Genomic DNA, 114,354 nt, shown 5'->3' with positions numbered 1-114,354 from the left:
GAGCCCTTCGGGGTAGGTGTCCCGTGCGGCGAGCGCGGGCCACCGGTCGCCGATGGCGGCCAGGTGCGGCACCCGGGCCGGGTCGAAGGTCTCACCGAAGGGAGGGCGCTCGCCGTCCTCCCTTCGGCGTGGGGAGCGGGCGCGGACGAGGACCTCGCCGACGGTGTAGTACCAGATGCTGCGGAAGACGTGCACGGCTTCCTCGGGCGTGCGTCCGCAGTCCTCGGCCCCGGCCACGATGGCTTCGACCATCCAGAGCGCCGAGGGGTCGAGGAGGCCCACGAAACCGTCGGAGGTGAGGACCTCCGCGGCCCAGGGCCAGGCGGCCAGGGCGTCGTGCATCGCGGTGGCGGCGGCGACGATGCGGTCCCTGGGCGCGCTGGGCAGTTGCGGGCGTTCGGCCTGGGCGACGTGCTGGCTGAGCAGGAGGAGCAGCAGGTCCTCCTTGTCCCGGATGTGGTGGTAGAGGGTCGTCGCCCCGATGCCCAGCTCGGCGGCCAGCCGACGGACGGTGAGCTTCTCCCAGCCGTCCCGGTCGATGAGCTCACGGGCCGCGGCCAGGATCTGCGCACGGGAGGTCACGGGCGGGCGGCCGGTGCGGCCGCGCCGGGCGGGGGGTCGGGGCATCGCCCCATCATGCCGTCCCGCCCTGCCGCGCCGCGAAACGGGGTGAGGCGCACTGTGTGGAACGGATTCGACCTTTCGCGTTCCCGGACGGCCGCCGCACTGCTATTTTCGGAACGCGTTCCGAAAGTCAGGGCGCCCTGGATCGTGAGAGGACGTACGCCGTGAGAATCCCCTTGCTGTTGTGCGCGGGCATGGCCGCGCTCGGTATGTGCGCGAGCACGGTGGCGGCGGCTCCCGCGCCCGCCGCCACGACCGTCGCGCCGCCCGGCGGGACGAGCCCGGCGACCGGCTTCGACCCCGCGGAGCTCCAGGCCGCCGCGGACGACGTCCACCGCGCGGGGATACCGGGGGTGTTCGCGGAGGTGCGCGACGCCGGCCACACGTGGCGGGGCGCTTCCGGGGTCGCCGATACCGGGACCGGCCGCCCCGTCAGGCCCGACATGCGCCAGCGCGTCGGCAGCATCACCAAGACCTTCACCGCCGCGGCGGTCATGCAGCAGGTGGAGCGGGGCCGCATCGAGCTCGACGCGCCGATCGGCGGCTATCTGCCGCGGCTGGTGCCGGGAGAGCGCGGCCGCAGGATCACGGTCCGGATGCTGCTCAACCACACCAGCGGCATCCCGGACTACATCCTCTCCGCGTTCCCGTCCCTCCAGGGGTACCCCCAGGGGCAGGACGTCTCGCCCAAGAGCCTGGACGACAACCGGTACCGGCAGTTCCGCCCGGACGAGCTGATCGAGCTGGGCCTCGCGGCACCTCCCGCCGGCGAACCCGGCGCTTCCCCGGGGGTGTACTCCAACACCAACTACCTCCTCCTGGGACAGCTCCTGGAGAAGGTGACCGGCACCCCGGCCGAGGAGTACATCACCCGGAACGTCATCGAGCGTGCCGGGCTGCGGCACACCGGCTTCCCCACCGGGCCGCGCATCAAGGGACCTCACCCGCGGATGTACGAGGCGCTGTGGGGAGCACTGGACCCGCCGCGCGACTACAGCGTCTACAACATGTCCTGGGTGGGCACCGGCGCCGCCCTGGTGTCGACCATGGAGGACCTCAACCGCTTCTACGGCAGGCTGCTCGACGGCGGGATCGTCAGCCGTGCGTCCCTGGCCCAGATGCAGCGCACGGTCCCGGTCATCGCCCTCGACGGATCCACGATCGAGTACGGCCTCGGCCTGCACCGGGTCGACATCCCGGGCTGCGGCACCTTCTGGGGCCACGACGGCAGCGCCTGGGGCGCCGGCACGATCTCCCTGACCCGCGCCGACGGCCGTCGCCAGATGTCCGTCGCGGTCAACCTCGCGAGGTGGAGCGATCCCGCCTCCCCCGGGAAGCCGCAGCCCCACCCCATCGACACCGCACTGGAGAGGCTGTACGAGCGGGCGACATGCGATGACTGACAGGCCCCGGCCGGGGCGTTACGCCGCCGTGCCGAGGGCCGGGCGCTCCCTGAGGGTTTCCGTGCGGACCAGCACCGGTGTCGGCGTGCGGCGGCGGTGCAGGACGTAGCCCGCCCCGATCGCGCCCGCGATCAGGAGGCCGCCCGTCACCAGGGCGCCGCGGGCGCCGGCGAGCTCCATGAGGAGGCCCAGCGCCGGCGGGGCGAGGAGGGACCACACGGTGCGGATGCTGTTCCAGACGCCGAGCACGCGGCCCCGCATGTGGGCGGGCGGGTCGGTCTGGAGGACCGTCGTGCCGGCGGTGTCGGAGATCGACTCGACGACGGCCATCGGCAGGACCAGCACCAGGAGGACGGCGAGGGAGGGCGAGAGTCCTGCCACGACCTGGAGCAGGGCGCCGGCGGCGGCGAGCAGGCCCACGAGACGGACCGACGGCTTGCGCAGGCGCGCACCGAGGACGGCGCCGACGATGCCGCCGACGGCGAGAACGGTGGAGACCGTGCCGAAGGCCCCGGCGCCGCCGGCGAGCGGGCCGGTGACCAGGACGGCCAGGGTGAGGCCGTAGTTGCGGCCGAAGATCGCGCTGATGCCGCTGATGCCGGCGAGGGCGACCAGCCGCGGGCGGCGCGCGAAGAAGGCCAGGCCCTCGCGTGCCGTCATGGCGTCGCGCTGCTCGCGGACGGCCGGCGCGACGGGGGAGGTGGTCTTGATGGGCCGCAGGAAGGGGATGACCGCGGCGACGAAGAGGAAGGACACGCCGTTCGCGGCGTACGCGGCGGCCGTGCCGAAGACGCCGACGGCGAGGCCCGCCAGGCCCGCGCCCGCGAGGCGGCCCGCGTTGTGGACGAGGGAGCCGACGCCGATCGCCGAGGGGACGTCCTCGGGACGGACGAGGTCGTTGCCGAGGAGTGAGCAGGCGGGGCCGTCGACGGTGGCGATGAGGCCGGTCACGGCGGCCAGCGCCATCAGGACGCCCACGTTGAGCTGGTCGAACGCGACGAGGAACGCCGTCACGAAGGCGACCGCGCCCAGCAGCCCCTGGCTGACGGCGGCGGTCAGTTTCCTGGGCCAGCGGTCGACGGCGGCGCCGCCCGCGAGGCTCATGAGCAGGCCGGGCGCGGCCTGGACCGAGAGGGACAGGCCCGTCGCGGCGGCGGAGCCGGTGATCTGGAGGACCAGCAGGTTCTGGACGGTGAGCTGCATCCACGTGCCGGCGTTCGAGACGAAGTTCGCCACGGACCACCAGCGCATGCTGCGGTACGTGAGCGAACGCCACGGGGAACGGTCGGCGGGAGCGACGGCAGGGGCGGAGGAAGGCACGGAGGAAGAAGGCACAGGAGGGCTACTCGGTGACGAGCCGGTGGACTCGGATGGCGGAATCGGCGGAAGAGAACGACGCGTGCTGCTCTGCACGGCCGGTCCACCGGATCTGATCGCTGCTGCACACCTCGTCAGAGGCGGTTCCACAGCGTTGACCATGGTGGCAGAAGTGCCCCCGCCGCCAGGGGGCCCGGCGGCCCCGCCGGTGGCCCCGGGAGCGCTGATACCGGGCCTGACCTGGGCGTACGGCACTTCTGGTGTGCTTGCTCACAGTGACCGTCCGGCATGCCGAGCGTAGTGGCGCAGGCCACAGTGGGGGGAGCACGACTCGGCAGGAGGAGGCGGTGGCATGGGCAGGGTCGACCTTCGGGGCAAGCAGGCGCTGGTGACCGGCGGCGCGCGGGGGCTGGGTGCCGCGATCACGCGGAAGCTGGCCGGGGCGGGCGCGTCCGTGCTGATCGCGGACGTCCGCAAGGAGCAGGCCCGGGAGCTGTGCGAGGAGCTGGAGGGCGCCGCCCGGTTCGTGGAGCTGGACGTGCGGGACGCGGGCGCGGTCGCGGAGGTCTTCGCGGAGCTGGAGGCGGACGGCGGGCGGGTGGACGTGCTGGTGAACAACGCCGCCGTGGACGTCTCCAAGCCGATCGAGCACCTGACGGCCGAGGAGGTGACCCGGGTGGTCACCACCAACCTGCTGGGGCCGATGTACCTGTGCCTGGAGACCTACCGCCGCATGGTGGCCCGGGGCGGCGGCCACATCGTCAACATCCTGTCGACGGCGTCGAACCGCACCTGGACGGAGGCGGGCCCGTACGCGGCGGCGAAGACGGGCCTGCGCGCGTTCACGCACACGCTCTTCAAGGAGGCCCAGCGGGACTGCCCGGGCATCGGGGTCACCGGGATCATCGCGGGCGGCATGGAGACGCAGTTCATCCTGGAGCGCTTCCCGGACGCGGACGTCTCGCTGCTGCAGAGCCCGGACATCGTGGCGGACACGGTGCTGTACGCGCTGTCGGTGCCGGAGACCAGTGCCGTGTCGGAGCTGGTGGTGGTGCCGCGCAAGGAGCCGTCCTGGCCGTGAGGCCGTGATCAGGCCGGTGGCGGCTGCCCGGTCCTGAGCATGTGCAGGACGGCCCGCTCGGCGGGGCCTTGCGTCGCTGGGATGCCGTACGTGGTCTCGTCGCCGAGGTGCGGCAGCGCGGCGGCGACCGTGACGCCCTCCTCGTACAGCTCGATCACGCGCGGGTTGATGTAGGAGGCGCGGCAGACGGCGGGGGTGTTGCCGAGGTACACGGAGACCTCGCGCGCGGCGCGGGCGATGGCGCGGCGGCGGGCGGTCTCGCTGCGGGCCACGGGCTGGGAGACGGCGAGCGCCACCGCCGCCATGACGGTGGCGTGCCAGGTGCGGAAGTCCTTGGCGGTGATCTCCAGGCCGGCCAGCTCCCTCAGGTACGCGTTGACGTCGGCGCCGGTCACCTCGCGCCACGCGGGGCGCTCCCAGTAGGCGAAGAGCCGGTCGCCGCCGCCGCGCCGGCGCATCAGGGCGGTGAGGCTGCGGCAGGTGGCGGGGTCCGCGACGGTCTGGATGAGCTCGCGGCCGTGCTTGCCGGGGTAGGTGAAGACGACCGCGCCGCTCTGGCAGCGGGAGTGCTCGCGCAGCAGGGTGGTCAGGCCGAAGCTGTTGTTCAGCTCGGTGTAGCGGTCGCTGCCGATGCGGAAGAAGCCGAGGTCGAGCAGGCGTACGGCGGTGGCGAGGACCCGCCGCCGGGTGAGCCCGCGGTCTGCCAGGTGGCCTTCGACGGCCTCCCGTACGGCGGGCAGGGTCTCGGCCACGTCGAGGACGTGGTCGTGTTTGGCCTGCTCCTGCTCGGCGCGGAACTGCGGGTGGTACAGGTACTGGCGGCGGCCCGCGGCGTCGGCGCCGACGGCCTGGAGGTGGCCGTTGGGACGGGTGCAGATCCACACGTCCCGCCAGGCGGGCGGGATGACGAGCGCCTTGATCCGGGCCAGCTCGGCGGGATCGCGCAGCGGGGTGCCGTGGGTGTCGAGGTAGCGGAAACCGCGCCCGTGGCGGACGCGGGTGTAGCCGGGGTCGGTGGGACGGCTGTGGTGGAGACGCAAGGGCACCTCCTCGGACGCCGCTGGAGGTCCGCGGGCGCCGGTCCGGTGTGGGGCGGGGGCGGCTCCTACACGGGCTTCAACGGGTCGTGGCCGATGTCCATCAGGCCGTGGCGCCATCCCTCGCCGCCGGCGGTGGGCTCCATGTCCGGGCCGCGCTGGGAGCCGACGATCTCGCAGACCCGTCGCATGACCTCGACGTCGTCCTCGGTGAGGTCCGTGCGCCGCTTGCCGAGGATCTGCAGGACCCGGCGGCCCATGGCCTTCCCCGACTGGTCGGGCACGACTTCGGTCTCCTCGCCGGCCGATTCGACGTTCAGCCACTCCTGCAGCTCGCGTGAGGTCATGTTGACGACGGTGTGGAACTCGTCCCACAGTTCCGCGCTGATCTGTTCGGACGCTGCCATGACGTACCTCCCGACGTTCTCCCCGACGGTGCGGACCACTCCCGGGTTTCCGGCGCCGACCGGAGACAAACGTCACTGCGGGAGGGTCTGCTCGGCCCAGATCGTCTTGCCGGTGGAGGTGTACCGGGTGCCCCACTGCTGGCTCATCTGGGCGACGAGGAAGAGGCCGCGGCCGCCCTCGTCCTCGCTGCCAGCGCGGCGCAGATGGGGCGAGGTGTGGCCGGTGTCGGACACCTCGCAGATGAGGGTGCGGTCGCGGATGAGGCGCAGCTGGACCGGCCCGGCGGCGTACCGGATGGCGTTGGTGACGAGTTCGCTGACCACCAGCTCGGTGGTGAAGGCCACGTCTCCGTCGTAGCCCCAGGCCCCGAGCTGCCCGGTGGCCAGGGAGCGGGCGCGGCCCACCGTCTCGGGGGTGGCGTCGGCGAGTTCCCAGGTGGCGACCTGGTGGTTGTCGAGGAGGTGGGTGCGTACGAGGAGGAGGGCGGCGTCGTCGTCGACGGGGCCGGGCAGCAGGGTGGCGACGGCCCGGTCGCACAGGTCCTCCAGGGGGCGGCGGTGGTCGGCGAGGACGGTGCGCAGGGCGCCGAGCTCGGTGTCGCGGTCCCGGTCCCGGCCCTGGACGAGGCCGTCGGTGAAGAGGGCGAGGAGGCTGCCTTCGGGCAGGGTGAGGTCCGCGCCCTCGAAGGGCAGGCCGCCGAGCCCGAGGGGCGGTCCGGCGGGCAGGTCGGGGTAGGTGACGGCGCCGGTGGCGGGGTCGACGAGGGCGGGCAGCGGGTGGCCGGCGCGGGCCATGCTGCACCGTCCGGTGACCGGGTCGTAGACGGCGTACAGGCAGGTGACGCCGAGCGCGGCGTCGTCGGGCGCCTCCTCGCGACCGTGCGGGACGGCCATCTGCTCGTGGGCGCTCTGGGTGATGAGGTCGTCCAACCGGGTGAGGAGCTCGTCGGGCGGGAGGTCCAGCTGGGCGAGGACGCGGACGCTGGTGCGCAGCCGGCCCATGGTGGCGGCGGCGCGCAGCCCGTGGCCGACGACGTCGCCGACGACGAGCCCGACGCGCTTGCCGGAGAGGGAGATGACGTCGAACCAGTCGCCGCCGACTCCCGCCTTGATGTCGGCGGGCAGGTAGCGGTAGGCCAGCTCCACCCCGGTGAGCCTCGGCAGGCTGCGGGGCAGCAGGCTGCGCTGGAGCATGAGCGCGGCGGTGTGCTCGCGGGTGTAGCGGCGGGCGTTGTCGATGCAGACGGCGGCGCGGGCGACGAGTTCGTCGGCGACGGGCAGGTCGGCCGCGCCGAACGGGTCGGGGTGGCGGTCCCGGGTGAAGGTGACGACGCCGAGGGGGACGCCCTCGGTGCGCAGCGGTACGACGAGCCGCGAGGCGGCGGGGTCCGCGTCCGGCGGGGTCTCGAGGACGGGGCGGCCGGTGGCCAGGCAGCGCGCCTGGGGCGAGCCGGGCGGGTAGTCGACCGGGTGGCGTGCGCCGGGCCCGGGCGGGGGCGTGCCGTCGACGGGTCCGCCCCAGACGCGTACGACCCGCCGGGCGGGCGCGGTGCCGGGGGTGGGGTGGTCGCCTTCGAGGACGGCGTCGAGGAGGTCGACGGTGACGGCGTCGGCGAACTGCGGGACGGTCACCGCGGACAGCTCCTGCGCCGTGTGGACCATGTCGAGGGTGGTGCCGACGCGGCCCCCGGCCCGTACGAGCAGGTCGAGGCGCTGCTGCGCGAGGTACCTGTCGGTGATGTCGACGGTCTCCTCGCACACCCCGAGGGTGGAGCCGGTCGCGTCCTGGAGGCGGTAGTACGAGCACGACCACACGTGGTCGTGGAGGAGGTCGACGGGCGGGCGGCCGCGGTAGTGGAGGTCGATGACGGGCTCGCCGGTGCCGAGGACCCGGCGCATGGTCTCCTCCAGCGTGGGCGGGTAGCCCAGGGAGAGGATCTCGCCGTCGGCGACCATCTCGTCGGGGCGCAGGCCCGCGTACTGGCCGGTTCCCATCTCCTCGAACAGGGCGTGGTTCGTCCAGACGACCCTGAGGTCGGTGTCGTAGATGGCCAGGCCGACGGGCGACTGGGTGGCGAGGCCGCGCAGCATCGACTGCAGGGCCTCCCAGTGCTCGGTCTCGTCGGCGGCGGCCAGCGCGAGGAGCCGGGCGGGGCCGCTGTCGGCGCCCGGGCCCTCGGCGGTGTGGAACAGCGGGAGGGTCGCGCTGGTCACCCGGATGATGCGGCCGTCGACGTGGCGCATGTGCAGGATCTGGCGGCGCGCCTCGGAGGCGCCGGGCAGCCGCGCGGCCATCCGGTAGGCCCCAGCGCGGTCCACGACGAAGGTGCCGATGGGACGGCCCACCGCCTCCCGGGCCGGGTGGCCCAGCAGCGCCTGGGCCGCCGGGCTCCAGCCGACGACCGTGCCGTCGGCGTCCAGGACGGCGGTCGCCGCTCTCGTGACGTCGAGGGGGCCCCGGAAGTCGGCACCCTCGGCTGCGTTCACCGCGCTCATGGCACCTGCCTTCGTCGTCTCCTCATGCTCGCCCGGGCCCGGGAAGCGCACAACCGCGCTCACTCCACACGGGGCTCGGCGGGTGCGGGCCGGGAGGCGAGGAGGAGGGCGATGTCGTCGGGGCGGTCGACGGCCGTCGTGGCCTCGCGGACGAGCCGGTCCGCCACGTCGGCGAGGGAGCCGGTGGAGGCCGAGGCGAGGGCGCCGCAGAGCCGTTCGATGCCGAGGTCGATGTCGGTGCCGGGCTGCTCCACCAGCCCGTCGGTGAACAGCGCGAGCACCGCTCCCGGGGGCAGGTGCAGTTCGGTGACCGGGTACGTGGCGTCCGGGTCGACGCCGAGGACGACGCCGCCCGGCAGGTCGAGGACCTCGACCCGGCCGTCGGGGTGGCGCAGCAGCGGCTGCGGGTGCCCGGCCCGTACGGCGCGGGCGGCGCCGGTCGCCGGGTCGAGGTCGACGTAGCAGCAGGTGGCGAACTGGCCGGGGTCGAGGTCGATGAGGAGCCGGTTGGTGCCGCTCATGATTTCCTGCGGGTCGTGGCCGCTGAGCGCGAAGGCGCGGACGGCGCTGCGCAGCTGCCCCATGGTGGCGGCGGCGGCGACGCCGTGGCCCTGGACGTCGCCGATGACAAGCGCGACGCTCCGGCCGGTCTCGGTGACGTCGTACCAGTCGCCGCCGACCTCCATGCCCTGGGTGCCGGGCAGGTAGCGGGCGGTGGTCTCGACGTTCCGCAGCCGCGGCAGGCGGTGCGGCAGCAGGGCGCTTTGGAGGCCGCGGGCGAGGGCCGCCTCGGAGTCGTAGCGCTGGGCCCGCTTCAGGGCCTGGGCGATGAGGCCCGCGAGGGCGGTGAGGACCGTCCGCTCCTCGGGGCTGAAGCCACGGGGCTGGTCGAAGCCGAGGATGCAGGAGCCGATGGGGCGGCCGGAGGCGATCAGCGGCAGGAAGGCGCGGGCGCCGACGTGGGCGTCGAGGGGGATACCGGGGTAGGCGTGGGCCAGACGCTGCATGGACTCGAAGAAGAGGGGCCGCCCGGAGGTGAGGGTCTCCACGCCGGGCAGCCGGGCGTCGAGGCCGACGCCGTCGAACCGGTCGAGGAAGCCCTGCGGGAAGCCGGTCTCCCAGGCGAGGTGGAGGTGGCGCTCGCCGAGGAGGTAGATGGCGAGCTGGCGGCCGCCGAAGGCGGGCAGCAGCTCCTCGGTCACCACGGCGGAGACCTGGCGGATGGTGACGGCCTCGGTGAGCGCGATGGCGAGGGCGACGGGGCGGTAGAGCACCGAGGCCCGGTCGGCCGGCGAGCCGAGCCCTGTGGCCAGCGCCCCGCCCGCTCCGCCGCTCAGGCCCGCGCCCAGACCGGCGCCGGGCGCGGTGACGGAGCCCGGTGTGTACACGGGCTGCTCCTCGGCGGTGAAGGTGATCGTCAGTCCGTCGTACGCGGGGTGGAGGGAGACCGACAGCCAGCTGTCCGGGGCGCGGTGGGCCATGAAGTGCACGGGCTCGTCGGACAGGAGAGCGGCCCGGAAGTGGTCTTCGTGCGCGGGCTGCCCCAGCCACGCCACCGCCTCCCACAGGACGCGTCCGACCAGCCGGCCGCCCTCCAGGCCGAGGAGGGTCTCGGCGGGGCGGCTGACGGAGGTGACGCGGCCGAGCCGGTCGACGGCGAGCACGCCCCGGGGCAGCCGGTCGGCCGCGGCGGCGGCGAGCGGTCCGGTACCGGTGTCGACCAGGGTGCCGGCAAGACGGCGGCCCGCCGGGCCACGGCGTGCGGTCAGCTCCAGGAGGCAGGGCCGCCCGTCGGGGCCGCGCAGCCAGATGCCGCGGGTCGCCGACCGTTCCCGCTCCCCCGCCTCCGCGGCCTCCGCCACCTGCCCAGCGAGTGCCCACAGGCCGTACGCGTCCTCCGGCGACAGCCGCCCCGCCAGGGCCTCGATCGTGGCGGGGAAGCCGTCGGGCCCGTCGCCGCCCAGCATGGCGCGAAGCTCCGCGTCCGCCGTGACGGCTCCACTGCCGATGTCCCAGTCGAGCCGACCGACGCGCACCGGTGCCGATGCCGTGGCGGACGCGGGCAGCTGTACGCAGACGGGCTCGTGGTCCCAGAGGGTCTCGGCACCCCGACGGCTGAGGTCGGCGAGGCGGGCGCCGAGCCGCCGTGCGACGTCCTCGGTCCGGTGGCGGTCGGCCGCGTCGACGGGACGCCCCGGCGTGGCGGGGCGCAGCGCCACCAGCACGCCGAACTTCTCGCCGTCGGCGGTGACGGGCGCGTACAGCGAGCCGAAGGGGAACGGCATCCCCGCCATGAGCTGCGGAAAGCGGCGCATGGCGTCCTCGGCGTCGGCGAGGGTGACGGTCCGGCCGGAGCGGTGGGCCTCGGCGATGGGGAAGGGCCGGTTCACGTGCATGCGCCACCAGGGCCGGAAGAGCCGCCCCGGCAGCCCGCAGAGCACCGCGAGCCGCAGCAGTCCGGGCGTCCGGGAGCGCAGGTAGACGCAGCCGGCGTACGCGCCGGCGGCCTCGACGGCGCGGACGGCGGCCTGCGCGAGCACCAGGGACAGCTCGTCGACGGCCCGGCCGGTGGCGGCCTGCCCGCCGCCGCCCTCCTGGGCGCGGCGGGCGGCGGAGCCGCCGCTGGTGGTGCGCCCGGCGTCGGTGGTGCGCCCGGCGTCGGCCACAGGACCACCGCCACCGGCCGGGCGCCCCGCGGCGCGCGGAGTCGGCCCCTCGGTCGCCGGGGCGTCCAGCCGGGGCGGGGCGTCCGGCGGGGCCGGGGCGGGGGCTTCCCCGTCGGGCCGGAGCCGGGAGCGGGGCTCGCCGTGCGGGCCGTCTGCCATCGTCGTCCCACCTCTCAGCGGGATCCGGCCCGCGGGGCCGCGGCGCCGCGGCCCCGCGCCGTACCGGGGGACACGCGGGACACCCCCAGCATGCTCCCGCCGGGCCCGGTCGCGCACATCGGTGGGCGCTCCCGGCGGCCGGAGGCCGTCGCGGGGGGTGAAGTATGTTGAGGACGATCGGGACTGGAAGGAGGCACGCCGGTGCCATCAGGGCAGCAGGCACGCGCACAGGCGGCCGCGATCAGGCCGGGACGGCGCCCCGTCGGCGGCCGGAAAGGCCCGGCCGGCGCGGCCGGGTCGGGTGAGTCGCCCGGGTCGAGCGGGACGGCCGGGCCGACGGTAACCGCCGAGCCGGATCAGCGGGACGAGCGGCCGGAACGGGACGAGCGGCAGGCGCCCTCCGACCGGGTGCTGGCGCTCTTCGGCGGGCACCGCCTCTCCCCCGCCCAGCGGCGCATCGCGCAGTACATGATCGACCACCTCACCGAGGCCGCGTTCCTGTCGATCACGGATCTCGCGGAGCGCGTCGGGGTCAGCCAGCCGTCGGTGACCCGGTTCGCCACGTCCCTCGGTTACAGCGGGTTCCCGGCGCTGCGCGAGGCGCTCCAGCCGATCGCGCTGGGCGCGGTCGCCGGGGTGCCGGACACCGGCGACGAGATCCGGCGCAACGAGCTCCAGGCGGCGATCGACGCGGAGATCGAGAACCTGGAGGCGCTGCGCCGGGCGGTGGCGGACCCGGGCCAGATCCTCGATGTCGGCCGGGAGCTGGCCGGATCGGTCCCGCTGACGGTGCTGGGGCTGCGCATCTCGGTGTCGCTGGCGGAGTACTTCGCGTACGCGGCGCGGCGCATCCACCCCGACGTACGCCTGGTGACCCGGGGCGGAAGCGTCGCCTATGACGCGCTGCTGCAGTCGAAGGAGGCGGGCGGCACCTGGGTGCTGGCGTTCGCGATGCCGCGGCACGCGAAGGAGACGCTGGCCGCGATGCGGGCGGCGCGCCGGACGGGGCTGCGGATCGCGCTGATCACGGACCTGACGCTGGGGCCGCTGGTCGACGAGGCCGAGGTGACGCTGACGGCCGGGACCGGATCACGCCTGGTCTTCGACTCGTACGCGGCGCCGGGGGTGGTGGCGGCGTCCGTGCTCCAGGCGATGGCCGACGCGCATCCGGAGCGGACGCAATTGCGGCTGGAAGGGTACGAACAGGCCGCGGAACAGCACAGTTTCTTCCTGGACGACTGACCCCCGCCGACGTCTCACGGACGCATCGCCGGGGGTGTTTTCACGCCACCGGCTCGCATGAAATTTTTCATGCACTTGCTTACTCGACAGTAAATATATTTACTTCTCGAACGGCCGGGACCGAGCACGTCGGATTCTCCCGGTACACCCCTCTCAAGGCTCCCGACAAGGGCCTTGGGCCGGACACGCTCGATCGGCGCTCCCTCCTCGCGCCGGTCCCGCGGTGTCCCGCCGGGCACTCCGTCTCCCCTCGGATGCCCGTGGCGGCCCCGGTCAACCCCTGGACCGGGGCCGCCTCAATTCGGCCGGTCAGGTACTTGCGGCCGTGACACCCGCGGCCGTCGCGGCGAGCCTGGCACGGGCCGCGGCGAGCGCCTGGTCGAGCTGCCGGGTGCCGGTCGTCACGCAGAGTGTGTACGTCACGTCGTCGAGCCGGCGTTTGAGGTCGGGGGCGATCGACAGCCCCTGAGCGGCGGCACACAGGGATTCGTAACGGGCCACGAGCTCCTGAAGCACCGCGGGATGCGCCAACAGCATGAAGGTACCTGCCTTTCCACGCCACACAGCACACAGGGGGAGGGATGCCGATGCCGGCCTCCCGAGGCCGGGTGCGCCAGTCCCGCGACCGGGACGCCATCCCCGCACTTGGATGTGCCCGCGCCGTCCGCTCCTCAACCGACATTGTGATGCAACCGTGACGGATCCGCGCAGCATGGATACATAAGGCGATTGTCCGCTTTCCGGTGATGTTTCCTCTTTAGGCGGGTATTCGTCGCACATGAACGTGAACCCCATCGAAATGCAGAAGGCCCTCGGCGGCGTGGAATACCCCGCGTCGAAGAAGGACATCGTCGGCACGGCGCAGAAGCACAAGGCCAGCCGGGAGGTCATGGACGCACTGAAGTCGCTGCCGGAGAAGGAGTACCCGTCGCCGGCCGCCATCAACAAGGAGGTAAGCAAGGGATCCTGAGCAGCCCTGAGCACGCGAAGGCCTCCGCCCCGCCGTCCTCGCCCCAGCGCGGGAGAGCGGGGCGGAAGCATGCCCGGAGGCAATCCCGGAGGCATGCCCGGAGCCGCCCCGGCCGCCCCGCCCTCACCCGAGTGGACGGCGCCGGGCTGTCGCGCCCGCTCGGTCGCGCTCCACTGGACCCATGCGGCGGGCGGCGCGCGCAGGGTCGTGCGCGCGCCGAAGTCGCCCGCACCGCCAGGCAACCACGACGAGCCGGTTGTCATCTTCTCTGAACGGTGGGCACGGACGGTGCGGCCCGCCACCCGCACACCGGTGCATGGAGTGAGTAGGTAATGGTCCATATTTCAATCGTCGTTCCGTGTTTCAACGAGAGTGAGGTGATCGACACCTTCCACACCGCGCTGACCGCGGCTCTCGAACCCGCCGACGCCACCTTCGAGGTGTGCTACGTCGACGACGGAAGCGGCGACGGAACCCTGGACCGGCTGCGCGCGCTCGCGGCGACGGACCCCCGCGTGCGCTACACCTCCTTCAGCCGCAACTTCGGCAAGGAGTCCGCGATGCTCGCCGGGATGCGCATGTCGCGCGGCGACGCCGTCGTCCTCATGGACGCCGACCTCCAGCACCCGCCGGAGCTCGTCTCCCGCATGCTGGAGCTGCACCGGCACGGCTACGACCAGGTCATCGCCCAGCGCGACCGCACCGGCGAGGGCGCGGTGCGCAGGGCGTTCAGCCGCACCTACTACCGCCTCGTGCGCCGCTTCATGGACGTCGAGATCGCCGACGGCGCGGGCGACTTCCGCCTGCTGTCGCGGCGCGCGGTCGACGCGATCCTCTCGCTGCCGGAGAACAATCGTTTCTCCAAGGGGCTCTTCTCCTGGATCGGCTTCGACACCGTCAGCTTCACCTACCAGAACGTCGAGCGGGCCGCGGGCCAGTCCAAGTGGGGCGGCCGGCACCTGCTCAACTACGGCATCGACGGCCTGCTCTCCTTCAACAGCCGCCCGCTGCGCCTGGCCATCCACACCGGCCTGTGGCTGTTCCTCTCGGCGTTCGCGTACGCCCTGTGGATCATCGCCAACGTCCTCCTGGACGGCGTCGACACCCCCGGTTACGCGACGCTCATCACCGCCATCGTGGCGCTCAGCGGCATCCAGCTCGCCACGCTCGGCGTCATCGGCGAGTACGTGGGGCGGATCTACCACGAGTCCAAGCGCCGCCCCCACTACGTCGTACGGGAGACGAACGAGCCCGCCGCCGCGCGCGCCGCGGCCCCGCTCGAAACCGCCGGCCGTGCCCGGCAGGAGACGTGAAGCGGGCCACGGGGCACACGGGTCGCACCAGGCGGCGCCGCGCGCGGGGTGCGCGCGGCGCCGCGCTGCGCCAGTTCGCCACCTTCGCCGCGATCGGGCTGGCCAACACGGGCGTCTACTACGCCGTGTACGCGACGCTGAACATCTGGCTGCCCTACCTCGCGGCGCACGTCGTGGGCTACGCGGTCAGCGTCGTCGGCTCGTTCCTGCTCAACTCGTACGTCACGCTGCGCACCCGGCCCACCTGGCGGGCGTTCGCCCGCTACCCGCTCTCCGGGGCGGCCAACGTGGTGGGCAGCGGCATCCTGCTCCACCTCGCCGTGAGCCGGCTCGGCATGAACGAGAACCTCGCGGCCCTCGCGGCGGGTGTCGCCGTCACCCCGCTGTCCTTCGTGCTGGCCCGGTGGGCCATCACCTCCGGGGCGGCCGCGACCCGTCGGGCCGGGACGCGGCCGCCGCCGGAGGCCGAGGTCACGGAAGCCGCGTCGCGTAAGTGACCTTGTCGAGGTGGTAGTAGTCGGCGACGCAGTTGGCGGGCCAGGTCTTGCGCCCGTGGTCGCCGAACGGCTCGAGCATCTTGCCGACCGACAGGGGGGTGTACGGGGCCGTCCTGGCGCCGCTCGCGGCCTGCTCGCGCAGGTACCGGTCCTGGTGGTCCCACTTCTGCGCCCGCACCTTCATGTCGTGGCCCAGGTGGTACAGCGGCACGGCCATCCCCGCCACGGACACCGCGCAGAGGGCGGCGGCCAGCGCCATCACGACACCGCCCCGGCCCCGGGCCCGGAAGCCGTCGCCGTCGCCGTGCGGACGCAGCGCGCGGCCGATCAGCGCGCCGGCGCCGGCCAGCAGCAGGACGTACACCAGCAGGTAGTCGTTCCACGTCCGCTCGGTCCGCACCACCCGCTCGCCGAAGGCCGGGTAGGTGATGACGGTGCACAGGTAGCCGCAGGCGAGGAAGGTGAGCGCGCCGAGCGCGGTCAGCAGCAGCGGGCGGCACGGCATGAGGGCCGGCCGGTGCCCCGCCCGGCGCCGGGCCAGCAGGCCCAGCAGCACACCGGCGGCGACGACGCCCACGTACTCCCAGGTCGTCAGGATGGTCTCCAGGATGCGGGCGTACGCGCGCAGCGAGGCGATCAGCGACTCGGGGGCGAGCATGGAGACGGTCTCGGCGTCGTAGCGCTGGCGGCGGTTGCGCGAGCCGGGCGAGGTCACGAGCAGGATCGTGCCGATGGCGACGCCCGCCATGCCGGTCAGCGCCCAGACGCGGACGTAGCGGCGGATCCGCTCGGCGAACAGGAGCGGGGCGAACAGCACGGCGACCGCGAGCACCACCAGGGCGACGACCGACGCCTCCTCGGAGAGCGTGCCCATGAAGACGCCCGCCACCAGCACCACGGCGAGCGCGATGATCCGGCTCCGGCGGCTCCCGGCCCCGTACCGCAGCAGCGGGAGGGCGGCCGCCGCGGCCAGCACGGGGGCCAGCGTGTGCGAGACGGAGGCGGCCGGCCAGTAGAAGGTCTTGTACGTGTTGGGCGTGGCGAAGAGGAAGGCCGCCGTGATCATCGAGGCGGCCAGCAGCGGCACCCCGCGCGGCGCGGTGCGGCCGGCGGCGCGCAGCGCGTACACGGTGAGGGCCCACAGCAGGACGAGCATGAGGACGCCGCTGACCACGGCGTACCACTGGTGCCCGGCGACCGGGGCCTTGGCGTACACCCCGACGAGCAGGCCGTTGGCGATGCGCCCGTTGTCGGTGACGTAGAACTTCTCGACGAGTCCCCAGATGCCCTCGTCGCGTACGACGGGCAGGAAGCACCACTCGTCGGCGCTGGGGCGGACGTAACGGCCGAGGTAGGAGGCCACGGCCAGCAGGCCGAGGGGCAGCAGCGCGAGGCCCGTCGTCCAGAGGGTGGTCCACGGCCGGGGCGGTCTTCCTCCGTCCTTCCCCGGGCCCTGTCCCGGGCTGTCGCCCGGGTCGCCCGGGATGGTGACACTCGTTGCGCCGACGGACATGCTCTGTTCACTGCCTCTCGAAAAACTACTGGTGCGACACCCAAGAGGGGATTTCGCGCGGTGCCGTTTCCATTCGCCCGGACGGATTCGGGGAGCGCAACCTCAGGAGCCGCCGAGCGGACGAGGTTGCGCCGAGGAGGCGGCACGGGCGGGGGGCGGGTGCCCAACCTACCGGCGCGCGATCACCAGGCGGCAGCGGGGCGTCCCGTCGGCGCGGGCGCCGAGGGCGGGGAGCGCCGTCAGCCCGGTGGTGAAGCCCGCGTCGGTGAGGTCGCGCAGCACGTCGGGGAGGCGGAAGGTGCGGTAGTACATGATGAAGCGCGGCCGCCACAGCAGGTTGCGGACCCGCATCGCCAGGTCGAAGCCCCACAGCGCGACGTAGGGCCGGGAGCCGACCGGCGGCGGCGCGGGGACCGGGAAGGCGAACAGGCCGCCGGGGCGCAGCGCGGCGTACACCTCGTGGAAGAGGGCGGGGCGCTCGCGGGGCAGGAAGTGCCCGAAGGCGCCGAAGCTCACGGCGAGGTCGAACGCCCCCCGGAACGGCAGCGCGCGGGCGTCGGCGCGCACCCACCGCTGCCGGGGTCCGCCGGGGGCCTCCGGGTGGGTGGAGCGGGCCCGGGCGAGCATGCCGGCGCTGAAGTCGACGCCGGTGACCTGCTCCTCGCACACCTGGCGCAGCACGCGGACACCCGCCCCGGTGCCGCAGCACACGTCGAGGCCCGCGCGGAACGGCCCGAGGGGCCGCAGGGCGTCGGTGACCGCGTCGAGCAGCCGGTCGGAGGTGCGGAAGGGGGTCTGGTCGAACTTCGGCGCCAGCAGGTCGTAGCCGTGCTCGGTGGAGGAGAGCGCCTGGACGGCGAGTTCGCGGAGGGTCGGGCCCTGGGGTGTGAACATCGCCGTCCAGCGTATCCGCGCGCGGCGGTCACCGGGCGGCGGTCACCGGGCGGGGTAGGGGTGCTCGCGGCGGGCGTGGCGGAGGACCGAGCCCCACCAGTCGAGTTGGTCGAGCATCACCTTCGCGGCCGCGGCGTGCTCCTCGGGGTCCCTGAGGTTGCCGTCCTCGTCGAAGAGGAGGTAGTAGCGGGGGAAGCTGACGTAGTCCCGGACGGTGTGGGCGTTCAGTTCGCCGAAGACCTGGCGCAGCTGCTCGATGGCGAGCAGGCCGCCGCTGGCGCCGCTGTAGCCGACGAAGCCGATGGGCTTGGCCTGCCATTCGGAGTAGTGCCAGTCGATGGCGGCCTTGAGGGAGGCGGGGAAGCTGCGGTTGTAGTCGGGCGTGACGACGACCACGGCGTCGGCCTCCGCGAGCCGGCGGGTGAGGTCCGCCATCCCGGCCGGGCGGGGCATGCCGGGGTCCATCGCGGGCGGCATCGGCGGCAGGGCGAGCGGCAGTTCGACGTCGGCGAGGTCGATGACGTCGACCTCGAACCCGTTGTGGAGCCGGGCGTGTTCGGCGAACCAGCGGGCGACGACGGGGCCGAAGCGGCCCTCCCTGACGCTGCCGACGAGGACCGCGAGGCGAAGGGGCTGTGCGGACATGGGGGCTCTCCTGGTAAGTCGGGACGGGCGACCGGTGCGGTCACGCCCTCCAACCTGCCGGGGTGGGCGGATACCAGGAAGGCCGGGCGGAGACTGGTAGGGACAGGGCCACCATCCGGGCCGGCGCGGTTGCTACCTTCGGACAGGTGAGCGACAACGAACTGGGCCTGTTCCTGCGTACGCGCCGAGAGGCCGTCACCCCCGCCGAGGTCGGCCTGCCCACCGGGCCGCGCCGCCGCACCCCGGGCCTGCGCCGGGCGGAGCTCGCCACCCTGGCCGGGGTGAGCGTCGAGTACGTGACGCGCCTGGAGCAGGGCCGCGACCGGCATCCCTCGCCGCAGGTGATCGCGGCGCTGGCGGAGGCGCTGCGGCTGACGGCGGCCGAGCGGATACACCTGCACCGCCTGACCAAGGGCGCGGACCCCACCTCGATGTGCGGCGCTTCCGCGCCACCGGTGCTCACGGTCCGGCCGACCGTGCGGGCGCTGCTGGACCGGCTGGAGCCGGCCCCGGCGGTGTTGCTGAACCGGATCGGCGACCTGCTGGCCTGGACGGCCGGGTACGAGGCGCTCGCCGGGCCCGTCGGCATGCTGGACGGGGCCCCGCCGAACCTGGCCCGGTTCGTCTTCGCCGACGGTCGGGCGCGGGAGGCGTTCCCCGACTGGGACCGGGTCGCCGACGAACAGGTCGCCGCCCTGAAGCAGGGCCCCTTCCGGTCCGACCCGCATGTGGCCGCGCTCGCCGACGAGTTGGGAGTGACGGCGGGGGCGGCGTTCACCGAGCGGGTGCGCACGCTGCCGGGGCTCCCGGCGGCCACGGGCATCACGCGCCTGAAGCACCCCGAGGCGGGCGCGCTGCGCCTGGCGTACGAGACGCTGGAGCTGCCCGCCGACGACGACCAGCGGCTGATCGTGCACCTGCCGGCGGACGACGCCACCGCGGCGGCGCTGGACGGCCTCACCGGGCGCCGCCCGGGGGCGCTGCGCGCGGTGTCGGGCTGAGGGAGCCCGCGCGGGCTCTCCCTCCTAGGCCGTGGCGGCCGGGGCCTCGGTCAGCGACCACCAGTCGAGCTTGAACTCCCGGGCGAAGTCCGGGTGGTCCTCCCAGTGCCGGGCGATGCCCCGCAGCACGTCCCAGTTCTGCTCCAGGGCCTGGTCGATGACGCCGCGCAGCTGGGGCTCGGCCGTGGCCCGCCGCTCCACGAGGCCCTTCACCGCCGCGGCGGCCAGCGCGGTGTTCCGCAGCGCGCGCAGGGCCCGCGAGGTGTCGTCCATCCCGAAGCCGTGCTCGCTGCCCGTCTCGGGGTCGAAGAGCGGCGTCAGCCGCGCTTCCACGAAGGCGTTGATCCGGTCGAAGTGCCGGGCGTCCATCGGGGCTCCTTGTCTGCGTTCACCGGGGTCGACGCCCGAGCATAGACGCCCCGGCCGCCCGGGCCGGCGGCCTCCCCCGAAGCCCGGGCCACGACGAGGAGGAACGCTCCGCAGGCCGCGACGAGCAGCCAGCCGGGGCGGGACGCGTGGGCGAGGCCGCCGGGGCCGGCGCCGGTGACCAGCCCGCCCGCGACGGCGACCCCGACCGCCGCGCCGACCTGGCGCGCGGTGGAGGTGACGGCCCCGGCCACGCCGGCCCGCGAGGGGGGCAGCCCGCTGACGGCGGTGTTGGTGAGCGGCGCGTTGGCGAAGCCGAACCCGATGCCGATGAGCAGGTGGGCGAGGAGCAGCAGCGGGACGCTCGTGTCCGTACCGGGGTACGCCATGCACAGGCCGCCGGCGGCGGTGAACGCCCCCGCGAGGACGAGCGGGCGGCGTGGTCCGCGCCGCGCCACCAGGCTGCCGGACCAGGGGGCGCAGACGGTGGCGCCGAGCGCCATGGGGAGGGTCGCGGCCCCGGCTTCGAGCGGCGTCCAGCCGCGGGCGTGCTGGAGGTGGAGCGTGGTGAGCAGCAGGCTCACGTTGAGCGCGACGAACACCGCCACGGCCCCGAGCACCGCCGTGGTGAAGCGCGGCCGCCGGAAGAGCCCGAGGTCCATCAGGGGTTCGGGGCGGCGGAGTTCGACCCGGACGAACGCGGCCGTCGACGCCGCGACCGCGGCGTAACCGGCCACGGCCCACGGCGAGGCCCAGCCGATTCGAGGTCCCTCGATGAGGACGCCGACCGCGGCGCACAGGGCCGCGGTGAGCAGGACCTGGCCGGGCAGGTCGAGCCGCCGTGTGCGCTGCCCGTGGGACTCCGGTACGAAGAGGGCGACCAGGACGAGGGCGGCGACGACGACCGGGGCGTTGACCCAGAACACCGAGCGCCAGCCGAGCGCCTCGATGAGCGCTCCCCCGGTGACCGGGCCGGCCGCCATGCTGAGTCCGAAGACGGACGCCCACACGCCGATCGCGCGGGCCCGTTCGCGGGGGTCGGGCATGGCGTTCACCACGATCGCGAGGGCCACGGGGCTCAGCATGGACGCGCCGACGCCCTGCACGGCCCGGGCCGTGACGAGGAAGCCGAGCGAGGGGGCCGCCGCGCAGGCGAGGGAGGCGACCGCGAAGACGGCGAGCCCGGTCCGGAGGACGCGGCGGCGGCCGAAGCGGTCGGCGAGCGCGCCGGAGGCGATGAGGAGGGCGGCCAGGACCACCGTGTAGGAGTCCACGACCCATTCCAGGCCCCGGGTGGAAACACCCCCCAGGCCCCGGCCGATCTCGGGGAGGCCGACGTTGACGATGGTGGTGTCGAGCCCGACGAGGAACATGCTCAGCGCGCAGACGGCGAGCACCGTCCAGCGCCTGCGCGCGCTCAGTGGGGGCTGTTCAGCCAGGGGTGTCGTGGTCACGGGGCACGCCTTCCGTCCGCCGGATCCGTCTGCCGGATTCCTCTGCCGGCTCATGCTGGACCGGGCGGCGGCGCGGGCCCAGCGGCGTTGCCGTCACGGCAACAGGCGTTGTCGAGGGCCTGGAGGGGACAGGGCCGGGCCGGGACCTCAGATCGGGTCGGCGTCCAGGAGGTCGAAGAGCAGCGCTCCCTCGGCGGCCGTGTCCGGCCGGGTGGCGTCGGGGGGTGGCTGTTCGGCCCAGATGACCTTGCCGTGGCCGGTGTAGCGGGTGCCCCAGCGTTCGGAGAGCTGGGCGACGAGGAACAGGCCGCGGCCGCCCTCGTCGGTGGTGGCGGCGTACCGCAGGTGCGGGGAGGTGCTGCTGGTGTCGGAGACCTCGCAGGTCAGGCCGCGGTCGCGGAGGAGGCGGACGTGGACCGGCGGGGAGCCGTAGCGGATGGCGTTGGTGATGAGCTCGCTGAGGATGAGCTCGGTGGTGAACGCCAGCTCCGACAGGCCCCACTCCTCCAGCTGCCGGGCGGCGTCGGCGCGTACCTTCGCGACGGCGCCCGGGTGGAAGGGGACGTCCCAGTCGGCGACCCGGTCGGGGCCGAGGGCGCGGGTGCGGGCGATGAGGAGCGCCACGTCGTCCTTGGGGTGGGCGGGCAGCAGCGCCTCGCAGACCGCGCGGCAGCTCTCGTCGGGGGTCCGGTCGGGTACGGCGAGGGCCTGGCGGAGCAGTTCGAGACCGACGTCGATGTCGCGGGTGCGGTCCTCGATGAGGCCGTCGGTGTAGAAGACGAGCTGGCTGCCCTCGGCGAGGGTGAGTTCGGCGGTCTCGAAGGGGATGCCGCCGAGGCCCAGCGGGGGCCCGGCCGGGAGGTCGGGGAACTCCACGAGCCCGCCCGGGTGGACGAGGGCGGGCAGCGGGTGCCCGGCACGGGCCATCACGCAGCGGCGCGAGACCGGGTCGTACACGGCGTACAGGCAGGTGGCGCCGGTCATGCCGGCGTCGGGCGGCCCGCAGGGCAGTTCGCCGTCGAGGGGGTCGCGGTCGTCCTGGTCGATGCGGCCGACGAGGTCGTCGAGGCGGCCGAGGATCTCGTCGGGCGGCAGGTCGAGGGTGGAGAAGTTGTGCACGGCGGTACGCAGCCGGCCCATGGTGGCGGCGGCGTGCAGCCCGTGGCCGACGACGTCGCCGACGACGAGCGCGACGCGGCTGCCGGGCAGCGGGATGACGTCGAACCAGTCGCCGCCGACGCCGGACTGGGCGGGCAGGTAGCGGTGGGCGACCTCCAGGGCGCTCTGCTCGGGCAGGGCGCGGGGCAGCAGGCTGCGCTGGAGGGTGACCGCCATGGCGTGTTCGCGGGTGTAGCGGCGGGCGTTGTCGATGCAGACGGCGGCGCGGGTGACCAGCTCCTCGGCGATGGAGAGGTCCTCGTCCTCGAAGGGCTCGGGCTTCTCGGAGCGCCAGAAGTTCGCCACGCCCAGCACCACTCCCCTGGCCTGGAGGGGCACGGCGATCAGCGAGTGGATGCCGTACGCGACGATCCGGCCGGCCCGCTCCGGGTCCTGCGCCTGCCAGCCGGGGGCGCGGGCGAGGTCGGGCACCAGCTCGGCGCGGCCGCTGCCGTACCCGCGGGCCTGCGGCGTCGACGGCTTGAAGCCGATCATCTTGCCGCGCGGGTAGAGGGGGTGGTCGTCGCGGATGCCGGCCACGGCGGTGCGGCGCATGTCGGCGCCGGTGCCGGTGGGCTCCTCGCCGCGCAGCACCGCGTCGGCGAGGTCGACGGTGACGAAGTCGGCGAAGCGCGGGACGGCGACCTCGGCGAGCTCCTCGGCGGTGCGGACGACGTCGAGGCTGGTGCCGATGCCGACCCCGGCGTCGTACAGGAGGTTCAGGCGCCGGGCGGCGCCCTCGGCGCGGCCGCTGAGGGCGCGGAGCTCGGTGGTGTCGCGGACGGTGGCGACGGTGCCGGCGGGGCCGCCGTCGCGGTCGGTGGCCCGCTGGTTGACGGCGAGGAGCCGGTCGGCGGCGAGGACGACCTCGTCGGTGGCGACGCGGCCGGAGGCGAGCAGCTCGGCGACGCCCGGGTCGAGGCCGGGCAGCTCGCGGATGGGGCGGCCCTCGGCGTCGGGGGGCAGCTGGAGGAGGCGTCTGGCCTCGTCGTTGGCGAGGAGGAGGCGCCCGTCGCCGCCGACGATGACGACGCCTTCGCGCACGGCGTGGAGGACGGCGTCGTGGTGTTCGTAGACCCGGGTCATCTCGGCGGGTCCGAGCCCGTGGGTCTGGCGGCGCAGCCGTCCGGCGACGAGGGCGGTCCCTGCGGTGGCGAGGGCCAGGCCGGCCGCGCTGGTGGCGAGGATGACGGGGAGCTGGCGGTTGACCAGCCCGGTGACGTTCTTGACCTGGAGCCCGGCGGAGACGAGGGCGATGACCCGCCCGTCGCCGTTCCGTACGGGAACGATGGCCTGGACCTCGTCGCCGAGGGGCCCCGCGACGCTCTCGGTGTGGACGCGGCCGGCCAGGGAGGGCTCTATGGTGCCGACGAAGCGGCCGCCGATCCGTTCGGGCTGCGGGTGGGTGTAGCGGGTGCCGTCGGTGTCCATCACGACGATGAAGTCGACCCCGGCACGCCCGCGGGCGGCTTCGGTGAGCGGCTGGAGGACGGCGGAGGGGTTGGGCGCGGCGAGGGCCTCCTCGATGCCCGGCGCGTGGGCGAAGGACTCGGCGACGGCGACGGAGCGGTTGCGGGCCTCGCGGTCGATGTCGGCCCGCGACTGGAGGACGAGGGCGAGGACGGCGCCGAGGACCAGCAGCACGACCAGCGCCACTTGCAGGACGAAGACCTGCCCCGCGACGCTTCGCGGGCGCCTGTCGGCCAGTGACCGAACCGAGGCTCCACGGAATCGGTCGCGAACGGTGACCACGCTCATTTGTAACACCGCATCCGGGGGCGGGACCATGGGTGACCTTGTGCCGCCGAGCGGACACATGCGGTCAGCGGAGTCCAGGATTCGCCCAACTCCCGGCCAACGGTGGTCAAAGACGACCGAAGACACCGGTATCGCAGGCCTACCGTGCGGCCGTGACCTCGATATCGAAGGACGGCACGGCAGCACTGGACGCCACCCGGAGCGGGGGCGCGCGGCACCGGTTGACGCGGCGCGGAGTGCTCCGCGGCGCGCTGGGCGGAGGGGCCGCGCTCGGGGCCGCCTCCGGCCTCGGCCTCGCCATCACCGGGCCGGCGGGCGCGGTGGGCACGGCCGCCGCCCCGGCGCGGCCCACGACCCCCGCCGCCGCGTTGCGCGAGCTGACGCGGGGCAACCGGCGCTGGCGCACGCGGCACCAGACGCATCCGCACGAGGCGGCGGCCGACCGGGTGGCGGCCGTGTCCGGCCAGCACCCGTTCGCCCTGGTCCTCGGCTGCATCGACTCGCGCGTCCCGCCGGAGCTCGTCTTCGACCAGGGGCTCGGCGATCTGATGACGGTGCGCTCGGCGGGTGAGGTGCTGGACGAGGCGGTCCTCGGCAGCGTCGCGTACGGCGTCCTGGAGCTCGGCATCCCGCTGGTGATGGTGCTGGGGCACCAGTCCTGCGGCGCGGTGACAGCGGCGGTGCGGGCGGACGAGACGGGTGAGGAGTTGCCCGCGCACATCGCGTACGTCGCGGAGCAGATCCGTCCGGCGATCGACCGGAGCCACAGCGGCCAGGCCCGCGTCGACGCGACGATCACCGCGCAGGTCCGACTCGTACGCGACCGGCTCGGCCGGGAGCCCGATCTGGCCGACGCGGTGGCGGCGGGCCGGCTGGCCGTCGTGGGGGCGCGCTACGAACTCGGGAGCCAGCGGGTCCGCCCGGTCGCCTGAGCCCGAGGGGGCACAGGGGCGGGTTCCGCAGGTCCTCGGGGAGGGGCTCAGCCGACACCCCGCGGCCGGAACTGGATGCTGATCCTGGGTCCCACGTCCCTCGTGGTCTTGGGGATCGCGTGCTCCCACGTGCGCTGGCAGGAGCCGCCCATCACGACGAGGTCGCCGTGGCCGAGGGGGAAGCGCAGGGACGCGGCGCCGCCGCCCCGGGGCCGGAGCGCCAGGTCGCGCGGCTCGCCCACCGAGAGGATGGCGACCATGGTGTCCTGGCGCGAGCCGCGGCCGGTCCGGTCTCCGTGCCAGGCGACGCTGTCGCGGCCGTCGCGGTAGTAGCACAGGCCCGCCGTGGCGAAGGGCTCGCCCAGTTCGGCGGCGTAGTACGTGGAGAGCGCGGCGCGGGCCTCCTCCAGGACGGGGTGCGGCAGGGGGTCGCCCTCGCCGTAGAAGGCCAGCAGGCGCGGGACGGTGACCTCGTGGTCGTACATCTGCCGCCGTTCGGCGCGCCAGGGGACGTGGGCGGCGAGCTCCTCGAAGAGGGCGTCGGCGCCGGTCAGCCAGCCCGGGAGCAGGTCGATCCACGCCCCGTCGGTCAGGGCGGTGCGCCGCACGCCGGTGAGCGGTCCGAGAGCGGTCTCGTCGCTCTGGTCGAAGAGGGAGCCCTGCATGTGGTGCCGTGCCATGGCACTCAGCGTAAACCTGAACCGAACACATGAGCTATTTTGACCCCTGCCTCTACGGCGGGTCCTGGAGCAGTGCGTACGCCGTCGCCACGAAGGGGTCGCCACCGCGGTGGCGGCGGGTGCAGAAGGCGGCCAGCGCCGTGCCCGTGTCGGGGCGGAAGCCGATGAACGCCTGCTGGCCGCTGGTCGCGCCGGCGTGGAAGTACAGGGGGCCCTCGTCCGTGGGGTGGCGAAACCAGGTCAGGGTGTGCACGTGCCGGTGCCCCCACCCACGCCGCAGGACGGGGCGGAGCACCGCGCCCAGCGCCTCCGCCAGCGGGGTGGCGGCGGGCCGCAGATGGGCCTCCACGAAGGCGAGGGCGTCGTACGGGGTCGTCCGCACGGCCCCCGCCGCCTGGAAGCCGCCGATGAGGAGCGGGGGCACGGGGGTGGCGGCGTCGACCTTGTGGCCGGTGGCGTCGGTGCCCGGCCCCTCGGGCCGCAGGGCGGTGTCGGTCAGGCCCAGGGGGCGCAGGACCCGGCCGGTGAGCAGCTCCTCCCAGGGGGTCGCGGTGGCGGCCGCGAGGGTGTGGCCGAGGACGGAGACGCCGAAGTTCGAGTAGCGCCAGCGGGTGCCGGGGCGGTGGCGCGGGCGGCTGCGCAGGAAGGCCCGCACGACCCGCTCGGGCGGGTAGCCGGCGTAGGGGTTGGTGGTCCAGTGGGGCAGGGCCTGGCGGTAGAAGTCGCGGGGCAGCGGGGGGAGCCCGGCGGTGTGGGTGATCAGGTGCGTGAGCGTGATCGCGGCGAGCCACCCGTGCCGGTGGCCCGAGTCCAGATGGGCGACGGCCGGGTCGTCGCCGGACAGCTCGCCCGAGCGGACCAGCTCCGCCAGCAGCAGGCCGGTGTACGGCTTGGAGGCCGAGCCGAGCTCGTACCGCAGCAGGTCGCGCGGGACGGGGCCGGGCGGCGCGGTGCCGCCGCAGCGCACGGTGCGCCGGCCGTCCCGCGAGTAGGCGACGACGGTGTCGGGGGCGTCCATGGCGCGGACGGCCTCGTCGAGCCGCGCCCGCACCTCCGTGTCGTCGCGGAGCCCGGTCGCGGTCACGGCCCGGCCAGCCGCGCCAGGGCCCGCGACGTCGCCAGGACGGAGGCGAAGGCGGCGACCAGGGTGGAGTGGTACACGACGTCGAAGACCTCCTCGGGATCGCCCTCGGGCATGTCCCGCACCGCGGGCATCGCCCCGTCGGGCTGCTGGGCCGCGGCGAACGCCTCCCAGGCGGGCGCGTCCAAAGTGGGCTCGGGCAGGCAGGCGTCCACCACGAGCAGCTCGCCGAGCAGGTCCCAGCGGCGCAGGTCCACCCAGTCGTCCAGCCAGACGGGCAGCCAGAGGGCCAGGTACGCGGCGAGGTCGGGGGGCAGGCCGCCGGGGTTCTCGCCCCAGTCGGTGAGGTGGAAGACGGTGTGGGTGATGTCGTATCCGACACGGGTGTCCACGGTCCACGGCTCGGGGGTCCGCCCGAGCCAGGTGCGCGCGAGGGCCTCGGCCTCCGGGACGCGCGGCTCCAGGCCGAAGCGGCGTTCGTACGCGGAGAGGCAGAGGCGCCGGACGGGCTGGGTCTCCAGGGCCGCCGAGCTGCCGAGCCGGTGGTTGAACCGGGCCCACTCCTCCAACTCGGGGTTGCGGTACCCCAGTTCCCGCAGCGGCACATACACCTCGAAGGGGATCGGCGACAGCGGCTCGGTCCGCTGGCCGCGCACCAGCATCCGGCCGCCGTCCAGGACTTCGCGCCAGGCGTGGTCGAGCAGCTTGCGCGCGAGGTCGGCCTGGCGGGAGCCGGCGACGCCTTCGCGGAACAGCACCCTGCAGATGACGGCCAGTTCACCGACCGGCTTGAAGCGCTCCAGGAAGCCGACCTCGGGCGCGGCGTCCGGTTCCAGGCGGAAGCCGTCGCGGTGGGCGTACAGCCACTCGATGGCGCCCACGCCGACGGTGTGGATGAGGCGGGTGCTCGTCATGGGGCCGCTCCCTGTACGACTCCCCCTGCTCCGACGCGCGCGAGGGTCAACGCCCCGGCGTACGCCGCCATCAGGGTGGAGTGGTAGCAGTGGAGGAAGTCGCGCGGCACGGGCCGCCCGTGACGGCCCGCTCCCATTTCGGGGAGGGACCCGTGTTCGTCCTGGGCGCCCGCCACTGCGGCCCACCCGGCCTCGACCACCACCGGGGCCGGGGGGCGCGGCAGACTGGCCGCGATGGCCAGCAGTTCACAGCTCAGGTCCCACTGCTCGTCCTCCAGGCACGTGTCGAGCCAGGGCGGCAGCCAGGTCTCCACGTAGGACGCCACGTGCGGCGGTACGCGGTCGACGGCCCGGCCCCAGTCGGTGAGGTGGAAGACGACGTGCGTGAGGGTGTAACCGGCGCCCCGCTCGAACGTCCACGGTTCCGGGAGGCCGCCCAGCCACGTCCGGGCCAGCTCCTCGGCCGGCTCCGCGTGCGGCGGCAGACCGCTGCGGCGCTCGGAGTTGAGCACACCGAGGCGGCGGTTGGGGAGCAGTTCGAGCAGCCGCCAGCCGCGCGTCCGGGCGATCGTGGAGACGAACTGCTCGTACCCGTGGTGCCGCAGACCGGCGGAGGCGAACGCGGCGTAGATCTCCAGGGGGTACGACGCCCAGGGCTCCAGCCGTTGGAGGTCGACGAAGAGGGCGCCGTCGCGGGTCTGTTCCCAGGCGAAGGCGAGGAGGTCGGACGCGGCGCGGTGCAGGGGGGTGCCGGGCGGCGTGTGCCGGGTGACACAGACGCACACCTGGGCCAGTTCGCCCAGCGGCTTCCAGGTGCGGTTGACGTCGGTGGTGGCGTCCAGCGCGTGCTCGTCGAGGGCGAAGCCGAGCCGCTGCTCCGACACCCAGCGCAGGGCCGCCTCGGCGACGCCCCGGATCTCGGCGGGCGGCGTCACACCGGCGCTCCGGCGCGCAGCAGCCACGCGGCCCGCAGGTGCAGGTCCACGCGCGGGTCGGTGCCGCCCATGAGCTCCACGAACTCCAGGCCGCGCTCGAGGCCGAGGGTGTCGGGGACGTCGGGCAGCAGCGTCAGCCAGCGTCCCGCGGCGGCGGCCTGCTGCCAGTCGCGGCGGCGTACGGCCCGGACGAAGCCGCGGGCCACGTCCACCGGTCGGCGCGCGGCCGCACGGAACACGCCGGGCTCCCTCCCCGGCTCGGCGGGCACGGCGAGAGCGGCGAGGACGGCGAGTTGATGGGTCAGCACCTGCCAGGGGGCCACGTCGAGCCAGGCGGTCGACGGCTCGTCACCGTCGGCACCGCCGGCGGCGCCACCGGCACTGACGAGCCGTCGCATGGCCCAGTGGCTCCATCGCGTGGTCGGCGCGGCGTCGGGGGTCGGCGGGAAGGCGCGTACCGCCTGCTCGAAGACGGCGAGATCGCCGGCGTCGGGGGGCGTACGGAGTGCCACGCTCGGCAACAACGCGTCCGCGCCGAGCACGCGTACGGCGGCGAGGCCCAGGCCGTCGTCCCCGACGCCGGAGACGGCGGCCGGGAGGACACCGACGTGGTCTCCGCTCCGAAGAGCGGAGACCACCTGGGAAGTGAGATCCTGCACCACGCCCGTCAGACGGGTGGGTGCTCCGGGCTGCTCCATTCAGCCCCTCCCTCAGCCCTTCTTGGGCCGGGGAGTCGGAGGCGCAAGCAGGACCTGTCCCGCGCCGGCCTGGACGGCCAGCGCTGCGCACTCGCGCGTGTCGCGGTAGAACCCTTCGGCCTCCGCCGGATTGAGTGCGGACTCGATATCTGCGTCCAGGACCGTCCGGTCCCGGAGCTCCGACTCGATGACTGACATGCCACCATCCCCTTCACAGGAGGAATGCAGACTTCCACCTCTAGTGGACCGCAGTCGGGCAAAAGGTGCAAATCAGCTGAAACGGCAACCACATCAGCCCTTTGAAGGTGTGCGCTTCAACCACCGCTCCGGTCTCTTCGCCGACACCGTCACCCCTCTTCTGCCCCTCCCGGATGGCGCAATGGGGCGATATGCCCCTTAGATGGGGCAACGACACGGTGTGTGCCTCACCGAACGTTCGGCGAATGGAGCCGCGCCATGACCACCGACCATCCGACAACTCCCCCTACCCCTCCGCCGGTAGGCCGCCCGGACGCGCCGCCGACCCCGCCGCCGGTCTCGCCCGCGGCCTCACCCCCGGCCGCACCGCCGGCCTCGTCGGCGCCGGGTCCCGAGAGCCCGCCTCTCCCGGCGTTCCCGCCGGCCTCGCAGACGGCGGCCGCTCCGGCCGACGCGCCGCCCCCGGCCGCCGCCCCGGCGCCACAGGCGCCTCCCCCGCCGGAGGTCCGCGAACTCCAGGAGGCCCTTGCGCCCCGGGAGGCCCCTGCGGCCGAGGACACCCACAGGTCTCAGGACACCCGTGGGTCTCAGGAGCACGCGGCCGGGAAGCCGGCCGCCGACGGTACCGACGAGCCCATACGCACGCTGCTGTGGACCGCGGCCACCTACCGGCCGCTCGAGGAGGTCGCCGCGCTGGTGAGCCTGCTCAAGCGGACCAAGGAGGTGTCCAGCCCCGGCGACGAGGCGCTCCGCGCGGCCGCCGTGGCCCGGCCCCTGGAGGAGGTCCGGCAGCTGGTCGCCATGCTGGGGGAACCTCCGCACAATCTCGACGAAGCGGGGACGACCCTGCGCGCCGCGGCCGTCGGCCGGCCCATCGAGGACGTCGCCCAGCTGGTGGACATCCTCGGTACGGAGGACGGCGGAGGCTGGCCGCGAAGCGGCCGGGAATCCGAGGACGCCCGGCGCGCCGAGGGCGCACCCGCCCCCGACGGCGCCACCACCGCCGCGCCCGGCGCCCTGGGCGCGGCCCCGGCACCCGGCAGCGGGCCGGCGCCCGCGCCCGCCGCCCAGCGCCGTACCACCACGCGGCGCGGCGACAACGCGGCCTCCGCGGCCCTGCGTTCCCCCCTCCGCTCCCCTCTGCGCTGGCCCGTGGCCTTCGTGCTGCTCGTCTGCGGACTGCTGCACCTGCCCACCGATCTCGTCGCCCTGCGCTCCGGGGGCAGCGCCGGCCTGCTGTCCTTCGCCGTCACCGTGCTCTGCCTGGGCGTGGGCGGCTGGCTCGTCCTGCGTGACACCGCCCGCGTCTGGGCCGCGAGCGCGGCGACCGGCGTCGGAGTCGTCGCGCTGCACGCCGTGGCGGGCGTCGGGCACCTGAACCTGCTGGAGGGCAGTCTCGGCGGCGCGTACGCCTGGGCCGGCGCCGCGTCCGTGGCCTGCGCCGCGCTCACCACGGCACTCGCCGCCTCGGCGCTGCTGCGCAGGCCGCGAGCCGCCGACGCGCCGACCGGCGGCGGCTGACGGGGGGAACCGCCTCGAAGGTGGAACGGGCTCCGGGCGCCTACGCGACCGTCGCGCGGGACACGCCCCGGTGCCCGTTCCCCGTCCGGCCGGCGGATCGGGTGCCGTAGAGGGCGAACGCCGTGTTGACCAGGGCGACATGGCTGTACGCCTGCGGGGTGTCGCCGAGCCGGCGGCGCCGCCGAGCAGGGCCGCGAAGCAGGCGGGTGAGTCGAATGCGGGGCAGGCACAGTCAGTCGATCGCCCCGTCCCTGCCGACGAGTGCCGCAGGATTGACCGGACAAACTACGTGTGCTAAGGCTGGATATTCAGCAGGTCATTTCCTGGCAGGCATCTCTCAGGAAGAGGCCCATCGTGTCCTCGTTCCCGGCCGGCCGTCGCCCGGCGCCTTTCGCTCCGCACCCGCTGCGGCGGGCGACCGACTGGCCCGCCGCCGCGGGTGCCCGGTGCCGTACCTCCGCGGCGCCCCCCACGGGCCCCGGCGCCACGCGCCCGGCCCGCAGGGCCTCCGACCGGCTGATCCTCGCCGCCACCGCGCACCGCGCCGCCGTGCGCCGGCCGTGTTCGGCACCCCGCCGCCGCCGGGCCCGCGTGGCGCCGCACCTGGCGGGCGGACGTCGCCGGGCGGTCGACTCCGACGGCCCAGGCGACCCGGCCCACTCAGGCGGCTCGGGCAGCTCGGACGGGCCGGGCAGCTCGGACGTTCCGGGTGACCGCGCTTCAGGCAACCCCGGTGACCGCGCTCGCGCGACGCTGAACTCACCCTTCCCCCCGGCTCGGGGCGTACCGGGCCGTGCACGGACACGGGGCCAGTGGGGGGCCGCCGTGGCCGTCGTCTCCATCCCCCGGATGCGCAGAGCCCGCACGGTGGCCGGTACCGCCGCCACCGGCTCCGTGGCCGCTGTGGCCGCGCACCCGGCGGGGACGGCCACGGTGCTGTTCTTTGCGGTCGCCGCCGTGCTCCTGTTCCGCTACCGCGCGACCGAGGCCGCGGTCGCGGTCGGGTGGACGCGGGGCTCCGGGCGGATGCGGCCGCCCGCCCGCGCCACCACCGGGGATGCGGTGCCGGGGGTCACCGCCGCCACACCGGTGTCCGTTCAGGGGCTGGACGGCATCGGCGCGGCGACGGGCCCCGGTACCGCGGCCGTGCCGTTCCCGGTCCGGTGTCCACACCGCCGGACCGGGAACGGCGGGCGGCCTCTTGCCCCCGGCCGACGCGCCGCCCCCGGCCCGCCCACCGCTCCAGGCCCACCCACCGAGCCGCCCCGCCCGTCGCCGATCACCAGAGCGCCGCCGCCCTCGGCGCCGGGCGGGGCCGAGGAGACCGGCGCGCGGTCCGACCACCCAGCCGTCCTGCCGGGGAGGGAGCCCGGCCATGGACGCTAGAGCCCGCAGACCGCGCGTCCTCCTGCTCACCGGCGGGCCCCTCGACGGGCGGGACGACGCCGACACCGAACTGGCCGCCGCCCTCCTGGACTCCGTGCCGGACGTCGAGTTCACCTGGTTCACCCGCTGGCCGCCCCGCGGCGCGCCCAGGACCGTCTCCCGCGTCCCGCCCGGGCGTGCGGTGCCCGTCCTGTCCCTCGACGGCGTCCCACGGCCGCGCCAGCGCCTGCAGATCTCCGTCGCCGCCGCCGTACTGGCGCGCCGCGCCGACCTGGTGCACGCGGTCCTGGCCATCGGCGAGGCCTACCCCCTGTCCTCCCGGCTGTGGCCGCCGCTGCTCGCCGGACGGCCGGTGCTCCACACCGTGACCGGCGTCCACGACGCACGGCTGCTGCGCCGCGCGCGGCCGCTCGGCCGGACGGTGACGCTGTCGTCGGCGACCGCGCGGCAGCTGAGCACCGCCGGGTTCGGCCCGGTGGTGGTCGTCCCCCCGGTGGTGCGGCTGGACCAGTGGCCGCTGATGCCGCGTCCGATGGGGCCCACGCCGAAGGTGCTGGTGACCGGGCGTCACGGGCGGGGCGGCGGCGCCGAGGAGGCCGTACGGGCGGCCGCGGTGGCCGCCCGCGCCGGGGCCCGCTTCCGGCTGACGCTGGCGCTGCGCGCCCGTCCCGGGGAGGACGCGCGGGCGCTGGACGAGGAGGTACGCGGCCTGGCGGAGCGCGAGGGGCTGCGGGACGTGGAGGTCCTCGGGTACGTCGACGACATGCGGCCCCTGGTGGCGTCGGCGGACCTGCTGCTGCACGTGCCGTGGGAGCTGACGGACACGACGGACATCCCGCCGACCGTCCTGGAGGCGCTGAGCACGGGCCGCCCGGTGATCCTGAGCGACCGTCCGGAGTTCGCCGCGCTCGGCGACACGGTGCTGCGGGCGCCGATCGGCGACGCGCGCCGCACGGGCCATCTGCTGCGCCAGCTGCTGGAGCGCCCGCACTGGTGGCAGGTGCTGTCGGAGCAGGGCCGGGCGACGATGGAGGAGCGTTTCGCACCGGAGCGTTTCGGGGCCCAGTACGCGCGCCTCTACGAGGAGTTGCTCACCTGAGCCCGAGGCCGCCGCGCTTCGCGCTGCCCGCCGGGCTCCGGCCCGGCGCCGGGCTCCGCGCTAGTCGGCGCGTACCGCTTGGAGCAGCACCATGCCCGTGTCGCCGTAGTCGGGCAGGGTCGGGTCCTTGTCGACCCGGGTGACCAGCAGGTGCGCGGTGTGCGGGGCGAAGGCCCGCCGGACGGTCTGGGTGTCGACGGGGAAGGCCGGCCAGACCAGGCCGCCGCCGATCTGATAGCTCGGCATGTTCTCCATGAAGGCGGCGACCAGGTGTCCCCCGGGCCGTACGGAGCGGATGAACATGCCGCACAGTTCGGCGAACTCGTCGGCGTCCTCGGTGACGCTCTCGGCGACGAAGTTCATCGACGCCAGGTCGTAGGCGCCCTCGGGCACGGCCGTCGCGTCGGCGTGCAGGACACGGACCCGGGACAGGGCCTCGGTGAGCGTGGTGGGGAGCCTGGGGTCGAGGGCGCGGCACAGCGCGTAGAAGGTCTGCCAGCTCGCGTCGGGGTGCTCCAGCTGCCCGGCCAGGTAGGCGACGTTGCCGGCGCCGGGCTCCAGCGCGTCGATGAGGCGGACGACCGCGGCGGCCGGCATCAGCGGGTACAGGTTGGGCCCGGCGCCGAACTCCAGGGAGCGGCCGACACCGTCGGCCGGCAGGCGCCGGTAGAAGGCGCAGTGGTGGCGCAGGACCGTCGCGTCGGAGCTGTGCATCCGCCGGTAGTTCTCGGTGAGGTACGCGGAGACGGGCCACCGGTCCCAGTCCGCTTCGCGGTTGTGCCGGGGCCCGGGCCCCCGGTAGTGGGGCACCTGCCCGTCGTCGAACCGCGGGTCGGGGGCGCCCTCCCCGGGTACGCCCTCCCCGGGTGCCGGCCTCACGCCCGCCACCCGCCCAGGACGCCGTCCGGCTCGGCGCGGGCGCCTGCCTGCCTGAGCGGGAAGCGGTCGGCGAGCTCGGTGAGCGTGGCGTTGAGCTGGTCGATCTGCTCGTCGGTGTTGAGGGCGGTCATCTGGACGCGGAAGCCGACCTGGCTGCGCGGGACGAGCGGATAGGCGGCGAGCGTGACGTAGATGCCGTGCTCCCACAGGAAGTCGCCGACGGCGTCGAGGTCCCAGCTGTCGGCGAGCGGGACCTCGATGATGGGCAGGCCGTCGGTGCTGGGCGTGGCGACGCCGATGGCGCGGATGTGGTCGAGGACGCGGTGCGTCTTGCGGTACAGGTCGGCGCGGATGGCGTCGCCGCGCCGCTCGTTGACGTCGAGGCCCGCGAGGGCGGTCGCGAGGGACGCGACCGGCGAGGGGCCGGAGTACAGGTAGGGCCCGGCGGCGACCTTCAGATGGGCCTTCAGGTCGGGCGGGGCGGTGACGAACGCCAGCAGCGAGGAGTACGCCTTCGACAGGCCGCCCACCATCACGATGCCCTCGTAGCTCTCGCCGAGGTGGCGCACGATGCTGTTGCCCAGGGAGCCGTACGGGGACGTGTCGTGCGGGGTGCGTTCGCCGATGACGCCGAAGCCGTGGGCGTCGTCGACGTACAGCAGGGCGTCGTGGGAGCGGCAGACGCGGGCGAGGGCGGTCAGGTCGGGGAGGCTGCCGGTCATGCTGTTGACGCCGTCGAGGCAGACGAGGCGCTGTACGCCGGGCGGGGCGGTGGCGAGCAGCCGGTCGAGCTCCTCGGGCTGCTCGGCGTGGAAGCGCTGCACCGAGGCGCCCTGGCCGCGGGCGACGACGCAGCCGTCGTACATGGTGCGGTGGGCGCGGGCCTCGACGCAGACCAGTCCGCCGTCCGCGAGCGCCGGGATCACCGAGCCGTGGATGAGGGTGATGGTCGGCAGGAGGAGGGTGTCCGGGGCGCGCAGGAGATCGGTGAGCCGCTCCTCGATGTCGGTGTAGAGGCGGGGGTTGCCGATGAGCCGGGACCAGCTGGGGTGGGTGCCCCAGCGGCGTACGAAGGGGGCGATGGTGTCCATGATCTCGGGGTCGAAGTCGAACCCGAGGTAGTTGCAGGAGGCGAAGTCGACGAGCCAGTGGTCGCCGACGCGGATGCGGCGCCCGTGGACCTCGTCGATGACGGCGTCGCACATCCTGCTGGTCTTCTGGAGGCGGCCGAGGTCGCCGATGCGCTGCTCGGCGCGGATGGCGGAGCGGGTCAGCTGTGCGCCGGCGGGGCCGCGGCCCGCGGGGGTGAGTCCCTTGCGCTGCCTGGACGGATTTTGGGGCACGAGGAGGTACTGCTCGGCGTCGTCGGCCGCCATGGGCCGGGCGAAGAGGTATCCCTGGCCGTGGCGGCAGCCCATGGCGGCGAGCAGGTCGCGCTGGCGGGGGTTCTCGATGCCCTCGGCGATGACCTGGAGGCCGAGGACGTCGGCGATGCGGACGATGCCTTCGACGAGAGCGACCTGCTGGCCGTCGGTGACGATGTCGTCGATGAACGACTTGTCGACCTTCAGGACGTCGATGGGGAACTCCCGCAAATAGCTGAGCGAGGAGAAGCCGGTGCCGAAGTCGTCGATCGCGATGGAGACGCCGAGCTCCTTGAGGGTGCGCAGGGCGGTGCTGATGTGCTCGTCGCTGCGCATCAGGACGGATTCGGTGATCTCCAGGACGAGGGAACCACGCGCCAGGCCGGAGGTGTCGAGGACGCGGCGTACGTCGTCGACGAAGGAGGGGTCGAGGAACTGGCGGGCGGAGACGTTGACGTTGAGGTAGAGGGGGTCGGTCCGGGGCCGGGCCCGCTGCCAGCGGGCGATGTCGCCGGCGGCCCGCTGGAGGACCCAGGCGCCGAGCGCCGTGATGTGGCCGGTCTCCTCGGCGAGGGTGATGAACTGGTCGGGCGGGACGAGCCCGCGGTGGCTGTGCGGCCAGCGGATCAGCGCCTCGAAGCCGGTGACCTCGCCGCTGACCAGCTCCAGGATGGGCTGGTAGCGCAGCGTGAACGCCTCCTCCGTGATGGCCCGGTCCAGGCCCTCCTGGAGTTCGTGGCGCTCCACCATGCCGGCGTGCAGGTCGGGGCGGTAGCGGCGCGACTGGCGCTTGCCGGCGGTCTTGGCGGCGTACAGCGCGAGGTCGGCGTGGCCGAGGAGCTCCTCGGCCTCCTCGCCGTCCGCGGCGGTGGCCACCCCGACGGAGGCCGAGACGCTGGTGGAGCCGCTGGTGAGGCGGAACGGCCGGCCGAGGGTCTGGACGATGTGGGCGGCGAGCCGGTCGGCGTCCTCCGGGGCCTTGGCGCCCTCCATGAGGACGGCGAACTCGTCGCCGCCGAGCCGGGCGGCGGTGTCGCTGAGCCGCAGCGCGCCGGTGAGCCGGCGGGCGACCGCGACGAGGAGTTCGTCGCCGACGGAGTGGCCCATCATGTCGTTGACGACCTTGAAGTCGTCGAGGTCGACGAAGAGGATGCCGGTGAGGCCGGCGTCGCGGCGGCCGCGCAGCAGGGCGCGCTCGATGCGCTCCAGCAGCAGGACCCGGTTGGGCAGGCCGGTCAGCGAGTCGTGGAAGGCTCGGTGGGTGAGCTCCCGCTCCAGCTGGCGCTGCTCGGTGACGTCCCGCAGGGTCAGCACGATGCCGTGCACGGTCTGCTCGTGGCGGAGGTTGCTGCAGCGGACCTCGACGTCGAGCCGTTCGCCGTCGGCGCGCAGGACGCGCCAGTCGTCGTGGGCGTCCCGGGAGTCCTCGTCGCGTACGCGGGCGAGGGCGCGCAGGGCGCGTTCGTGGTCCCGGGGGTCGACGAGCCGCATCAGCGGGGTGGCGCCGACGAGGGTGCCGAACATGACCTGGGCCGAGGGGCTGGCGTACCGGACGGTGCCGTCGTCGTCGAGGATCAGGATGACGTCGGAGGCGTTGTGGACGAGGGTGCGGAAGTAGGCCTCGCTCCTGCGGCGGTTGATCTCCTCGCTGAATCCGACGCGTTCGAGGGCGAGGGCGGCCTGCGAGGCGAGGGACTCGACGGACACGGCGAGCTGGTCGAGCTCTCGGGCGGAGCCCGCGACCAGCAGGGCGCCCATCGCCGGTTCGAGGGAGTCGGGCGACTGGAGGGCGAGCGGGCAGAGCATCGCTCGTGTGGAGGGCGCGAGCGCGGCGGCGGCGTCGGGGCCGAGCTCGGCGGTGTCGAGGAGGCGAGTGCCGCCGGTGAGGGGGGCCGGGACGCGGCGGCCGCCGTCGTGGCGGAGGTCGTGGTCGTCGTGGCGGTCGTGGTCGTCGTCGGGCGGAGGGCCGGGGGCCGTCGTGGGGTCGGGGCCCGGGCCGGGCACGGGCGCCGACGCCGGCTCCGGGGCGAGCTCCCACACCCACCGGTGCTCCGGGGTGGACACGGGCCGCAGATTGCCGTCGGCGTCCACGACGAGGAGGACCGACCGGTGGTGGGTGACCTCGCCGAACAGCGCGTCCGCGGCGCCCTCGACGCACTCGGCGACGTCCTGCGGGGTGACGGCCCCGACGAGCGAGGCGGCGGCCAGGCGGAGGCTGCGCTCCCGGGTGACGGCCCTGCGGTGCTCCGAGACCAGCTCCCACAGCCGGGCCATGACCAGCAGGAACATGACGCCGGAGAACACGGCGATGATGGCGGCGTCCCGCACGCTGCCGAGCAGGGCCTCCGACAGCAGCACGGCGGGCGCGATGAGCGAGGCCCCGGCCAGGACGGCCAGGCGCCGCTTGGCGATACCGGGCCCGGGCTGCGGCACCCGTTCGGTCAGCCGCACCATCGACGGGTGCAGGGCGGCGAGGCCCCAGGCGGTGAAGAAGACCACCCAGCCGAGGTCCATGACGGTGCCGACCTGCCAGGTTCCCTGGAGCTGGAGCAGCCCGTACAGCACGTCGGAGGTGAGGATCCCGACCGTGCCGAGGGCGAGCAGCTGCACGGACCGCTCGCGCGTGCCGCCGAGGGTGAGCAGCCGGACCACCATGGCCAGGATGAGCACGTCACCGAGGGGGTACGCGATCGCCGCCGCGCGCTGCGCCCAGGTCTCGCTCTCGGCCACGGTGAGCGGGTTGATCAGGTGCACCCAGGACAGCAGGGCGAGCCCGGACGTGAGGATCAGCGCGTCGAGCAGGCTGGCGAGGTCGCGGCCCCGCCAACGGGCGCGGATGAAGCCGAAGATGCCCGCGGCGAAGAGCGGATAGGTGGACAGGTAGAAGACGTCGGCGAGCGACGGGAAGGGGTTCGTCTGCCCGTACACGCCCTCGAGGATGTTGTACGTGGTGTCGCCGGCGGTGAAGGTGAGGTTCGCGGCGGCGAGCAGCAGCCACGGCCACCGCTGGGCGGGGCGGTGGATGCGGATCCCGATGAGCATCGCCGCGACGCCGGCGAGGCCGACCAGCGCCCACATGCTGGTGTGCCGGGAGGGTACGGCCAGATACACGACGGTGGGCGGGATCACGAACAGGATGTAGCAGACCATCAGGCGGTGCACACGGCGGCTCGTACGTCCGATGGGCGTGAGCCCCTTCTTGTGGCGTGTGTGGCGTGTGATCGTCTCCACGGTGACCTGCCGCTGGTCTTCTCTCGCCTCCACAGGACCTGCGTACGCCCATACAGGCTATATTTACGACGTATATGGACACTTTGCCGCTGTATGTCGGGAGGGTCAAGGGAACCCCCGGAGGCATGGCATGCCCCAGCAGGCAGGACCGGGGCGGCGCCGTCGCGGGCGGTTGAGCCGGGAGCTCGTTCTCGCCACCGCCCTCGCGCTGGTCGACCGCGAGGGCCTGTCCGCGCTCAGCATGCGGCGGCTCGCCGCCGAGCTGGGGGTCGAGGCGATGGCCCTCTACCGGTACGCCGCCGGCAAGGACGGCCTGCTCGACGGCTTGGTCGAGGCGTTCTTCGCGGAGCTCCTCGACGCGCTCGGGCCCCTGGGTCCCGCCGGCGCGGACCCGGACGCGGAGGCGGACGGGCGCGCCGAGCTCCACCGCACCGCGCTCGGCATCCACCGGCTCTCGCTGCGCCATCCGCAGGTCGTGCCGCTGCTGGCCACCCGCATGCTGGCGGTGCCGCTGTCCCGCCGCCCCCGGGCGGTGCTGCGCGCCCACGAGCGCGTCCTCGTACTGCTCGCCCGCTCCGGGGTCGCGGAGGACCGGGCGCCGCTGGCGTACCGGGCCGTGACGGCCTGGGTGCTGGGGTACGTCCTCGTGGAGCTGACCGCCGTGGTGGACACCCCCGACGAGCCCGAGCCGGCGATCCGGTTCGGGCTGCACCGCATGCCCGCCGACGAGCTGCCCCGCCTGCGCGCCGCGGCGCCCGCCCTCGCGGAGCGGGCGGGCGAGGAGGGGCTCGCGGCGGGGCTGGACGCGCTGCTCGACCGGTTCGCCGCACCGCCCCGCTGACGTCGTTGACAGCGGTCCGCCGCGGTGATGTAACGAACAGTCATGAAGAGGCAGGCGACTGGGGTAACCGAAGCGACCGGGACGGTCACCGCACCGCCGCCGCGCTCGCGCAGAGCGCTGGTGGCGGGCTCGGTGGGGAACTTCATCGAGTGGTACGAGTTCGGGGTCTACGGCTACTTCGCCACGATCATCGCCGCCCACTTCTTCAGCCCGGGCGGCGAAGGGGGCGCGGAGGCGCTCGTCCGGACGTACGCGTCCTTCGCCCTCGCCTTCTTCTTCCGCCCGCTCGGCGCGGCGCTCTTCGGCCGTTTCGGCGACCGCGCCGGGCGGCGCCCGGCCCTCGTCCTCGCCGTGCTGCTGATGACCGGCGCGACCACGCTGATCGGCCTGCTGCCGACGTACGCGACGCTGGGCGCGGCGGCGCCGTGGCTGCTCACCCTCCTGCGCGTCGTGCAGGGGCTGTCCGCCGGGGGCGAGTTCGGTGGCGCCGTCTCCGTGATGACGGAGTTCGCGCCGCCCGGCCGGCGGGGCCTGTACGGGGCGTGGCAGTCGTTCACGGTGGCGCTCGGCCTGCTCGGCGGCGCGGGCGTGGCCGCCCTGCTGGCGACCCTCCTGTCGTCGGGGCAGCTTCACGCGTGGGGCTGGCGGCTGCCGTTCCTGCTGACGTTGCCGATGGGCCTTGCGGCGCTGTGGCTACGACTCCGGCTGGAGGAGACCCCGTCGTTCCGCGGCGAGCGGCGTGGTGCGCACGCCTCACCGGACGCCTCACCGGTCGGTCCGCCGGTCGCTCCCGCGCGCGAGGCGGTCCGGGCGGTCGCGCTGGGCGCCGGACGCCTCATGGGCTGGTCGGCGGCCGGCTACACCTTCCTGGTCGTCCTGCCGTCGTACCTCCAGACCACGCTGAACGCCACGTTCCAGCAGGCCCTGACCGCCACCGTCCTCGCCAACCTGGGCTTCGCGGCCGCCATCCTCCCGGCGGGCGCGCTGAGCGACCGGGTGGGGAGGCGGACCGTCATGGTGGCCGGTGCCGTCCTCGCCGTGCTGCTCTCCTTCCCGCTGCTGGACCTTCTGCAGGACCCCGCCGCCCCGACGGCAGCCAAGGGCCTCGCCGTGGTCGCGGCGGGCGCGGTGGTCGGCCTGATGGCGGGCCCGGGCCCGGCGATGCTGGCCGAGATGTTCCCGACGCGCGTCCGCTACACCGGCCTGGGGCTGGCGTACGCGCTCTCCAACGCGGTGTTCTCCGGCTGCGCCGGCCTGCTCATCACCGAGGCCGTCGAACGGACCGGCGACATCGACATCCCCGCGTACTACGTGGCCGCCACCTGCGCCGTGAGCGCCCTCGCCCTGGCCACCCTGCGCGGCGACGACCACCGCCGCGCCCTGCGCGACTGACGACTGGACGGACGGGAGCAGCGCCATGCGGGTCATCGGGATGATGTCGGGCACGTCGTACGACGCGGTCGACGCGGCCGCCGCCGATCTGGCGCTCGACGGGGACACCCTCGTCCTGCGCCCACTGGGCCTGGTGAGCGCCGGGTACGAGGAGGAGCTGCGGGCCGCCCTGGCCGCAGCGCTGCCCCCCGCGGCGACGACCATGAAGGACGTCTGCGCGCTGGACACGCGCATCGGGCAGGCCTTCGCCGCCCTCGCCGTGCGGGCCTGCCGCGAGCTGTGCGGCGGCCGTGCCGACCTGGTCGTCTCACACGGCCAGACCGTGCACCACTGGGTCGAGGACGGCCGGGTACGCGGCACGCTGCAGCTCGGCGAACCGGCCTGGATCGCCGAGGCGACCGGCCTCCCGGTGGTCTCGGGCCTGCGCACCCGGGACGTCGCCGCGGGCGGCCAGGGCGCGCCTCTGGTGAGCCTCGTGGACGTGATGTGGCTGCGCGGCCGCCCGGGCGTGCCGGTCGCGCTCAACCTCGGCGGCATCGCCAACCTCACGGTGGCCGCCGGTCCCGGCGCTCCCCTCGCCTTCGACACGGGCCCCGGCAACGCGCTGATCGACGCGGCCGCGCACCACGTCACCGGGGGGCGGCTCCGGTACGACGAGGACGGCGCCCTGGCGGCCCGGGGCGCCGTCGACGCGGAGCTGCTGCGGCGGCTGCTGACGGATCCGTACTACGCGGCGCAGCCGCCCAAGACGACCGGCAAGGAGCTGTTCCACCTGCCGTACCTGCTGGCCGCCCTGGACGGGCGGGGCTCCCTCCGGCCGCAGGACCTGCTGGCCACCGTCACCGAGCTGACCGCCCGAACGGTGGCGGACGCGGTGCGGTCGGCGGGGGCGACGGAGGTCGTCGCCTCGGGCGGCGGCACCCGCAACCCGGTCCTGATGGCCCGGCTCCGCGCCGCCCTCGACGGTGTCCCGGTGCGCGGCTCGGACGCGCTGGGGCTGCCGTCGGCGGCCAAGGAGGCGTACGCCTTCGCGGTTCTCGGATTCCTGACCGCCCACGGGCTGCCCGGCACCGTACCGGCGTGCACCGGCGCCCGGCACGCGAGCGTGCTGGGCTCCCTCACCCCGGGCCGGGGCGGGCTGCGGCTGCCGGGAGCAGCCGCGGCCGCCACGGCCGCCGTGCCCGTAGGGCTGCGGCTGTCACCGCCCTGACCGTACGGGCACGGGCGCCGCGTCTCACGGAAGGCGGGCGCCGACCGCGGCCAGCGCGGTCGTGACGGGCTGGAAGAACGTCTCCCCGCCGACGTCGCAGTTCCCGCTGCCGCCCGAGGTGAGGCCGATGGCGGCGCCGTCGCGGGTGAACAGCGCGCCGCCGCTGTCGCCCGGTTCGGCACAGACGGTGGTCTGGATGAGACCGGTGACCGTTCCCTCCGGATAGTTCACCGTCGCGTTCAGGCCCGTGACCTGCCCGTCCCGCAGGCCGGTGGTGCTGCCCATGCGGAACACCTGCTGGCCGACGGCCGCCTCGGCCGCGCCCCGGATGGGCACCTTCTGCCCGCCGCCCACGTCGACGACGTCCGGGGCGTCCGCGCCGGGGTCGTCGTACGTGACCAGGGCGAAGTCGCCCTCGCCGGGGAAGGTGGCGGCCTGGACGGTGCCGAGCTGCGCGCCGTTCTCGTCCGTCCACCGCTCGGCCGCGACCCCGCAGTGCCCTGCCGTCAGGAAGCCGCGCTGCCCCTGCTGCGTGGTGACGTTGAAGCCGAGCGAACAGCGGGCGCCGCCGCCGAAGATGGCGTCGCCGCCGTCGGCGAAGGGCTTGAACTCGCCCTTGGACTTCTGGATGCGGGCGACGCCGTCGCCGAGCGACTTCACGGTCGTCTCCAGCCGGTCCCACCGGTCGCCGGTGACGGTGCGGTCGGCCGTGACGAGGACCTGGTTGGTACGGGGGTCGACGGCCCAGGCGGTGCCGGGGATGGTGGCCCGGCTGGTCAGGGTGCGCGCGGCGGACGTCAGCGCGGCGGTGCTGTTGCGCACCTCGCGGGGGACCGCGCCCGCCCGGGCCACCTGGACGTCGATGTCGTTGTCGTCGCCGACGACGTTGATGATGAGCTGCTGCTTCCCGGCGTCGTAGTACGCCCCGCCGTAGGCGTTGCCGAGCTGGTCGCCCAGCTTCTTCGCGAGGCGTGCGGCGGAGGCGGCGGTCATCTTCTGCGGGACGACCGTCTCGGAGCCGGGTCCGGACTGGGAGGCATTGGCGTTGGGCAGCAGGATCGCCGCGGCGATGACGCCGGTGGCGGCGGCTCCTGCGACGACGGCTTTTCTCTTGGTGATGCGCCTGTGGGTCAACTCAGTGGCTCCTGCGGATCGTTCGGACTCCGGATGCCGGCCGGCTACCGGGGGGACGCGTCCGCCCCTGGGTACGGACGGCGGAGCCGTCGCGTTCAGCGGGAGCGGAGGATCCGATTCCCGGCGGACCGCCGACTCGACCGAACATCTGCCGCATATCAGACATATTCTGAAGATGCCCGAGTGTTCCGAGCGGCAGGAGGGACCATGTCATTCGTCCAGGTCATCGACCTCAAGACGGACAGGGTCGATGAACTACGCGGCTTGATGGACCAGTGGATCCAGGCGACGGAGGGTAAGCGGACGGCCACCCATTCGATCGTCGGGCGGGACCGCTCCGACGACACGCACGTCGTCGAGATCGTGGAATTCCCCTCGTACGAGGAGGCGATGAAGAACTCGAACCTGCCGGAGACCAACCGGATCTACCAGCAGCTGATGGAGCTCTGCGACGGCGAGCCGTCGTTCACGGACCTCGACGTGCTCGGGGACCAGCAGCTCAACAAGATCATGGTGCAGCGGTTCGTCGAGGAGGTCATCAACCGCGGGAACACCGAAGCGGCGGACGAGCTGTGCTCCCCCGACTACCGGGAGCACGATCCGTCGCTGTCGTCGTACGACGTCGACCTGGAGCAGGCGAAGGCGGAGAACCGGGAGATCATGGAGGCGTTCTCGCCGACCTGCACCATCGACAGCCTGGTCGCCGAGGGTGACCTGGTGTGCATGCGGATGTCCTACACGGGCCGCCACATCGGCGAGTACCGGGGTGTGGAGGCCACCCACCGGGACGTCTCGGGCACCGGCCACGCGACGTTCCGCTGCAAGGAGGGCAAGATCGCCGAGAGCTGGTGGAACATCGACGACCTCGGACTGATGCAGCAGCTCGGCGTCTTCGAGCCCTACGAGAGGTAGGGGTCCCGAACGGGGGTACGACATCCGGCGCCGCGCCGGGCGTTCCGGCCCTCCTTCGCCGCGACGGCGGTGAGGGCGAGCGCGGCGGCGGGGTCCGCTCGCGTCCGGCCCACGCCCAGCCCATCGCCGGCCCATCCCCGGACGAGAGGGGCGGAGTCGCTTCCTCCGGTTATGGCCCCGGCCGCGCACCGAGGCGGGCCGCCGCGTACAGATCGCGCCAAAGGAGTGACCCGCCGTCAATCCCCTTGACTTCCAGGGGTTATGCTCCCGCCCGTCGTCATATGATCTTTCTCGTTCGATGGGTTTGAGGGTGCTGATGGTCCGTGAGGAATCGTCGCCCGGAAGTGGAAGCCCGCGGTCCGCGGCCTCTTTCGTGTGGCTTCTGCCCGCCGCTCTGACCGCCGTCGCCGCAGGTGTCACGGTGGCTCTGGTGTCCGCCCCGGCGCGCGTACCGGTCGGCGTCTTCGGCGCCGTCGCCGCCCTCGCGCTCGCCGCCATGGGCGCGGAGGCCGCCCGCCGCGGGCGGGTGATCGAACAGCTGGAGCGCACCGTCGCCGCCCGCGACACCGCCCTGGCGCGGCGCAACGCCGAGACCGCGCACCTGGCCGGAACCCTGCTGCCGGACGCCGTCGAGCGGCTGCGTCGGGGCGAGTTCCCCGAGGACGTGCTGGCCGCGCTCACCGCGCCCGAGGAGCACCAGGCGGTCGTACGCGTCGTCGTCGACGCCGTCGTCGCCGAGGAGGACCTGCGCGAGTCCGCGCAGCGCGCCTTCGTGAACATCGCCCGCCGGGTTCAGGCCATCGTGCACCAGCAGGCCCAGGAGCTCCGGCAGATGGAGGACCGCCACGGCAACAACCCCCAGGTCTTCGGCGATCTGCTGCGCATCGACCACGGCACCGCGCTGATCGGCCGGCTCGCCGACTCCATCGCCGTCCTCGGCGGCGCCCGCCCCGGCCGCCAGTGGAGCCGGGCCGTGCCGCTGTACAGCGTGCTGCGCGGCGCCATGTCCCGGATCCTGGACTACCAGCGCGTCGAGCTGCACTCCGTCACCGAGGTCGCCGTCACCGGCCCGGCCGTCGAGCCGCTGATCCACGCGCTCGCCGAGCTCCTCGACAACGCCACGCGCTACTCGCCGCCGCAGACCAAGGTCCACCTGACCGCCGTGGAGGTGCAGTCGGGCATCGCCGTGGAGATCGAGGACGGCGGCGTCTCCATGAGCGAGGAGGCCCGCAAGCGCGCCGAGCGCATGCTGCGCCAGGCCCAGCAGGGCATCGACGTCAACGACCTCGGCGAGACGCCGCGCCTCGGCCTCGCCGTGGTCGGCCGGCTGGCGCAGGCGTACGGCTTCCAGGTCTCGCTGCGCCCGTCCGCGTACGGCGGTGTCCGGGCCGTCGTGGTGGTGCCCCAGGAGCTGATCACCACCGTGGCCTCGGCGAGCGGCCTCGCCCACGGCATCGGCGCCGCGTCCGTCCCGCCGACGACGGTGCCGGAGGCGCCCGCCCTCCCGGGCCCGGCCGCCGATCCCGCCACCGGTCCGGCCACCGGTTACGGTTCCGCCGCGCGGGCCGCCGCCACCGGCCCGGTCGCGGACGACCACACGCCGGTCGTGACCGCGCGCACCGCGAACGGACTGCCGCAGCGGCGCCGCAAGAAGCCCGCCGCACCGGCCACGTCCGGCACGCCCGCCGCGTCGGCGACGCCGACGCCCACCGCCGCTCCCGACCAGGAGCCCTCACCTCAGGTGCAGCCCGGAATGTGGCTGGCCGCGTTCCAGAGCGGCCTGACCGGGGAGCCCACCGACGCAAGCAAGGGGAACACTCAGCCATGATCAAGCAGCAGGCCAATATGGACTGGATGCTCAAGGACCTCGCGGAAGGTGTGCCGCAGACCAGGCACGTGGTCGTGCTCTCCGCCGACGGTCTGCGCATGGCCCAGTACGGCACGGACGACGACACGGCGGACCGGCTGGCCGCCGCCTGCGCCGGGCTCCAGTCGCTGGCCGGCGCGGTCGCCACCGAACTGCCCGGCAGCGACGGCCGGATGCGGCTGGTCGTCATCGAGATGAACGGCGGCTTCTTCTACCTGATGGCGGCGGGCACCGGCGCGTACCTCGCCGTGCTCGCCGACGAGGGCGTCGACGCCGGGCTGATGGGTCAGCGCATGCGCGACCTCGTACTGCGGATCGGAGAGCACCTGAGCAGTCCGCCGCGCCGGGACGCCGAGTGAGCGACGCGGGCGGCGGAGGCGGCGAGGGCGGCACCACCGGCGCGGACTGGGAGGAGGCGAGCCCCGAGCGGCTGTACGTCATCACGGGCGGCCGCAGCGGAGCCTCGGCGGCCGCCGCCTCCCTCGACCTGGTCACCCTGATCGTGGCCAGGTCCGGCGTGCGGCCCGGGATGCAGCCGGAGCACGCGGCGATCGTCCAGCTGTGCCAGGCGCCGCTGTCGGTCGCCGAGATCTCCGCGTACCTGGGCCTCCCGGTCAGTGTCGTCACCGTCCTGCTCGGCGATCTCGTCGCCGACAACCGGGTCGTCGCCCGCGCCCCCGTCCCACCCGCCCGACTCCCCGACCGCGCGTTGATTGAGGCAGTGATCGATGGACTTCAAAAGCTCTGAGCAGTACGGCTCTGAGCAGTACGGCCCCGAGCGGGCAGGCGCGCCCGCGCGCGGGCCGCGGAGCGAGGACGTGCTGCCCGCGACGGCCACCACCGCCGTGAAGGTGGTGATCGTGGGCGGCTTCGGCGTCGGCAAGACGACACTGGTCGGCTCGGTCAGCGAGATCCGGCCGCTGACGACCGAGGAGACGATGACGCAGGCCGGGGTGGGCGTGGACGACACCGCCGGGATCGACGGCAAGACGTCGACGACGGTCGCCATGGACTTCGGCCGGATCAGCATCAACGACCAGCTGGTGCTCTACCTGTTCGGCACGCCGGGCCAGGAGCGCTTCTGGTTCCTGTGGCGCGGCCTGTTCGAAGGCGCGCTGGGCGCGGTGGTGCTGGTGGACACGCGCCGCCTGGAGGTCAGCTTCGACGTGATCGGGCGGCTGGAGGAGCGCGGGGTGCCGTTCGTGGTGGCCGTCAACTCCTTCCCGGACGCGCCGACGTACCCGGTGGAGGAGCTGCGCACCGCGCTGGACCTGCCGTACTCGGTGCCGATCCTGCCGTGCGACGCGCGCGAGCGCGGCTCCGCCAAGGACGTCCTGATGACGCTGATGCGCTACCTCCAGACCCTCGCCACGACACAGGAGGCGTCATGACCACGCCCCACACCGCCACCGACACCACCGGCTCCTTCCCGGCCCCGCCGCCGGGCTGCCCGGCGCACGGCATGGCGCCCGACCAGCTGCGCAGGCTGTACGGCCCGGTCGCCGAAGCCGACCCGGGAGCCCTGTACGAAGCGCTCCGCAAGGAGCACGGCCCGGTGGCGCCGGTGCTGCTCCACGGCGACCTGCCGGCCTGGCTGGTGCTGGGGCACCGGGAGATCCTCGAAGTCACCCGCTCCCCTTCGCGTTTCACGCGCGACTCACGCCACTGGAACCAGTTCCGGGAGGGGAGGGTCGCCCCCGACTCGCCGCTGCGCCCGATGGTCGAATGGCAGCCGAACTGCATCTTCGTCGACGGCGAGGAACACAAGCGGCTGCGGTCGGCGGTGACGGACAGCCTTGAGCAGTTCGACCGCCGGGGTATCCGGCGCTATGTCATCCGGTACACCGAGCAGCTGGTCGACTCCTTCGCCGCGACCGGACAGGCCGACCTGATCGCGGATTTCGCCGAGAAGCTGCCGATGCTGGTGATGACGCAGCTCCTCGGCATGCCCGAGGAGTACGGGCCGCGTCTGGTGGACGCGGCGCTGGATCTGATGAAGGGCACGGAAACCGCCCTCGCCAGCAATGACTTCGTCGTGTCGACGCTGCGAACCCTGACCGAGCGCAAGAAGGCGCACCCTGGCCATGACCTCGCGTCCTGGTTCCTCGGCCATGAGGCCGGTCTGACGGACGACGAGGTCGTCGAGCACCTGCGTCTCGTCCTCGTCGCCGCGAACGAGACGACGGTCAACCTGATCGCCAACACGCTCCGGCTGGTACTGGTCGACCGCCGCTTCCGCGCGAACCTGGCGGGCGGTCATATGACGCTGCCCAACGCGCTGGAGCAGGTGCTGTGGGATGATCCGCCGCTGTCGGCGATCCCGGGCCGCTGGGCCACGGGGGACACGGTCCTCGGCGGGAAGCAGATCAAGGCCGGCGACCTGATCATGCTCGGGCTGGCGGCGGGAAACGTCGACCCGCAGGTCCGGCCGGACCTCGACGCCCCGCTGCACGGCAACCGGGGCCATGTCTCCTTCTGCAGCGGCCCCCACGAGTGCCCGGGCCAGGAAATCGGCCGTGCCATCGCGGACACCGGGATCGACACGCTGCTGGCGCGGCTGCCCGATGTGAGCCTCAGCGTGGCGGAGACCGAGCTGCGCTGGCGCGCCGCCTGGCTGTCCAAGCGCCTGGATGCGCTGCCCGTGCGGTTCACGCCGCCGCGTACCGCCCTGGAAGCCGGCGCGAAGAAGCCCGCCGACTTCGCCTCCACGATGCCGGGTCCGCTTCCCGAGGCCGTACCCGTCGACGTACCGGCCACGGCCGGGCAGGTGGAACGGGATCGTGCGACACGCATGCCGTGGTGGAAGTCGATCTTCCGGCGAGAGCAATGACACGTCAGAACTGCCGATTAGCTGGGTGATTGTCCTATTGGACGATCGAAATCCGGTCACTACTATGCGCCACAGTTGATCACTCTGGGGTGAACGAGACGTGTGAGGCCGGCAGCGCCGCCGGCCTCACACGTCACCCCCTGACAAGAGGGAGGCCGTAGTGGGCCCCGGGCTCATAGTTCCGCCGATCTACTCCCCCATCCCACCGGCGATCCATCCGCGCCACGCACAGATCGATGTGCAGACGGCCGCCTGGGCAGAAACGTTTCGCATCGGGTCCGAGGAGTTGCGCGGCCGGCTCGTCCGGCAGGACATCGGCACGTTCTCCGCCCGGATCCTGCCCGAGGGCCGCGAGGAGGTCGTCTCCCTCCTCGCGGACTTCGTGCTCTGGCTCTTCGGCGTGGACGACGGCCATTGCGAGGAGGGCGAACTCGGCCACCGACCCGGCGAACTGGCGGGCCTCCTCCACCGCCTGCTGCGTGTCGCCCAGAACCCCGAGGCCCCCATGCTCCAGGACGACCCGCTCGCGGCGGGGCTGCGCGACCTGCGGCTGCGGGTGAGCCGGTACGGCACCTCCGGGCAGACGGCCCGCTGGGTGGACGCACTGCGTGAGTACTTCTTCTCCGTCGTCTGGGAGGCGTCCCACCGCCGCGCGGGCACCGTGCCCGACCTCAACGACTACACCCTCATGCGCCTCTACGACGGCGCCACCTCCGTCGTCCTGCCCCTGCTGGAGATGGGGCACGGCTATGAACTCCAGCCTCACGAGCGGGACCGTACGGCCGTGCGCGCCGCCGCCGAGATGGCGTCGTTCATCATCACCTGGGACAACGACATCTTCTCGTACCACAAGGAGAAGGCGGGGTCGGGCTACTACCTCAACGTCCTGCGGGTGCTGGAGGAGCACGACGGGCTCACCCCCGAGCAGGCCATGACCACCGCCATCGCCCAGCGCGACCGGGTGATGTGCCTGTACCTGCGCCTGACCGAGTACCTGTCGGACCAGGGCAGCCCGCAGCTTCGCCAATACCTCGCCAGCCTGGCCCACTTCATCCGGGGCTCCCAGGACTGGGGCATCAGCTCGGTGCGGTACACCACGCCGGACGACCCGGCGAACATGCCGTCGATGTTCACCTCCGTACCCACCGACCGCAGCACCGAGCCTCTCGACATCCCCTCGGTCGCCTGGTGGTGGAGCCTGCTCCCGGCCCGGACCCCCCGACCCCAGCAAAGGATCCTCCGGTGACAGCCACCGCTCCCGCCCCCGCGCGTTCGGTCCCGCGCGCCCCCGGGGCCGTACCCCTCATCGGTCACACCCTGAAGCTGTGGCGCGACCCGCTGGGGTTCCTCACCTCGCTGCGCCGGAGTGGTGAGCTGGTCCGGGTCCAGCTCGGAACCATGCCTGTGTACGTCGCCACGAGCGCCCGCCTGGTGAGGGAGGTGACGGTCACCCAGGCGCGGTACTTCGAGAAGGGCCGTCTCTTCGACCGGGTGCGTCCCCTCGTCGGCAACGGCCTGGCCAACTCGAACGGCGACACCCACCGCACCCACCGGCGGCTGATGCAGCCGATGTTCCACCAGCAGCGCCTCGGCGGCTACGCCGCGATCATGAGCAACCGCGCCGAAGCCCTCGCCGACTCCTGGACGGCGGGGCAGGAGATCGCCCTGGAGGAGGCGATCAGTGAATACACCATCGAGACGCTCGCCGAGACGATGTTCTCGGCCGACCTCGGGCGGCCCGCCGTCGAGGCCGTGCGCCGCAACTTCCCCGTCATCCTGAAGAACATGCTGATACGGGCCGCGTCACCGAGGTTCCTGGACCGGCTGCCGATCCGCCCCAACCGCGAGTTCGACGCCGCCACGGCACGCATGCGCGAGGTCATCGACGACGTGATCGCCGGCACGCGGCGGTCCGGGCGGCTGGACCGGCCGGACCTCCTCTCGGTCCTGCTCTCCGCGCGGGACGCCGACACCGGTGAGGCACTCACGGACGTGGAGGTGCGGGACCAGATCATGACCATCCTCTTCGCCGGCACCGAGACCACGGCCTCCACGCTCTCCTGGGCCTTCCACGAGCTGGCCCGGCACCCGGAGGTCGAGCGGCAACTGGTGGCCGAGATCGAGGAGGTCGTCGGCGACCGGCCCGTCACCATGGAGGACGTCCCGCGGCTCGCCGCGATCCGGCGGGTGCTCGACGAGGTCATCCGGCTGTACGGCGTCACGCTCCTGATGCGGCGCGCGACCGCCGAGGTGGACCTCGGCGGCTTCACCATCCCCGCCGGCGCTGAGGTCGCGTTCAGCCTCTATGCCCTGCACCGCGACCCCGAACTGTACGAGGAACCCGACCGCTTCGACCCGGACCGGTGGCTTCCCGAGCGCCGCGCCGCCCTCGGGCGCGAGGACTTCGTGCCATTCGGCGCCGGCAACCGCAAGTGCATCGGCGACGCCTTCTCCTGGACCGAGGCCACCATTGTCCTGGCGACGGTCCTCCGCCGCTGGCGGCTGCGCCCCCAGCCCGGGCAGCCCTCCCCCAAGGCGGCGGCGTCCGCCATGGCCCACCCCGACCGCGTCCCCATGACGGTGCTGCCCCGCTGAGCCTCCCGCAGTGGCGTACTGATGCCAGCCCCGTCTCCGGTGTCCTGGCCAGGGGTATCCCCGTGGCGCACGCGGAAAGCGTCCGCTGCGGAAAGGAGAGCACCACCATGCGGGACGAGCTGAGCATCGCCGAGACCGAGGTCTACGAGGCCCCGGTGCTCGTGGAGGTCGGGGAGTACGCCGAGCTGACCGAGGGGTTCCAAGGGCACCGCTGGGACGGCTTCGGCGGCTTCCACTGGTGGGGGTGAGCCGGTCGTGCGGCGGGCGCTGGTTCGTGGTCCTTCCGGACCGTGAGGCGGCGTCCGCCGTCTTCGGGAGGCTGCGGCGTTCGGCGTGCCGGGTCGTCCGGCACGCCTCGGGCCGGCCGTGGCTCGTTGGCTGTTGGGCGGATCAGGACGCACGAGTCGTCGAGGCCGGCGGTGCGCGGCTGGTGGTGCTCGGGGTGTGCGACCTGGATCCGGCACGGCTGGAGCGGCGGGCACGGGAGCTGCGCACCGTGGGCGGCGTGGAGAGCGCCGTCGCCGGGGCGCGAGGCAGCTTCCACCTGCTGGCCTCCGTGGCGGGCGAGGTGTACGCGCGGGGCACCGCGGCCGGGGACCGGCGGCTGTTCGTCGCGGACGTGGACGGAATCACGGTGGGAGCCGACCGCGCTCGGACCTTGGCGTGGCTGACCGGGGCCTCGGTGGACCTGGGGCAGGTGGCCGCTCGGATGGGGTCGGTGGGCTCTCCGATGCACCCGCTCGACCAGGCGTCGATGTTCCACGGTGTGCGCGCCGTCGCTCCCGGCCACGCGCTGCGGATGGACCGCGAAGGGCGCTCCACCGTGGCGGCCTGGTGGCGGCCCCCGACGGCCGAGCTGCCGCTGGCCGAGGGCGCTGCCGGGCTCCGGGACGCCTTGCGGGGTGCGGTGGCCGCGCGGGTGAGGCCGGGTGAGGTGTGGGCGTCGGATCTGTCCGGGGGTATGGACTCCACCTCGCTGTGCTTCCTGGCGGCCGAATCGGGTGCGCGCCTGGTCGCGCTCACCCTCGCGCCGAGCGCCGAGGGCGACGAGGACTTGGGCTACGCCCGGCAGGCGGCGGCGCTACTGCCGCGCGACACCACGCATTTGGTGTTTCCCGTCACGGAACTGCCCCCCTATCTCATCGGGCTTGACGAATGGGCAGAGCCGCAGGACGAGCCGTCCCTGAGGATCCGGGACCTGGCGCAGCAGAATCGGCTCATCCGCGAGATGCGCGCGCACGGTGCCGACCGGCGGCTGTGCGGGCAGGGCGGAGACCATGTCGTCCTGCCGCCACCGGGCCACCTCCACGATCTGGTGCGCCGACCGAAACTCCTGACGCTCCGTCAGCTAGCGGGGTACGCGGCGAAGGGCCGCTGGTCGTACGCCGCGACGGCGCGTGGGCTCCTCGACCGGCGCTCCTACGGGTCCTGGCTCGCCGCCCAGGCGAAGGCGCTGCTGAATCCGCCTGAGCCGGCCCCTGACACTCCCCTCGGATGGGGCCCGCCGGTGACGATGCCGCCCTGGGCGACGGCCGACGCGCGGGCGTTGACCGCGCACCTGCTGAGGGAGGCCGCCGCGAGCACTCCCCCGCTGGCGGCCGCGCGAGGGCAGCACGCCTGGGTGTACCAGGCGCGGCAGGCGGGCAGGGTGGCTTGCGCCTACGACCAGTACGGCATGCCCCTGGACATGCCCTTCTGCGACGACGCGGTCATCGAGGCGTGCCTGCGGGTGCGCGCGCAAGAGGCGGCCACCCCGTGGTCCTACAAGCCGCTCCTGGCCGCGGCCATGCGCTCCCTCCTACCCGACGCGGTGCTGGGCCGGACCACGAAGGGCGACTTCACCGCGGAATGGCACGCGGGGATGAAGGCACACCAGCGCCACCTCACCTCCTGGCTGGAGGACGCGCATCTGGTGGCCGCCGGTCTGGCCGAGCGGGACGCCTTGCGACGGGCCTGGCTCAGCCCCGGGACACTGCCGGCCCGCGAGGGTCCCGCCGTGGAGTCCACCGTCGCCGTCGAGGCATGGCTGCGGGACCTCGCCCACCACCCGACCCCCGTCTACCTGGAGGAGCACCCGCGTGACTCTGCGACTGTGCCGTGATGTCACCACTTGCGACACCGACGACGGACTGGTCCTGCTGGACGGCCGCCGCGGCCGCTACTGGCAGCTCAACACCACCGGCGCGGCCATCCTGCGCGCGTTGTTGGGCGGCGCGCGGCCGGAGCAGGTCGCCGAGCAGCTGGCCCGTAGGCAGCCGGTGACACCCGAGCAGGCGGCCGCCGACATCGACGATCTGATCGGCCGGCTCTCCCACGCCCGTCTGGTCGAGCGGCGAACGGCCCCATGAGCCAGGTCCTCGACACACCGGGCAGCCGCCCGCCCCTCTTGAGCCGTGCCGCCGCTCACGTGGCGGTGGGCGCGGCACGCGTCCTCGCACACCTCCCTCCCCGGCGCATCGTCGCCGTTCTGCGGGTGGTACGCCGGGGTGCGGCGCCCGCGACCCACCAACAGGCCCTCCGGGCGCGCCGGGACGTCACCGGATCCAGCACCCTGTGCGCCGGCAGGTACTGCCTTCAGCGCTCTCTCGCCACGGCCCTGCTGTGCCGTATGCGCGGCACCTGGCCCACGTGGTGCAGCGGCGTGCGCACGCCTCCCTTCGCCGCTCATGCCTGGATCGCGGCCGAGGGGCAACGCGTGGGCGAGCCGGCCGACACCGCGTCGTACCGTCCCCTGCTCACCGTCCCTCCGGCGGCGGGCGAACGGGCCCCTTAAGCCCACGCCGCTCGCGTTGGTAGCGTCGGGCCGGTGGAGAAGACGCACCGGCCCGCCGCCCGGGTCATATGCCTGGACGCCGCCCACCGCCTGCTTCTGCTGCGCTGGCGTGATCCGCACTCGGGGGCCTGGCTGTGGGAGCCGCCCGGCGGCGGTGTCGAGCCCGGCGAGACGCCGTTCGCGGCGGCGCGGCGCGAACTGGCCGAGGAGACCGGGCTCGACCCGGCGGCCGTCCTCGACCGGTCGGTGCCGGTCGACCGCGATGTGTGGTGGAACGGCAGGCACCACACCGGCACGGAGCTCTTCTTCGTGGCGCGTTTCGCCACGGAGCGGCCGCCGTTGTCGCGGACCGGTCTGCTCCCCCGCGAGCAGGCCAGTCTGGACACGCATGCCTGGGTTCCCTGGGGGGAGTGGGACGCGCTGCCGGATCCCGTCGAGCCGCCGCAACTGCCGGCCCTGCTCCGCGCCCTGGCGCCCGACGGTCCGTGGTGCTCCGCCGACGGCCGGTGAGCAGCCGTCGCCGGTCCTCAGCGCCGCCGGGCGAGAGCGCTCGGCCACCACGCCCTCGGGCCGATGTCGATCACCAGCGCCGGCACCAGGAGGGACCTGACCACCAGGGTGTCCAGCAGGACACCGAAGGCGACGATGAACGCGATCTGGACCAGGAACGCCAGGGGGATCACCATCAGCGCCGCGAAGGTGGCCGCGAGGACCACGCCCGCCGAGGTGATGACGCCACCGGTGGTCGTCAGACCCCGCAGCACGCCCCTGCGGGTGCCGTGGGCGAGCGCCTCCTCCCGTACCCGTGACATCAGGAAGATGTTGTAGTCGACGCCCAGCGCCACCAGGAACACGAACCCGTAGAGCGGCACCGAGGCGTCCGTTCCGCCGAAGCCGAGCAGGTCCTCGAAGACCAGCGCCGAGACTCCGAGGGTGGCGAGGAAGTTGAGCGCGACCGTCGCGACCAGGAGCACCGGCACGAGCAGCGAGCGCAGGAGCGCCACCAGGATCAGCAGGATGATGCCCAGGACGACGGGCACGATGACCGACCGGTCCCGGGCGGCCGTCCGCTGGGTGTCGTACTGCTGCGCCGTGTAGCCGCCGACCAGCGCGTCGGCGTCCGGCACGGCGTGGACCCGCTCGCGCAGGCGGTGGACGGTCTCCTTGGCCGCGTCGCTGTCCGCCGCGTCCGTCAGCGTGGCGTCGACCCGTACGCGCCCGTCGACCACGAGTGGTGTTCCCGTGCCCGGCCGGCCGGACGCGGTGACGGGGGCCGCGAAGGCCACGCCGTCGGTGCCGCGCGCGGCGGCGACGACCTGGTCGGCCCGGTCGGCACGCGCGATGATCACCGCCGGATTGCCGGAGCCGCCGGGGAAGTGCTCGCCCAGGGTCCGCTGTGCGGCGACGGACGGGGCGTCGTTGACGAAGATCTCGTCGAGCGGAACGCCCTTGGAGGACAGCCCCGGTGACAGCGCGGCGAAGAAGGTGAGGACGACGGCGGTGGAGACCCAGACCCGCCGCGGCGCGCGGTCCACCAGCGCGGCGACGCGCCGCCACACGCCGTGCCCCTCCACCGTGGCGTCCGACGGCTTGGGCCGGGAGGGCCAGAAGGCCGTCCGGCCCAGCAGGGCGAGCACCGCCGGGAGGAACGTCAGCGCGGACAGGACGGCGCAGACGATGCCGATGGCGCCGACCGGGCCCAGGGCGCGGTTGTTGGTGAGGTCGCTCGCCAGGAGGGCGAGCAGGCCCATCGCCACGGTGGCGGCGCTCGCGACCACGGCGCCGAACGAGCGGCGTACGGCGGCCCGTACGGACGCCACGGGGTCCTTGCGTACGGCGAGCTCCTCGCGGAAGCGCGCGGTGACCAGCAGGGCGTAGTCGGTGGCGGCTCCGATCACCAGGATCGACAGGATGCCCTGCACCTGCCCGTCCACCCGCAGGACGTCGCGCCGCGCCAGCGCGTAGACCACCGCGCACGCGAGACCGAGCGCGAAGACCGCCCCCAGGATGATCACGAGGGGCAGCAGCACGCTCCGGTAGACGAGCAGCAGGATCAGCAGCACGGCGACGAGCGCCACGCCGAGCAGCAGCCCGTCGATACCGGCGAACGCGTCGGAGAGGTCGGCCTGGCTCGCGGCCGGCCCGGCGATCTCCACCGAGGTGCCGGGGACGGCGCCCGCCGCCGCGCGGACCTCGTCCAGGACGGCGGGCAGCTCGTCCCCGAGGTTCCGCTCCAGCGGCACGACCGCCTGCATCGCCTCGCCGTCCTCGGAGACCAGCGCGGGTGACGGCCGTCCGCCGACCCCCGGCCGGCCGGCCAGTGCGTCCACCGCCCGGGCGGCGGCCTGCCGCTGCGCCGCGGTGACCCGCTCGCCCTCCGCCGTCCATACGACGATCGCCGGAATCGTCCCGGTCCGGTCGAACGCCTTCCCGGCCTCCAGCACCCGGGTGGACTCGGCGCTGCGCGGCAGGAACGCGGCCTGGTCGTTGGTGGAGACCTCGCCCAGCTTCCCCGCGTACGGGCCGAGCGTCCCGCCCACGCCCAGCCAGGCGACCAGGAGGACGAGCGGGACCAGCCACCGGGCCCAGCGCGGTGTGTTTCTCATCGGAAGAACCCCAGCCTGAACAGACGGGTGAGCAGATATCTCAACCGTCGATTATCTTGATGATTGAGAGATCATATGCTGATGACATGCGCAGCCCTGACACCACCCCGCCTCCTCCGTCTCCGTCTCCGTCTCCCGGCGACGACCCGACCGGCCTGCAGGCGTTCGCCGTGCTGCTGCGCCGCATGAACGGCGAGTTCAACCGCATCGCGCAGGAGTTCGCGCAGGCACAGGGGCTGCACCTGACGGACGTCCAGGCGCTGATCGCGGTCCTCGACGGCGACCAGGGCGGCGACGGCGAGCCGATGACGCCCGGCAGGCTGCGCAAGCAGCTGAACCTCACCTCCGGCGCGATGACCGCCTGCCTGGACCGGCTGGAGAAGACGGGCCACCTCCGGCGCGTCCGGGCCGCCGACGACCGCAGGGTGGTGCACCTGCACTACGCCGAGGCGGGCAAGCGCCTCGCCCGGGACTACTTCCAGCCCCTCGCCCGGGGAACGGACGCGGCACGCGGCCGCTTCACCCCCGAGGAACTGGGAGTGGTCGTGCGGTTCCTCGCCGAACTGAACCACGAACTCGCCCGACTACGCCGCTAGGAGTGTGGAGCGCGTCTGCGCCGGATACGTCTGTCCCGTGCGGCCCGTGGCGCGACCACGGCCGGGTGCGGACGGGCGAACAGGAGACGACTGTGACCACCGAAGCCGGTACCGGCTCCCTCCCTGAGGCTTCCGGAGCCGGGCAGCCGGTCCCCGAGGCCGATCCGGCCCTGGTGGAGCGGTGGCGCTCCCGAGGGGGCGAGCTGGTCGAGCTGCTGGCCGAGGTGCGCGAGCGGCTCGGCGGCGTCGCGGCGTTCCGCATCGGACCGGCACCGGCCCCCACGGTCCTCGTCACCGACCCGGAGGCGGTCCAACAGGTCCTCGCCCGCCACCCCGACCGGTACGTCAAGCGCTCGCACCGTGCCCGCCTGCTGGTCGGCGACGGCGTGCTCTCCGCCACCGGCGAGGCGTGGAAACGCCAACGCCGCGTCCTTCAGGCGCAGTTCACCGGTCCCGGGATGCGTCGCTATGAGCAGCGCATCGCCGGCGCGGCCCGGACCACGGCCGCGCGCTGGGCGGAGTACGCCCGTACCGGCCGGAGTTTCGACGTCCGGCGGGAGATGCACCGCTTCGCCCTCGACTCGATCTGGCGCTCACTCACCGGGTACGCCCTCGACGACGCAACCGAGGGGCGACTGGCCTCGGTGACGGCCGTGGTCGCCGCCCTTCCGACGCTGCCGTCCGACGCCACCGACGCGCGGGAAGCCGTCGCCGCCGACCTCGCCCGGATCGACGCGGTCGCCCGGTACGCCATCGAGGCGGCCCGCGGCGGGGCGCCGGGCCCCGACGGCCCGGGCCTGCTCCACGTCCTCCTCGACGCCGCCGGCGCGCACCCCGAGTACACCGAACAGCTGATCCGCGACGAGCTGGTCACGCTGCTCGTGGCCGGACACGAGACCACCGCGACCACCCTCACCTGGCTCTACCTGCTGCTCGACCGGTACCCCGCCTGCCGGGAGCAGGCCCTCGCCGCGGGCGGGGACGGTTCGGCGCCGCGCCGGCAGGCCCTCCAGGCCCTGGTCCACGAGACGCTCCGGCTGTACCCGTCCGCCTGGATCCTGCCGCGCCACGCGGCCGAGGCCGGCACCCTCGCCGGATATGCCATCGAGGCGGGCAGCGACCTCCTGGTGTGCCCCTACCTCACGCACCGCGACCCCGGGCTGTGGCCGGACCCGGAGCGGTTCGACCCCCGGCGCTTCACCAGCCCGAACGGCCGTCCCACCCGGCCGGGCTCCTACTTCCCCTTCGGCCTCGGGCCCCGCGCCTGCCTCGGCGCGCAGTTCGCGCTCCGCGAGTCGACCGTGCTGCTCGAGCAGCTGCTGCCGGCCCACACCGTGGCCTTCGACGCCGCCCCGGCCAAGGCGGCGTACGGCATCACCGTGCAGCCCGACGGCCCCACGACCGCGACCCTGCGCGCGGCACACACGTGAAAGGCCCCGGCCACCCGGGCGCGATCTGAGTACGCGTGCTCAGGACGGCCTCTCCCCGGTCACCGACGATGAGCAGCACGGAAGATCACGTCGTCGAGACCGGGGGAACCACATGCTCAGCCGCCTCGCCCACGTCCTAGTGCCCGCCGCCGGACGCCTGACCGTCTCCTGCGACCGCGAGGCCGCCCTCGCACCGGGGAGCATCGTCGCGGCGAACCACACCTCGCTCGCCGACCCCGCCGTCGTGCTCGCCGCGCTGCGCCGGCTCGGGGTCCAGCCGGTGGTCATGGCGGCGGCCGGACTGTGGCGCGTACCGCTCCTCGGCGGCGCGCTCGCCCGCGAGGGCCACATCCCCGTGCACCGCGGGGACCGGCGCGCCGCGCGGGCGCTGGATCTCGCCGCCGCCGCTCTGGACGCGGGGCGGGTGGTCCTCATCTATCCCGAGGGGGGCATCCCGCCGCGCGCGGACGCCGCGGAAGCCGCGCCGGTCGCCTTCCGCAGCGGACTGGTCCGGCTCGCCGAGCGCACCGGCGCGCCCGTCGTGCCGGTCGGCCAGGCCGGGGCGCGCCGGGTCATGTCGGGCGGCGGCCCCCAGCAGCTCGCGGGCCTGCTCACGGCGCCGGCGCGCCGCCCCCGCCTGCACGTCCACGTGGGGGCACCGCTCACGCCGGCGGGCGACCGCGCCGCGCGCACGGTACAGGCGCACGCCGCGGTCACGGAGGCCTGGCGGACGGCAGCCGCCCGCCTCGGCGAGCCCGCCGCGCTCACCGTGCTCGCGGCGTAGCGGCCCGGCGGGTCCGCCGGCCGGGCCGCTGTGGAGTCACGGTGCCCGGGAGGCGGCCCTCCTCACCCGGAGAGCCGGCCCGGCTTCCGGTCCGGGTTGTAGCGGCCGGGGGCCACCTCCACGATCGCGTCGGAGTAGAACCCGACGGTGATGTCCTCGCTCACGGTGATGGAGGTGGGAAAGCCGGCAGTGCGGAGCACGCTGTTGACGTCGTGGGCGCGGTAGCGGTGATCGCCGTCGGCACCCGTGTACCAGTCGCGATGCTGGAAGGCGAGTGCCCCGCTCAGACTCGCCTGGTAGACGATGCGGTACTTCGCCGAACCCAGGGTGGAGAAGAGGTACGCGGTCTCCGCCGAGCGTTTGGGCACGCTGCTCGACACCGTGTCGGTGACACCGAGCGTCACGGTGTGCGCCTTGGTCTTCGTCTCGCCCCAGGCGTGCTCGAAGCCGAAACTCGTTTCCCCGCCGAGCTCCCCGCCGACATCGCCTTCCTTGACCGAGACCTTGTACGTGATCTTCTGCCCGACGGAGAACTTGTCTGTCCACGACCAGCTACTGGTGCAGGTGTCCGCTTTCGTGACGGACATGGTGGCGCCGTAGGTCACGGCGTGGTCGTTGTCGTTGACCCATTGCACGTGATGCGCGATCACGGGCTTCGTGGTGATCTCGAGGAAACGCGCGCTCTTCACCGTGAGTGTCGCGGTGACGGGCTGCCACTTGAACAGTCCGTACACGTTGCCGTATTCGGGTTTCGCCCCACCGGCGGCTCCCTCGGGAGTGGGGTCCTTCAACCAGTACTCATCGGGATTGCGCCCGATCGCCTTCCCGATGGCCGCCTTGATGCGGTCGGTTTCGTCCAGGCCGAATACCCTGGTCTCGGACGGGTTGATGACGTGCTTGACGCTTCCCGTGGCCACTGCCTTGCACGCTCCGGCTTTCTTGCTCGCCGTCAGATTGATGGTGAACGGCATTCGCATCCCCTCCACTGGGTTTTCCACCGTCAGGCACATCGAATTCACGTTCCATTCCAGCGAACGCGTGTTTCATTCGGACGTTCGCGGCATGAATGCCCCACCCCATGACCTGTCGGTGTACGAACTGACTCAAGGTTCCGCCACACCCTTTGCCCCGGCAAGCAATTCACGATTCTTGGCCGGAAAGGAAGACCGGAACGGCGACGGCCCGGCCACGGGTTCCCCCGTGGCCGGGCCGCCATCGAACTCCGCGGGCTACTTCAGATAGGGCCCCGCCGTGCCGATCCTCCCCTTGCCGCCCAGGACGTAGACGCGCAGATTGCCCTTGCCGGGGGCCGCCACGGTCAGTCTGCCGTCGGTGACGACACGGGTGTCGCCGGTCACGGCGTCGGTGTAGGTGCCGTTGGGGATGCCCGTGTAGGTGGCGCCGTGCGTGACGGTGACGAGGGCGAAGCTGTCGGTCGTACCACTGGTGTAGCGACGCTTGAACGCCATCTCGCCGGTGATGCCCTCGGTGGAGTACTGGCCCGCCTGGAGGGCGGGGACCGCCCGGCGGATCTCGTTGAGCCGCTGTACGTGCTTGACCAGGGGCTGCTGGAGCGTGGTGGCGACGGTGCCGGTGGCGGAGGCCACCTGGGAGAAGTCCGACACCCTCACCTCACCGGCGAGGTGGTCGCCGAAGTAGGCGCGGCCGGTCGTGGCGAGCGGACAGGTCGGGCCGCAGTCGATCTTCTTACCCTTCTGGAACTCGATCTCCGAGCCGTAGTACAGCGTCGGGATGCCGCGGAAGGTCCACATCAGCGACATGTTCTCGGCCCAGGCGTCGGTGCCTCCGGCATAGCGTTCGGCGCTCTTGTTGGGGCCGTAGTCGTGGCTGTCGACGTAGACGACGTTGTAGGTGGCGTCGTTGTAGCTGTCGTCGGAGTCCTTGCCGTTGTGGAAGGCGTTGCGGGCGTCACCGAAGTTCATGTGCATGCGCATGTCGATGACGTTCATGCCGGAGAACCGGCTGTGGTCGGGCGTCCGGTAGGTGTTGCCGTCGAGGAAGGCGTTGGCGGAGGTGGGCTGGCCCGTCGGCCCGGCCTGCTGTTCGTACGCGTACATCTCCAGCGCGGCCGCGGCGTCGTCGGCGCCGTACTCCTTGCGCTCCTTCCAGGTGAAGAACTGCGCGGAGTGGTTCACCGAGCCGCGGTTCCACTTGTCGTTGACGAAGGCGGCCACCTCGCCGAAGACGAAGAAGTTCCTGGCGGCCTCGGCGCCGTGGCGCTGTGTGACGCGCTCCTGGATGGCGGGGAGGAAGCGCCGGTTCCAGGTGGTGCGCGGGATGTGGACGGCCGTGTCGACGCGGAAGCCGTCGACGCCCATGTCGATGTACTTGTTGTAGGCGCCGATCAGATAACTCTGGACGCGCGCGTTCTCCGTGTCGAAGTCGGCGAGATCGTCGTGCAGCCAGCACGAACGGGAGTCCTCGCCCTCCCAGTTGCCGATCCAGCAGCCGTGGTAGAGGTCCTTGGGGAACATTCCCGAAGTGGGGCTCGGCCACTGGCAGTTGTACACGCGGTAACCCTCGGGCGAGGTCCACTGCGTGGGCTTGCCCCAGTCGACGCAGCTGTTGCCGGCGGGCTCCGCGGTCGACCACAGGTCGCCGTTGTAGTACGACTTGCCGCTCTTGGGATCGACGGTCAGGCCGTCGTACTCGAAGCCGGACTGCTTCTCGTCGTAGTACCAGGACCAGTCCTTGTCGCGTACGCCGTAGACGGTCGGTACGAACAGCCCCTTCGCGCCCCAGCGGGAGGAGTGGTTGTAGACCACGTCCTGGTAGATCTTCATGCCCTTGGCGTGGGCGGCGTTGATCAGGTCCTGGTAGGAGGCGCCGGCGGACTCCAGGCGGGGGTCGACCTTGTAGAAGTCCCAGCCGTGGTAGCCGTGGTAGTCGTAGTCGGACCGGTTCAGGACCACCGGCGTGATCCAGACGGCGGAGAAGCCCAGCCCCTTGATGTAGTCGAGCTTCTGGACGAGCCCCTTGAAGTCCCCCCGGAACATAGGGTCGTTGTTCCCGGCGTTGCCCGACTTCACGTGCTGGCTTCCGCCGCGGTTGTTGGACGTGTCCCCGTCGTGGAAGCGGGCGGTCAGGACGAAGTAGATGGGGTCCTTGCGCGGGTCGGTGCCCAGCGGCTTGCCCGGGGCGGGCGCCGGGGGCCTGTCGCCGGTGGTGGCCACCGCGGCCGCCGAGGAGGCCGAGACGTTGCCGGCGGCGTCGACGGCCTTCACCGTGTAGGTGTAGGCCGTCTTCTCCTCCAGGTTCGCGTCGGTCAGAACCGTGGAGCCGACATCGGTCACCGCCGTGCCGCGGGTGCCTCCGGTGCGGGTGACCTGGTACCGGGTGACGCCCCGGTCGTCGGTGGACGGCTCCCACGTCAGCACGACGGAGACGCCGTCGGCGTGGGCGGCGACCTTCGTGGGCACGGTGGGCGCCTGGGTGTCCGGCACCTCGGCGGCGCAGGGGTCCCGGGCGTCCTTGGTGACCGCGCCGTCGGCGACGGTCGTCACCCCGGCGGGCAGGGTGTAGTCGGCGCCCTTGTTGTTGTCCCAGACGCCGTTGCCGTTGTTGAACGCGGCCTTCATCGAGGTGGCCGCTCCGAGGTCGAGCACCGCCTTCCACCAGCCGGCGCACGCCGCCCGCATGCCGACCCCGGGTACGGCGGTCCAGGTGCCGCCCGCGGGCTGGTAGTGGAGGTTGGCGGTCGTCCAGCCGAGGGTCCGGGTGGAGTAGTAGACGGTGGCGGTGTTGCCCGGGGCCGGCGTGGGCGCCGGATCCGGGGTGGAAGCGGAGCACGGGTCGGAGTGGGCGACCACGCCGTCCTTGACGGTGATGCTCCCCGTTCCGAGGTCGTAGTTCTTGCCGGCGTTGTTGTCCCATACGCCCGCGCCGTTGGTGAACGTGGCCTTGAGGCCCTGGGCGGCGCCGAGGGGAACGGTGCTCTTCACCCAGTCGGTGCAGGCGGCCTCCATCAGCCGGCCGGGCACCGTGGTCCAGGCGCCGCCGTCGGGCGCGTAATGCAGGTGGTACCGCGTCCAGTTCTTCGTCTTCGTGTAGTAGAAAACCGTGGCCGTGTTACCTGCGGCCGACGTGGCCGCCGCCGGCGCGGGGGCGGCGATGCCGTCGGGTGGCGCGGCGGACAGCAGGCCCAGGACGCCGCAGGCGGCGAGCGCGGCGGCCCACGGCCGTCTCAGGAGTCGTGTGGGGGTGCGGTGCATGCGTCTCTCCAGGAAAGGTCGCGGCCGCCGCCGCAGCGGTCGGCCGGGTCGCTCTCCCCTGACGCGCCTCAGGGGCCACGGTGCCGGTGTCGGAACCCGGCACTGAAAGCGTGCACGGAAATTTTCCGAAAGCCCTTACTGCGACGGCAAGTTACTCCGCCGTGGCGGACGCGTAAAGAAGGCGAACCGAAATGACCCCGAGACGATCCGCGAGGGCCGCCGGCCGCAGTCATGCGGCTGTAGCAGCCGCGCCGCACCCGGCGCAATCCCCCGGTGGACGCCTTGCGGCGGCCGGACTGTGGGGGCCCATGCCATACACCCGTCGTACGGCGGGGACTTACGGTTCCGCTCACCCGGGCCGCCCGCGGCCGAACGCGGTGCCGGGCCGCCCGGGGCATCGCATGCCATCGAGGAGCCGCCATGCACACCCCCCTCCCCCACGCGCCCCTGCGCGCGGCGCACCGCCTGTGGGCCGCCCTGACCGTCCTGGTCATGGCGGTCGCCGCGGTGCTGGCCGGGCCGGTCCCCGCCGCCCGCGCCGCCGTCACGCTCACCCCGGTCACCGGCTTCGGGAGCAACCCCGGACAGCTGTCCATGTACGTCCACCGCCCCGCGACCCTGCCGGCCGCCCCGCCGCTGGTGGTGGCGCTGCACGGCTGCACGCAGAGCGCGCGGGCGTACGCCGACCACTCCGGCCTTCCCGAACTCGCCGCCCGCGCCGGGTTCCTGCTCGTCCTCGCGGAGCAGTCGTCGGCCAACAACGCCAACAAGTGCTTCAACTGGTTCCAGACGTCGGACAGCCGGCGCGGTCAGGGCGAGGCCGCGTCGATCCGTCAGATGGTCGCGCACGCCGTCGCGTCGTACGGCGCCGACCCGAAGCGGGTGTACGTCACGGGCCTGTCCGCCGGCGGCGCGATGACGTCCGTCATGCTCGCCGCCTACCCGGACGTCTTCGCCGCCGGGGCCGTCGTCGCGAAGCTGCCCTACGACTGCGCCCGTGACGTCGCGTCCGCGTACTCCTGCATGAACCCCGGCGTGGACCTGACGCCCGCCCAGTGGGCGCAGCGCGTACGGGACGCCCATCCCGGGTGGACCGGGCCGTGGCCGCGTGTGGCGGTCTGGCACGGCGACCGGGACACAACGGTGGTGCCGCGCAACGCGGACGAGCTGCGCGACCAGTGGACCGCCGTGCACGGGCTGGCGCAGAGCCCCACCCGTACGTCCCTGATCGGGCCCAACGCGACGCGCCACGAGGAGTACGCGGCCGCCGACGGGTCCGTCGCCGTCGAGGTGAACCGGGTTCCGGGCATCGGCCACGGCACTCCCGTCGACCCGGGTACCGGGCCGCAGCAGTGCGGTTCGACGTCGGCCGCGTACTTCCTCGACTCGATCTGCTCCAGCCACTGGATCGCGGCGTTCTTCGGCCTGACGGACGCGGGCGGCGGGACGCCCCCGCCGGACCCCGGCCCGGACCCCGTGCCCGTCTCCTGCTGGACGAGCAGCAACTACCACCACGTCCAGGCCGGCCGGGCCACGACCAGCGGCGGCTACACGTTCGCGAACGGCTCGCAGCAGAACATGGGCCTGTACAACACCTTCGTCACGCACACCCTGAGGGAGTCGCCGGCCGGCTGGTACACCCTCGCCGACGGTGCTTGTCCCTGACGCCTCCGAGGCTCTCCGGAGCTCCTTGATCGAGTGGTGACGCCCAGGACCGCGCCGTACCGTCGAATGGGTGAACGGCAAGCCACTGACCTCCGGTAAGGGCGCCGCCGCCCCCGCACGTGGCGGCGGCAAGGGCATGGCGCTCTTCGTGATCGCGTCGTGCCAGCTGATGGTGGTGCTCGACATCACGATCGTGAACATCGCGCTGCCGCACATCCAGCGTTCGCTGGAGTTCTCTACGACGAACCTGTCGTGGGTGGTCAACGCCTACACGCTCACCTTCGGCGGCCTGCTGCTGCTCGGCGGCCGGGCGGGCGACATCCTGGGGCGGCGGCGGGTGTTCGTCTTCGGCGTGCTGCTCTTCGTGGTCGCCTCGCTGCTGGGCGGCCTCGCCCAGAACGGCGGCCAGTTGCTGGCCGCGCGGGCGCTTCAGGGCGTCGGCGGCGCGATCGCCTCGCCGACCTCGCTCGCCCTGATCAGTACGACGTTCGAGGAGGGCCGCGAGCGCAACCGGGCCTTCGGCGTCTTCGCCGCGGTGTCGGCGGGCGGCGGTGCCATCGGCCTGCTGGCGGGCGGCATGCTCGTCTCGTGGCTCGACTGGCGCTGGGTGTTCTTCGTCAACGTGCCGATCGGGCTGCTCATCGTGCTGGCCACCCCGCGCTGGATCAGGGAGTCCGAGCGCCGCCCGGGCAACTTCGACGTCGCGGGCGCGCTGAGCTCGACGCTCGGCATGGTGCTGCTGGTGTACGGCTTCATCCGGGCCGCCCAGGACGGCTGGCGCGACGGGCTGACCATGGCGTCATTCGCCGCCGCGGTGGTGGCGCTGGTGGTCTTCGTCCTCGTGGAGCGGCGGTCGCGGCAGCCGATCACGCCGCTGCACATGTTCGCCGACCGCAACCGGGCGGGCACGTACGGGATCATGCTGAGCCTCGCCGCCGCCATCTTCGGCATGTTCTTCTTCCTGACGCTCTTCGTGCAGAACGTCCTCGACTTCAGCCCGCTGGCGGCCGGGCTGGCGTTCCTGCCGATCAGCGCGATCATCGCGGTCGGCGCGGGCGCCGCCTCGCAGCTGCTGCCGAAGTACGGGCCGAAGCCCTTCATGGTGGTCGGGGCGCTGTTGTGCGCGGCGGGGCTGGCGTGGCTGACGCTGACCGACGTGCACTCCACCTACCTGGGCAGCATCCTGGGGCCGATGCTCGTCTTCGGCATGGGCATGGGCATGCAGTTCGTGTCGCTGACGCTGATGGCGCTGTCGAACGTGCCCGTCCACGAGTCGGGGGCGGCGTCCGGACTGCTCAACGCCACCCAGCAGGTGGGCGGCTCGCTCGGGCTGTCCATCCTGGTCACGATGTTCGGCACGGCCAGCGCCAACGAGGCGGACCGGCAGATTCCGGCGTTCCTGGCGCAGGCGACGCCGGCGGAGCGGCTGCGCTTCGAGCAGACGCGCGAGCTGCCGCCGGCGTGGGCCGACCAGGTGCTGACGTCCGGCGTCTCGGCGGCGTTCATCCTGGCGGCGGTGTTCACGGTGATCGCCGCGCTGATCGCGGTCCTGGTCATCCAGGTGCGCCCGTCGGACCTCGAGCGCCTCCAGGGCGGAGTGGGCCCGGGGCAGCTGTAGTCGCCGCGCCGGGAGCCCTCAACGCCCGGGGACGCGTACGGTCTCCACCCAGCCGGGCGGCGCGGGCGCGTCCGCGCCGATGAGCGCGGCGATCAGGCGGCAGGAGGGCGTCTCGTCCGGCCAGGGGGTGTATCCGTCGGTGAGGACGATGACGATGTTCGGCCGGTCGGGCGTGGCCAGTGCCGAGGCGATGCCGACGCGCATGTCGGTGCCCCCGCCGCCGCCGAGGGCGATCTGGTCGGCCGACGTCACCCGGGACACGGCGTGTACGTCGGCGTCGCAGGCGAGCACGGTGACGCGGTTGCCGCGGACGCCGACCTCCCGCAGGACGCCGGTGATCTCCGCGAGCGCGGCGGCGAGGTCGTCGTCGCCCATCGAGCCCGAGGTGTCGATGACGACGGCGACGCGCGGCAGCGGACGGCGCAGGCTCGGCAGCACGACCCCGCGCAGGGCGGGGGTGCGGCGCGAGGGCCTGCGGTAGGTGTAGTCGACGGCGCCGCCCGCCCAGGCGGCCGCCTCCCGGACCGCTCCCCGCAGGGCCTGGCGCCAGTCGACGGTGGGCTCCAGGACCTCGTCGGCCCAGCGCTGCCAGCCCGCGGGCAGGGTGCCGCGGCCGCGCCGGTGGGCGCGCATGGCCTCGGCGGTGTGCCGCCGCAGCGCCTGCGCCTCGGCGTCCCCGAGCCGCGCGGGGCCCCCGGTGGCGGGCAGCTCCCAGGGCAGGGGCTTGCCGTGGGCGCCGGAGCCGCAGTCGTGCGTGCGGACCTCGGGCGGCAGCCTGGTCACGTACTCCTCGAAGAGCCTGCCCGTCGGCAGGTTGAAGAGCCGGGGCTCCATGCGGCCCGCCGGGAGCGGGAGGCCGTCGGCGATGAGGTCGTCGTTGATCTCGCAGTCCTGGGCGACGTTGACGCGGTGGTGGTCGCGCTGGTCGGCGGCGGGGAGCCGGTCGGCCCGGCCGTGGTGGTCGCGCAGCAGGTGGGCGGCCTCGTGGATCCAGACGGCGGCGAGTTCCGGGACGGGGGTCGCGTCGACGAAGGCGGGCGAGACGTAGCACCGCCAGTGCCGGTCCACGCCCATGGTGGGCACGTCGCGGCTGGGCACCACCGTCAGCGCGTAGAGCGCGGAGGCGAGGTAGGGGCGGTCGCTCGCGGCCCGGTAGCGGGCGGCGAGCAGCTTCGTCATGTCCAGGGACGGCGGCGCGGCCACGTACGAATCCTCAGCCGCTGCCGGGCAGGGCGCCGGACATCTGGAGCAGGTCCAGGAAGCCGTCGATGCCGGGCGGTACGGGCCAGCGGGTGTCCCGCAGCGCCGCGAGGTCGACGGCGGCGCGGGCGGCCACGTCGGGCACGCCCGCGTCGACCGCCTTGGCGAGCACGGCCCAGCCGGCTTCCCAGCGCTCGCGGGTGAGGTCGCTCTGGATGGCGGAGACGATCGCGATGAGGAAGGCGAGCTGCCGGTCGCCCCGCTCCGGCAGGCCGAAGGCGTCCGGGTCGGCGAGGACCCGGTCGGGGTCGGGCAGGTCGAGGTGTTCCAGGTACGACAGGAGCTCGATGCCCGCGCCGTCGCCGACCGCGCCGGTGAGCGCCGCCGCCACCGCCTCGCGCCCGGCGCCGGTGGCGTACCCGGCGGCGAGCAGCCGCAGCGCCATCTCCCAGGTGCGAGGGGACGGCCAGGCCCGGCCGCGGGCCTCCGCGTCGCCGGGGATGTGGTGGGCGAGACCCGGCCGGGCGGTGAGGAAGCCGGAAATCGCGCCGCGGGCGCGCGCGACGGCGCCGGGCGCCTTGGCGGCGTCGACGACGGGGACGGTCATCGCCGGCCACGTACCGGCCATGCCGCGGGCCACGGTGCGCGGGTTGTGCGTCCAGTGGAGGTGGACGAAGCGGTTGGCGAGCGGCGGGCTGAGGTGCCAGCCGTCGGCGGCACTGGAGGGCGGGTTGGCGGCGGCCACGATGCGTACCGACTCGGGCAGCACCAGGCTGCCGACGCGGCGTTCGAGGACGACGCGCAGGAGCGCGGCCTGCACGGCGGGCGGCGCGGAGGACAGCTCGTCGAAGAAGAGCAGCCCGCGCCCGGCCTTCGCGAGCCGCACGGCCCAGTCGGGCGGGGCCATGGGGACGCCGGTGGTGGCGGGGTCGTCGCCGACGATGGGCAGTCCGGCGAAGTCGGACGGCTCGTGGACACTGGCGATGACGGTCTCCAGCGGGAGCCCGAGGCCCGCGGCGAGCTGCTCCAGGCCGGCCGACTTGCCGATACCGGGCTCGCCCCACAGCAGGACGGGCTGGTTGGCCGTCACCGCGAGGGCGAGGGCCTCCAGTTGGGGGTTGGCGGAGGGCTCGGTGCGGGTGGCGCGCAGCCTGCGGTTGAGCGCGTCGGCGGCGGCGAGGGGGTCGGCGGCGCGGCCCGGGGCCCGGTCCGTGGCGGAGCGGTCCGTGGCCGCGTGGTCGGTGGTGCTCACCAGTCCTCGATCTCCTCGCCGTCGAAGTCCTCCCACCAGTCGGCGCCGAGGCCGGGATGCTCCTCCTCCAGCCGCTCCTTGAGGAACGCCAGGTCGGCCCGCTGGTACTGCATGATCAGCTGCTCCACCGACAGCTCCATGCTGTCGACGACGTCGAGGCGGGCCCCTGCGTCGACGAGCGCCTCCACCAGGGCGGGCGACCCGCGCTCCGCCACCGCCGCGAGCAGGGGCGTGCGGTCCATGAGCTCCCGTGCCTCCAGGTCGACGCCCGCCGCCAGCAGCCGAGGCAGCAGCGGCTCGTGGTCGAGCAGGGGCAGCATGTGCAGCAGCGTGCGGCGGCCGCCGTCGCGCACCTTGGGGTCGACGCCCGCGTCGAGCAGCTCCAGGACGCCCGGGGTGTCGCCGTGCTGGGCGCGCAGGAACAGCTCCTGCCGCTGGGCGCGCAGGGCCCGGGGCAGCCGGCCCTCGCCGGACGTCCACACCTGCTGCGCGGCGAAGCAGCCGGCGACGGCGCCGCCGAAGGCGCGCAGGGCGCGTTCGCGCCGCCGCTCCTCCTCGGTGTGCGGCATGCTCAGCTCCCCGTCGCGGGAGACCACTTGGTGCCACTCGCCGCGGCACCGGACCCGTACGGGCTCGGGGGCGGCCGGTCCGGGCGGGCCCACGGGTCCGTCCACCGGGGGCAGGCCGGGCAGCAGGGACCCGGCGACGAGCGGGTGCAGGTGCCGGGGCGCGACGCCGCCGGTCCGCAGGAGGGCGAGGTCGGCGGGCAGCCGCCACAGGGCCTCGGGCATCTTCGGGATGTCCCCTGGACGGTACCGGGGGCGCTCGGCGACGCTCACGCGCAGGCCGCCGTCGGGCGTGAGCTCCAGGTGCACCGCGCTGCGCCAGCCGTGGAGGATCTGGAGGCGGTCGGTGCCGAGCGCGTCGGCGAGCCCTCGTGCCTCGGGCTTCAGCCGCGCGAGGTTGAGCGGCAGGCCGGCCAGGACCCCTACGGGATCGATGGCGGACCCGTAGTGATGCGCGGGCGGCGGGGTCAGGTCCAGTTCGATGCCCGCGGCGGCGAACGCGCCCTCCACGTCGCCCGCCGCGTGCCGCAGGGTGAGCCACTCGGTGCGGGCCGCCGGGTCGTCGGGGCCCGGGTCGGTCGCGGGCGGTTCGGCGGTGGTGCGGGGCGTGCCGTCGGGGTGGAGGAACGGCGCCCGGTCGGGGCCGCCACCGCACCGCTCGCGCAGGTCGGCGGCGTACCGCGCGTCCCACAGGTGCCGTGCGGTCGTCCAGTCCACGAGGGTGGCGCCGTCGGGCACCGGCCTCAGCCGCAGGGTGAGCCGCTGCGGCCCGTAGGCCATGGCGGGCGTGGTGATCTGGAGGTGCGGTACGTCGGGGAGTTCGGGCGCGCCGTGGCGGGAGAGGAGGACGGTCAGGCCCGCCTCGAGGGTCGTCCGCCCGCCGAGCAGCCGGGGCAGGTGCCAGCGCAGCAGGTCCGGCGCGAGGTGGCGCAGGTCCTCCTCGACGGCGGCCGCGACGTCGGCGCCGTACGCGGCGGCGGCCTCGGCGAGGTCGAAGGCGATGCGGACGTTGGCCGCCGCGCAGGCGCCGGCCCAGTCGCCGGCCAGGCGGCGCTCGGTGGCGCGCTCGATCATCCACCGGGGTACGGCGTAGCGGCGGATGCCCCGCCATGAGGCCGCCTCGTCGGGTGCGAGGTCGATCACCGGTAGACGCTCCCTATCGCGCGCAGGTCGGGGTGGGTGCGGGCGGCCGGCCGCAGGCGCGCGGCGAAGGAACGCTTCACCTTGCGCGGCAGGCCCGGGCCCAGGCCGACGTACTCCAGCGGGGAGTGGTCGGGTACGGCGGCGAGGAGGGTCTTGGCGCCCCGGCCGGTGAGGCCGGTGTGGCCCAGCTCCAGGCGGCGCAGCGGGCTGCCGGGCAGGGCGTCGGCGAGGGCGCGGACGCCGTCGTCACCGGTGGCGTTGGCGGGGGCGCCGAGGCTGCGCTCGGAGCGGGGGCGGCCGAGGTCGAGGGACTCGATGGAGCCGAGCGCGTCGGCGAGGGCCCGGGCTCCGGCGGGGCCGATGCCGTTGCCGCCGAGGCCGAGGTGGACGGGGCCGGCGGCGTCGGCGGCGGCCGCCGCGAGGACGGCGGCGCCCTCGTCGCCGAGGTGGTTGGCGGGCAGGTACAGCTCGCGTACGCCCGCGTCGCGCAGGAGCGCGGCGAGCAGCGGGGCGGCGTCGGCGGTCAGGCCGTTGCCGCCGAGGAAGAGGCGCTCCACGGGCCCGGGCCGCCCGGTGAGGGCGTCGAGCAGGGCGCGCAGGCCGTCGGTGGTGAGGCCGGTGTTGACCAGGTCGAGGGTGCGCAGCGCGGTGTTGCGGCGGAGCATGGCGGCGAGCGCCTGGACGCCGTCGTCGCCGACCGGGTTGCGCTTGAGCCACAGGGCGCGAACGGTGGTGTCCGCGGCCAGGCGGCCGGCGAGCGCGGCGGCGCCCTCGGGGCCGATGCGGTTGCAGCCGAGGTAGAGGGTGTGCAGGCCGTGGGGCCCGGCGGCGAGGGCGTCGGCGACCGAGCGGGCGCCGGTGTCCCCGATGGAGTTGGTGCCGAGCAGGACGTGTGCGGCGTGCGGGGACGAGGCCGCGACGGGCATCAGGCGGGCGGCGCCCGCCGGTCCGAGTCCCTGCTTGCACAGGTCGACGCGGCCGTCGGCGCGTACGGTGCCGAGCGGGAAGGTCTCGTCGGTCTCGACGGGGTGCGCCGAGCGGAGCCGGTCGAGCAGGGGTTCCAGGTCCGCCGGGTCGGCGAGGGGAATGTCCGGGTGCTCGATCGCGGGGCAGCGTACGGGCGTTGGCTGCGTCATCACCACTCCACCGGTCCCGCGCCGGGCGTCCGGGGCCCGGCGGAACCGGCATCGCCGTCCGCCCGCCGCTCCGGACGAACCGACGCCATCGACGTTCTTCCACGACAAAAAGGTGGCAAGACCGGTCGGATTCGAACCGACGTCCTCCTGCTCGCTGCGTGGGCGCGACGACCTCTGCGCTACAGCCTTGCCGGGCGTGATCATAGCGCGTGTTGACGCGTACGCGATCACAGAGCCGGCCCGCACCGCACCGGCCCCCGTCGGGCCGCCCCCGGGGTGCCGGGGGCGGGCCGATGCGACACCGCGTGTCAGGCCGAGGCGGCGGCGGTCTCCAGGGGCTGCCGTACGGCGATGGCGTTGACGCGCAGATGGCACTGCGCGGTGTCGCCCACGCTCAGCGCCCGCAGCTTCTCCCCGCCCAGCCCCAGCGTCGCGTTGAGGCAGAGGGCGACGGCGTACAGCTGGTCGCCGGTCTCCTCGTCCTGGAGCGCGAACAGCACGTTGTAGTAGTAGCTCGTGCGGTCCTCGCCCTCCTCGTAGAAGGAGAGGTGCGTGCCCTCCTGCTCCCCCAGCCCGACGAAGGCGCCGGTGAACGCCTCCTCGACCTTCGCCCAGAAGCGTTCGTTGGCGAACGGCTGCCCCAGCGCCTGGCGCACGGCCTCGGTGAGGGAGAGCACCATGACGCTGACGGGCGCGGTCTCCTGGAGGCCCCAGCCGCGGATGATCTTGACGGTGGAGCCGTTCGGGATGGCGCTCGCCGCCCTGCTGATCTCACCGAAGTCGAAGTTCACGGTCGCCGGGGCGATGGCGTGCTGGAACGCGCCCTCGATGCCCCGCGCCTGCTCCCGATGGGACGGCCCCACCTCGAAGACCGGCTTGAAGGTCGTCTTCTCCGCAGCGGGCTGTTCGGCCATGGCTGCTCCTCGTGTGTCGTAAGGGGTCGCGCCGCAGCCGAAGTATGCACCCCCGCCGGCGGTCCATGATCAGGGGCCCGGCGCCGCATCGGACCGGACCGACCTTGACATGGCATTTGCGGTGTTTTATCCAGATCGTGAGGAGGTGCGCTCCATGGCACGTGCAGTGGGTATCGACCTGGGTACGACGAACTCCGTGGTCAGCGTTCTGGAAGCCGGTGAGCCGACCGTCATCACCAACACCGAGGGTGCGAGGACCACGCCGTCCGTCGTCGCCTTCGCGAAGAACGGCGAGGTGTTGGTCGGCGAGGTCGCCAAACGCCAGGCCGTCACCAACGTCGACCGGACCGCGCGTTCGGTCAAGCGCCACGTGGGCGACGCGAGCTGGCGGTTCCCGGAGCACGGCGACATCGACGGCAAGCGCTACACCGCGCAGGAGATCTCCGCACGCGTCCTGCAGAAGCTGAAGCGGGACGCCGAGGCGTACCTGGGCGAGGACGTGTCGGACGCGGTCATCACGGTCCCGGCGTACTTCAACGACTCGCAGCGGACCGCGACCAAGGAGGCCGGCGCGATCGCGGGCCTCAACGTCCTGCGCATCATCAACGAGCCGACCGCCGCGGCCCTCGCGTACGGCCTCGACAAGGAGGACCAGACGATCCTGGTCTTCGACCTCGGTGGCGGCACCTTCGACGTCTCGCTGCTGGAGATCGGCGACGGCGTCGTCGAGGTGAAGGCCACCAACGGCGACACGCACCTCGGTGGTGACGACTGGGACCAGCGCGTCGTCGACCACCTGGTCAAGCAGTTCAAGAACGGGCACGGCATCGACCTGGCCAAGGACAAGATGGCCCTGCAGCGCCTGCGCGAGGCCGCCGAGAAGGCCAAGATCGAGTTGTCGGCCGCGACAGAGACGACGATCAACCTGCCCTACATCACGGCGTCCGCCGAGGGCCCGCTGCACCTGGACGAGAAGCTCACGCGCGCCCAGTTCCAGCAGCTGACCGCGGACCTGCTGGAGCGCTGCAAGACGCCCTTCCACAACGCGATCAAGGACGCGGGCATCAAGCTCTCCGACATCCACCATGTGATCATGGTGGGCGGTTCCACGCGTATGCCCGCGGTGACCGACCTGGTCAGGGAGCTGACCGGGAAGGACCCGCACAAGGGTGTGAACCCGGACGAGGTCGTCGCGATCGGCGCCTCGCTCCAGGCCGGTGTCCTCAGGGGCGAGGTCAAGGACGTCCTGCTGCTCGACGTCACCCCGCTGTCCCTCGGCATCGAGACCAAGGGCGGCATCATGACCAAGCTGATCGAGCGCAACACCACGATCCCGACCAAGCGCTCGGAGATCTTCACCACGGCCGAGGACAACCAGCCGTCGGTACAGATCCAGGTCTACCAGGGCGAGCGCGAGATCGCGGCGTACAACAAGAAGCTCGGCATGTTCGAGCTGACGGGCCTGCCGCCGGCCCCGCGCGGCGTCCCGCAGATCGAGGTCTCCTTCGACATCGACGCCAACGGCATCATGCACGTGACCGCGAAGGACCTGGGCACGGGCAAGGAGCAGAAGATGACCGTCACCGGCGGCTCCTCGCTGCCGAAGGACGACATCGACCGCATGATGCGCGAGGCGGAGCAGTACGCGGAGGAGGACCACCGCCGCCGCGAGGCCGCCGAGACCCGCAACCAGGGCGAGCAGCTCGTCTACCAGACCGAGAAGTTCCTCAAGGACAACGAAGGCAAGGTCCCCGGTGACGTGAAGACCGAGGTCGAGTCCGCGCTCGAGGAGCTGAAGGAGAAGCTCAAGGGCGAGGACACGACGGAGATCCGCACCGCCACCGAGAAGGTCGCGGCCGTCTCCCAGAAGCTCGGCCAGGCCATGTACGCCGACGCCCAGGGCGCGCAGGCCGCCGGCGGCGGTACTGATGAGGCGCCGGACGCCAAGCCGGACGACGACGTCGTCGACGCCGAGATCGTCGACGACGAGAAGCCGAAGGGGGACACGGGGTGAACCGCCTGACCGACGTCTCCCGGGGCCCCGGCCCGCCCCCGATGATCACCGGCGCGGGGCGGCGGCCCGACGCGCCGCGGGACGGCGGCCCCGCGGACCGGCCCGCCGAGGGCCCCAGGGCGCTCCGGGACGCCGAGCTCCAGGCGGCCCTGCGCGAACGCACGGCCGACCTCCAGCGGTTGAAGGCCGAGTACGACAACTACCGCAAGCGGGTGCACCGCGACCGGGCCGCCGTCCACGAGATCGCCGTGGCCAACGTCCTCACCCGGTTCCTGCCGGTGCTCGACGCCCTCGACGCGGCCACCGACCAGGGCGAGGTGACCGGCGGTTTCCAGCGCGTCGCGCGGGCGCTGGAGGCCGAGCTGTCCGCGCTGGGCCTGCGGCCCGTCGGCGCGGTGGGCGACGCGTTCGACCCCGTGGTGCACGAGGCCGTCTCGTACCACCCGTGCGGCTGGTTCGACCTCCCCACGTGCACCGTCGTCCTGCGGCCGGGGTACGTGGTCGGGGACCATCTGCTGCGCCCGGCCCTGGTGGTCGTGGCCGGGCCGCCGCCGGGCCCGCGCGTCACCGTCCGCCAAGGGCTCTGAGGCCCCGTACACACGGGTCCGCCCCGGCCGGGCGGAGTGCCTGGCCGGGGCGGAACACGCGGTACGCGGGGGCGTCAGCCCAGGGTCGCGATCGCCTGGTTGAACGTCTCCGACGGACGCATGACGGCGGCGCACTTGGCCGGGTCGGGGTGGTAGTAGCCACCGATCTCGACCGGCTTGCCCTGCACCGCGATCAGCTCGTCGACGATCTTCTGCTCGTTGTCGGTGAGCGTCTGCGCGAGCGGGGCGAACGCCTTCGCCAGCTCGGCGTCGTCGGTCTGCTTCGCCAGCTCCTGCGCCCAGTACAGGGCCAGGTAGAAGTGGCTGCCGCGGTTGTCGATGCCGCCGAGGCGGCGGGAGGGCGACTTGTCCTCGTTGAGGAAGGTGCCGGTCGCGCGGTCGAGCGTGTCGGCGAGCACCTTGGCGCGGGCGTTGCCCGTGGTGGTGGCGAGGTGCTCGAAGCTGACCGCGAGGGCCAGGAACTCGCCCAGGCTGTCCCAGCGCAGGTAGTTCTCCTTGACCAGCTGCTGGACGTGCTTGGGCGCGGAGCCGCCGGCGCCCGTCTCGAACAGGCCGCCGCCGTTCATCAGCGGGACGACCGAGAGCATCTTGGCGCTCGTGCCGAGCTCCAGGATCGGGAAGAGGTCCGTGAGGTAGTCACGGAGCACGTTGCCGGTGACGGAGATGGTGTTCTCGCCGCGGCGGATGCGCTCCAGGGAGAACTTCGTGGCCTCCACCGGGGACATGATCTCGATCTGCAGGCCCTCGGTGTCGTGCTCCGGCAGGTACTGCTTGACCTTGGCGATCAGCTGGGCGTCGTGCGCGCGGGTCTCGTCGAGCCAGAACACCGCCGGGTCGCCGGTGGCGCGGGCGCGGGTGACGGCGAGCTTGACCCAGTCCTTGATCGGCGCGTCCTTGGTCTGGCAGGCGCGGAAGATGTCGCCGGTGGAGACGGGCTGCTCCAGGACGACATCGCCGGCCTGGTCGACGAGGCGGACCGTGCCGTTGGCGGCGATCTCGAAGGTCTTGTCGTGGCTGCCGTACTCCTCGGCCTTCTGCGCCATGAGGCCCACGTTGGGCACGGAGCCCATGGTGGCCGGGTCGAAGGCGCCGTGGGCGCGGCAGTCGTCGATCACGGCCTGGTAGACGCCGGAGTAGCTGCTGTCGGGCAGGACCGCGAGGGTGTCGTGCTCCTGGCCGTCCGGGCCCCACATGTGGCCGGAGGTGCGGATCATGGCCGGCATGGAGGCGTCGACGATGACGTCGGACGGCACGTGGAGGTTGGTGATGCCCTTGTCGGAGTCGACCATGGCGAGCTCGGGGCCCTCGGCGAGCTCGGCGTCGAAGGAGGCCTTGATCTCGGCACCGTTCGGGAGGGCCTCCAGGCCCTTGAGGATGCCGCCGAGGCCGTCGTTCGGGGACAGGCCGGCGGCGGTCAGCGCCTCGCCGTACTTGGCGAACGTCTTCGGGAAGAAGGCGCGTACGACGTGGCCGAAGACGATGGGGTCGGAGACCTTCATCATCGTGGCCTTCAGGTGCACGGAGAAGAGCACACCCTCGGCCTTGGCGCGCTCGACCTGGGCCGAGAGGAACTCGCGCAGCGCGGCGGCGCGCATGACGGACGCGTCGACGACCTCGCCCGCGAGGACCGGGACCGACTCGCGCAGAACGGTGGTGGTGCCGTCCTCGCCGACGAACTCGATGCGCAGCGTGTCGTCCTGGGAGACGACCGCGGACTTCTCGGTGGAGCGGAAGTCGTTCTCGCCCATGGTCGCGACGTTCGTCTTCGACTCGGCGCTCCACGCGCCCATGCGGTGCGGGTGGGTCTTCGCGTAGTTCTTGACCGACGCGGGGGCGCGGCGGTCGGAGTTGCCCTCGCGCAGGACGGGGTTGACCGCGCTGCCCTTGACCTTGTCGTAGCGGGCGCGGATCTCGCGCTCCTCGTCGGTCTTGGGGTCGTCCGGGTAGTCCGGGAGTGCGTAGCCCTGCTCGCGCAGCTCGGCGATGGCGGCCTTCAGCTGCGGGATCGACGCCGAGATGTTCGGCAGCTTGATGATGTTGGCCTGGGGGGTCTTGGCCAGGTCGCCCAGCTCGGCGAGGGCGTCGTCGATGCGCTGCCCCTCCTGGAGGTACTCCGGGAAGACCGCGATGATCCGGCCCGCCAGGGAGATGTCACGCGTCTCCACGGTGACACCGGCCGTCGAGGCATACGCCTGCACCACGGGCAGGAACGAGTACGTCGCCAGGGCCGGGGCCTCGTCAGTGTGCGTATAGATGATGGTCGAGTCAGTCACCGGGTGCTCCGCTCCACGTCTGCAACATTGCTCGACATCAAGATATCTCCTGATCGACCTGTTCTCGACAGGGGCCCGGGACCGGTGTGTGGCGGCGCGCCGCCGGGGGCCCATACCAGAAATCATCCATGGAGGCAACGGCTCCATTTCTTTCCCTGGCTGGTTATGATCGGCATCCTTCTCGCTCGTCCCCACCGCAGCCGGACCGGCCGTCCCCGAGCCCCTCCCCAGGGCTGTGCCGCACCCGGTTGCCGGCCGGTCCCCGCCTTCTCCGCTCCGAGGACGGATGTCTCCCATAGAACCCGAAGGTCCCCTCCCCCAGCCGAAGCCGCGTCGGCGGCGCCCCGTGCGCCTGCGCACCCTGCTCATCGGTCTCGCGGTGGTGCCCACCGTGGCGATGGGCACGCAGACCGCCGTGACCGCGGACCGCCTGCTGGCGCAGTCGCACCATCTGCGCGCCGATGTGGCGGCCGGTGAGCGGATCGGGTCGCCGCTGTTCGCGCTCATGGTCGAGATGCAGGCCGAGCGGGCGCTGACCGCCGAGCGGTGGTCGGGTACGGCCACGGCGGAGGACGAGCTGCGCAGGCAGCGGGCGGCCACCGACCGGGCGGCGGCGGAGTTCCGCCGGGCCGGCGGCGCGGGCGCGCGTTCCGCGCAGGCCGACCGCCGCCTCCAGGAGGTGACGGAGGCTCTGGACGACCTGCCCGCCTACCGGGAGCGCACCGACGTCCGCAGCAGCAGCGCCGACAGCGTGATGGCGTACTACAACGGCGTCATCGGCCAGGTGATCCGCTTCTACCAGGACGAGTTCAGCCACACCGAGGACGCCGAGCTCACGCTGGAGAGCCGGGTGGTCGTCACCATGTTCTCGGCGTCGGAGATGGTGGCGCGGCAGGACACGATCCTCGCGCTGGCGGGCCCCTCCCGGGAGTTGAGCGCCACCCGCTTCTCCGACTTCGTCAACGCCGTCGGCGCCCACCGCTATCTGTACGACACCTGGGTCGTGCCGTACCTGGCCCCCGGTGAGAACGAGCTCTACTCGCAGCTCGTCGGTTCGGACGCCTGGCAGACCAAGGGCCGCATCGAGAACGCGGTCATGTCCGATCACAAGGACCTCGACTTCGGCGTGAAACTGCCCCGCGAGGTGAGCGGCTGGCGGGCCGCGCACGCGCAGTGGGCCCCGGAGCTGAACGCGCTGAACGCCGAGCGTTCGCGGGCGCTGCTCGCTCGCGCCAACGCCAAGGCGGACGCCCTGGAGACCGAGGTCACCTGGCTGATCGCGGGCAGCGCGGGTGCGCTGCTGCTCGTCGCGACCGGCGTCGCGTTCACCACGCGGTCGGTGCTGCGGCGCCTGAGGCGGCTGCACGAGAGCACGGTGACCGTCGCCGAGCGGACGCTGCCGGACGTCGTGGCCCGGCTCCAGCGCGGCCGCCCGGTCGACGCCGACGCGCTGCCCCGGGTCAGCGGGGACGGCGACGAAGTGGGGCGGATCAGCGACGCGTTCGCGCGGGTCGTCGAGGTGTCCGTGGACGGGCACCGGCAGCTCGCGGCGGAGCGTCACGGCTTCGGCATGTTCGCCTCGGGCATCGCCTCGCGTACCGGGAACCTGGTCAGCCGTCAGCTGAGCCTCACCGAGGAGCTCCAGGACTCCTTCGGCCACGACGAGACGCTGCTGGCCCAGCTGATGCGGTCCGACCAGCTGACGGTCGGCATGCGGCGGCAGATCGAGAACCTGCTCATCCTGGCGGGCGGCGAGATCCCGGACCCGCACACGGAGCCCATGCGCGTGGCCGACCTGCTGCGCGAGGCGGCCGCCGAGGTCGAGGACTTCCGCCGGATCGAGCGGCAGGCGCTGGACGAGATCAGCGTGGAGCCGCGGGTGATCAGCCAGATCAGCCACCTGCTGGCGGAGCTGCTGGACAACGCCACCCGGTTCTCCCCGCCGCGGTCGAAGGTCGTCATCCGGGCCGAACTGGTCGCCGACGGGCTGTCGGTCGAGATCGAGGACCGGGGGCCGCGCGTCACGCCGGCGGCGTACGAGGAGATGAACGGGCGCCTGCACTCGGCGCCGCCGTACGCCGTCCTCGCCGAGAACGCGCACCGGCTGGGTCTGTTCGTGGTCGGGCACCTCGCCGACCAGCTGGGGGCCAGGGTCACGCTGCGCAGGTCCGTGTACGGCGGGACCTCGGCCGTGGTGATCATCCCGGCCGAGCACCTGGTCCCGACCGGGCCCGAGTCCGAGCCCCTTCCCGTACGGCGGCCGACGCCGCTGCCCGCATCGCCGCTGCCCGCGCCGCGCCGCGTGGAGGAGCGCTCCGAGGAGCGCAAGCCCGAGCTGGTGCTGCACGTCGGCGCGGCGGGCCTGCCGGTGCGCCGCAGACAGGACCGGCTCCCGGTACGGGCGCAGGGCACGACCCAGGACCAGGCGCAGGACGCGCCCGAGGACAGCGTGCCGGCGCCGCGGCCGGGCGGCGGGCGCCCGCCGCTGCCCGAGCGCGTCCCCCAGACCCACATGGTCCGGCAGCTGCGCGAACCGCGCGCTCCGGAAGCAACGGTCGCCCCCGACACGGCGACACCCGAGGAAGTGGCCGACGCCTGGTCGGACTACGAACACGGAACCCAGCAAGTCGAACAAGAGCTCCGACGGGATCAGCCATGACGACGGCATCGAACGACATGATCTACAGCGTCCTGGACAACAACCTGAGCCGGATCGCCGGCATCCAGGGCGCCGTGCTCCTCTCCAACGACGGCATCAAACTCAGCGCCTACCTGCTGGACCGGCCCCAGGCCGAGCGGGTCGCCGCGGCGTCCTCGGGCATCGCGGCCACGATGAAGGCGATTTCCCGGGAGATCGACGGCGGCCGGGTGATCCGCCAGCTGGTCGAGATGGACGACCGGTACCTGTGCATCGTCGGCTGCGGCGAGGGCAGCACCCTCATCGTCGTGACCTCCCGCAAGGCGCGCCTGGGCGAGCTGGGCGGCGAGGCGGTGCGCACCGCGCAGGCGCTCGGCGAGTGGCTGGGCACACCCGAACGCACCCAAGCGCCCACATCCTGATGACGGACGAGCCGCAAGGCGCGGGCCGTCGGCGGACGCGGCTGTACGCCCTCACCGACGGCCGTACGGCCGCTCCGCACACCGCCCTGACCATGGACACCACCGTCACGGCGGCGGTCGCCGCGGACGCGCAGGGCGGGTTGCCCACGGAGTGGCAGGCCGTCCTGGCCATGTGCCCGCCGCCGAACGGTCTGGCGGTCGCGGAGATCGCCGCCCGGATGCGCATGCGCCTGACTCCGACGACGCTGCTCCTCGGGGAGCTCGCGGACCGCGGGCTGATCCACCACCGGCCGCCCCTGGAGGAGTCCGAGACCACCAACACCCGCCTGCTCATGAGAATCAGGGACAACCTTGCCCGTATCTGACCCGTCCCAGGACCCCTCCCAGGACTCCTTCGAGGACTCCTTCGAGGAAGCGGCTCCCGTCAAGATCCTCATCGCCGGAGGCTTCGGCGTGGGCAAGACGACCCTGGTCGAGACGGTCTCCGAGATCGAGCCGCTGCGCACGGAGGAGCGGCTGACGGCCGCGGGGGTCGGCGTCGACGACCTCGCGGGCGTCGAGTCGAAGGCCGTGACGACCGTGGCGATGGACTTCGGCCGGATCACCCTCACCGACGCCGGGGTCGTCCTCTACCTCTTCGGTACGCCGGGCCAGGAGCGCTTCTGGTTCATGTGGGACGACCTGCTGAACGGCGCGCTCGGCGCCATCGTCCTCGTGGACACCCGGCGCCTGGACCGCAGTTTCGCGGCGGTCGACTTCTTCGAGAACCGCGGGCTGCCGTTCGTGGTCGGCGCCAACTGCTTCCACGGCGAACAGCCGTACACCGCCGAGGAGATCAAGGCGGCGCTGCGGCTGCGCGACCCGGACACCCCCGTCCTCCTGCTGGACGCGCGGCGCCGGGGCGACGTCCGTGAGACGCTGCTGTCGCTGCTGGACCTGCTCATCGAGAAGTCGTCGATACCCGTGTGATCATGCGGTGCAGCAGCTTCGCGGCGGCGCGGCCGAACGACGGGTCGTTGATGTGCGTGTCCACCTCGACGACCTCGACCGCGCTGCCCCGCAGCCCGTCCCGCAGGGCGTCGAACAGCGCCTTGTCGGCGGCCGGGTCGTGGTACGGGCCGCCCGGCTGCCCCAGCGTGGACAGTCCGCGCAGCGGCAGGCACACGGCGGTCGGCCCGGTGGCGCCGCGCAGCTTCGCCGCCAGAAGGCGGCCCAGTTCGGCGCACTCCTCCTCCGTCGTACGCACCACCGTGATGGACGGGTTGTGCACGTGGACGTGCCGGTCGCGCATCCGCTCCGGGACGGTGTCGACCGGGCCGAACTTCACCATGTCCAGCGCGCCCGGGCTCACCACCTGCGGCACCCCCGCGCGCCCGGCGGCGGTGAGCCGGTCGGGCCCGGCGGTGAGGAGGCCCCCGTACAGGTCGTCGGCGAGCTCGCAGACCGTCAGGTCCAGCACGCCGGCGAACAGGCGCTGCCCGGCCAGTGATTCGAGGGTGCGGCCGCCCGCGCCGCTGGCGTGGAACACCAGGACCTCGTAGCCGAGTTCCGTCATCCGCTCGCGGGCCGCGTCGACGCCGGGCGTGGTCACTCCCGCCATGCTCGCCGCGACCGGCGGCGCGCCGTCCCCGCCCCACTCCCCCGGGACCAGCGCCCGGGAGGCGGCGGCGAAGCCCTCGGCCATGCCGGCGACGGCGTCGGCGGCGTTCGCCAGGATCGGCTCCGACACCCGGTTCACCCCGGCGATGTCGACCACGCTGTACATCATGGTGATGTCGGCGGAACCGACGTACGGCGAGACGTCGCCCGCCGCCATCGAGGAGACCATCACCTTCGGCACCCCGAGCGGCAGGGCGCGCATGGCGCGGGTGGCGATGGACGTGCCGCCGCTGCCGCCGATGGCCAGCACGCCGTGCAGCCGTCCCTCCCGGTGGAGCCGCAGGACGGTCGCCTCGGCGCCGCGCGCCATCGCCGTCACCGCCGCGCCGCGGTCCCCCCGGGCGCGTAGCGCCTCCAGGTCCACTCCGGCGGCCCGGGCCACCTCGGCGCGCTCCACGTCGGCGGGTATCCGGGGGGAGCCGGCCACGCCGGTGTCGACGACCACGACGTCGACGCCCCGCCGCAGCAGCCGCTCGCGCAGCCACCCGTACTCCAGCCCTTTGGTGTCCAGGGTCCCCACCAGTACGACCATCGTCATGGCCGTACTTTCCCGGCGCGGACCCTGTGGTGGCAAGACCGCCCGTCCGACTACCGACCGGAAACATCCGACCAACGAACGAAAGCCTACAAAGGAATATCGCCTTGCTATCGAAGGGATTTTGACGCTTCCTACCACTGGACCATCTGTTAGCCTGCCCGCTCCTGGATGTTCATCCACTCTCTTCAGTGCGTTTAGGGGTCCTTCGTGTACAGCACTCCCTTCTCCCCCCGAGAGGCCAGAGCGGCGCGAGCCCGGATGGGCCTGACGACCTCGCAGGTCGCCCAGTCCATGGCCGCGTGCGGTGTTCCCGTCCACCCCGACCTGATCGCCGCCTGGGAACAGGGATCCCACCTCCCCTCCGAACCCCACCTCTTCGCACTCGCCGACGTGCTGTGGTGCTCCGCCACCACCCTCATGGGCATCGAGCCGCGCACCCTCGCGGAGCACCGGCTGGCCCGGAAGCTCAGCGTGGAGCGGCTGGCGCACCGGATCGGCATGGACCCCGCCGCCTACCGGACCGCGGAGGCGGCGCACCGCTGGGACGGCGACATCCGGCAGACCAGGGCGCTGGTGGACGCCCTGGGGCTGACCCTGCGCCAGCTGGTGGGCCTCATGGGCCGTGACGAGGAGCTGGCCCGGCACCTCCGCACGGCCATCGAGGGCCGCTGGAAGGTCCATGTGGCGCCGGTCGCGGAGATCGTGGTCGTCGACGAGACCTCGGTGGGGGACGCCCTGCGCACGATGCACACGGAGTTCGCGGAGTTCTCCGAGCGGTACATGGGTCACCTGATGGCCCGCAACGGCGACGCCCGGCTGAAGGAGGTCGCGGCGGAGCGCTCGGCGTTCCTGCACCGGCTCGTGGACCACTTCTGGGAGCTGATCGGTGAGGCGGGCGACGAGCCGCCGTTCGACGGCTTCTGACCGGAGACCCCGCGAGGCGCGGACGGCCGACGGCCCCCCGGACGATCCGGGGGCCGTCGGCCGTCCTGCTGCGAGAAGGGCTCAGCGCCAGGTGGCGCCGGCACCGGGGGTGGGGTGGGCACCCGGGGCCGGGTGGGCGGGGTGGGCGGACGGGGCACCCGGAGCGGGCGGGGCCTCGTCCTCGTAGTCCTCCCAGTCGATCTCCATCGCCTTGCGCCGCGTGAACGCGTTGAAGAACAGGTTCAGCACGATGGCGGTGAGCCCGCCCAGCGTGATGCCGCTGTCCAGCACCGCGCGTACGTCGTCCGGCATGCGCTCGAAGAACGGCTTGACCGTCGTGGGCAGCATCGCCGCACCGAGGCTCACCGCCAGGATGATGGCGTTGCGCTCCTCGCGCAGGTCCACCTTGGCGAGGATCTGGATGCCGACCGCCGCGACCATGCCGAACATCGAGATCGCCGCGCCGCCGAGCACGGGGTGCGGGATCGCGGCGACCAGGCTGCCGGCCTTGGGCAGCAGCCCCAGCAGGATCATGAAGACACCGGCGGCCACCACCACGAAGCGGCTCACCACCCGGGACATGCGGACAAGTCCGATGTTCTCCGCGAATGCCACATAGGGGAAGGAGTTGAAGATACCGCCGAGCATCGTGGACATGCCGTCGGCCCGCAGCGCGCGCGTGACGGTGTCGCTGTCGACCTTCTTCCGCGCGATCTCGCCGATGGCGTACACGTCGCCGGTCGTCTCCACCATCGTGATCAGCATGACGACGACCATGGCGACGATGGGCAGCAGCTCGAACTGCGGCATGCCGTAGTGGAAGGGCGTGGTGACGCCGAACCAGGCGGCGTCCGCCACCGCGTCGAAGTGCGCGTCGCCGAGGACCCAGGCGACGGCCGTGCCCACGACGAGTCCGATGAGCACGGCGAGGCTGCTGAGGATCGGCTTGCCGAGCCGGACCACGACCAGGATCAGGAGCAGGGTGCCGAGCGCGTAGGCGAGGTTCTTTCCGGAGCCGTAGGCGGGGTCGCCGACGAGGTGGGAGCCGCCGGCGGCGTTCTGGAGGCCCACCGGGATGAGCGTGATGCCGATGATGGTGAGGATCGTGCCGATGACGACGGGCGGGAAGTACTTCACCAGCCTGCCGAAGAACGGCGCGCAGAGGAACGTGGCGATGCCGGCCGTGATGACCGCGCCGTAGACGACCAGCAGACCGGCGGTGCCGCCGCCCGCGCCTATGCCGATCGCGACCATGGGGGAGACGGCGGTGAAGGTGACGCCCTGCACCAGGGGCAGTCGCGCGCCGACCTTCCAGACGCCCAGCGCCTGGATGATCGTGGCGATGCCGCAGGTCAGCAGGTCCGCGTTGATCAGGTGGACCAGCTGCTCGTCGGAGAGCCCGAGGGCGTTTCCGAGGAGTACGGGGACGATGACGGCCGCCGCGTAGAACGCGAGGATGTGCTGGAAGCCGTAGAGCGTGAGCTGCGGGAGGGGGAGCAGTTCGTCGACGGGATGCGTCTGCGTCCCGGAGTGCCGTCGGGAGACTCGTGCCATCTCTGCCTTGCCTTACAAGAGGTAGGTGAATGAGAGAGGAGCCGACGCCTCGGAGCCCGGATGTATCAGGACGAGGCCTCGTCGGCCCGTACGGAGCCGACGTCTGGCGGAGTTGCCGACACCACGTCGCCCTGCGCTTGGATGTGCGTCCTGGTTTGAGGACTTTCCTTCGATCGGCATGACGAAGCCGCCCTGCGCATGAGATCCGCAGGTGGAGCCGATCGGGGCGCTCACCCTAGTTGACGTCGGACGTTCCTCGCGAGTAACCGGAACAGCACTCACCGCTCCCCCGTCCCGCCAGACGCCCCTTTCGCCCATATATCTCTGGTTTCGGAGATATATGGGCTTACTTGAGAGATTTCTTCAACAACACCACTTCGAGGGCTGTTTGCGCGCGCCGTGACATGACTCACCTCGCGTCGCACGGGAAAGCACCCTCCCCGGCGCATTTCCCCTGCTGGGAAAGAGAATTGACTTTCCGGCAGCAGCGACTTCATGGCGTTTCCGTAACCACGCGTGCGCGTTTCGCGCCTTGTTCCCGCCCACGGCTCTCGCTTACCGTCACGGCAATCCGGTCGGACCGCCGAATCCTGCCGCCGCCCGGAATCCGCACCCACTCACCCACCGACGTACGGCAGGAGCGGGGGAACCAGGTAAGCCGCCGATCCGGAAACGGAAAGGCTCGGGGTGAAGTCGCGCGCGCACGCCCTCGTGTGTGCGTCGCGGCCGGGCATCTCCAGCCCGAACCCGACAGCTCACCTCGCAGGCGACGGAGAGGAATGCGCCATGCCCGCACAGGGTAAGCACCGTCGTCCCAAGAACAATCCGCTCGCCCGCCGTTTCGTCGCCGCGGGCACGGGCGGCGCCGCACTCGCCCTTCCCCTGTTCGGTGCCACCGCGGCCGAGGCGGCGCCGAACGCGACGCCGAATGCGGCGCCTGCCGCCGCCGCGAAAAAGGCCCCGGCGTCGCCCGTCACGTATTCCGTGACCGCGGGCGACACCCTTTCCGAGATCGCACAGGACCACGGCGTCAGCGGCGGCTGGAAGAAGCTGTACGAGGACAACAAGTCGGTCGTCGGCGACAACCCGTCGCTGATCCGCCCCGGCATGAAGCTCACCATCGGCGCGAAGTCCACCGCCGCGCCCGCGTCGACCGAGCGGGCCAGCCGCTCGACCGCCCGGCCGGCGCTCGCGAAGACGGCGAAGCCCGCCGCCAAGCCCGCGACGTACGCGAACAACCTCGACGGCTGGATCAAGGAAGCGCTGGCCATCATGGCCGAGCGCGGCATTCCCGGCTCGTACGAGGGCATCCACCGCAACATCCTGCGCGAGTCCTCCGGCAACCCGCTCGCCATCAACAACTGGGACTCCAACGCCGCCGCGGGCACCCCGTCCAAGGGTCTCCTCCAGGTCATCGACCCCACGTTCCGCGCGTACCACGTGCCCGGCACGTCGACCGACCCGTACGACCCGGTCGCCAACATCACCGCCGCCTGCAACTACGCCGCCGACCGCTACGGGTCGATCGACAACGTCTTCGGCGCGTACTGAGCCGCCGGCCTCACGGGCGGGGGACGGTCGCCCCGCCGCCGGACCGCACGGCTTCCACCACGGCGTCGTGCAGCACGCGGCTGGCCTCCTCCGACGAGCACGGCACAGGACTGCCGCTCATCGGGAACCAGTCGGAGGCCCCGCTGTGCTGCACGGCCACCCGTGCCTCGCCGTCGACCCAGGTGGTGTGCACGTCGAGTTCACCGGTGATGACACCGACCGTGTCGGTGCTCACGCCACCGCGTCCGGCGAAGACCCGGACCGTCGTCCACGATGCCCACGTCACGTTCCCATGCTGACCCCGCTCCGCCGGTCGCGCGACCGGCGGAGCGGGGCGGTTGCGTGAAGGAGCCGTGACGCCACGGGACGTGGTCGGCGAACCCGGTTGGCGCACGCGGTCAGCGCACGGCCACGAGGACATGGCTGTTGCCGAACTGCCAGACCGCTCCCGCCTCCTCGAAGCCGGCCTCGCGCAGCAGGGCGAGGTGCCCGGAGAGGGTCAGGTCGTTTCCCTCGCAGCGCGGGTGCCGGTGGTGGCGGTGGGCGGAGAACAGCGGCGCCAGCTCCGGGTCGGCGGCGACCCCGGACCACCATGTCTCCCAGTCGTCGTCGGCGACGGCCGGTTCCCGCTCGGCCCGTCGGCGCCCGATGTGCAGGGCCAGCTCGCCGAGCTTCGCGGAGTCGGGACAGATGTGGTCGCAGTTGACCAGCACCCCGCCGGGGCGCAGCCGCCCGGCGAGGTCGCGGTAGACGCGGCGCAGGGTGCGCTCGCTGAGGTAGTGCAGCGCCGTCGTGGAGACGGCCGCGTCCACCGGCCCGGCCGTCCCGGCGGCGTCCAGCCAGCCGGGCTCGCCGATGACGGCCTCCACGTACCGCACGGCCGGACCGTAGTAGGCCCGGCCGAGCTCCAGGAGGCGCGGGTCGGCGTCGACCGCCACGACCCGGGCGCGGGGCATCCGGCGGGCCAGGCGCGCGGCCAGGGAGCCGGGCCCGCTGCCCAGGTCGAGGACGAGGGGCGCCCGCCGGTCCGCCGTCACGCCCTCGACGATGTCGGCGATGACGGTGAACGCCTCCTCGCGGTCGATCGCGTACCGCTGCTGCTGTCTCTCCCAGCGGTCCACCCATCGCGCGGCCGCCACCGTGCTGACACTCATGTCCCCCGCACCTCTGCCTTCTCGCCATGCCATCTAATCGGTCATGGAAATCATTGCAGACTAGCGAGTGCGGTGAGCAGCCCGTCGATCTCCTCGGGTGAGTTGTACACGTGCAGGCTGATCCGCACCGAGCCGTCCCCCGGGTCCGCTCCCGCCTGGCAGTGGCTGTCGGAGCGCACCATGAAGCCGTGGCTGTAGAGGATGAAGCCGAGGTCCTGGGAGCCGATCTCTCGGTGCCGGAAGGCCACGACGTGCCGGCGGCGCTGCACCGTGGAGGCGGCGTCCAGGCTGGAGCGGCAGCCCAGCACCTCGTAGGCGTCCATCCGGGCCAGTCCGTCGGTCAGCCGGGCCGCCAGGGCCACGGTCCACCGTTCGATGCGGTCCGTGCCCGCCGCGTCCAGCCAGTCGAGGGCCGCCGTGAGACTGACGACACCGGCCGTGTTCGGGGTGCCCTGCCAGCCGCTCGGCCGGAACTCCGGACCGCGCCGCCCGCGCGCCCAGACCGCGCCCGTACCGGGCAGGGCGAGCGCCTTGTGGCCGGAGAAGACGACGAAGTCCACGTCGAGGTCGGCCACCGAGACGGGCAGATGGCCCACGCTCTGGGCGGCGTCCAGGCAGATCGGCACGTCCGGGCCGACCACCGCGCGGACGCGGTGGACGTTCATGTCGGCGCCGTAGACGTGATGCACGTGGGTGGCCGCGACGAAGCGGGTGCGCGGGCCCACCACACGGGCGAGGGCCTCGGGGTCGTAGTCCCCCGAGCTCGCCTGGTACGGCAGCTCCCGCAGCCGTATCCGCACGCCCTGCCGGGCCAGCAGCAGCTCCGCCTCCCGCCAGGGCTCCAGGTTGGCCTGGTGGTCGGCGAACGGCACCACGATCTCGTCGCCGTCGCGGAGCAGCTCCGGCAGCCAGTCGCGGGCGACGGCGCGCAGCCCCTCCGAGGCCCCGCTGGTGAAGTGCACCGCCGAGCGGTCCGGCTCCGGGTCGCCCAGGAACTCCTTGACCCGGTCCCGGGCGCCCTCGACCAGCGCGGTGGTGTGGTTGGCCCACGGGTAGGAGCCGCGGCCGGCGTTCGCGTTCGTCGTGGTCAGGTAGGTCTGGACGGCGTCGAGCACGGCCTGCGGCTTCTGGGCCGTGGCCGCGCTGTCCAGGTAGGCCGACGCGGGATGCGCCGCGATCTGGGGGAACTGGGCGCGCAGCGGGCGCTGCCAGTCCGCCAGCTCCTTCAGGTCGTGCTCGGTGTCGTGTCGCATGCCGTACGCCATGTCAGTCACGCACCAGGGGCGCGCCCGCGTCGCGCCACGCGATGATGCCGCCCGCCAGGCTCCGTACGTCGGGATGCCCCATGCGCGTCAGCAGCGCCGCGTAGCGGGCGGACTTCTCGCCGACGGGGCAGGCGAGCAGCACGGGCCGGCTCTTGCTGAACGGCAGGCCGCCCCGGAGGAGTTCGTCGAAGAGCTCGTCGACGATGTTGACGGAGCCGTCGATGTGGAGGGCGCCGTACGCGAACGGGCCGCGCAGGTCGACCACGAGGGGGTCCTCCGCCGCGATCCACTTGCGGGCGTCGGCGACGTCGATGACGGTGGCCGAGCGCACCTCGCCGTCCGAGAGCGTCGCCACGGAGTTCTTCGCGGGCGGCAGGCCGAACAGCTCGGGCCTGCGCTTGCGGACGTAGCCGAGGTAGCTCTCGACGCGGTCGCAGACGATGAAGACGGCCGTGCGGCGGTGGTCCGATGCCTCGGTGTCGAGCGCCCGCAGGTGGCGCACCGCGCCGTGGTACGCGGCCCCTCCGGTGGGCCCGGCGAGGATGCCGCAGCGCCGGACCAGCGTCAGCATGCCGTCGATGGCGTCGTCCGCGCTCACCGTGTCGATGGTGTCGTACGTCGCCGGGTCGAACAGGCCGACCTCCTGCACCTCGTCGATGGTGCGGATGCCGGGGATGAAGTCGGACTTCTCCGCGACGAGCCCGACAACCCCGACCCCCGGGGTGTGGGCGCGCAGCGCCCGGGCGACGCCCGTGGAGGAACCGGCGGTGCCCACGCAGGCGACGAACCAGTCGGGGGCGCGGCCGTCGAGGTCGGCCACGATCTCCGGGCCGGTGCCCTGGGCGTGCGCCTCGGTGTTGCGGGTGTTGAAGTACTGGTCGGTGTGGAGGTGGGCACTGTCGGGCGCGCCCAGCCGCTGGTGGAAGAGGGTGAGCGGGTCGTCGGTGGCGGTCGGGTCGAGGCACTCGCTCTGGCCGGGAAGCTCCTCGATCTCGGCGCCCAGCAGCAGGAGCAGGTCCTTGATCTCGGGTATGCGCATCCGGTTGGTGACGCTCTTGAACGCGATGCCGTGCATGCCCGCGATGAGGGCGAGCGCCTTGGCGGTGTTGCCGCTGGACAGTTCGACGATGGTCTCGCCGCGCTCGCGGGCGCCGGGCAGGCCGTCGCGGACCATGTTCCAGGCGGCCCGGTCCTTGACCGACCCGAAGGGGTTCATCATCTCCAGCTTCGCGTAGAGGTCGATGCTGCGCAGACCGTGCACGGCCGGGTCGATGCGGACCAGCGGGGTGTCGCCGATGGCGTCGGTGATGCTCTCGTACCTCATGCCTGTGGTCCCCCAGGGGGTGTGTGCGGCCAGTACTGTTCGTCGAGGCACCAGTGCCAGGAGCCGTCGTCGGCGCGGTGGACGGCAACCTTGCGGGCCACGGGCTGCTGTTGCGCCCGGGTGGCGCCGAAGTCCATGCAGTAGCCGGCGGTGTTGGCGAAGGCGAGCAGGTCGCCGGGGCGCGGCAGCCGGGGCAGGAAGACGGTCCTGCGGGTGATCAGGTCCGCCTCCAGGCACAGGTTGCCCATGAGGTGGACGCCCACGGGCCCTCGTGTGTCCGCAGGCGTGGGGTCCCTGGGCAGCAGGATCGGGTCCATGAGGACGCCGTGGTCCTCCAGGCTGACGTCGCCCGCGTTCATCGCGAGGCGTACGAACGTCTCCCCCGCGTCCGTACGCCGCACCTCCAGCACGCGGGCGAGCGACAGCCCGCACTGGTCGGCCAGCGCTCTGCCGGGCTCGGTGTACAGGTCGTGGAGGCTCTCCAGGAGCAGCGTGCCGAGCGGGCGGTCGAGGCCTGGGGCCGGGCGGGAGAGCAGCTCGTCGAGGTAGGCGGCGCCGGTGACCTCGCGATGGGCGGGGTAGAGGCCGAGCGAGCCGCGCAGGGTGCCGTTCTCGGCGTGGAGGCCGTAGCCGTGGCCGCCCCAGGTGAGCGGCGGGCGGCGGCCCATGACGGCGTCGGTGAGCGCCGTGGTGTACCGCTCCCACTGGTCGGCGTGCGCGAGGTAGTCGACGCCGAAGCCGCCGCCGATGTCGATGACGCGCGGGCCGAAGCCCCGCTTCCGCAACTCCTCCATCGCGCGCAGGCAGCCGGCGAGCGCGGTGGCCTTCTCGTCGGGGCTGGTGGTGTCGAGGTGGTACGCGACGCCCACGGGATCCAGCTGGTCCCGGTGGCGCTCGGCCGCGTCCAGCAGCCGGGCCAGCGAGGCGGCGGGCGTGCCGAAGCGGCTGCGGCGGGACAGGCGCCTGACGCCGGTGCCGGTGTCGAAGTCCGACAGGCGCAGCAGCACGCGGACGCGGGGTAATCCGTGGTCGCGGACCAGGGCGGCGGCCCGGTCGAGCTCCTCGGCGCCGTCGGCGTTGACGGTGACCCCCGTGAGGACGGCGAGCCAGAGGAAGTCCGGGTCCTTGGGCCCGGTCGCCACGATCCGGTCCGGCCCGAACCCGGCGCCGAGGGCGTGCTGCAGCTCGCCGAGCGAGGCGACGTCGACCCCCACACCGGGGCCGGTCGCGGCGAGCCGCCGGACCAGGGCGCTGGAACGGTTCGTCTTGTGCGCGAAGAAGATCCGCCCGCCCAGGCTGTGCCGCCGGTAGACGGCGCGGAAGCGCTCGGCGTTCTCGGCGATCTGGTCGGGCAGCACCACGTTGAGCGGTGACCCGAGCGCGTCCACGAGCGCGTGGAGGAACGCCCCGCCCTCCAGCAGCGCCGCGGCGAGCGGCGCCAGCCGCGGCTCCAGGTACAGGGGCGGGTCGTCCGGCGACACGTCCGACAACAAGGGGGCGTCCCCCATGGCAGCAGTCCTCCCGACGAGGAAAGCCGACGGCCGTCACGTCGGCCATATGGTCCTATCCACGTCGGCGCCGGTTATGCCGCGCGGCGGGGTCGGGGATGGAGCTCGGCGGCGCTGTTGCCGGAAGTGACCGCCGGGGGGCTACCGCGTCAGCCGTGGCGCGTGCCCACGCGGTCCACGGCACGACGGACCCGGCGGGCGAGGGGCTTCTCGGCACACCAGTGGAGGAGCGCTGCCGCGACCATCATGGACACGCAGGCGACGGCGACGGTGGGCCAGACGCCGATGCGGTCGTCGAGGACGCGGATGACGGCCCAGCCGAACTCGGCGTGGATGAGATACAGCGGGTAGCTGAGCGCTCCTGCGGTGGCGAGCCAGCGCCACTTGACGCCGTCGAGGAGGTGCAGGGCGATGGCCAGGACGATGAGGAAGCAGCCGGTGATGACGGCCACGGCGATGTAGGGGTTCTCGACGAAGGCGCCCGGTTTCGCCTCGGCGGCCTTGATCCGCAGGCTGACGTAGGTCTCGTACTGGGCGACCAGCCAGCTGGCCGCGACCAGGCAGACGCTCTGCAGGTCGGGGCCGAAGCGGTACAGGAGGTACATGCCGATACCGCCGACGAAGAACGGCGCGTTCCCCGGGGAGGCGAAGATCTCGTACAGCGGAACGACATCGCCGTTGCCCGGCACGAGGGTGCTGCCCAACAGCCAGAGCCAGGCGAACCAGGAGACCCGGGCGTAGGTCAGTCCCTTCCACACCACGATGAGGAACAGCAGGTAGAAGCAGAGCTCCACCCACAGTGTCCAGTACACGCCGGCCAGGTTCCGGGCGCCGAGGGCCTTCTGGATCATGGTGAGGTTGGCCAGCGACTCGCTCAGACTGGGCACGCGCCGCTGGCCGTCCGGCAGGAGGCGCCACAGGAGCGCGACGGCGACGACCGAGACCCAGTAGGCGGGGAAGAGCCGTACGAAGCGGGCGCTGACGAACTGGCGCGGAGTACGGCCCCAGGCCGACATGCAGATGACGAAGCCGCTGATGAGGAAGAACAGCTGAACGCCGTAGTGGCCGTACACGGCCACGCCGAAGGCGTTGGGGGCGAAGACCTTCGGGGACTGCTCCCAGTGGGCCTTGAGCGCCGCGTCCACCCCCAGGAAGTGGAAGAGCATCACGACGACCGCCGCGATCAGCCGCAGTCCGTCGAGCGCGTATATACGGCCCCCTGCTGCCGCGGCCTTGGCCGGGGTGACGCTCGGCGGCTGCGCCTCCCATGGGATCGGCTGCGTGGGAGTGCTGACCTGGCTCACGTTGTCCTGTTCTTCCTGTGGGCGCTCGGGGGTGGAGGAAGCCCCAGGACTGTACCAGCGGGTTCGAACACGTAAGCAGCTGCCCGAGGCGGCCCCGGGAGTCGAACGGCTCCCGGGGCCGGTCCCTCTCCTAGGGCAGGGTCCACTTCTGGTTGGCTCCGGTGTGGCAGGTCCACAGGTGGACCCGGGTGCCGTCGTTCCAGGTCGCGCCCTCGGCGTCCAGGCACTTGCCGGACTGCGCGTTCAGCACCGTCCCGTCGGCGCGCGCCTGCCACTTCTGGGCGCCGGTGCCGTTGCACGTCCACAGCTGGATCTTCGTGCCGTCCGCCGAGCCGCCGCCGCTCACGTCCAGGCACTTGGAGAGGGCGCGCACCGTGCCGTCACCGGGCAGCGTCCACTTCTGGCCCGCCGAGCCGTTGCAGGACCACAGCTGCGCCTGCGTACCGTCGGCCGACGAACCCCCCGCCACGTCCAGACACTTGCCGTTGACGCCCTTCACCTCACCCGTCCGGGTGGTGGGCGGAGGTGTGGTGGCCGCCGGTTTGATCCGGACGTTGCGGAACGAGACCTGGTCGCCGTCGCCGTGGTTCTGGAGGCCGATGTGGCCTTGGCGGAGGCTGCGGGCCGGGTCGGTGTTGGTGAAGTCGTTGATCTTGCGGCCGTTGAGGAAGACCTCCAGGCGTTCGCCCGTGACGCGGATCTCGTACGTGTTCCACTCCCCCGGCGGGTTCAGCGCGGCGTCGCGGGCGGCGGTGTCGGCCGACTTGAAGCCGTACACGGATCCCGTGGTGCGGTCGGGGGTGTCGGTGGCGTCGATCTGGATCTCGTAGCCGTTGTTCACCGCGGACCAGGGGTCGCCGGACGCCGGGAACCCGACGAGGACGCCGGAGTTGTCGTCGTCGGTCATGCGCCAGTCGAGCTTGAGGGAGTAGTCGCCGGTGAACTCCTTCGCGGAGTACCACAGCATGCCGAGGCCGCCCTGCGAGGTGAGCGTCCCGTCGGCGAGGGTGAAGGAGCCCGGGCCGGCCTGCTGCCAGCCCGCCGTGCCGGAGCCGTCGAAGAGCGCCGTGTAGCCGGACTCCGGGCGGCAGTCGGCCTCGGTCATGCCCGCGGCCCAGCGGATGCCGCCCAGCAGGTGGCGGCGGAAGGCCGGCTCGGTGTAGGACGCCTCGGTGTGGCCGCCGCCGGTGTAGAAGGCGCGGCCGCCCTGGTAGTCCTTGCACCAGGAGATCGGATGGTCGCCGGCCATGTTCCCGCCGGTGTAGCTCGTCTCGTCGAGCGAGGCGAGGACGTGGGCGGTGGCGCGCGGGTTGGTGCGGTAGTTGTACCACTCGTCGAACCGCTGCCAGCTCGCGCCCAGGTGGGCGGTGGCGTCGTGCGCGCGGTCCTCGACCTTGAGGGTGGCGGTCTGGTTGTGCGGGTGGGAGTGGAACAGCGCCCCGGCGAGGCCCGCGTAGAAGGGCCAGTCGTACTCGGTGTCGGCGGCCGCGTGGATGCCGACGTAGCCGCCTCCGCCCTGGACGTACCCCTCGAACGCCGTCTGCTGCGTGGCGTTCAGCACGTCACCGGTGGTGGAGAGGAAGACGACGGCCTTGTACTGGGCGAGGTTGCCGGTGGTGAAGGCCTGGGCGTCCTCGGTGGCGTCCACGGTGAAGTTGTGGGCGCCGCCGAGCTCGCGCAGCGCGCCGATCCCCTCGTCGATGGAGGAGTGGCGGAAGCCCGCCGTCTTCGAGAAGACGAGGACCTTGTACGCGGGGTCGGCGGCGGCTTCCCGAGGCACCGCCGCGTGAGGAACCGCCGCGGGGGCGGCGGAAGCCACCGGGGCCGCGAGTGCGCCCGCCGTGCACAGCAGTGCGCCGGCGAGCCAGGAGCCTGCCTTGAGTAACGTGTTGCGTCGCATGGTGTGACACCTCCTTCTCTGTGGCGGGGTTACGGCAGCGTCCACTTCTGGTTGGCTCCGGTGTGGCAGGTCCACAGGTGGACCCGGGTGCCGTCGTTCCAGGTCGCGCCCTCGGCGTCCAGGCACTTGCCGGACTGCGCGTTCAGCACCGTCCCGTCGGCGCGCGCCTGCCACTTCTGGGCGCCGGTGCCGTTGCACGTCCACAGCTGGATCTTCGTGCCGTCCGCCGAGCCGCCGCCGCTCACGTCCAGGCACTTGGAGAGGGCGCGCACCGTGCCGTCACCGGGCAGCGTCCACTTCTGGCCCGCCGAGCCGTTGCAGGACCACAGCTGCGCCTGCGTACCGTCGGCCGACGAACCCCCCGCCACGTCCAGACACTTGCCGTTGACGCCCTTCACCTCACCCGTCCGGGTGCCGGTGCCCGTGGTGGTGAAGTGGAAGTCGTCCACGTCGAAGAGCGCGCCCGTGCCGCCCTTGAAGACGAGGTGGAGGGTGGTGGAGGAGGCGGGCCGGTTGGTCAGCGGGGTGGTGACCTCCTGGAAGGTCTCCCAGCCGCCGGTGACGGGCACCGTCACCGTGCCCAGCAGGGTGCCGGTGGGCGAGCCGGCGCGTACCTCGATGGTGCCGCCCGTCCCGCCGGAGGAGACGCGGGCGGTGAACCGCTCGGCGTCGTCGAGCGCGTACGGCGTGAAGGAGATCCAGTCGCCGTTGTCGATGTAGCCGACCGTCTTGCCGCCGTGGGCGGCGGTGTGGCTGACGACCTGGACGCCCGAGGACCCGCCGTAGTGCTCGGCCTGCCGGTGGCTGGGCTGGCTGATGTGCTGGTCGTGGCTGGTGAGCGCGGGCTGTCCGTTCGCGCCCTTGTCGGTGTACTCGGCGTCCCAGACGCCGAACACGTTGGCGTTCGGGTCGTGTTCGCCGTCCGCGATGGTCTGCACGGTGCCGGAGCAGCCGGTCGCCGAGGTCTGCGGGTGGCCGTGGCTGTCGTGGCCGAGGATGAAGGTGACCTTGACCTTGGAGCAGTCGATGGTTCCGTCCTCGGGGTCGGTCACGGTGACCTTGAAGGGGACCGCCGCGCCGGGGTCGATGATCCGCCCGTCCACGGGCAGTTCGAGCTTCACGGTGGGTGCCGTGTTGCCGACGGTCACCTGGACGGAGGCGCCGGCGCTGCGGCCCGTGGAGTCGGAGACGGTGAGGGTGGCGGTGTACTGGCCGTTGGCCGTGTACGTGTGGGACGGGTTCGCGGCGGTCGAGACGGCGCCGTCGCCGAAGGTCCAGCGGTAGGTGAGCGGGTCGCCGTCGGGGTCGGAGCTGCCCGCGGAGGAGAAGGCCACGGTGAGCGGGGCCTTGCCGGAGGTGCGGTCGGCCTTGGCCTGGGCGACCGGGGAGCGGCCTCCGGTGATGTGCTCGATGCGGTACAGCGCGGAGTTCGCGTCACCGTTGAAGTAGCCGGTGCCGTAGTCGAGGACGTACAGGGCGCCGTCCGGGCCGAAGGCCATGTCCATCACCTGGGTGCCGCTCCAGGGGAAGGCGTTGATGGACTGGACGGTGCCGTCGGCGGTCTGCGCGATGCGCTTGATCCACTTGCGGCCGAACTCGCCGGCGAAGAAGTTGCCGTCGTAGCTCTGCGGGAACTTCACGGGCGAGGTGGAGGCGGCGTCGTAGCGGTAGACCGGTCCTCCCATGGGGGACTCGGAGCCGCTGCCGAACTCGGGGACCGAGCCGCCGTCGTACGGGATCCACGCGGGCTGCGCGGGCGGCAGGTCGGTCAGGCCGGTGTTGCGGGGCGAGGTGTTCTTCGGGGCGGTGCAGGAGAAGGCCGCGCCGGAGGTGCCGGTGGCGAAGTCGAAGTCGGTGTAGGCGGCGTTCTTGCCGACACAGTAGGGCCAGCCGTAGTTGCCCGCCTTGGTGATGCGGTTGAACTCGACCTGTCCGGCGGGTCCGCGCGAGGGGTTCGCGGTGCCCGCGTCCGGTCCGTAGTCGCCGAGGTAGACGGTGCCGGTCGCCTTGTCGACGCTCATCCGGAACGGGTTGCGGAAGCCCATGGCGTAGATCTCGGGGCGGGTCCGCGCGGTGCCGGGCGCGAAGAGGTTGCCGGCCGGGATGGTGTACGAGCCGTCGGCGGCCACCTTGATGCGCAGGACCTTGCCGCGCAGGTCGTTGGTGTTGCCGCTGGAGCGCTGGGCGTCGTACGCGGGGTTGCGCGAGGCGCGCTCGTCGATCGGGGTGTAGCCGTCGGAGGCGAAGGGGTTGGAGTCGTCGCCGGTCGACAGGTACAGGTTGCCCTGCGCGTCGAAGTCGATGTCGCCACCGACGTGGCAGCAGATGCCCCGGCTCGCGGGCACGTCGAGGATCTTCTTCTCGCTGCTGGTGTTCAGGGTGCCGTCGGCGTTGAGGGTGAAGCGGGAGAGCCGGTTCACACCGTCGTACGGGGCGAAGTCGGCGGCGGTGCCGTCGGCCGGGGCGTCGCCGGCCGGGGTGGTGAGCTTGGGGGCGTAGTAGAGGTAGACGTGCCGGTTGGAGGCGAAGGCCGGATCCACGCCGACGCCCTGGAGGCCCTCCTCGTCGTGGGTGTAGACGTCGAGCTTGCCCGAGACCTTGGTGGTGCCGGCGGCGTCGGTGAGGCGCAGGGTGCCGTCGCGCGAGGTGTGCAGCACCGAGCGGTCGGGGAGCACCGCCATGGTCATGGGCTCGCCCATTTCGGCCACCCCCTTGGCGAGGGTGACCTGCTGGAACTCCTCGGCCGCGGCGGCCTGGGCGGCCTGGGCCGCCTCGGGGGCGGGCGGCGCCGCCGCGGCCGGCCCGGCGGGGGCGAGGAGCGCGCCGCCCAGCAGCGCGGCGAGGAGGAGGGCCGGGGTCCGACGTAATCCGGAGGGTGCGGAGGGCAGGAACGATCGGAACGGTTTTTTGCGCACAGAGTCTCCCGTGAGGTGTCCGTGGGGGTCGGCAGGCCGGGGAAGGGGCCTGCCGGGGGAGCACCGGCGCGCGCCGTCGCGCCGAAGGTCACCGGCCGTCGACTCATGACCGGTTCATTTCAAGGAAGTTAGCGGGCTTGGTCCGGGCGCGTAACCCCTTTCGCAGGCGGATTCCCCACTTCTTCCGCGCGCAGGACAAAGCGCCCGGCGGGCCGGTGGGCCCGCCGGGCGTGGTGGTCCGGTTTCAGCCCAGGTACACGCGGGCCGCCGCGATCGGGCGGTCGGCCGCCTTGCGGGGGGTCGAGGAGTTGACGCTCCAGCGGTAGCCGGCGAAGAGCTTCGTGGTGGGGTCCGCGTAGAAGACCATGTGGCCGTAGCCGACGCCGTTGTGCTCCGTCCAGCCGGTGGGGGCGCCGGCCGCCTCCTCGATACGGGTGTCGGGGAAGGCGCGGTACGTCGCCTCGGCGCCCGCGGAGGCGCCCGGGTTTCCGTGCGGGTCGCTGGTGCAGTCGACGATCTCGAAGACGTACGGGATGACGCCTTCGCCGACCTGGCTGTCCACCGATGACGCCAGCGTGCCCTTGCGCTCGCGGATCATGACGATGTGCCCGGTGTACGGCTCGGTGGTGACGTCCGCGTCGTAGTCGAAGGCGACCAGGTCTCCGGGCCGGAGGTTGACCGGCTTGGTGACTCCGGTGAAGTGCGGGATGGTCGCCGCGTTCGCGAAGCCCTCGCGGAACTTCTCGGCCGTCGGGTAGAACTTGCCGGCCTCGGTCTTGAAGTGCTCGGCGAAGTACTCCCTGGTGGCCCAGCCGTACGCCGTTCCGGTGCCGTAGGCGCGCTGCAGGACCATCGTCAGGAACGACGAGCACTGGGCGAGCGCGGAGAACTGCTCGGGGTGGCCGGGCGCGCCCCAGGCCAGCGCGGAGTTCTCGTCCGGGAACTGTCCCGCCGTCTTGTAGCGGTTGGCGCCGTCGCTCCAGGGCCGCATCCGCAGGTACTCGACGAGGGTTTCGGCCTCTATCTGGTGCGGGAGCTTGAGCTGGTACGGGTCGGGCGCCGGCGCGTCGGCGGCGGACGCGGTGCCCGCCGCCGGGCCGGCCGCCAGTGCGGCGCCCGCGCCGGCGGTGGAGGCCAGCAGTCTTCTGCGGCTGAGCGAGTGACGTGACATGGATGTTCCCCCCAGGGTCGGATGATCGGAATGATCCCCGGGATCCTATGTGCAGGGGCGTTACGTGAGCGCGGCTCCCCGCCCCACGAGCATCGCCACGTCGATGGCCGCCACGACGATCGCCGCCCGGAACGGCGCCTCGGCGCGGCGGCGCCCGGCGAGCGCGCCGACCGCGGAGGCGAGGACGGCCGCCGACAACCCGAGCAGGCCCGCGAGACCGGAGCCGCCGCCGGACAGCGCGGCCACGGCGGACGCCGCCACCAGTGGAACCGGCATCAGCGCCCGCGCCCGGGCGGGGCCGAGCCGCTGGGGCCAGCCGCGTACCCCCGCGGCGAGGTCCGACGGGATGTCGGGCAGCACGTTGCCCAGGTGCGCGCCCACGCCCAGCAACGCGCCGCAGACGGCCACCCACCACGCGGGCCACGGGCTCCCCGGCAGGGCGAGCGCGACGAAGGAGGGCAGGGCGGCGAAGCCGAGCGCGTACGGCAGCCAGGACAGCACGGTCGCCTTCACGCCCAGGTTGTACGCCCACGCGGCGGCGACACCGGCGAGGTGGACGCTTCCGGCGAGCGGGCCGCAGGCCAGGGAGAGCGGCACGCTGAGCGCCAGGGCCACCAGGGCCGCGGCCCGTACGGCCGTCACGCCCACCGCGCCGGACACCACCGGCTTGGCGTACCGCTCGGCGGCGCGGTCGCGCCGGGCGTCGACGGCGTCGTTGCTCCAGCCCACCGACAGCTGGCCCGCGAGCACCGCGGCCGCCAGCAGCAGGCAGCCGCGCCGGTCGTGCCCGGCGGTGGCGGCCAGCGCCGCGACCAGCAGGGTGACGGCCGCCGTGGGCAGCGGGTGACAGGCCCTCAGCAGCCCGCCGCAGGCGCGGAGGGCGCGGCGCCGGGCGCGTACGGCATGAGCGTCGGCATGGGCGTCGGCATCGGTACCGGTCTGGTCGGTGCCGGCCTGGTCGGTGGTGGCACGCACGCGGTGATCGTAGGCGCCCAACGGGCGATCAGCGGTACGACGGCGCCGGGCGGTGGCAGGCATAGGGGCACGACGCCCTCCCGACCTGGAGCCCTGATGACGCGGATCGCAGCCGTCCACGGAGTCGTGGCGCCGCACCGGCACGCCCAGCGCGAGATCACCGACATGGTGGCCCGCGCCTGCCTGCCCGCCGGTGCCGACCGGCGCGCGCTCGACCGTCTGCACCGCGGTGCCCGGGTGAACACGCGTCACACGCTGCTGCCGCTGGACCGCTACGGCGAGTTCGACGACTTCGGCAAGGTCAACGACGTCTTCATCGCGGGCGCCGTCGAGCTCGGCGCCGAGGCCGTCGCGGGGGCGCTGCGCGAGGCGGGCCTGTCGCCGCGCGATGTCGACCTGCTGGTCTTCACGTCCGTCACCGGTATCGCCGCGCCGTCCGTGGACGCCCGGCTGGCCGGGCGCCTCGGGATGCGGCCGGACGTCAAACGGCTGCCGGTCTTCGGGCTGGGCTGCGTGGCGGGCGCGGCCGGGCTCGCCCGGGTGCACGACTACCTGCTGGGCCGCCCGCACGACGTGGCGGTGCTGCTCTCCGTCGAACTGTGCTCCCTGACCTTGCAGCGGGCGGACGCGTCACCGGCCAACCTGATCGCGACCGCGCTGTTCGGCGACGGAGCCGCTGCCGTCGTCGCCTGCGGTGCCCGACGGCAGCCGGCGGCCGGATCCGCGCCGACCGTGGTGGCCAGCCGCAGCCGGCTGTATCCGGACACCGAGCGGCTGCTGGGCTGGGACGTCACCGCCTCCGGCTTCCGCGTCGTCCTCGATCCCGCCGTCCCCGAACTCGTACGCAAGAACCTCGCCGAGGACGTCGACGCCTTCCTCGCCGACCAGGGGCTGGGGCGGCAGGACGTGACGGCGTGGGTGTGCCATGCCGGTGGGCCCCGGATCCTGGACGCGGTCGCGGAGGCGCTCGACCTGCCGGGGTGCGCCCTGGACGTGAGCCGGCGCTCGCTCGCCGAGGTCGGCAACCTGTCGTCCGCCTCGGTGCTGCACGTCCTGCGCGACACCCTGGCGTCCGGCTCCGGACGGCCGCCGTCGGGCACGCCCGGGCTGTTGCTCGCGATGGGGCCCGGCTTCTGTACCGAACTGGTCCTGCTGCGCTGGTGAACCGGCGAACCGGGGAATCGGGCATCGGGGAGACGGACTCGGGAGATTCGGGAGAGGAACAACATGGTCTGGTACGCGGTGCTGGTGCTGGCCGTCGGCGTGGAGCGCGTCGCGGAGCTCGTGGTCGCCCGTCGCCACACGCGCTGGAGTCTCGCGCGCGGCGCCGTCGAGTCCGGCCGGGGCCACTACCCGGTGATGGTGGTGCTCCACACCGGGCTGCTCGTCGGCTGCCTCGCCGAGGTGTGGGCCGCCGGGCGCCCGTTCCCGCCCGTGCTCGGCTGGGCCATGGTGGCCGTCGTCGTGGCGGCGCAGGCCCTGCGCTGGTGGTGCGTGTACACGCTGGGGCCGCGCTGGAACACCCGGGTGTTCGTCGTGCCCGGCCTGCCGCTGGTGTCCGGGGGCCCGTACCGGTGGCTGCGCCACCCGAACTACGTGGCGGTGGTCGTCGAGGGCCTGGCGCTGCCGCTGGTGCACGGGGCGTGGGTGACGGCGGTGCTGTTCACGGTGGCCAACGGCGTGCTGCTGTCCGTACGGATCCGGTGCGAGGAGGCGGCGCTGGGGTCGGTGCCGGGGCCGGCGCCGGGCGTGGAGGCCGTCCGGTGATCGACCTGCTGGTGGCGGGCGGCGGTCCCGCCGGGCTCGCCGCGGCGATCCACGCGGCGCTCGCCGGCTGGGAGGCCGTCGTGGTGGAGCCGCGCCCGGGGCCGGTGGACAAGGCGTGCGGCGAGGGTGTCATGCCGGGCGGCGTGCGGTCCCTGCGTGCGCTGGGCATCGCCCCGGCGGGGCGGGAGCTGCGCGGCATCCGGTACGTCGACGGGCCTCACCGGGCGCAGGCGGCCTTCCGGGACGGCACGGGCCTGGGCGTGCGCCGCACCGTCCTGCACGCGGCGCTGGCGGGCCGGGCCGCCGAGCTGGGGGTCCGGGTCGTGGAGGGCAGGGCGGGCGACGTACGGCAGGACGCGGACGGGGTGAGCGCCGCGGGGCTGCGGGCGCGGTGGCTGGTCGCCGCCGACGGCCTGCACTCCCCCGTGCGGCGCGCCCTCGGCCTGGAGCTGCCGGGCCTCCGGCTGCCCCGGCGCTACGGCCTGCGGCGGCACTACCGGGTGGCGCCGTGGTCGGACTTCGTGGAGGTGCACTGGTCGCCGTACGGGGAGGCGTATGTGACACCGGTGGCCGACGACCTGGTGGGCGTGGCGGTGCTGAGCACGGTGAGACGCGGCTACGACCTGCACCTGGGCGCTTACCCCGAGGTGGCCGGCCGGCTGCGCGGCGCGGCCCCGACGAGCGCCGTGCGGGGCGCCGGGCCGCTACGGCAGCGGGTGCGCGCCCGGGTGGCCGGCCGCGTGCTGCTCGTCGGGGACGCGGCCGGGTACGTGGACGCCCTCACCGGCGAGGGCGTGGCGCTCGCGCTGGCGTCGGCCGAGGCGGCGGTGGCGTGCCTGCGGGCGGGGCGCCCGCGCGCGTACGAAGGGGCCTGGCGGCGGCTGTCGCGTCGGCACCGGCTGCTGACCGAGGCACTGGTGCGGCTCAGCTACCGGCCGGGCACCGCCCGTCTGGTCGTACCGGTGGCGTCCCGGCTGCCGCCGCTTTTCGCGGCGGGGGTGCACGCACTGCGCTGAGAGGTTCGGCAGGCACGGCCCTTGCGGAGGGAGCGGTCGCCGGGCGGATACTTGACGGGTGGACATCTCCGCGCCGGGCCTCACCGAGCTGCGGGAGCGGCTCGGCACCAGCCTGTTCACCCGGGTCGCCGGCCCCGCCGGCCGGGAGAACCGCGCCCGTATCCACGGCACGCCGGGGCCCCGCTGGTTCGGCCCGGACCGGCCGATCCGCCGAGTCCACGGCGACGCCTCGATGTTCATCGGTGGGCTGCGCGCGCTGCTGCTGCAGTCGCTGCACCCGCTGGCCATGGCCGCCGTGGCGGGCCACTCCGACTACCGCGGCGACCCCTGGGGACGCCTCCAGCGCACCAGCACCTTCCTCGCGATGACGACGTACGGCGCCGCCGAGGACGCCCAGCGGGCGGTGGACCGCGTCCGCGCCGTGCACGAGCGGGTCAAGGGCGTCACCGCCGACGGGGAGCCGTACCACGCCGCCGACCCGCACCTGCTGGCGTGGGTGCACGTCGCCGAGGTGGACAGCTTCCTGAGCGCCCATCAGCGCTACGGCGCGCACCCGCTGGACGCCGAGGGCTGCGACGCGTACGTCGCCGACACGGCACGCGTCGCGGCCGCGCTCGGGGTGGTGGACCCGCCCCGCGATCTGGCCGGGCTCACCGAGCGGCTGGCCGCCTACCGCCCGGAGCTGCGCGCCACGCCGGAGGCGCGCGAGGCGGCGCGCTTCCTCCTGCTGCGCCCGCCGCTGCCCGCGCTCGCCCGCGGCCCGTACGCCGTCCTCGCCGCGAACGCCGTCTCCACGCTGCCGCGGTGGGCGCGGGGGCTGCTGCGGCTGCCGTACCTGCCGGTGGTGGAGGCAGCCTGCGTACGGCCCGGCGGACATGCGCTGACCCGGACGATCCGGTGGGCGCTGGCTCCCCCGCCGCCCACGCCGGCCACGCCTCCCCCGCGGTGAGATCCGCGAGGAAGGCGGAGCGCCGGTGCGCGTGACCGGATCCACGGACCCGGGAGGAACGCGGAGGCCGAGCCGCTGACCTGCGCATACCTCGGGGAGGGCGCGACGGCCACCCCGCACGCGGACACCCGCGAGAGTTGGTTAGGCTCACCTAAGTTATTCTCGTGAAGGAGCCGTATGCCGACCGTGTCCCCGCAGCACCCCGTCATATCCGAGGGGCACCCCCGGCGCTGGCTCATCCTGGGCGTCATCTGTCTGGCGCAGCTCGTGGTGATCCTCGACAACACCATCCTCAACGTCGCCGTGCCCACCCTCACCCGGGACCTCGGCGCCTCCGCCGCCGACGTCCAGTGGGTCATCAACGCCTACGCGCTGGTCCAGTCGGGCCTGCTGCTCACGGCGGGCGGCGCGGCGGACCGCTACGGGCGCAAGCGGATGCTCCTGACCGGGCTCGCGCTGTTCGGGCTGGGCTCCCTGGCGGCCGGGCTGGCCCAGTCCACCGACCAGTTGATCGCCGCCCGCGCCGGAATGGGCGTCGGCGCGGCCCTGCTGCTGACCACCACGCTCGCCGTCGCACTCCAGGTCTTCCCCGAGCCGGAGCGCGTACGGGCCATCGGCATCTGGGCCGCCGTCAACGCCCTGGGCTTCGCCGCCGGGCCGCTGGTGGGCGGCGTGGTCCTCGCCCACTTCTGGTGGGGCGCCCTCTTCCTGGTCAACCTACCGGTGGTCGCGCTCGGGCTCGTCGCGGCCGCCGTGCTCGTACCGGAGAGCACCGCTCCGGGCGGGGCGCGCCCCGACCTGCCGGGCGCGCTGCTGTCCACCGTGGGCATGGCCTCGCTCGTCTACGTCGTCATCACGGGGCCCGAACACGGCTGGACCTCGGGGCCGGTGCTCGTGGGCGCGGCCGTCGTCGCCGTCACCGCGACCGCCTTCGTACGGTGGGAGCGCCGCGTCGCGCATCCCATGCTGGACCTGGGCTTCTTCCGCGACCGCACCTTCACCGGCGCCATCGCCGGGGCCCTGCTGATCACCTTCGGCAGCGGGGGCGCGCTGTATCTGCTGACCCAGCAGCTGCAGTTCGTGCACGGGTACGACGCGCTGGAGGCGGGGCTGCGCACGGCGCCGTTCGCGCTGACGGTCGTGCTGCTGAACTTCACGGGTGTCGCGGCCCGCGCCAGCCGGGCCGTGGGCATCCCTGGCTCCGTCGCCCTCGGCATGGGCCTGCTCGCGGCCGGCCTCGCGGTCGTCGCGGTGCTCGACTCCCAGGGCTCGGGCTACGGGGGCATGCTCGCCGGGCTGCTCCTGATGGGGGCGGGCTGCGCGCTGGCGAACCCGGCCATGGCGGTGGCCGTCCTGAACGCGATCCCGCGCGAGAAGGCGGGCGTCGGCGCGGGCATCGAGGGCACGGTCACCGAGTTCGGCAACGGCCTCGGCGTCGCCGTCCACGGCGCGGTGCTCAACTCCCGCTTCGCCGCGCTCGTTCCGGTCCCGGCCGCCGCCTCGCTCCCGGCGGCGCTGGCCGCGGCGGACTCGGCGGACGAGCGGCAGCAGGTCGCGGACGCGTTCGCCTCCGGCCTGGTCACCAGCCAGCTGGTCGGTGCGACGGCCGTACTCCTGGGCGGCCTGCTGGCCGCGGCGCTGCTGCGGCGCGCGGAGCGGGGGACGAACGCCCCGGCGGAGCCGGCCCCCGAGTCCCCGGAGGCGCCCGCGGAGGCCGCGTCGGTCTGAGCGGACCTACGCCGCCTCTTCCGCGGCCCCCGTCAGGACGGCGCGGTGGACGGCGCGAGCCAGCCGGGCGCCCCAGAGTGAGCGGGGGCCGGCGAAGGCGTGCGGTTCCTCGCCGGGGCGGGGGGCGCGTGCGGCGACGCATACGGCGTCCGTGGGCGTGCCCGAGCAGTCGTACCCGGCGTCGAGCAGGGCCTGGACCTTCGCCTCGGTGGCGGTGGCCACCGCGTTGACGAGGGCGGCGTCGGTGAGGGCGGCCGGGACGGCGGCGACGATGTTGATCGTCCCGGCGGCCGGCGGGCCGGCCGCGCCCTCCTGCGGTGAGGCGGCCCAGGTGGACACGCCCAGGCCCACGGTGACGGCCGCTTCCACGCCGCCGTCGGCGGCGTGGGCGCATCGCGTGACGTCCGCGGCCGTCATCAGCCCGACGCCGTCGCCACGGGCACCGGCGCGGTGGGCGAGCGCGGTCAGGTGGCGGGCGGGGTCGGTACGGCGGTAGCCGTGCGGCACCTGGGCGTTCAGGACCCAGGCGCGTTCCCCGATGCCGCCGCCCAGCACGGCGCTACTGGCCATCCGCCAGCCGTCTCCCGCACGCCACACCAGCGCCGGGAGCCGTATGCCGTCCTCCACATGCCAGAGCCGCTCCATGTCCAGGGCGGGCGGACGCGGCGCGTGGGAGGTGAGGGTGGTGGACACCGGCGGCTACTCCTCGGGCGTGGGGGGGGCGGATGCGGCGGAACCGGCTGATCCTACGCGCGCTCGCGCCCGCGCCCTTTCACGCCCCTCGCCGGTGGAGGCCGTCCAGGAGGGCCAGGTCGTCCTCGGACAGGCGCAGGGCGCCGGCGGCCACGTTGGCGGTGAGGTGGTCCGGGTCTCCCGTACCGGGGATGGCGAGCACGTGCGGTCCGCGGTGCAGCGTCCAGGCGAGTCGGACCTGCGCCGTGCTCACGCCGTGGGCGCGCGCCACGGCGAGCACCTCGTCGCCGTCCGCGCCACTGGCACCCGCGTCGCGCCCGGTGCCGGCGATCGAATAGAACGGCACGAACGCGATCCCCTGCTCGCCGCAGTCGCGCACGAACGCGTCGTGGTCGGGGCGTACGCCGATGCCGTACTGGTTCTGTACGCACACCACCGGCGCGATGGCCCGCGCCTCGGCGAGCTGTTCGGGGGTGACGTTGGAGACACCGAGGTGGCGGACGAGTCCGGCGTCCCGCAGCTCGGCCAAGGCGCCGAAGCGGTCGGCGATCGAACGGTTCCCGAGCATGCGCAGGTTGACCACGTCGAGGTGGTCGCGGCCGAGCTGGCGCAGGTTCTCCTCCACCTGGCCCCGCAGCTGCTCGGGTTCGGCGTGCCACCACTCCCCCGAGGGGTCGCGATGCGGCCCGACCTTGGTGGTGATGACGAGGTCGTCCGGGTAGGGGGCCAGTGCCCGGTTGATCAGCTCGTTGGCGGAGCGCAGCCGGGAGAAGTAGAACGCGGCCGTGTCGATGTGGTTCACGCCGAGCTCGACCGCGCGGCGCAGCACGGCGATCGCCTGGTCACGGTCGCGGGGAGCGGCGTCGGGCGCGAACGCCTCGCCGGTCTGCGGCAGGCGCATGGCGCCGAAGCCCATGCGGTTGATCTCCAGGTCGCCGAGTTTCCAGGTGCCCGACGCCGCCGCGGTGATGGTGTGTGAGGTCATCCCGGGATGATCTCCCAACGGCCGGAAACCCGCCAGGGACAGGGATGTTCGTCACTTCTGCTGCGCGTGACGCGACCCGGGGCGTCCGGTCACGGCCGTACGGCCCACCGCCGCCGCCAGTTTGCGCAGTCGGCGCCAGTCCAGCGCGGGGGGCGCCTCGGGCACGCCGGGCCGCAGCCGCGGTACGCGGACGCGCAGCGCGCCCGGTGCGACGCGGCAGTGGACGGGGGCGGGGAGGACCAGGGCCTCGCCGTCGATGCCGACCTGGATCGTCGGGCTGTCGGCGTCGACGACGACCTCGCGGGCGGTGAGCGCCGTGAGCCCGTTGGCCTCCGGGTCGAGCAGCAGCCCTGCGGCCGCGACGGCGCCGTCCACGCGGACGCCGAGGACGCCGAGGAGCCCGGAGTCGAGCCGCTCGCGGCGGCCGAGGCCGAACGGGTCGTCCCTGCGGTAGGGGTTGTTGCTCACGAGCACGGCTTGCGGGCCGGTGAGCGTCGTGCCTCCGGCGCGGGCGGTCAGCCGGGGCCCGCTCTGCCGGGTGAGCAGGTCGGGCAGCATGTCCAGCGCCGTGCCCACCTTGTCCTCGCGGTAGTCCGGGCTCTGAACGACGGCCCCGTAGACGCCGAAGGAGACGTTGTTGACGAAGGGGCGCCCGCCGGCGAACCCGAGGTCGACCCGGAGTTCCACGCCGTCGGTGAGCGCGTCCAGGCAGGCGGCCGGGTCGTCGCGGTCGAGGCCGAGGTCCATCGCGAAGTGGTTGCGGGTCCCGGCGGCGATGACCAGGAACGGCACTCCGTGCTCGGCGGCGACGGCGGCCACCAGTGCCTGGGTGCCGTCGCCGCCCGCGACGCCCAGCAGGTCCGCGCCGCCCGCCACCGCCCGCCGGGCCAGCTCCGCGACGTCCTGGTGCCGCACCGGGTCGAGCAGCACCACGCGCGCGCCGAGCCGCTCGGCCTTCTCGCTCAGGCGGAAGCGCTCCACCTTCGCGCCGCCGGAACGCGGGTTCATGAACAGGACGGCACGGCGCGGCGGCGGCGTACGCAGCTCCCTGGCCCGTACGGGACGCAGGCCGGTGCTCCGCAGCGCGTACCGCCCGGTCCACACGGCCACCACCCACAGGGCGAGGGACACCACGAGGGCTCGCAGCAGGCCGGCGGCCGCGAACAGGCCGATGAGCGCGAGAGGTGTCGCCGCCGCCAGCGCGGCGGCCGCCGCGCGTACCGCTCCGCGTGTCGTCAGCGCCCACCACAGGGCGGCCGCCGTGGCGGCCAGGCCGGCGACGCCGACGAGGAGCAGCAGGACGCCGCCGACGCCCGCGTACAGCAGCGGCATCAGCGCCGCGAGCGCCGCCGAGACCAGGGACGCCCTGGCCGCCCACCGCTGCGCGCGCTGCACCCGCCCGTGCGCGTCCCACCCGGCCCTCATGCGCCGCCCCTCCCCTCGCCTCAGGACATCGTAGGAGCGGCGGGCCGTGTGCGTTATGCGGCGCCGGGCGGAGGAGTGTCCTGTGACGCCGGGGCAACGCCGTCGTCGAGGATGACGCTGATGGGCTCCCCGGGGCCGCCGACCCCCATGAGCCGGTCCGCGATGCGTGCGTAGACGGTGGCGGCCATGGCCCACTGTGCGCCGAGCGCGTCGGCGTCGGCGCGGGTGTGCCACACCTCGATGAGCAGGGCGATCAGGGACATGCCCGACACCGTGGCCCGCAGCCTGCCTCCGCCGAGGTCTTCGACCTGATGCGGCGTACGGAAGTGGGGATGGGGAGCGGCGAGCTCGGCGAGGAACTCCCAGTGGTGCTGGTGCATGACCAGCTCCGCCCTGGCCAGACCGGCCGCCTTCATCAGCAGCACGCCGTGGGAGACCTCCCCCTCGGGCGGCGCCTCGGCGCCTTCGGTCCCCGCGGCCGCCGCCGGGCCCGGAGGCACGCGCTCGCCGCGGTAGGCCGCCTCGATGGCGCTCTTGAGCCCCGCGTGCCTGGCGGGGCGGCCGTTCCGTCCGGCCGGCCCGTCGCACCCGGTGCCCTCGGGGTGTTCGTCGTCGCGTTCCATCGTCCCCTCCTGGTGGTCGTCGTGACGCTCGTCGTGCTCGCCGGTGACGCCGCTGCCGCTGGTGACGGTGCTGCCGTCGACGGCCGGCCGAGGCGCGGCGGCGAGGCGGTCCAGGCCCTCGGCGACGTCGCGCCGCAGGGTGCGGACCTCCGCCGTCAGGCCGTCCAGGGCGGCGAGCGCGTCGTCCTGCCGCTGCTGCAGATCCCGGCCGTCCCGGCGCAGGTCCGCGGCGGCGGCGTCCACCGCTTCACGGGTGCGTTGGTGCTCGGCCCGGATGACGCATCCCAGAGGGACGGCGGGCTCGACCGGCCTCGCGCGACCCCTGCCGAACAGGCGTTTCCACCCCACGTAACCCCCCGGTCACTTGCCGTAGTCAGCGGTCCGATCATGCCCGCGCGGCCCCCGCGCGACGCGGCGTTTTTCAGCCGCCGCAGCGCCGGTACGGCGGGGCCCCGTGGGGGTGGTGAGCCTGGGGGGACCCTCATGAACGATCAAATTTTCATGGGGTTAGCATATGAGCGCCGCCTAGCTCGAAAGATGGACCTGTGACTGTCAACGACGACTCGTTCACCAATTGGAAGACCCGCGAGGAGATCGCGGAGTCGATGATCCCGATGATCGGGAAGCTGCACCGGGAGCGGGACGTCACCGTCCTGCTGCACAGCCGCTCCTTGGTGAACAAGTCGGTGGTCAGCATTCTCAAGACCCACCGATTCGCCCGGCAGATCGCCGGTGAGGAACTCTCCGTCACCGAGACGCTGCCCTTCCTGCGCGCGCTCACCACGCTCGACCTGGGCCCGTCCCAGATTGACATCGGCATGCTCGCCGCGACGTACAAGACCGACGGCCGCGGCCTGTCGGTGGAGGAATTCACCGCCGACGCCGTCTCCGGCGCCACGGGCGAGAACAAGACCGCGTGCCGTGAGCCGCGCGACGTCGTCCTCTACGGCTTCGGCCGCATCGGCCGCCTCGTGGCCCGCCTGCTGATCGAGAAGACCGGCTCCGGCAACGGCCTGCGGCTGCGTGCCATCGTCGTCCGCCGCGGCGGCGACCAGGACATCGTCAAGCGCGCCTCGCTGCTGCGCCGCGACTCGATCCACGGCCAGTTCCAGGGCACGATCACCGTCGACGAGGCGAACAGCACGATCATCGCCAACGGCAACGAGATCAAGGTCATCTACGCCAACGACCCGAGCGAGGTCGACTACACGGCGTACGGCGTCAAGAACGCCATCCTCATCGACAACACCGGCAAGTGGCGCGACCGCGAGGGCCTGTCGAAGCACCTGCGTCCGGGCATCGACAAGGTCGTCCTGACGGCGCCGGGCAAGGGCGACGTCCCGAACATCGTCCACGGCGTCAACCACGACACGATCAAGCCGGACGAGCAGATCCTGTCCTGCGCGTCCTGCACCACCAACGCGATCGTGCCGCCGCTGAAGGCGATGGCGGACGAGTACGGCGTCCTGCGCGGTCACGTGGAGACGGTCCACTCGTTCACCAACGACCAGAACCTGCTGGACAACTACCACAAGGCCGACCGCCGCGGCCGCTCCGCGCCGCTCAACATGGTGATCACCGAGACCGGTGCCGCCTCGGCCGTCGCCAAGGCGCTGCCCGACCTCAAGGCGCCGATCACCGGCAGCTCGATCCGCGTCCCGGTGCCGGACGTCTCGATCGCGATCCTCAGCCTGCGGCTCGGGCGCGAGACGACCCGCGAGGAGGTCCTCGACTACCTCCGCAACGTGTCGCTGACCTCGCCGCTGAAGCGCCAGATCGACTTCATCACCGCCCCCGACGCGGTGTCGAGCGACTTCATCGGCTCGCGCCACGCGTCGATCGTCGACGCCGGCGCCACCAAGGTCGACGGCGACAACGCGATCCTCTACCTCTGGTACGACAACGAGTTCGGCTACTCCTGCCAGGTCGTCCGCGTCGTCCAGCACGTCTCCGGGGTGGAGTACCCGACCTACCCGGCCCCCGCGGCCTGATCCCCGCACGGTCCGCCGCGGCGGCGCGCCTCGTCGGCGCCCGCCGCGGCGGTTGTCTTTCCTCCGTAAAACGAGGCTGACAGATCATCAGCGGCGTGGTTACGATGCCGGGGATGAACTACTTCTCCTCGTATGGATTGGGGGACTCGTTCGCTCAGGGTGAGTGCTGATGGCACCTCACTTCGCGAACGGGATTCCGACCCGCCTGTTGATGTGGCAGCGCGTGCGCGCGTACGCCGTGCCACCGTCCATGATCGAGACCGCGACCGCACGGCGTGCGGCGGGTGACTGGGCGGGGGCATGCGCCGCCGCCCGGATCGACGTCGATCTCGATCTGCGCGCCGTGCGCGACCGCCACGGCACCGAACTGACCACCCGCCTCCGTGCGGACCTGCGCCGGCTGGCGCCGGATCTGCTCCGCTGGCACATGCCCCGGATCGCCCCCGACGGGCGGCTCCGGCCCGGCCTCACCCTCTCGCTGGCCCGTTACGGGAGCACCGGCGGCCCGTCGCCGCAGCTGGTGGTGCGGACACCGCCGGCCTGGGCGGACGCCGGACAGCGGATGTCCCTCGCGCTGTGGGAGGGGCCCGTCGACGGCACTCCCTGGGACCGTCCGCACCCGCATCCGCACCCCGACCGGCGCTTCCGGCTGGACCTGCACCGGCACCTCTGGGACGCCGCGCACAGCGGCGAACTGGCGCGGCGGTGCGGGGTAGACGCGCCGCCGGCAGCCGGCGATCCGTTCGCCGCGCACAGGGCCGCCGCGCACTGGGCCGCCGAGGCGGAGCTGTTGCTGCGGGCCGAAGGGCGCCCCGCTCGCGGGGCCTTCACCGTACGGCTCGGTGCGCGGAGCCGCGCCGTGCTGGAACTCGTCGCTCCCGACGACAGCCATGCCCCGGTGGTGCGGCCGCTGCGGGAGGCGCTGCCGCCGCACGAGGCCGCGGCGCTCCCGGTGCTGCCGGAGGCGGCGGTCCGGGTCCTGCCGGATCTTGAGCTGCTGCGGGCCGGGCTGATCACGCCCGAGCGGCTGCACCCGCTCGTCGCGGCGGCACTGGCGGCGGACGGTCCGGTCGCCGCGTACGGCTCCGCGCCCGCGGACGGCCCGGGGCCGGGAGTCGGCCCCCGGTCCGGTGATCCGCACCGGGTGGAGTGCCGGGGCGAGGTCCACCGGATCGCGCTGCGGGACGGCGTGCTGACCGCGGTCGATCACGATCCCGACCAACTGCGCCGCGAGGCGCTCCTGGTGGCGCTCGGCGGGCCGGCGCTGCCCTGTCTGAGGGCCATCGACGCGGTGCACCGCCGGCCGGAGGCGCTGCCCGCGGTGCGGGAGCGGCTCCGCCACGGTGACGTCGCCGGGGCGCTGGCCGTCGTCGAGGGCCTGCTCGGGCCGGGCGCGGTCCTGCGCGACGGGCCGCTCCGGGACGAGCTGCGGGCGGCCGCGGTCCGCCGCGTCGACCACGGGCTCTTCCGCTCGGGGCTGGTCGCCGTCCACCCCGCGGCCGGCACGCGGTCCGCGGAGGCGGACCGCCGGCCCCGGCTCGACCGCCGTACGCCTCTCGAGGTGCGCCGCAAGCGCGGCAGCCGGACCCGGCCCCGGACCGGCCTGACCGCCTGACGGCTGCTTCGTTCCCTTTCGGTTGCGGCGCATCGAGCGCCGCACGTCTTGAACTCGACCTCCGGGACGGTCCGTCCCGCTCCCTTCTCCCACCCCAGGTGATGCCCATGACCTCCAGCACGCTCCTGCCCGCCGCGGCCGCCGGCAGCTCCGCGACCGACGCCCAGCTCGCCGTCGCCGACGACCTCCTCACCCTCCTGCGGACCACCACCACCGAGCCGCGCCCCGACGAGCAGCTCGAAGCGCTCAC

General features: G+C 73.4%; 95 protein-coding genes, 1 tRNA gene and 1 riboswitch (2 of these 97 running past the window's edge). Of the genes, 48 read left to right on the top strand and 48 right to left on the bottom strand.

The features are described 5' to 3' along the window. Positions 1-627: the 5' portion of a TetR/AcrR family transcriptional regulator gene (locus ACIRNI_RS21480; protein ID WP_403553242.1), read on the bottom strand. It extends 69 nt beyond the left edge of the window; 627 of the gene's 696 nt are visible here — the first part of the coding sequence; its start codon is at positions 625-627; its stop codon lies beyond the left edge, outside the window. A 161-nt stretch (positions 628-788) separates the two neighbouring features. On the opposite strand from ACIRNI_RS21480, the gene ACIRNI_RS21475 reads away from it, so the two are divergent. After that, positions 789-2,027, top strand: a complete 1,239-nt coding sequence (locus ACIRNI_RS21475) for a serine hydrolase domain-containing protein (protein WP_403553240.1) — start codon at positions 789-791, stop codon at positions 2,025-2,027. An 18-nt stretch (positions 2,028-2,045) separates the two neighbouring features. Here the strand turns inward: ACIRNI_RS21475 and ACIRNI_RS21470 are convergent, their stop codons facing one another. Further along, positions 2,046-3,278, bottom strand: coding sequence for an MFS transporter (locus tag ACIRNI_RS21470; protein WP_403553238.1), 1,233 nt, complete (start codon positions 3,276-3,278; stop codon positions 2,046-2,048). 418 nt (positions 3,279-3,696) lie between these two features. Here ACIRNI_RS21470 and ACIRNI_RS21465 point away from each other — a divergent pair, with 418 nt between their 5' ends. Next, on the top strand, positions 3,697-4,425 hold the full coding sequence (locus tag ACIRNI_RS21465) for an SDR family oxidoreductase (RefSeq protein WP_403553237.1): 729 nt from the start codon (positions 3,697-3,699) through the stop codon (positions 4,423-4,425). An 8-nt stretch (positions 4,426-4,433) separates the two neighbouring features. Here ACIRNI_RS21465 and ACIRNI_RS21460 read toward each other — a convergent pair whose 3' ends face one another. From ACIRNI_RS21460 to ACIRNI_RS21445, 4 genes are all read right to left on the bottom strand, one after another. Next, positions 4,434-5,465 (bottom strand): DNA topoisomerase IB, encoded by a 1,032-nt coding sequence (locus tag ACIRNI_RS21460; RefSeq protein ID WP_403553235.1) that lies wholly within the window; start codon positions 5,463-5,465, stop codon positions 4,434-4,436. Between the two features lie 65 nt (positions 5,466-5,530). Continuing rightward, the gene (locus ACIRNI_RS21455) at positions 5,531-5,869 is read right to left on the bottom strand and encodes a DUF3140 domain-containing protein (RefSeq protein WP_355359647.1); all 339 of its coding nucleotides are present in this window, start codon (positions 5,867-5,869) and stop codon (positions 5,531-5,533) included. 72 nt (positions 5,870-5,941) lie between these two features. Beyond that, entirely contained in the window at positions 5,942-8,365 is a 2,424-nt protein-coding gene (locus ACIRNI_RS21450; protein WP_403553233.1) for a SpoIIE family protein phosphatase, read from the bottom strand. Positions 8,366-8,424: 59 nt separating this feature from the next. Next, positions 8,425-11,190 (bottom strand): SpoIIE family protein phosphatase, encoded by a 2,766-nt coding sequence (locus tag ACIRNI_RS21445; protein ID WP_403553232.1) that lies wholly within the window; start codon positions 11,188-11,190, stop codon positions 8,425-8,427. A 201-nt stretch (positions 11,191-11,391) separates the two neighbouring features. Here ACIRNI_RS21445 and ACIRNI_RS21440 point away from each other — a divergent pair, with 201 nt between their 5' ends. After that, the gene (locus ACIRNI_RS21440; protein WP_403553231.1) at positions 11,392-12,432 is read left to right on the top strand and encodes a MurR/RpiR family transcriptional regulator; all 1,041 of its coding nucleotides are present in this window, start codon (positions 11,392-11,394) and stop codon (positions 12,430-12,432) included. A 309-nt stretch (positions 12,433-12,741) separates the two neighbouring features. On the opposite strand, the gene ACIRNI_RS21435 is transcribed toward ACIRNI_RS21440, so the two are convergent. Beyond that, positions 12,742-12,969, bottom strand: a complete 228-nt coding sequence (locus tag ACIRNI_RS21435) for a DUF5133 domain-containing protein (RefSeq protein ID WP_403553229.1) — start codon at positions 12,967-12,969, stop codon at positions 12,742-12,744. A 241-nt stretch (positions 12,970-13,210) separates the two neighbouring features. Between ACIRNI_RS21435 and ACIRNI_RS21430 the strand changes: the two genes are divergently transcribed. The 3 genes from ACIRNI_RS21430 (at position 13,211) to ACIRNI_RS21420 (ending at position 15,212) form a co-directional block, all read left to right on the top strand. Further along, on the top strand, positions 13,211-13,402 hold the full coding sequence (locus ACIRNI_RS21430; protein WP_403553227.1) for a DUF2795 domain-containing protein: 192 nt from the start codon (positions 13,211-13,213) through the stop codon (positions 13,400-13,402). A 377-nt stretch (positions 13,403-13,779) separates the two neighbouring features. Beyond that, positions 13,780-14,715, top strand: coding sequence for a glycosyltransferase family 2 protein (locus tag ACIRNI_RS21425; RefSeq protein ID WP_403553225.1), 936 nt, complete (start codon positions 13,780-13,782; stop codon positions 14,713-14,715). Further along, the gene (locus ACIRNI_RS21420; RefSeq protein ID WP_403553223.1) at positions 14,712-15,212 is read left to right on the top strand and encodes a GtrA family protein; all 501 of its coding nucleotides are present in this window, start codon (positions 14,712-14,714) and stop codon (positions 15,210-15,212) included. Before ACIRNI_RS21425 ends, ACIRNI_RS21420 begins: the two co-directional genes overlap by 4 nt. On the opposite strand, the gene ACIRNI_RS21415 is transcribed toward ACIRNI_RS21420, so the two are convergent. The 3 genes from ACIRNI_RS21415 to ACIRNI_RS21405 form a co-directional block, all read right to left on the bottom strand. Then, positions 15,187-16,725 carry a DUF6056 family protein gene (locus ACIRNI_RS21415; protein ID WP_403553222.1) on the bottom strand — a complete coding sequence of 513 codons (1,539 nt, stop codon included), beginning with the start codon at positions 16,723-16,725 and terminating at the stop codon, positions 15,187-15,189. The genes ACIRNI_RS21420 and ACIRNI_RS21415 overlap by 26 nt on opposite strands. Before the next feature lie 168 nt (positions 16,726-16,893). Continuing rightward, positions 16,894-17,619 (bottom strand): class I SAM-dependent methyltransferase, encoded by a 726-nt coding sequence (locus ACIRNI_RS21410; protein ID WP_403553220.1) that lies wholly within the window; start codon positions 17,617-17,619, stop codon positions 16,894-16,896. A gap of 42 nt (positions 17,620-17,661) precedes the next feature. After that, a complete protein-coding gene (locus ACIRNI_RS21405) occupies positions 17,662-18,264 on the bottom strand; it encodes an NADPH-dependent FMN reductase (RefSeq protein ID WP_403553218.1) in 603 nt (200 codons plus the stop codon). Positions 18,265-18,410: 146 nt separating this feature from the next. Here ACIRNI_RS21405 and ACIRNI_RS21400 point away from each other — a divergent pair, with 146 nt between their 5' ends. Then, a complete protein-coding gene (locus ACIRNI_RS21400; RefSeq protein ID WP_403553217.1) occupies positions 18,411-19,265 on the top strand; it encodes a helix-turn-helix domain-containing protein in 855 nt (284 codons plus the stop codon). 24 nt (positions 19,266-19,289) lie between these two features. On the opposite strand, the gene ACIRNI_RS21395 is transcribed toward ACIRNI_RS21400, so the two are convergent. The 3 genes from ACIRNI_RS21395 to ACIRNI_RS21385 form a co-directional block, all read right to left on the bottom strand. Beyond that, entirely contained in the window at positions 19,290-19,634 is a 345-nt protein-coding gene (locus ACIRNI_RS21395) for a hypothetical protein (RefSeq protein WP_403553215.1), read from the bottom strand. Beyond that, on the bottom strand, positions 19,583-21,085 hold the full coding sequence (locus ACIRNI_RS21390) for an MFS transporter (RefSeq protein ID WP_403553213.1): 1,503 nt from the start codon (positions 21,083-21,085) through the stop codon (positions 19,583-19,585). The genes ACIRNI_RS21395 and ACIRNI_RS21390 overlap by 52 nt, the downstream gene beginning before the upstream one ends. A 147-nt stretch (positions 21,086-21,232) precedes the next feature. Continuing rightward, positions 21,233-24,001 carry a SpoIIE family protein phosphatase gene (locus ACIRNI_RS21385; protein ID WP_403553211.1) on the bottom strand — a complete coding sequence of 923 codons (2,769 nt, stop codon included), beginning with the start codon at positions 23,999-24,001 and terminating at the stop codon, positions 21,233-21,235. 185 nt (positions 24,002-24,186) lie between these two features. On the opposite strand from ACIRNI_RS21385, the gene ACIRNI_RS21380 reads away from it, so the two are divergent. Continuing rightward, positions 24,187-24,933, top strand: coding sequence for a carbonic anhydrase (locus ACIRNI_RS21380; protein WP_403553294.1), 747 nt, complete (start codon positions 24,187-24,189; stop codon positions 24,931-24,933). 47 nt (positions 24,934-24,980) lie between these two features. Here the strand turns inward: ACIRNI_RS21380 and ACIRNI_RS21375 are convergent, their stop codons facing one another. From ACIRNI_RS21375 to ACIRNI_RS21350, 6 genes are all read right to left on the bottom strand, one after another. After that, on the bottom strand, positions 24,981-25,613 hold the full coding sequence (locus tag ACIRNI_RS21375; protein ID WP_403553209.1) for an alpha-ketoglutarate-dependent dioxygenase AlkB family protein: 633 nt from the start codon (positions 25,611-25,613) through the stop codon (positions 24,981-24,983). Positions 25,614-25,665: 52 nt separating this feature from the next. Next, complete coding sequence (locus ACIRNI_RS21370; protein ID WP_403553292.1) at positions 25,666-26,631, bottom strand: serine hydrolase domain-containing protein; 966 nt, start codon at positions 26,629-26,631, stop codon at positions 25,666-25,668. 62 nt (positions 26,632-26,693) lie between these two features. After that, the gene (locus tag ACIRNI_RS21365) at positions 26,694-27,608 is read right to left on the bottom strand and encodes a DUF6895 family protein (protein ID WP_403553207.1); all 915 of its coding nucleotides are present in this window, start codon (positions 27,606-27,608) and stop codon (positions 26,694-26,696) included. Next, complete coding sequence (locus ACIRNI_RS21360; RefSeq protein WP_403553206.1) at positions 27,605-28,543, bottom strand: DUF6895 family protein; 939 nt, start codon at positions 28,541-28,543, stop codon at positions 27,605-27,607. The genes ACIRNI_RS21365 and ACIRNI_RS21360 overlap by 4 nt, the downstream gene beginning before the upstream one ends. Beyond that, positions 28,540-29,241 carry a hypothetical protein gene (locus ACIRNI_RS21355; protein WP_403553204.1) on the bottom strand — a complete coding sequence of 234 codons (702 nt, stop codon included), beginning with the start codon at positions 29,239-29,241 and terminating at the stop codon, positions 28,540-28,542. Before ACIRNI_RS21355 ends, ACIRNI_RS21360 begins: the two co-directional genes overlap by 4 nt. 12 nt (positions 29,242-29,253) lie before the next feature. Then, positions 29,254-29,439 carry a hypothetical protein gene (locus ACIRNI_RS21350; protein ID WP_403553202.1) on the bottom strand — a complete coding sequence of 62 codons (186 nt, stop codon included), beginning with the start codon at positions 29,437-29,439 and terminating at the stop codon, positions 29,254-29,256. A 258-nt stretch (positions 29,440-29,697) separates the two neighbouring features. Between ACIRNI_RS21350 and ACIRNI_RS21345 the strand changes: the two genes are divergently transcribed. The 3 genes from ACIRNI_RS21345 (at position 29,698) to ACIRNI_RS21335 (ending at position 33,445) form a co-directional block, all read left to right on the top strand. After that, complete coding sequence (locus ACIRNI_RS21345) at positions 29,698-30,960, top strand: hypothetical protein (protein ID WP_403553201.1); 1,263 nt, start codon at positions 29,698-29,700, stop codon at positions 30,958-30,960. A gap of 849 nt (positions 30,961-31,809) precedes the next feature. Beyond that, positions 31,810-32,346 (top strand): hypothetical protein, encoded by a 537-nt coding sequence (locus ACIRNI_RS21340; RefSeq protein WP_403553199.1) that lies wholly within the window; start codon positions 31,810-31,812, stop codon positions 32,344-32,346. Next, positions 32,336-33,445, top strand: a complete 1,110-nt coding sequence (locus ACIRNI_RS21335) for a glycosyltransferase (RefSeq protein ID WP_403553197.1) — start codon at positions 32,336-32,338, stop codon at positions 33,443-33,445. The genes ACIRNI_RS21340 and ACIRNI_RS21335 overlap by 11 nt, the downstream gene beginning before the upstream one ends. 60 nt (positions 33,446-33,505) lie before the next feature. On the opposite strand, the gene ACIRNI_RS21330 is transcribed toward ACIRNI_RS21335, so the two are convergent. Further along, entirely contained in the window at positions 33,506-34,324 is an 819-nt protein-coding gene (locus ACIRNI_RS21330; protein ID WP_403553195.1) for a class I SAM-dependent methyltransferase, read from the bottom strand. After that, positions 34,321-38,952, bottom strand: coding sequence for an aminotransferase class I/II-fold pyridoxal phosphate-dependent enzyme (locus tag ACIRNI_RS21325; RefSeq protein WP_403553193.1), 4,632 nt, complete (start codon positions 38,950-38,952; stop codon positions 34,321-34,323). The genes ACIRNI_RS21330 and ACIRNI_RS21325 overlap by 4 nt, the downstream gene beginning before the upstream one ends. A gap of 97 nt (positions 38,953-39,049) precedes the next feature. Here ACIRNI_RS21325 and ACIRNI_RS21320 point away from each other — a divergent pair, with 97 nt between their 5' ends. From ACIRNI_RS21320 to ACIRNI_RS21310, 3 genes are read left to right on the top strand one after another with little or no spacing between them, the layout of a single operon-like run. Continuing rightward, positions 39,050-39,760: a TetR/AcrR family transcriptional regulator gene (locus ACIRNI_RS21320; protein ID WP_403553191.1), complete on the top strand. Its 711-nt coding sequence runs from the start codon at positions 39,050-39,052 to the stop codon at positions 39,758-39,760. A 42-nt stretch (positions 39,761-39,802) separates the two neighbouring features. Next, the gene (locus tag ACIRNI_RS21315; protein ID WP_403553189.1) at positions 39,803-41,152 is read left to right on the top strand and encodes an MFS transporter; all 1,350 of its coding nucleotides are present in this window, start codon (positions 39,803-39,805) and stop codon (positions 41,150-41,152) included. A 25-nt stretch (positions 41,153-41,177) separates the two neighbouring features. Then, the gene (locus ACIRNI_RS21310; protein WP_403553187.1) at positions 41,178-42,362 is read left to right on the top strand and encodes an anhydro-N-acetylmuramic acid kinase; all 1,185 of its coding nucleotides are present in this window, start codon (positions 41,178-41,180) and stop codon (positions 42,360-42,362) included. Positions 42,363-42,386: 24 nt separating this feature from the next. On the opposite strand, the gene ACIRNI_RS21305 is transcribed toward ACIRNI_RS21310, so the two are convergent. Further along, the gene (locus ACIRNI_RS21305; protein ID WP_403553185.1) at positions 42,387-43,496 is read right to left on the bottom strand and encodes a S1 family peptidase; all 1,110 of its coding nucleotides are present in this window, start codon (positions 43,494-43,496) and stop codon (positions 42,387-42,389) included. 207 nt (positions 43,497-43,703) lie between these two features. Between ACIRNI_RS21305 and ACIRNI_RS21300 the strand changes: the two genes are divergently transcribed. The 13 genes from ACIRNI_RS21300 to ACIRNI_RS21240 all read left to right on the top strand — a co-directional run bounded on the left by ACIRNI_RS21300 (position 43,704) and on the right by ACIRNI_RS21240 (position 54,983). After that, complete coding sequence (locus tag ACIRNI_RS21300) at positions 43,704-44,408, top strand: ester cyclase (RefSeq protein WP_403553183.1); 705 nt, start codon at positions 43,704-43,706, stop codon at positions 44,406-44,408. A 316-nt stretch (positions 44,409-44,724) separates the two neighbouring features. Next, the gene (locus tag ACIRNI_RS21295; protein WP_403553181.1) at positions 44,725-46,236 is read left to right on the top strand and encodes an ATP-binding protein; all 1,512 of its coding nucleotides are present in this window, start codon (positions 44,725-44,727) and stop codon (positions 46,234-46,236) included. Beyond that, entirely contained in the window at positions 46,233-46,634 is a 402-nt protein-coding gene (locus tag ACIRNI_RS21290) for a roadblock/LC7 domain-containing protein (RefSeq protein WP_355366355.1), read from the top strand. Before ACIRNI_RS21295 ends, ACIRNI_RS21290 begins: the two co-directional genes overlap by 4 nt. Continuing rightward, positions 46,631-47,023 carry a DUF742 domain-containing protein gene (locus tag ACIRNI_RS21285; RefSeq protein ID WP_403553179.1) on the top strand — a complete coding sequence of 131 codons (393 nt, stop codon included), beginning with the start codon at positions 46,631-46,633 and terminating at the stop codon, positions 47,021-47,023. The genes ACIRNI_RS21290 and ACIRNI_RS21285 overlap by 4 nt, the downstream gene beginning before the upstream one ends. After that, positions 47,004-47,666, top strand: a complete 663-nt coding sequence (locus tag ACIRNI_RS21280) for a GTP-binding protein (protein ID WP_403553177.1) — start codon at positions 47,004-47,006, stop codon at positions 47,664-47,666. The genes ACIRNI_RS21285 and ACIRNI_RS21280 overlap by 20 nt, the downstream gene beginning before the upstream one ends. Further along, on the top strand, positions 47,663-49,105 hold the full coding sequence (locus ACIRNI_RS21275; RefSeq protein ID WP_403553175.1) for a cytochrome P450: 1,443 nt from the start codon (positions 47,663-47,665) through the stop codon (positions 49,103-49,105). Before ACIRNI_RS21280 ends, ACIRNI_RS21275 begins: the two co-directional genes overlap by 4 nt. Before the next feature lie 160 nt (positions 49,106-49,265). Then, a complete protein-coding gene (locus ACIRNI_RS21270; RefSeq protein ID WP_403553173.1) occupies positions 49,266-50,351 on the top strand; it encodes a selina-4(15),7(11)-diene synthase in 1,086 nt (361 codons plus the stop codon). Then, on the top strand, positions 50,348-51,700 hold the full coding sequence (locus ACIRNI_RS21265) for a cytochrome P450 (protein ID WP_403553171.1): 1,353 nt from the start codon (positions 50,348-50,350) through the stop codon (positions 51,698-51,700). The genes ACIRNI_RS21270 and ACIRNI_RS21265 overlap by 4 nt, the downstream gene beginning before the upstream one ends. Positions 51,701-51,807: 107 nt before the next feature. Further along, positions 51,808-51,948: a lasso RiPP family leader peptide-containing protein gene (locus ACIRNI_RS21260; RefSeq protein ID WP_403553170.1), complete on the top strand. Its 141-nt coding sequence runs from the start codon at positions 51,808-51,810 to the stop codon at positions 51,946-51,948. Beyond that, positions 51,945-53,801 carry an asparagine synthase-related protein gene (locus ACIRNI_RS21255; protein WP_403553168.1) on the top strand — a complete coding sequence of 619 codons (1,857 nt, stop codon included), beginning with the start codon at positions 51,945-51,947 and terminating at the stop codon, positions 53,799-53,801. The genes ACIRNI_RS21260 and ACIRNI_RS21255 overlap by 4 nt, the downstream gene beginning before the upstream one ends. After that, positions 53,779-54,048 carry a lasso peptide biosynthesis PqqD family chaperone gene (locus ACIRNI_RS21250; protein ID WP_403553166.1) on the top strand — a complete coding sequence of 90 codons (270 nt, stop codon included), beginning with the start codon at positions 53,779-53,781 and terminating at the stop codon, positions 54,046-54,048. The genes ACIRNI_RS21255 and ACIRNI_RS21250 overlap by 23 nt, the downstream gene beginning before the upstream one ends. Then, on the top strand, positions 54,045-54,473 hold the full coding sequence (locus ACIRNI_RS21245; RefSeq protein ID WP_403553165.1) for a lasso peptide biosynthesis B2 protein: 429 nt from the start codon (positions 54,045-54,047) through the stop codon (positions 54,471-54,473). The genes ACIRNI_RS21250 and ACIRNI_RS21245 overlap by 4 nt, the downstream gene beginning before the upstream one ends. A gap of 33 nt (positions 54,474-54,506) precedes the next feature. Then, positions 54,507-54,983: an NUDIX hydrolase gene (locus ACIRNI_RS21240; RefSeq protein WP_403553163.1), complete on the top strand. Its 477-nt coding sequence runs from the start codon at positions 54,507-54,509 to the stop codon at positions 54,981-54,983. Positions 54,984-55,000: 17 nt separating this feature from the next. Here the strand turns inward: ACIRNI_RS21240 and ACIRNI_RS21235 are convergent, their stop codons facing one another. Further along, the gene (locus ACIRNI_RS21235) at positions 55,001-57,079 is read right to left on the bottom strand and encodes an MMPL family transporter (protein ID WP_403553161.1); all 2,079 of its coding nucleotides are present in this window, start codon (positions 57,077-57,079) and stop codon (positions 55,001-55,003) included. An 86-nt stretch (positions 57,080-57,165) separates the two neighbouring features. Between ACIRNI_RS21235 and ACIRNI_RS21230 the strand changes: the two genes are divergently transcribed. From ACIRNI_RS21230 to ACIRNI_RS21220, 3 genes are all read left to right on the top strand, one after another. After that, positions 57,166-57,675: a MarR family winged helix-turn-helix transcriptional regulator gene (locus ACIRNI_RS21230; protein ID WP_403553159.1), complete on the top strand. Its 510-nt coding sequence runs from the start codon at positions 57,166-57,168 to the stop codon at positions 57,673-57,675. A 92-nt stretch (positions 57,676-57,767) separates the two neighbouring features. Next, the gene (locus tag ACIRNI_RS21225) at positions 57,768-59,105 is read left to right on the top strand and encodes a cytochrome P450 (RefSeq protein WP_403553157.1); all 1,338 of its coding nucleotides are present in this window, start codon (positions 57,768-57,770) and stop codon (positions 59,103-59,105) included. A 112-nt stretch (positions 59,106-59,217) separates the two neighbouring features. Further along, positions 59,218-59,889: a lysophospholipid acyltransferase family protein gene (locus ACIRNI_RS21220; RefSeq protein WP_403553155.1), complete on the top strand. Its 672-nt coding sequence runs from the start codon at positions 59,218-59,220 to the stop codon at positions 59,887-59,889. 62 nt (positions 59,890-59,951) lie between these two features. Here ACIRNI_RS21220 and ACIRNI_RS21215 read toward each other — a convergent pair whose 3' ends face one another. Further along, positions 59,952-60,860, bottom strand: a complete 909-nt coding sequence (locus ACIRNI_RS21215; protein WP_403553153.1) for a hypothetical protein — start codon at positions 60,858-60,860, stop codon at positions 59,952-59,954. Positions 60,861-61,118: 258 nt separating this feature from the next. Continuing rightward, complete coding sequence (locus tag ACIRNI_RS21210) at positions 61,119-64,121, bottom strand: carbohydrate binding domain-containing protein (protein ID WP_403553151.1); 3,003 nt, start codon at positions 64,119-64,121, stop codon at positions 61,119-61,121. A gap of 420 nt (positions 64,122-64,541) precedes the next feature. Between ACIRNI_RS21210 and ACIRNI_RS21205 the strand changes: the two genes are divergently transcribed. Together ACIRNI_RS21205 and ACIRNI_RS21200 are read left to right on the top strand one after the other, a co-directional pair. Next, on the top strand, positions 64,542-65,786 hold the full coding sequence (locus tag ACIRNI_RS21205; protein ID WP_403553149.1) for an alpha/beta hydrolase family esterase: 1,245 nt from the start codon (positions 64,542-64,544) through the stop codon (positions 65,784-65,786). A gap of 136 nt (positions 65,787-65,922) precedes the next feature. After that, positions 65,923-67,404, top strand: coding sequence for an MFS transporter (locus ACIRNI_RS21200; protein ID WP_403553290.1), 1,482 nt, complete (start codon positions 65,923-65,925; stop codon positions 67,402-67,404). A gap of 18 nt (positions 67,405-67,422) precedes the next feature. Here ACIRNI_RS21200 and ACIRNI_RS21195 read toward each other — a convergent pair whose 3' ends face one another. The 6 genes from ACIRNI_RS21195 to ACIRNI_RS21170 all read right to left on the bottom strand — a co-directional run bounded on the left by ACIRNI_RS21195 (position 67,423) and on the right by ACIRNI_RS21170 (position 73,615). Further along, positions 67,423-68,583 (bottom strand): VWA-like domain-containing protein, encoded by a 1,161-nt coding sequence (locus ACIRNI_RS21195; RefSeq protein WP_403553289.1) that lies wholly within the window; start codon positions 68,581-68,583, stop codon positions 67,423-67,425. A gap of 34 nt (positions 68,584-68,617) precedes the next feature. Continuing rightward, complete coding sequence (locus tag ACIRNI_RS21190; RefSeq protein ID WP_403553147.1) at positions 68,618-69,856, bottom strand: AAA family ATPase; 1,239 nt, start codon at positions 69,854-69,856, stop codon at positions 68,618-68,620. Continuing rightward, entirely contained in the window at positions 69,853-71,565 is a 1,713-nt protein-coding gene (locus ACIRNI_RS21185) for an ankyrin repeat domain-containing protein (RefSeq protein WP_403553145.1), read from the bottom strand. The genes ACIRNI_RS21190 and ACIRNI_RS21185 overlap by 4 nt, the downstream gene beginning before the upstream one ends. Then, entirely contained in the window at positions 71,562-72,701 is a 1,140-nt protein-coding gene (locus ACIRNI_RS21180) for a gala protein (RefSeq protein ID WP_403553143.1), read from the bottom strand. The genes ACIRNI_RS21185 and ACIRNI_RS21180 overlap by 4 nt, the downstream gene beginning before the upstream one ends. Before the next feature lie 113 nt (positions 72,702-72,814). Beyond that, a tRNA-OTHER gene (locus ACIRNI_RS21175) sits at positions 72,815-72,890 on the bottom strand. Positions 72,891-73,009: 119 nt separating this feature from the next. Continuing rightward, entirely contained in the window at positions 73,010-73,615 is a 606-nt protein-coding gene (locus ACIRNI_RS21170) for a Type-2Aa cytolytic delta-endotoxin (RefSeq protein WP_403553141.1), read from the bottom strand. Between the two features lie 154 nt (positions 73,616-73,769). Here ACIRNI_RS21170 and dnaK point away from each other — a divergent pair, with 154 nt between their 5' ends. Together dnaK and grpE are read left to right on the top strand one after the other, a co-directional pair. Continuing rightward, on the top strand, positions 73,770-75,629 hold the full coding sequence (gene dnaK / locus ACIRNI_RS21165; protein ID WP_403553139.1) for a molecular chaperone DnaK: 1,860 nt from the start codon (positions 73,770-73,772) through the stop codon (positions 75,627-75,629). Then, positions 75,626-76,216 (top strand): nucleotide exchange factor GrpE, encoded by a 591-nt coding sequence (gene grpE, locus ACIRNI_RS21160; RefSeq protein WP_403553137.1) that lies wholly within the window; start codon positions 75,626-75,628, stop codon positions 76,214-76,216. The genes dnaK and grpE overlap by 4 nt, the downstream gene beginning before the upstream one ends. Before the next feature lie 74 nt (positions 76,217-76,290). Here the strand turns inward: grpE and ACIRNI_RS21155 are convergent, their stop codons facing one another. Next, on the bottom strand, positions 76,291-78,510 hold the full coding sequence (locus ACIRNI_RS21155; RefSeq protein WP_403553135.1) for an NADP-dependent isocitrate dehydrogenase: 2,220 nt from the start codon (positions 78,508-78,510) through the stop codon (positions 76,291-76,293). A gap of 346 nt (positions 78,511-78,856) precedes the next feature. Between ACIRNI_RS21155 and ACIRNI_RS21150 the strand changes: the two genes are divergently transcribed. The 4 genes from ACIRNI_RS21150 (at position 78,857) to ACIRNI_RS21135 (ending at position 82,539) form a co-directional block, all read left to right on the top strand. Continuing rightward, on the top strand, positions 78,857-81,169 hold the full coding sequence (locus tag ACIRNI_RS21150; RefSeq protein WP_403553133.1) for a nitrate- and nitrite sensing domain-containing protein: 2,313 nt from the start codon (positions 78,857-78,859) through the stop codon (positions 81,167-81,169). Beyond that, positions 81,166-81,570, top strand: coding sequence for a roadblock/LC7 domain-containing protein (locus tag ACIRNI_RS21145; RefSeq protein ID WP_355366289.1), 405 nt, complete (start codon positions 81,166-81,168; stop codon positions 81,568-81,570). The genes ACIRNI_RS21150 and ACIRNI_RS21145 overlap by 4 nt, the downstream gene beginning before the upstream one ends. Further along, positions 81,570-81,935, top strand: coding sequence for a DUF742 domain-containing protein (locus tag ACIRNI_RS21140; RefSeq protein WP_403553130.1), 366 nt, complete (start codon positions 81,570-81,572; stop codon positions 81,933-81,935). The genes ACIRNI_RS21145 and ACIRNI_RS21140 overlap by 1 nt, the downstream gene beginning before the upstream one ends. A 70-nt stretch (positions 81,936-82,005) precedes the next feature. Then, a complete protein-coding gene (locus ACIRNI_RS21135) occupies positions 82,006-82,539 on the top strand; it encodes a GTP-binding protein (protein WP_403553287.1) in 534 nt (177 codons plus the stop codon). On the opposite strand, the gene ACIRNI_RS21130 is transcribed toward ACIRNI_RS21135, so the two are convergent. Then, positions 82,511-83,767, bottom strand: a complete 1,257-nt coding sequence (locus tag ACIRNI_RS21130; protein ID WP_403553128.1) for a Tm-1-like ATP-binding domain-containing protein — start codon at positions 83,765-83,767, stop codon at positions 82,511-82,513. The two genes, ACIRNI_RS21135 and ACIRNI_RS21130, sit on opposite strands and share 29 nt — an antisense overlap. Before the next feature lie 207 nt (positions 83,768-83,974). Here ACIRNI_RS21130 and ACIRNI_RS21125 point away from each other — a divergent pair, with 207 nt between their 5' ends. Next, on the top strand, positions 83,975-84,691 hold the full coding sequence (locus ACIRNI_RS21125; protein ID WP_403553126.1) for a transcriptional regulator: 717 nt from the start codon (positions 83,975-83,977) through the stop codon (positions 84,689-84,691). An 81-nt stretch (positions 84,692-84,772) separates the two neighbouring features. Here the strand turns inward: ACIRNI_RS21125 and ACIRNI_RS21120 are convergent, their stop codons facing one another. Then, positions 84,773-86,245, bottom strand: coding sequence for a nucleobase:cation symporter-2 family protein (locus ACIRNI_RS21120; protein WP_403553124.1), 1,473 nt, complete (start codon positions 86,243-86,245; stop codon positions 84,773-84,775). Positions 86,246-86,857: 612 nt separating this feature from the next. Further along, positions 86,858-87,027, top strand: a riboswitch (cyclic di-AMP (ydaO/yuaA leader). A gap of 4 nt (positions 87,028-87,031) precedes the next feature. Here ACIRNI_RS21120 and ACIRNI_RS21115 point away from each other — a divergent pair. Next, positions 87,032-87,796: a transglycosylase SLT domain-containing protein gene (locus tag ACIRNI_RS21115; protein ID WP_403553123.1), complete on the top strand. Its 765-nt coding sequence runs from the start codon at positions 87,032-87,034 to the stop codon at positions 87,794-87,796. A 10-nt stretch (positions 87,797-87,806) separates the two neighbouring features. On the opposite strand, the gene ACIRNI_RS21110 is transcribed toward ACIRNI_RS21115, so the two are convergent. The 10 genes from ACIRNI_RS21110 to ACIRNI_RS21065 form a co-directional block, all read right to left on the bottom strand. After that, positions 87,807-88,082, bottom strand: coding sequence for a hypothetical protein (locus ACIRNI_RS21110; protein ID WP_355366268.1), 276 nt, complete (start codon positions 88,080-88,082; stop codon positions 87,807-87,809). 112 nt (positions 88,083-88,194) lie between these two features. Further along, on the bottom strand, positions 88,195-88,950 hold the full coding sequence (locus tag ACIRNI_RS21105; RefSeq protein WP_403553121.1) for a class I SAM-dependent methyltransferase: 756 nt from the start codon (positions 88,948-88,950) through the stop codon (positions 88,195-88,197). Positions 88,951-89,000: 50 nt separating this feature from the next. Continuing rightward, on the bottom strand, positions 89,001-90,203 hold the full coding sequence (locus ACIRNI_RS21100; RefSeq protein WP_403553119.1) for an aminotransferase class V-fold PLP-dependent enzyme: 1,203 nt from the start codon (positions 90,201-90,203) through the stop codon (positions 89,001-89,003). 13 nt (positions 90,204-90,216) lie between these two features. Then, on the bottom strand, positions 90,217-91,539 hold the full coding sequence (locus ACIRNI_RS21095) for a pyridoxal-phosphate dependent enzyme (protein WP_403553117.1): 1,323 nt from the start codon (positions 91,537-91,539) through the stop codon (positions 90,217-90,219). Then, complete coding sequence (locus tag ACIRNI_RS21090) at positions 91,536-93,047, bottom strand: Y4yA family PLP-dependent enzyme (RefSeq protein WP_403553115.1); 1,512 nt, start codon at positions 93,045-93,047, stop codon at positions 91,536-91,538. The genes ACIRNI_RS21095 and ACIRNI_RS21090 overlap by 4 nt, the downstream gene beginning before the upstream one ends. Before the next feature lie 149 nt (positions 93,048-93,196). Then, positions 93,197-94,351 (bottom strand): acyltransferase family protein, encoded by a 1,155-nt coding sequence (locus ACIRNI_RS21085; protein ID WP_403553113.1) that lies wholly within the window; start codon positions 94,349-94,351, stop codon positions 93,197-93,199. A gap of 130 nt (positions 94,352-94,481) precedes the next feature. Next, positions 94,482-96,251 (bottom strand): ThuA domain-containing protein, encoded by a 1,770-nt coding sequence (locus ACIRNI_RS21080; RefSeq protein WP_403553111.1) that lies wholly within the window; start codon positions 96,249-96,251, stop codon positions 94,482-94,484. Between the two features lie 29 nt (positions 96,252-96,280). Continuing rightward, entirely contained in the window at positions 96,281-99,139 is a 2,859-nt protein-coding gene (locus ACIRNI_RS21075) for a PQQ-dependent sugar dehydrogenase (protein ID WP_403553285.1), read from the bottom strand. 271 nt (positions 99,140-99,410) lie between these two features. Continuing rightward, positions 99,411-100,337, bottom strand: coding sequence for a hypothetical protein (locus ACIRNI_RS21070; RefSeq protein WP_403553110.1), 927 nt, complete (start codon positions 100,335-100,337; stop codon positions 99,411-99,413). A gap of 60 nt (positions 100,338-100,397) precedes the next feature. After that, positions 100,398-101,312, bottom strand: a complete 915-nt coding sequence (locus ACIRNI_RS21065) for a UbiA family prenyltransferase (protein ID WP_403553108.1) — start codon at positions 101,310-101,312, stop codon at positions 100,398-100,400. Positions 101,313-101,408: 96 nt separating this feature from the next. On the opposite strand from ACIRNI_RS21065, the gene ACIRNI_RS21060 reads away from it, so the two are divergent. From ACIRNI_RS21060 to ACIRNI_RS21040, 5 genes are all read left to right on the top strand, one after another. After that, positions 101,409-102,476 (top strand): type III polyketide synthase, encoded by a 1,068-nt coding sequence (locus tag ACIRNI_RS21060; protein ID WP_403553107.1) that lies wholly within the window; start codon positions 101,409-101,411, stop codon positions 102,474-102,476. Positions 102,477-102,539: 63 nt separating this feature from the next. Then, entirely contained in the window at positions 102,540-103,079 is a 540-nt protein-coding gene (locus ACIRNI_RS21055; protein WP_403553105.1) for an isoprenylcysteine carboxyl methyltransferase family protein, read from the top strand. Continuing rightward, positions 103,076-104,095 (top strand): NAD(P)/FAD-dependent oxidoreductase, encoded by a 1,020-nt coding sequence (locus tag ACIRNI_RS21050; protein WP_403553103.1) that lies wholly within the window; start codon positions 103,076-103,078, stop codon positions 104,093-104,095. Before ACIRNI_RS21055 ends, ACIRNI_RS21050 begins: the two co-directional genes overlap by 4 nt. A gap of 58 nt (positions 104,096-104,153) precedes the next feature. After that, positions 104,154-105,044, top strand: a complete 891-nt coding sequence (locus tag ACIRNI_RS21045; protein WP_403553101.1) for an oxygenase MpaB family protein — start codon at positions 104,154-104,156, stop codon at positions 105,042-105,044. A 177-nt stretch (positions 105,045-105,221) separates the two neighbouring features. After that, a complete protein-coding gene (locus ACIRNI_RS21040) occupies positions 105,222-106,772 on the top strand; it encodes an MFS transporter (protein ID WP_403553099.1) in 1,551 nt (516 codons plus the stop codon). Between the two features lie 6 nt (positions 106,773-106,778). Here ACIRNI_RS21040 and ACIRNI_RS21035 read toward each other — a convergent pair whose 3' ends face one another. The 4 genes from ACIRNI_RS21035 to ACIRNI_RS21020 all read right to left on the bottom strand — a co-directional run bounded on the left by ACIRNI_RS21035 (position 106,779) and on the right by ACIRNI_RS21020 (position 110,741). Further along, on the bottom strand, positions 106,779-107,417 hold the full coding sequence (locus ACIRNI_RS21035) for an adenosylcobinamide amidohydrolase (protein ID WP_403553283.1): 639 nt from the start codon (positions 107,415-107,417) through the stop codon (positions 106,779-106,781). A 127-nt stretch (positions 107,418-107,544) separates the two neighbouring features. Beyond that, entirely contained in the window at positions 107,545-108,450 is a 906-nt protein-coding gene (locus ACIRNI_RS21030) for an oxidoreductase (RefSeq protein ID WP_403553097.1), read from the bottom strand. 51 nt (positions 108,451-108,501) lie between these two features. Then, the gene (locus ACIRNI_RS21025) at positions 108,502-109,875 is read right to left on the bottom strand and encodes a diacylglycerol/lipid kinase family protein (protein WP_403553095.1); all 1,374 of its coding nucleotides are present in this window, start codon (positions 109,873-109,875) and stop codon (positions 108,502-108,504) included. 53 nt (positions 109,876-109,928) lie between these two features. Further along, a complete protein-coding gene (locus tag ACIRNI_RS21020; protein ID WP_403553093.1) occupies positions 109,929-110,741 on the bottom strand; it encodes a hypothetical protein in 813 nt (270 codons plus the stop codon). A gap of 302 nt (positions 110,742-111,043) precedes the next feature. Here ACIRNI_RS21020 and ACIRNI_RS21015 point away from each other — a divergent pair, with 302 nt between their 5' ends. From ACIRNI_RS21015 to ACIRNI_RS21005, 3 genes are all read left to right on the top strand, one after another. Continuing rightward, the gene (locus ACIRNI_RS21015; protein ID WP_403553091.1) at positions 111,044-112,489 is read left to right on the top strand and encodes a glyceraldehyde-3-phosphate dehydrogenase; all 1,446 of its coding nucleotides are present in this window, start codon (positions 111,044-111,046) and stop codon (positions 112,487-112,489) included. 169 nt (positions 112,490-112,658) lie between these two features. After that, entirely contained in the window at positions 112,659-114,104 is a 1,446-nt protein-coding gene (locus tag ACIRNI_RS21010) for a hypothetical protein (RefSeq protein ID WP_403553089.1), read from the top strand. 107 nt (positions 114,105-114,211) lie between these two features. Further along, positions 114,212-114,354 carry the 5' portion of an AAA family ATPase gene (locus ACIRNI_RS21005; protein ID WP_403553087.1) on the top strand. 1,135 nt of this gene lie beyond the right edge of the window, so 143 of the gene's 1,278 nt are visible here — the first part of the coding sequence; its start codon is at positions 114,212-114,214; its stop codon lies beyond the right edge, outside the window.

Origin of the sequence: Streptomyces sp. NPDC093546, from assembly GCF_044765045.1 — a bacterium.
In the GTDB taxonomy this organism is placed as follows: domain Bacteria; phylum Actinomycetota; class Actinomycetes; order Streptomycetales; family Streptomycetaceae; genus Streptomyces.
This window is presented reverse-complemented; position numbering and strand designations above follow the sequence as displayed.

Bases quoted from the DNA above. Each gene is read 5' to 3' on its own strand.
- ACIRNI_RS21370 (WP_403553292.1), bottom strand. From the start codon at position 26,631: ATGGACGCCCCCGACACCGTCGTCGCCTACTCGCGGGACGGCCGGCGC.
- ACIRNI_RS21120 (WP_403553124.1), bottom strand. From the start codon at position 86,245: ATGGCACGAGTCTCCCGACGGCACTCCGGGACGCAGACGCATCCCGTC.
- ACIRNI_RS21345 (WP_403553201.1), top strand. From the start codon at position 29,698: ATGACCACCGACCATCCGACAACTCCCCCTACCCCTCCGCCGGTAGGC.
- ACIRNI_RS21365 (WP_403553207.1), bottom strand. From the start codon at position 27,608: ATGACGAGCACCCGCCTCATCCACACCGTCGGCGTGGGCGCCATCGAG.
- ACIRNI_RS21455 (WP_355359647.1), bottom strand. From the start codon at position 5,869: ATGGCAGCGTCCGAACAGATCAGCGCGGAACTGTGGGACGAGTTCCAC.
- ACIRNI_RS21090 (WP_403553115.1), bottom strand. From the start codon at position 93,047: ATGGGGGACGCCCCCTTGTTGTCGGACGTGTCGCCGGACGACCCGCCC.
- ACIRNI_RS21035 (WP_403553283.1), bottom strand. From the start codon at position 107,417: ATGGAGCGGCTCTGGCATGTGGAGGACGGCATACGGCTCCCGGCGCTG.
- ACIRNI_RS21070 (WP_403553110.1), bottom strand. From the start codon at position 100,337: ATGTCACGTCACTCGCTCAGCCGCAGAAGACTGCTGGCCTCCACCGCC.
- ACIRNI_RS21290 (WP_355366355.1), top strand. From the start codon at position 46,233: ATGATCAAGCAGCAGGCCAATATGGACTGGATGCTCAAGGACCTCGCG.
- ACIRNI_RS21105 (WP_403553121.1), bottom strand. From the start codon at position 88,950: ATGAGTGTCAGCACGGTGGCGGCCGCGCGATGGGTGGACCGCTGGGAG.
- ACIRNI_RS21010 (WP_403553089.1), top strand. From the start codon at position 112,659: ATGGCACCTCACTTCGCGAACGGGATTCCGACCCGCCTGTTGATGTGG.
- ACIRNI_RS21245 (WP_403553165.1), top strand. From the start codon at position 54,045: ATGAGCCAGGTCCTCGACACACCGGGCAGCCGCCCGCCCCTCTTGAGC.
- ACIRNI_RS21040 (WP_403553099.1), top strand. From the start codon at position 105,222: ATGCCGACCGTGTCCCCGCAGCACCCCGTCATATCCGAGGGGCACCCC.
- ACIRNI_RS21220 (WP_403553155.1), top strand. From the start codon at position 59,218: ATGCTCAGCCGCCTCGCCCACGTCCTAGTGCCCGCCGCCGGACGCCTG.
- ACIRNI_RS21030 (WP_403553097.1), bottom strand. From the start codon at position 108,450: ATGACCTCACACACCATCACCGCGGCGGCGTCGGGCACCTGGAAACTC.
- ACIRNI_RS21230 (WP_403553159.1), top strand. From the start codon at position 57,166: ATGCGCAGCCCTGACACCACCCCGCCTCCTCCGTCTCCGTCTCCGTCT.
- ACIRNI_RS21395 (WP_403553215.1), bottom strand. From the start codon at position 19,634: ATGGACGCCCGGCACTTCGACCGGATCAACGCCTTCGTGGAAGCGCGG.
- ACIRNI_RS21060 (WP_403553107.1), top strand. From the start codon at position 101,409: ATGACGCGGATCGCAGCCGTCCACGGAGTCGTGGCGCCGCACCGGCAC.
- ACIRNI_RS21375 (WP_403553209.1), bottom strand. From the start codon at position 25,613: ATGGCACGGCACCACATGCAGGGCTCCCTCTTCGACCAGAGCGACGAG.
- ACIRNI_RS21430 (WP_403553227.1), top strand. From the start codon at position 13,211: ATGAACGTGAACCCCATCGAAATGCAGAAGGCCCTCGGCGGCGTGGAA.
- ACIRNI_RS21295 (WP_403553181.1), top strand. From the start codon at position 44,725: ATGGTCCGTGAGGAATCGTCGCCCGGAAGTGGAAGCCCGCGGTCCGCG.
- ACIRNI_RS21310 (WP_403553187.1), top strand. From the start codon at position 41,178: ATGCGGGTCATCGGGATGATGTCGGGCACGTCGTACGACGCGGTCGAC.
- ACIRNI_RS21140 (WP_403553130.1), top strand. From the start codon at position 81,570: ATGACGGACGAGCCGCAAGGCGCGGGCCGTCGGCGGACGCGGCTGTAC.
- ACIRNI_RS21115 (WP_403553123.1), top strand. From the start codon at position 87,032: ATGCCCGCACAGGGTAAGCACCGTCGTCCCAAGAACAATCCGCTCGCC.
- ACIRNI_RS21145 (WP_355366289.1), top strand. From the start codon at position 81,166: ATGACGACGGCATCGAACGACATGATCTACAGCGTCCTGGACAACAAC.
- ACIRNI_RS21215 (WP_403553153.1), bottom strand. From the start codon at position 60,860: ATGCCGTTCACCATCAATCTGACGGCGAGCAAGAAAGCCGGAGCGTGC.
- ACIRNI_RS21130 (WP_403553128.1), bottom strand. From the start codon at position 83,767: ATGACGATGGTCGTACTGGTGGGGACCCTGGACACCAAAGGGCTGGAG.
- ACIRNI_RS21405 (WP_403553218.1), bottom strand. From the start codon at position 18,264: ATGTCCGCACAGCCCCTTCGCCTCGCGGTCCTCGTCGGCAGCGTCAGG.
- ACIRNI_RS21385 (WP_403553211.1), bottom strand. From the start codon at position 24,001: ATGAGCGTGGTCACCGTTCGCGACCGATTCCGTGGAGCCTCGGTTCGG.
- ACIRNI_RS21465 (WP_403553237.1), top strand. From the start codon at position 3,697: ATGGGCAGGGTCGACCTTCGGGGCAAGCAGGCGCTGGTGACCGGCGGC.
- ACIRNI_RS21180 (WP_403553143.1), bottom strand. From the start codon at position 72,701: ATGACGCAGCCAACGCCCGTACGCTGCCCCGCGATCGAGCACCCGGAC.
- ACIRNI_RS21210 (WP_403553151.1), bottom strand. From the start codon at position 64,121: ATGCACCGCACCCCCACACGACTCCTGAGACGGCCGTGGGCCGCCGCG.
- ACIRNI_RS21340 (WP_403553199.1), top strand. From the start codon at position 31,810: ATGCGCAGAGCCCGCACGGTGGCCGGTACCGCCGCCACCGGCTCCGTG.
- ACIRNI_RS21235 (WP_403553161.1), bottom strand. From the start codon at position 57,079: ATGAGAAACACACCGCGCTGGGCCCGGTGGCTGGTCCCGCTCGTCCTC.
- ACIRNI_RS21435 (WP_403553229.1), bottom strand. From the start codon at position 12,969: ATGCTGTTGGCGCATCCCGCGGTGCTTCAGGAGCTCGTGGCCCGTTAC.
- ACIRNI_RS21200 (WP_403553290.1), top strand. From the start codon at position 65,923: ATGGCGCTCTTCGTGATCGCGTCGTGCCAGCTGATGGTGGTGCTCGAC.
- ACIRNI_RS21170 (WP_403553141.1), bottom strand. From the start codon at position 73,615: ATGGCCGAACAGCCCGCTGCGGAGAAGACGACCTTCAAGCCGGTCTTC.
- ACIRNI_RS21205 (WP_403553149.1), top strand. From the start codon at position 64,542: ATGCACACCCCCCTCCCCCACGCGCCCCTGCGCGCGGCGCACCGCCTG.
- ACIRNI_RS21335 (WP_403553197.1), top strand. From the start codon at position 32,336: ATGGACGCTAGAGCCCGCAGACCGCGCGTCCTCCTGCTCACCGGCGGG.
- ACIRNI_RS21450 (WP_403553233.1), bottom strand. From the start codon at position 8,365: ATGAGCGCGGTGAACGCAGCCGAGGGTGCCGACTTCCGGGGCCCCCTC.
- dnaK (WP_403553139.1), top strand. From the start codon at position 73,770: ATGGCACGTGCAGTGGGTATCGACCTGGGTACGACGAACTCCGTGGTC.
- ACIRNI_RS21320 (WP_403553191.1), top strand. From the start codon at position 39,050: ATGCCCCAGCAGGCAGGACCGGGGCGGCGCCGTCGCGGGCGGTTGAGC.
- ACIRNI_RS21080 (WP_403553111.1), bottom strand. From the start codon at position 96,251: ATGCGACGCAACACGTTACTCAAGGCAGGCTCCTGGCTCGCCGGCGCA.
- ACIRNI_RS21445 (WP_403553232.1), bottom strand. From the start codon at position 11,190: ATGGCAGACGGCCCGCACGGCGAGCCCCGCTCCCGGCTCCGGCCCGAC.
- ACIRNI_RS21025 (WP_403553095.1), bottom strand. From the start codon at position 109,875: ATGAGGGCCGGGTGGGACGCGCACGGGCGGGTGCAGCGCGCGCAGCGG.
- ACIRNI_RS21055 (WP_403553105.1), top strand. From the start codon at position 102,540: ATGGTCTGGTACGCGGTGCTGGTGCTGGCCGTCGGCGTGGAGCGCGTC.
- ACIRNI_RS21280 (WP_403553177.1), top strand. From the start codon at position 47,004: ATGGACTTCAAAAGCTCTGAGCAGTACGGCTCTGAGCAGTACGGCCCC.
- ACIRNI_RS21260 (WP_403553170.1), top strand. From the start codon at position 51,808: ATGCGGGACGAGCTGAGCATCGCCGAGACCGAGGTCTACGAGGCCCCG.
- ACIRNI_RS21350 (WP_403553202.1), bottom strand. From the start codon at position 29,439: ATGTCAGTCATCGAGTCGGAGCTCCGGGACCGGACGGTCCTGGACGCA.
- ACIRNI_RS21415 (WP_403553222.1), bottom strand. From the start codon at position 16,725: ATGTCCGTCGGCGCAACGAGTGTCACCATCCCGGGCGACCCGGGCGAC.
- ACIRNI_RS21195 (WP_403553289.1), bottom strand. From the start codon at position 68,583: ATGACGAAGCTGCTCGCCGCCCGCTACCGGGCCGCGAGCGACCGCCCC.
- ACIRNI_RS21355 (WP_403553204.1), bottom strand. From the start codon at position 29,241: ATGGAGCAGCCCGGAGCACCCACCCGTCTGACGGGCGTGGTGCAGGAT.
- ACIRNI_RS21470 (WP_403553238.1), bottom strand. From the start codon at position 3,278: ATGCGCTGGTGGTCCGTGGCGAACTTCGTCTCGAACGCCGGCACGTGG.
- ACIRNI_RS21300 (WP_403553183.1), top strand. From the start codon at position 43,704: ATGTCATTCGTCCAGGTCATCGACCTCAAGACGGACAGGGTCGATGAA.
- ACIRNI_RS21100 (WP_403553119.1), bottom strand. From the start codon at position 90,203: ATGCGACACGACACCGAGCACGACCTGAAGGAGCTGGCGGACTGGCAG.
- ACIRNI_RS21315 (WP_403553189.1), top strand. From the start codon at position 39,803: ATGAAGAGGCAGGCGACTGGGGTAACCGAAGCGACCGGGACGGTCACC.
- ACIRNI_RS21095 (WP_403553117.1), bottom strand. From the start codon at position 91,539: ATGAGGTACGAGAGCATCACCGACGCCATCGGCGACACCCCGCTGGTC.
- ACIRNI_RS21275 (WP_403553175.1), top strand. From the start codon at position 47,663: ATGACCACGCCCCACACCGCCACCGACACCACCGGCTCCTTCCCGGCC.
- ACIRNI_RS21410 (WP_403553220.1), bottom strand. From the start codon at position 17,619: ATGTTCACACCCCAGGGCCCGACCCTCCGCGAACTCGCCGTCCAGGCG.